Annotated in this window: 106 protein-coding genes, 3 tRNA genes and 1 CRISPR repeat array (1 of these 110 running past the window's edge); of the genes, 40 read left to right on the top strand and 69 right to left on the bottom strand. The window is 40.9% G+C overall.

What is annotated here, in order from left to right; genetic code table 11:
- Window positions 1-42: 42 nt before the first annotated feature.
- On the bottom strand, window positions 43-207 hold the full coding sequence (locus GS399_RS07730) for a hypothetical protein (protein WP_237487901.1): 165 nt from the start codon (window positions 205-207) through the stop codon (window positions 43-45).
- An 815-nt stretch (window positions 208-1,022) separates the two neighbouring features.
- On the opposite strand from GS399_RS07730, the gene cas9 reads away from it, so the two are divergent.
- From cas9 to GS399_RS07760, 6 genes are all read left to right on the top strand, one after another.
- A complete protein-coding gene (gene cas9, locus GS399_RS07735) occupies window positions 1,023-5,405 on the top strand; it encodes a type II CRISPR RNA-guided endonuclease Cas9 (RefSeq protein ID WP_160844050.1) in 4,383 nt (1,460 codons plus the stop codon).
- A 43-nt stretch (window positions 5,406-5,448) separates the two neighbouring features.
- Entirely contained in the window at window positions 5,449-6,468 is a 1,020-nt protein-coding gene (gene cas1, locus GS399_RS07740) for a type II CRISPR-associated endonuclease Cas1 (RefSeq protein WP_160844051.1), read from the top strand.
- A 26-nt stretch (window positions 6,469-6,494) separates the two neighbouring features.
- Window positions 6,495-6,800, top strand: coding sequence for a CRISPR-associated endonuclease Cas2 (gene cas2, locus GS399_RS07745; RefSeq protein ID WP_237487902.1), 306 nt, complete (start codon window positions 6,495-6,497; stop codon window positions 6,798-6,800).
- A 125-nt stretch (window positions 6,801-6,925) separates the two neighbouring features.
- A CRISPR array of direct repeats spans window positions 6,926-9,399; the repeat unit is 46 nt; unit sequence GCTGTGGTAAATATCAGTTGTTCAAAGAATGAAAGCAAATCACAAC.
- 116 nt (window positions 9,400-9,515) lie between these two features.
- Window positions 9,516-10,097: a Crp/Fnr family transcriptional regulator gene (locus GS399_RS07750; protein ID WP_160844053.1), complete on the top strand. Its 582-nt coding sequence runs from the start codon at window positions 9,516-9,518 to the stop codon at window positions 10,095-10,097.
- Window positions 10,098-10,236: 139 nt separating this feature from the next.
- Window positions 10,237-11,133, top strand: a complete 897-nt coding sequence (locus GS399_RS07755; protein WP_160844054.1) for an SDR family oxidoreductase — start codon at window positions 10,237-10,239, stop codon at window positions 11,131-11,133.
- A 378-nt stretch (window positions 11,134-11,511) separates the two neighbouring features.
- Entirely contained in the window at window positions 11,512-13,092 is a 1,581-nt protein-coding gene (locus GS399_RS07760) for a CBM96 family carbohydrate-binding protein (protein ID WP_160844055.1), read from the top strand.
- A 106-nt stretch (window positions 13,093-13,198) separates the two neighbouring features.
- Here GS399_RS07760 and GS399_RS07765 read toward each other — a convergent pair whose 3' ends face one another.
- Window positions 13,199-13,960, bottom strand: coding sequence for a murein L,D-transpeptidase catalytic domain family protein (locus GS399_RS07765; protein WP_160844056.1), 762 nt, complete (start codon window positions 13,958-13,960; stop codon window positions 13,199-13,201).
- Window positions 13,961-14,116: 156 nt separating this feature from the next.
- Between GS399_RS07765 and GS399_RS07770 the strand changes: the two genes are divergently transcribed.
- Window positions 14,117-15,499, top strand: coding sequence for an exonuclease domain-containing protein (locus GS399_RS07770; protein ID WP_160844057.1), 1,383 nt, complete (start codon window positions 14,117-14,119; stop codon window positions 15,497-15,499).
- Here the strand turns inward: GS399_RS07770 and GS399_RS07775 are convergent.
- The gene (locus GS399_RS07775; protein ID WP_160844058.1) at window positions 15,478-16,086 is read right to left on the bottom strand and encodes a polysaccharide deacetylase family protein; all 609 of its coding nucleotides are present in this window, start codon (window positions 16,084-16,086) and stop codon (window positions 15,478-15,480) included. The genes GS399_RS07770 and GS399_RS07775 overlap by 22 nt on opposite strands.
- A gap of 94 nt (window positions 16,087-16,180) precedes the next feature.
- Between GS399_RS07775 and GS399_RS07780 the strand changes: the two genes are divergently transcribed.
- The 10 genes from GS399_RS07780 (at window position 16,181) to GS399_RS07825 (ending at window position 32,665) form a co-directional block, all read left to right on the top strand.
- Window positions 16,181-17,527, top strand: coding sequence for a TolC family protein (locus tag GS399_RS07780; protein ID WP_160844059.1), 1,347 nt, complete (start codon window positions 16,181-16,183; stop codon window positions 17,525-17,527).
- A 19-nt stretch (window positions 17,528-17,546) separates the two neighbouring features.
- Window positions 17,547-18,902 (top strand): efflux RND transporter periplasmic adaptor subunit, encoded by a 1,356-nt coding sequence (locus tag GS399_RS07785; RefSeq protein ID WP_160844060.1) that lies wholly within the window; start codon window positions 17,547-17,549, stop codon window positions 18,900-18,902.
- A 60-nt stretch (window positions 18,903-18,962) separates the two neighbouring features.
- A complete protein-coding gene (locus GS399_RS07790) occupies window positions 18,963-19,970 on the top strand; it encodes an NAD(P)H-dependent glycerol-3-phosphate dehydrogenase (RefSeq protein WP_202409400.1) in 1,008 nt (335 codons plus the stop codon).
- Window positions 19,971-20,388: 418 nt separating this feature from the next.
- Window positions 20,389-23,643: a SusC/RagA family TonB-linked outer membrane protein gene (locus GS399_RS07795; RefSeq protein ID WP_160844061.1), complete on the top strand. Its 3,255-nt coding sequence runs from the start codon at window positions 20,389-20,391 to the stop codon at window positions 23,641-23,643.
- Between the two features lie 17 nt (window positions 23,644-23,660).
- Entirely contained in the window at window positions 23,661-25,478 is a 1,818-nt protein-coding gene (locus tag GS399_RS07800; protein WP_160844062.1) for a RagB/SusD family nutrient uptake outer membrane protein, read from the top strand.
- Window positions 25,479-25,557: 79 nt separating this feature from the next.
- Window positions 25,558-29,151: a VCBS repeat-containing protein gene (locus GS399_RS07805; RefSeq protein ID WP_160844063.1), complete on the top strand. Its 3,594-nt coding sequence runs from the start codon at window positions 25,558-25,560 to the stop codon at window positions 29,149-29,151.
- Window positions 29,151-30,467, top strand: a complete 1,317-nt coding sequence (locus GS399_RS07810; RefSeq protein WP_160844064.1) for a vanadium-dependent haloperoxidase — start codon at window positions 29,151-29,153, stop codon at window positions 30,465-30,467. The genes GS399_RS07805 and GS399_RS07810 overlap by 1 nt, the downstream gene beginning before the upstream one ends.
- Before the next feature lie 16 nt (window positions 30,468-30,483).
- Window positions 30,484-32,007 (top strand): FG-GAP repeat domain-containing protein, encoded by a 1,524-nt coding sequence (locus GS399_RS07815; protein ID WP_160844065.1) that lies wholly within the window; start codon window positions 30,484-30,486, stop codon window positions 32,005-32,007.
- A 61-nt stretch (window positions 32,008-32,068) separates the two neighbouring features.
- Window positions 32,069-32,371 (top strand): hypothetical protein, encoded by a 303-nt coding sequence (locus tag GS399_RS07820; RefSeq protein WP_160844066.1) that lies wholly within the window; start codon window positions 32,069-32,071, stop codon window positions 32,369-32,371.
- A 3-nt stretch (window positions 32,372-32,374) separates the two neighbouring features.
- A complete protein-coding gene (locus GS399_RS07825; RefSeq protein ID WP_160844067.1) occupies window positions 32,375-32,665 on the top strand; it encodes a hypothetical protein in 291 nt (96 codons plus the stop codon).
- A gap of 22 nt (window positions 32,666-32,687) precedes the next feature.
- Here the strand turns inward: GS399_RS07825 and GS399_RS07830 are convergent, their stop codons facing one another.
- From GS399_RS07830 to GS399_RS07840, 3 genes are all read right to left on the bottom strand, one after another.
- On the bottom strand, window positions 32,688-33,374 hold the full coding sequence (locus GS399_RS07830; RefSeq protein WP_369410107.1) for a DUF1345 domain-containing protein: 687 nt from the start codon (window positions 33,372-33,374) through the stop codon (window positions 32,688-32,690).
- Between the two features lie 84 nt (window positions 33,375-33,458).
- Window positions 33,459-35,297 carry a DEAD/DEAH box helicase gene (locus tag GS399_RS07835; protein WP_160844347.1) on the bottom strand — a complete coding sequence of 613 codons (1,839 nt, stop codon included), beginning with the start codon at window positions 35,295-35,297 and terminating at the stop codon, window positions 33,459-33,461.
- 104 nt (window positions 35,298-35,401) lie between these two features.
- Complete coding sequence (locus tag GS399_RS07840; RefSeq protein WP_160844068.1) at window positions 35,402-35,869, bottom strand: DUF4293 domain-containing protein; 468 nt, start codon at window positions 35,867-35,869, stop codon at window positions 35,402-35,404.
- A 75-nt stretch (window positions 35,870-35,944) separates the two neighbouring features.
- On the opposite strand from GS399_RS07840, the gene truA reads away from it, so the two are divergent.
- The 6 genes from truA to GS399_RS07870 all read left to right on the top strand — a co-directional run bounded on the left by truA (window position 35,945) and on the right by GS399_RS07870 (window position 41,201).
- Window positions 35,945-36,724 carry a tRNA pseudouridine(38-40) synthase TruA gene (truA, locus tag GS399_RS07845; protein ID WP_160844069.1) on the top strand — a complete coding sequence of 260 codons (780 nt, stop codon included), beginning with the start codon at window positions 35,945-35,947 and terminating at the stop codon, window positions 36,722-36,724.
- 4 nt (window positions 36,725-36,728) lie between these two features.
- Window positions 36,729-38,528: an ABC transporter ATP-binding protein gene (locus GS399_RS07850; RefSeq protein WP_160844070.1), complete on the top strand. Its 1,800-nt coding sequence runs from the start codon at window positions 36,729-36,731 to the stop codon at window positions 38,526-38,528.
- Window positions 38,529-38,567: 39 nt separating this feature from the next.
- A complete protein-coding gene (locus tag GS399_RS07855; RefSeq protein ID WP_160844071.1) occupies window positions 38,568-39,140 on the top strand; it encodes a PPC domain-containing DNA-binding protein in 573 nt (190 codons plus the stop codon).
- A 61-nt stretch (window positions 39,141-39,201) separates the two neighbouring features.
- Window positions 39,202-40,083: a succinate--CoA ligase subunit alpha gene (gene sucD / locus GS399_RS07860; RefSeq protein WP_160844072.1), complete on the top strand. Its 882-nt coding sequence runs from the start codon at window positions 39,202-39,204 to the stop codon at window positions 40,081-40,083.
- A 153-nt stretch (window positions 40,084-40,236) separates the two neighbouring features.
- Entirely contained in the window at window positions 40,237-40,647 is a 411-nt protein-coding gene (locus GS399_RS07865; protein WP_160844073.1) for a septal ring lytic transglycosylase RlpA family protein, read from the top strand.
- A gap of 77 nt (window positions 40,648-40,724) precedes the next feature.
- Window positions 40,725-41,201 (top strand): methionine-R-sulfoxide reductase, encoded by a 477-nt coding sequence (locus GS399_RS07870; RefSeq protein ID WP_160844074.1) that lies wholly within the window; start codon window positions 40,725-40,727, stop codon window positions 41,199-41,201.
- A gap of 125 nt (window positions 41,202-41,326) precedes the next feature.
- On the opposite strand, the gene dnaK is transcribed toward GS399_RS07870, so the two are convergent.
- A complete protein-coding gene (gene dnaK, locus GS399_RS07875) occupies window positions 41,327-43,243 on the bottom strand; it encodes a molecular chaperone DnaK (protein ID WP_160844075.1) in 1,917 nt (638 codons plus the stop codon).
- 191 nt (window positions 43,244-43,434) lie between these two features.
- Here dnaK and GS399_RS07880 point away from each other — a divergent pair, with 191 nt between their 5' ends.
- Window positions 43,435-44,229, top strand: coding sequence for a TIGR00266 family protein (locus GS399_RS07880; protein WP_160844076.1), 795 nt, complete (start codon window positions 43,435-43,437; stop codon window positions 44,227-44,229).
- Window positions 44,230-44,290: 61 nt separating this feature from the next.
- Here GS399_RS07880 and rplQ read toward each other — a convergent pair whose 3' ends face one another.
- The 30 genes from rplQ to GS399_RS08025 all read right to left on the bottom strand — a co-directional run bounded on the left by rplQ (window position 44,291) and on the right by GS399_RS08025 (window position 60,946).
- Window positions 44,291-44,860 carry a 50S ribosomal protein L17 gene (rplQ, locus tag GS399_RS07885; protein ID WP_160844077.1) on the bottom strand — a complete coding sequence of 190 codons (570 nt, stop codon included), beginning with the start codon at window positions 44,858-44,860 and terminating at the stop codon, window positions 44,291-44,293.
- A 153-nt stretch (window positions 44,861-45,013) separates the two neighbouring features.
- Window positions 45,014-46,006 carry a DNA-directed RNA polymerase subunit alpha gene (locus GS399_RS07890; RefSeq protein WP_160844078.1) on the bottom strand — a complete coding sequence of 331 codons (993 nt, stop codon included), beginning with the start codon at window positions 46,004-46,006 and terminating at the stop codon, window positions 45,014-45,016.
- Window positions 46,007-46,075: 69 nt separating this feature from the next.
- Window positions 46,076-46,684 carry a 30S ribosomal protein S4 gene (gene rpsD, locus GS399_RS07895; protein WP_160844079.1) on the bottom strand — a complete coding sequence of 203 codons (609 nt, stop codon included), beginning with the start codon at window positions 46,682-46,684 and terminating at the stop codon, window positions 46,076-46,078.
- Between the two features lie 67 nt (window positions 46,685-46,751).
- Entirely contained in the window at window positions 46,752-47,141 is a 390-nt protein-coding gene (rpsK, locus tag GS399_RS07900) for a 30S ribosomal protein S11 (protein WP_160844080.1), read from the bottom strand.
- 14 nt (window positions 47,142-47,155) lie between these two features.
- The gene (rpsM, locus tag GS399_RS07905; protein ID WP_160844081.1) at window positions 47,156-47,533 is read right to left on the bottom strand and encodes a 30S ribosomal protein S13; all 378 of its coding nucleotides are present in this window, start codon (window positions 47,531-47,533) and stop codon (window positions 47,156-47,158) included.
- 83 nt (window positions 47,534-47,616) lie between these two features.
- Window positions 47,617-47,733, bottom strand: coding sequence for a 50S ribosomal protein L36 (gene rpmJ / locus GS399_RS07910; RefSeq protein ID WP_008506259.1), 117 nt, complete (start codon window positions 47,731-47,733; stop codon window positions 47,617-47,619).
- Window position 47,734: 1 nt separating this feature from the next.
- A complete protein-coding gene (gene infA, locus GS399_RS07915; protein ID WP_010599888.1) occupies window positions 47,735-47,953 on the bottom strand; it encodes a translation initiation factor IF-1 in 219 nt (72 codons plus the stop codon).
- 70 nt (window positions 47,954-48,023) lie between these two features.
- Window positions 48,024-48,809, bottom strand: coding sequence for a type I methionyl aminopeptidase (map, locus tag GS399_RS07920; RefSeq protein ID WP_160844082.1), 786 nt, complete (start codon window positions 48,807-48,809; stop codon window positions 48,024-48,026).
- Window positions 48,810-48,815: 6 nt separating this feature from the next.
- The gene (secY, locus tag GS399_RS07925) at window positions 48,816-50,153 is read right to left on the bottom strand and encodes a preprotein translocase subunit SecY (protein ID WP_160844083.1); all 1,338 of its coding nucleotides are present in this window, start codon (window positions 50,151-50,153) and stop codon (window positions 48,816-48,818) included.
- Window positions 50,154-50,156: 3 nt separating this feature from the next.
- Window positions 50,157-50,603: a 50S ribosomal protein L15 gene (rplO, locus tag GS399_RS07930; RefSeq protein ID WP_160844084.1), complete on the bottom strand. Its 447-nt coding sequence runs from the start codon at window positions 50,601-50,603 to the stop codon at window positions 50,157-50,159.
- A 2-nt stretch (window positions 50,604-50,605) separates the two neighbouring features.
- The gene (gene rpmD, locus GS399_RS07935; RefSeq protein ID WP_160844085.1) at window positions 50,606-50,785 is read right to left on the bottom strand and encodes a 50S ribosomal protein L30; all 180 of its coding nucleotides are present in this window, start codon (window positions 50,783-50,785) and stop codon (window positions 50,606-50,608) included.
- A 3-nt stretch (window positions 50,786-50,788) separates the two neighbouring features.
- Window positions 50,789-51,307 (bottom strand): 30S ribosomal protein S5, encoded by a 519-nt coding sequence (gene rpsE / locus GS399_RS07940; RefSeq protein WP_160844086.1) that lies wholly within the window; start codon window positions 51,305-51,307, stop codon window positions 50,789-50,791.
- A 10-nt stretch (window positions 51,308-51,317) separates the two neighbouring features.
- Window positions 51,318-51,671, bottom strand: a complete 354-nt coding sequence (gene rplR / locus GS399_RS07945; protein WP_160844087.1) for a 50S ribosomal protein L18 — start codon at window positions 51,669-51,671, stop codon at window positions 51,318-51,320.
- Between the two features lie 5 nt (window positions 51,672-51,676).
- Window positions 51,677-52,234 carry a 50S ribosomal protein L6 gene (rplF, locus tag GS399_RS07950; protein ID WP_160844088.1) on the bottom strand — a complete coding sequence of 186 codons (558 nt, stop codon included), beginning with the start codon at window positions 52,232-52,234 and terminating at the stop codon, window positions 51,677-51,679.
- Between the two features lie 20 nt (window positions 52,235-52,254).
- Window positions 52,255-52,653: a 30S ribosomal protein S8 gene (rpsH, locus tag GS399_RS07955; RefSeq protein ID WP_160844089.1), complete on the bottom strand. Its 399-nt coding sequence runs from the start codon at window positions 52,651-52,653 to the stop codon at window positions 52,255-52,257.
- A 145-nt stretch (window positions 52,654-52,798) separates the two neighbouring features.
- Entirely contained in the window at window positions 52,799-53,068 is a 270-nt protein-coding gene (gene rpsN / locus GS399_RS07960; RefSeq protein ID WP_160844090.1) for a 30S ribosomal protein S14, read from the bottom strand.
- On the bottom strand, window positions 53,061-53,624 hold the full coding sequence (gene rplE / locus GS399_RS07965; protein WP_160844091.1) for a 50S ribosomal protein L5: 564 nt from the start codon (window positions 53,622-53,624) through the stop codon (window positions 53,061-53,063). Before rplE ends, rpsN begins: the two co-directional genes overlap by 8 nt.
- Window positions 53,624-53,950, bottom strand: coding sequence for a 50S ribosomal protein L24 (gene rplX, locus GS399_RS07970; RefSeq protein WP_160844092.1), 327 nt, complete (start codon window positions 53,948-53,950; stop codon window positions 53,624-53,626). Before rplX ends, rplE begins: the two co-directional genes overlap by 1 nt.
- 1 nt (window position 53,951) lies before the next feature.
- Window positions 53,952-54,320, bottom strand: coding sequence for a 50S ribosomal protein L14 (gene rplN, locus GS399_RS07975; protein ID WP_160844093.1), 369 nt, complete (start codon window positions 54,318-54,320; stop codon window positions 53,952-53,954).
- Window position 54,321: 1 nt separating this feature from the next.
- Window positions 54,322-54,576, bottom strand: coding sequence for a 30S ribosomal protein S17 (gene rpsQ / locus GS399_RS07980; RefSeq protein WP_160844094.1), 255 nt, complete (start codon window positions 54,574-54,576; stop codon window positions 54,322-54,324).
- Window positions 54,577-54,587: 11 nt separating this feature from the next.
- Window positions 54,588-54,821, bottom strand: a complete 234-nt coding sequence (gene rpmC / locus GS399_RS07985) for a 50S ribosomal protein L29 (protein WP_160844095.1) — start codon at window positions 54,819-54,821, stop codon at window positions 54,588-54,590.
- 80 nt (window positions 54,822-54,901) lie between these two features.
- Window positions 54,902-55,324 carry a 50S ribosomal protein L16 gene (gene rplP / locus GS399_RS07990; RefSeq protein ID WP_160844096.1) on the bottom strand — a complete coding sequence of 141 codons (423 nt, stop codon included), beginning with the start codon at window positions 55,322-55,324 and terminating at the stop codon, window positions 54,902-54,904.
- 41 nt (window positions 55,325-55,365) lie between these two features.
- Window positions 55,366-56,232, bottom strand: a complete 867-nt coding sequence (gene rpsC, locus GS399_RS07995; RefSeq protein ID WP_160844097.1) for a 30S ribosomal protein S3 — start codon at window positions 56,230-56,232, stop codon at window positions 55,366-55,368.
- Window positions 56,233-56,236: 4 nt separating this feature from the next.
- Window positions 56,237-56,599 (bottom strand): 50S ribosomal protein L22, encoded by a 363-nt coding sequence (gene rplV / locus GS399_RS20645; RefSeq protein ID WP_202409401.1) that lies wholly within the window; start codon window positions 56,597-56,599, stop codon window positions 56,237-56,239.
- 3 nt (window positions 56,600-56,602) lie between these two features.
- Window positions 56,603-56,869, bottom strand: a complete 267-nt coding sequence (gene rpsS, locus GS399_RS20650; protein WP_202409402.1) for a 30S ribosomal protein S19 — start codon at window positions 56,867-56,869, stop codon at window positions 56,603-56,605.
- Entirely contained in the window at window positions 56,869-57,693 is an 825-nt protein-coding gene (gene rplB / locus GS399_RS08005) for a 50S ribosomal protein L2 (RefSeq protein ID WP_160844098.1), read from the bottom strand. The genes rpsS and rplB overlap by 1 nt, the downstream gene beginning before the upstream one ends.
- Before the next feature lie 6 nt (window positions 57,694-57,699).
- On the bottom strand, window positions 57,700-57,990 hold the full coding sequence (gene rplW, locus GS399_RS08010) for a 50S ribosomal protein L23 (RefSeq protein WP_160844099.1): 291 nt from the start codon (window positions 57,988-57,990) through the stop codon (window positions 57,700-57,702).
- A gap of 1 nt (window position 57,991) precedes the next feature.
- Window positions 57,992-58,621, bottom strand: coding sequence for a 50S ribosomal protein L4 (rplD, locus tag GS399_RS08015; RefSeq protein ID WP_160844100.1), 630 nt, complete (start codon window positions 58,619-58,621; stop codon window positions 57,992-57,994).
- A 4-nt stretch (window positions 58,622-58,625) separates the two neighbouring features.
- Window positions 58,626-59,243, bottom strand: coding sequence for a 50S ribosomal protein L3 (rplC, locus tag GS399_RS08020; RefSeq protein WP_160844101.1), 618 nt, complete (start codon window positions 59,241-59,243; stop codon window positions 58,626-58,628).
- Between the two features lie 449 nt (window positions 59,244-59,692).
- Window positions 59,693-60,946 (bottom strand): prephenate dehydrogenase, encoded by a 1,254-nt coding sequence (locus tag GS399_RS08025; protein WP_160844102.1) that lies wholly within the window; start codon window positions 60,944-60,946, stop codon window positions 59,693-59,695.
- Window positions 60,947-61,037: 91 nt separating this feature from the next.
- Between GS399_RS08025 and GS399_RS08030 the strand changes: the two genes are divergently transcribed.
- Together GS399_RS08030 and GS399_RS08035 are read left to right on the top strand one after the other, a co-directional pair.
- Window positions 61,038-61,652 (top strand): hypothetical protein, encoded by a 615-nt coding sequence (locus GS399_RS08030; RefSeq protein ID WP_160844103.1) that lies wholly within the window; start codon window positions 61,038-61,040, stop codon window positions 61,650-61,652.
- Between the two features lie 127 nt (window positions 61,653-61,779).
- Window positions 61,780-62,364: a porin family protein gene (locus tag GS399_RS08035; RefSeq protein WP_160844104.1), complete on the top strand. Its 585-nt coding sequence runs from the start codon at window positions 61,780-61,782 to the stop codon at window positions 62,362-62,364.
- A 70-nt stretch (window positions 62,365-62,434) separates the two neighbouring features.
- Here GS399_RS08035 and rpsJ read toward each other — a convergent pair whose 3' ends face one another.
- From rpsJ to rpsL, 4 genes are all read right to left on the bottom strand, one after another.
- A complete protein-coding gene (rpsJ, locus tag GS399_RS08040) occupies window positions 62,435-62,740 on the bottom strand; it encodes a 30S ribosomal protein S10 (protein WP_040627320.1) in 306 nt (101 codons plus the stop codon).
- A gap of 116 nt (window positions 62,741-62,856) precedes the next feature.
- Window positions 62,857-64,959, bottom strand: a complete 2,103-nt coding sequence (gene fusA, locus GS399_RS08045) for an elongation factor G (protein ID WP_160844105.1) — start codon at window positions 64,957-64,959, stop codon at window positions 62,857-62,859.
- 15 nt (window positions 64,960-64,974) lie between these two features.
- Window positions 64,975-65,442, bottom strand: a complete 468-nt coding sequence (gene rpsG / locus GS399_RS08050) for a 30S ribosomal protein S7 (RefSeq protein ID WP_160844106.1) — start codon at window positions 65,440-65,442, stop codon at window positions 64,975-64,977.
- Window positions 65,443-65,455: 13 nt separating this feature from the next.
- Window positions 65,456-65,869 (bottom strand): 30S ribosomal protein S12, encoded by a 414-nt coding sequence (rpsL, locus tag GS399_RS08055; protein ID WP_067063087.1) that lies wholly within the window; start codon window positions 65,867-65,869, stop codon window positions 65,456-65,458.
- Between the two features lie 339 nt (window positions 65,870-66,208).
- Between rpsL and GS399_RS20965 the strand changes: the two genes are divergently transcribed.
- Window positions 66,209-68,695, top strand: coding sequence for an HRDC domain-containing protein (locus tag GS399_RS20965; RefSeq protein ID WP_160844107.1), 2,487 nt, complete (start codon window positions 66,209-66,211; stop codon window positions 68,693-68,695).
- Window positions 68,696-68,697: 2 nt separating this feature from the next.
- Here the strand turns inward: GS399_RS20965 and GS399_RS08065 are convergent, their stop codons facing one another.
- The 5 genes from GS399_RS08065 to GS399_RS08085 form a co-directional block, all read right to left on the bottom strand.
- Window positions 68,698-69,231, bottom strand: a complete 534-nt coding sequence (locus GS399_RS08065) for a hypothetical protein (RefSeq protein WP_160844108.1) — start codon at window positions 69,229-69,231, stop codon at window positions 68,698-68,700.
- A gap of 5 nt (window positions 69,232-69,236) precedes the next feature.
- Complete coding sequence (locus GS399_RS08070) at window positions 69,237-69,614, bottom strand: DoxX family membrane protein (protein WP_160844109.1); 378 nt, start codon at window positions 69,612-69,614, stop codon at window positions 69,237-69,239.
- 47 nt (window positions 69,615-69,661) lie between these two features.
- Entirely contained in the window at window positions 69,662-70,111 is a 450-nt protein-coding gene (locus GS399_RS08075) for an SRPBCC family protein (protein WP_160844110.1), read from the bottom strand.
- Between the two features lie 116 nt (window positions 70,112-70,227).
- Complete coding sequence (locus GS399_RS08080; protein ID WP_160844111.1) at window positions 70,228-70,536, bottom strand: hypothetical protein; 309 nt, start codon at window positions 70,534-70,536, stop codon at window positions 70,228-70,230.
- 21 nt (window positions 70,537-70,557) lie between these two features.
- Complete coding sequence (locus tag GS399_RS08085; RefSeq protein ID WP_160844112.1) at window positions 70,558-70,986, bottom strand: VOC family protein; 429 nt, start codon at window positions 70,984-70,986, stop codon at window positions 70,558-70,560.
- A gap of 232 nt (window positions 70,987-71,218) precedes the next feature.
- Here GS399_RS08085 and GS399_RS08090 point away from each other — a divergent pair, with 232 nt between their 5' ends.
- Window positions 71,219-71,533, top strand: coding sequence for a hypothetical protein (locus GS399_RS08090; protein WP_160844113.1), 315 nt, complete (start codon window positions 71,219-71,221; stop codon window positions 71,531-71,533).
- A 73-nt stretch (window positions 71,534-71,606) separates the two neighbouring features.
- Here the strand turns inward: GS399_RS08090 and GS399_RS08095 are convergent, their stop codons facing one another.
- Together GS399_RS08095 and GS399_RS08100 are read right to left on the bottom strand one after the other, a co-directional pair.
- Window positions 71,607-73,613: a M1 family metallopeptidase gene (locus GS399_RS08095; protein ID WP_237487903.1), complete on the bottom strand. Its 2,007-nt coding sequence runs from the start codon at window positions 73,611-73,613 to the stop codon at window positions 71,607-71,609.
- Between the two features lie 81 nt (window positions 73,614-73,694).
- Window positions 73,695-74,042 (bottom strand): ArsC family reductase, encoded by a 348-nt coding sequence (locus tag GS399_RS08100; RefSeq protein WP_160844114.1) that lies wholly within the window; start codon window positions 74,040-74,042, stop codon window positions 73,695-73,697.
- Window positions 74,043-74,141: 99 nt separating this feature from the next.
- On the opposite strand from GS399_RS08100, the gene GS399_RS08105 reads away from it, so the two are divergent.
- Together GS399_RS08105 and GS399_RS08110 are read left to right on the top strand one after the other, a co-directional pair.
- Window positions 74,142-74,504, top strand: coding sequence for a hypothetical protein (locus GS399_RS08105; protein WP_160844115.1), 363 nt, complete (start codon window positions 74,142-74,144; stop codon window positions 74,502-74,504).
- An 87-nt stretch (window positions 74,505-74,591) separates the two neighbouring features.
- A complete protein-coding gene (locus tag GS399_RS08110; protein WP_160844116.1) occupies window positions 74,592-75,125 on the top strand; it encodes a ferritin in 534 nt (177 codons plus the stop codon).
- Here the strand turns inward: GS399_RS08110 and GS399_RS08115 are convergent.
- From GS399_RS08115 to GS399_RS08140, 6 genes are all read right to left on the bottom strand, one after another.
- Window positions 75,122-75,400 (bottom strand): (2Fe-2S) ferredoxin domain-containing protein, encoded by a 279-nt coding sequence (locus GS399_RS08115; protein ID WP_160844117.1) that lies wholly within the window; start codon window positions 75,398-75,400, stop codon window positions 75,122-75,124. The genes GS399_RS08110 and GS399_RS08115 overlap by 4 nt on opposite strands.
- Before the next feature lie 46 nt (window positions 75,401-75,446).
- Window positions 75,447-77,891: an outer membrane beta-barrel family protein gene (locus GS399_RS08120; protein ID WP_160844118.1), complete on the bottom strand. Its 2,445-nt coding sequence runs from the start codon at window positions 77,889-77,891 to the stop codon at window positions 75,447-75,449.
- 214 nt (window positions 77,892-78,105) lie between these two features.
- Window positions 78,106-78,666 (bottom strand): aminoacyl-tRNA hydrolase, encoded by a 561-nt coding sequence (gene pth / locus GS399_RS08125; protein ID WP_160844119.1) that lies wholly within the window; start codon window positions 78,664-78,666, stop codon window positions 78,106-78,108.
- 74 nt (window positions 78,667-78,740) lie between these two features.
- Complete coding sequence (locus GS399_RS08130; RefSeq protein ID WP_160844120.1) at window positions 78,741-79,322, bottom strand: 50S ribosomal protein L25/general stress protein Ctc; 582 nt, start codon at window positions 79,320-79,322, stop codon at window positions 78,741-78,743.
- A gap of 49 nt (window positions 79,323-79,371) precedes the next feature.
- On the bottom strand, window positions 79,372-80,316 hold the full coding sequence (locus GS399_RS08135) for a ribose-phosphate pyrophosphokinase (RefSeq protein WP_160844121.1): 945 nt from the start codon (window positions 80,314-80,316) through the stop codon (window positions 79,372-79,374).
- A gap of 73 nt (window positions 80,317-80,389) precedes the next feature.
- A tRNA-Gln gene (locus tag GS399_RS08140) sits at window positions 80,390-80,460 on the bottom strand.
- A 206-nt stretch (window positions 80,461-80,666) separates the two neighbouring features.
- Between GS399_RS08140 and GS399_RS08145 the strand changes: the two genes are divergently transcribed.
- Entirely contained in the window at window positions 80,667-83,702 is a 3,036-nt protein-coding gene (locus GS399_RS08145) for a glycosyltransferase family 117 protein (protein ID WP_160844122.1), read from the top strand.
- Window positions 83,703-83,889: 187 nt separating this feature from the next.
- On the opposite strand, the gene GS399_RS08150 is transcribed toward GS399_RS08145, so the two are convergent.
- From GS399_RS08150 to nagB, 4 genes are all read right to left on the bottom strand, one after another.
- A complete protein-coding gene (locus GS399_RS08150; RefSeq protein ID WP_160844123.1) occupies window positions 83,890-84,846 on the bottom strand; it encodes an acetyl-CoA carboxylase carboxyltransferase subunit alpha in 957 nt (318 codons plus the stop codon).
- 114 nt (window positions 84,847-84,960) lie between these two features.
- On the bottom strand, window positions 84,961-86,256 hold the full coding sequence (locus GS399_RS08155; protein WP_160844124.1) for a sugar MFS transporter: 1,296 nt from the start codon (window positions 86,254-86,256) through the stop codon (window positions 84,961-84,963).
- A 9-nt stretch (window positions 86,257-86,265) separates the two neighbouring features.
- On the bottom strand, window positions 86,266-87,117 hold the full coding sequence (locus tag GS399_RS08160) for an N-acetylglucosamine kinase (RefSeq protein ID WP_160844125.1): 852 nt from the start codon (window positions 87,115-87,117) through the stop codon (window positions 86,266-86,268).
- A gap of 82 nt (window positions 87,118-87,199) precedes the next feature.
- The gene (gene nagB / locus GS399_RS08165; protein WP_160844126.1) at window positions 87,200-89,116 is read right to left on the bottom strand and encodes a glucosamine-6-phosphate deaminase; all 1,917 of its coding nucleotides are present in this window, start codon (window positions 89,114-89,116) and stop codon (window positions 87,200-87,202) included.
- A gap of 250 nt (window positions 89,117-89,366) precedes the next feature.
- Here nagB and GS399_RS08170 point away from each other — a divergent pair, with 250 nt between their 5' ends.
- Complete coding sequence (locus GS399_RS08170; protein ID WP_160844127.1) at window positions 89,367-91,922, top strand: family 20 glycosylhydrolase; 2,556 nt, start codon at window positions 89,367-89,369, stop codon at window positions 91,920-91,922.
- A gap of 36 nt (window positions 91,923-91,958) precedes the next feature.
- Here the strand turns inward: GS399_RS08170 and GS399_RS08175 are convergent, their stop codons facing one another.
- Both GS399_RS08175 and GS399_RS08180 read right to left on the bottom strand, forming a co-directional pair.
- Entirely contained in the window at window positions 91,959-93,794 is a 1,836-nt protein-coding gene (locus GS399_RS08175) for a glycoside hydrolase family 9 protein (protein WP_160844128.1), read from the bottom strand.
- Between the two features lie 84 nt (window positions 93,795-93,878).
- Window positions 93,879-94,796, bottom strand: coding sequence for a PfkB family carbohydrate kinase (locus GS399_RS08180; protein WP_160844129.1), 918 nt, complete (start codon window positions 94,794-94,796; stop codon window positions 93,879-93,881).
- A gap of 83 nt (window positions 94,797-94,879) precedes the next feature.
- On the opposite strand from GS399_RS08180, the gene GS399_RS08185 reads away from it, so the two are divergent.
- Window positions 94,880-94,953 (top strand) — tRNA-Asn (locus GS399_RS08185).
- 41 nt (window positions 94,954-94,994) lie between these two features.
- Window positions 94,995-95,068 (top strand) — tRNA-Asn (locus GS399_RS08190).
- Window positions 95,069-95,185: 117 nt separating this feature from the next.
- Here the strand turns inward: GS399_RS08190 and GS399_RS08195 are convergent.
- The gene (locus GS399_RS08195; RefSeq protein ID WP_160844130.1) at window positions 95,186-95,674 is read right to left on the bottom strand and encodes a GNAT family N-acetyltransferase; all 489 of its coding nucleotides are present in this window, start codon (window positions 95,672-95,674) and stop codon (window positions 95,186-95,188) included.
- Between the two features lie 126 nt (window positions 95,675-95,800).
- Here GS399_RS08195 and GS399_RS08200 point away from each other — a divergent pair, with 126 nt between their 5' ends.
- A complete protein-coding gene (locus GS399_RS08200) occupies window positions 95,801-96,214 on the top strand; it encodes a hypothetical protein (RefSeq protein WP_160844131.1) in 414 nt (137 codons plus the stop codon).
- A gap of 75 nt (window positions 96,215-96,289) precedes the next feature.
- Here the strand turns inward: GS399_RS08200 and GS399_RS08205 are convergent, their stop codons facing one another.
- A complete protein-coding gene (locus GS399_RS08205) occupies window positions 96,290-98,827 on the bottom strand; it encodes an ATP-dependent Clp protease ATP-binding subunit (RefSeq protein WP_160844132.1) in 2,538 nt (845 codons plus the stop codon).
- Window positions 98,828-99,015: 188 nt separating this feature from the next.
- Between GS399_RS08205 and ettA the strand changes: the two genes are divergently transcribed.
- Complete coding sequence (ettA, locus tag GS399_RS08210; RefSeq protein WP_160844133.1) at window positions 99,016-100,698, top strand: energy-dependent translational throttle protein EttA; 1,683 nt, start codon at window positions 99,016-99,018, stop codon at window positions 100,696-100,698.
- 55 nt (window positions 100,699-100,753) lie between these two features.
- On the opposite strand, the gene GS399_RS08215 is transcribed toward ettA, so the two are convergent.
- Complete coding sequence (locus tag GS399_RS08215) at window positions 100,754-102,931, bottom strand: bifunctional alpha,alpha-trehalose-phosphate synthase (UDP-forming)/trehalose-phosphatase (RefSeq protein WP_160844134.1); 2,178 nt, start codon at window positions 102,929-102,931, stop codon at window positions 100,754-100,756.
- 127 nt (window positions 102,932-103,058) lie between these two features.
- Here GS399_RS08215 and GS399_RS08220 point away from each other — a divergent pair, with 127 nt between their 5' ends.
- Window positions 103,059-103,352, top strand: a complete 294-nt coding sequence (locus GS399_RS08220; RefSeq protein WP_160844135.1) for a hypothetical protein — start codon at window positions 103,059-103,061, stop codon at window positions 103,350-103,352.
- Here the strand turns inward: GS399_RS08220 and GS399_RS08225 are convergent.
- The 5 genes from GS399_RS08225 to GS399_RS08245 are packed head-to-tail and all read right to left on the bottom strand — an operon-like array spanning window position 103,345 to window position 110,204.
- Window positions 103,345-104,205, bottom strand: coding sequence for an N-acetylglucosamine kinase (locus tag GS399_RS08225; RefSeq protein ID WP_160844136.1), 861 nt, complete (start codon window positions 104,203-104,205; stop codon window positions 103,345-103,347). The genes GS399_RS08220 and GS399_RS08225 overlap by 8 nt on opposite strands.
- A gap of 4 nt (window positions 104,206-104,209) precedes the next feature.
- Window positions 104,210-104,602, bottom strand: a complete 393-nt coding sequence (locus GS399_RS08230) for a response regulator (protein ID WP_160844137.1) — start codon at window positions 104,600-104,602, stop codon at window positions 104,210-104,212.
- A gap of 43 nt (window positions 104,603-104,645) precedes the next feature.
- A complete protein-coding gene (locus tag GS399_RS08235) occupies window positions 104,646-105,959 on the bottom strand; it encodes a TolC family protein (protein ID WP_160844138.1) in 1,314 nt (437 codons plus the stop codon).
- Between the two features lie 10 nt (window positions 105,960-105,969).
- A complete protein-coding gene (locus GS399_RS08240; RefSeq protein ID WP_160844139.1) occupies window positions 105,970-109,089 on the bottom strand; it encodes an efflux RND transporter permease subunit in 3,120 nt (1,039 codons plus the stop codon).
- A 26-nt stretch (window positions 109,090-109,115) separates the two neighbouring features.
- Complete coding sequence (locus tag GS399_RS08245) at window positions 109,116-110,204, bottom strand: efflux RND transporter periplasmic adaptor subunit (RefSeq protein WP_160844140.1); 1,089 nt, start codon at window positions 110,202-110,204, stop codon at window positions 109,116-109,118.
- A gap of 219 nt (window positions 110,205-110,423) precedes the next feature.
- Between GS399_RS08245 and GS399_RS08250 the strand changes: the two genes are divergently transcribed.
- On the top strand, window positions 110,424-112,163 hold the full coding sequence (locus GS399_RS08250; RefSeq protein WP_237487904.1) for a M61 family metallopeptidase: 1,740 nt from the start codon (window positions 110,424-110,426) through the stop codon (window positions 112,161-112,163).
- Between the two features lie 37 nt (window positions 112,164-112,200).
- Here the strand turns inward: GS399_RS08250 and GS399_RS08255 are convergent, their stop codons facing one another.
- Window positions 112,201-112,671 (bottom strand): hypothetical protein, encoded by a 471-nt coding sequence (locus tag GS399_RS08255; protein WP_160844142.1) that lies wholly within the window; start codon window positions 112,669-112,671, stop codon window positions 112,201-112,203.
- A 170-nt stretch (window positions 112,672-112,841) separates the two neighbouring features.
- On the opposite strand from GS399_RS08255, the gene GS399_RS08260 reads away from it, so the two are divergent.
- On the top strand, window positions 112,842-114,614 hold the full coding sequence (locus GS399_RS08260) for an AMP-dependent synthetase/ligase (protein WP_160844143.1): 1,773 nt from the start codon (window positions 112,842-112,844) through the stop codon (window positions 114,612-114,614).
- Window positions 114,598-115,343, top strand: partial view of a gamma-glutamyltransferase gene (gene ggt / locus GS399_RS08265; RefSeq protein WP_160844144.1) — the beginning only. Its footprint extends 949 nt past the window's final position; only the first 746 of its 1,695 coding nucleotides appear in the window; its start codon is at window positions 114,598-114,600; its stop codon lies off the right edge, out of view. Before GS399_RS08260 ends, ggt begins: the two co-directional genes overlap by 17 nt.

Below are 115,343 nucleotides of genomic sequence, written 5' to 3' on the forward strand. Positions count from 1 at the left end.
TAGATCCGTTTTCGATAAAAGTATTTTTATGATTTGCCGTTATCAGCCGGCTAAGCGGATAACCTTGTGTATCTCAAAACGCCGGAAGCCCTGCAGGTTCGGAGCTTCGTTATTTTTATAGTGAGCCCGGAATACCGACAGCATGCGCTGCCACAATAAACCGCCGCCAAAGTCGTGGCGAACCTGGCCGATTTCCATTTTCAACAAGGCCGCCGCTTTGTTGGCTTTAACTAGGTTTGCAGCGCTTGCCTTAAAGGCATCATTGATCTCAACAGCCTTTTAAGTTCCCCTTGGTTTACGGGTATGGGTCCCGTAAGAACGACTGTCGACAATAATATCACCTGTTGCCGTTCGTGCTGCTTTTTTTCTTGCCATTTACAGAATAATGCGTATTTTAGATCATCCGACTAAAAATAGCAATTTCCTGCTGTTTCAAAACTCAAGATATTTTAAATTACAGCGACATTACAGCGACCTTGTAGCGTACTTTGAGCGACCTTATAGCGATACTTATTGTGTCCTCAAAGTGTCTTCATTCGGTCGACATCGTGCTATCTATGGGCTGGAAGGTACTTTTGCCGAACAAGGTCCCTCGCAGGTAGCATGAAGAAGCCTCGTAGAAAAGGGACCGAAATTAGACTCTTAGGAGATTTTGCAGAAAAACACCTGTATAAAAAGGGGTGTTTTACACGGAGTAAAAAGGGTGTTTTTAAACATAAACTTAATTCTAAATTTTACATCTTTAAAAACTACCAATTACAGCACTGGCTGGTGAAAAATGTGCTTCGAGGACGGTCAAAGATTTACCTGAAAAGTATGCACCATCAGGAGTATCATTTGTAAAATTGATTGCAACGCAGATATGGAAAAAATAAAAATGCCCCGCAGATAGGCGAGGCGCTAAATGTTTTCACAACGGAATAATCCTTATTGTGATTTGCTTTCAAAACAAACATAGGTATTTATTTAAGATACCTCCAAATAAATGATATTAATTCTGAAACAATAAAAAAGGCAATCAAATGTTAAAAAACATTCTTGGATTAGATCTCGGCACAACGTCGATTGGCTTTGCCCACGTAATAGAAAACGAAAAAGACATATCGCAATCGGAAATTAGGCAAATTGGGGTACGAATCATTCAATATGACAACTTCGTTAAAATTGATAAATCAGGAAAGGTTAGTGAGTCTAAAAACCCTGAACAAGATTTTGCATCGGGTAAAGGCCTATCGCCGAATGCTGGTAGAACCTTGAAACGCGGTGCCAGACGAACATTAGATCGATATCAGGATAGAAGAAGCAATTTAATCAACACCCTGTTCAATGCTAACATTATTACACACGAAACCAAACTGGCAGAAGATGGGAAAAACACCACGCATTCTACTTTTGCACTGAGAGCCAAAGCAGTTGTTTCAAAAATTGAGAAAGATGAATTAGCAAGGGTATTTTTAGCTATTAATAAAAAACGTGGTTATAAAAGCAGTCGCAAAGCGAAGAATGAAGACGAAGGCCAAGCAATTGACGGAATGGCTATTGCAAAGAGGTTATACGAGGACGGTTTGACTGCGGGGCAATTAGTACTGAACCTATTAAGAGAAGGTAAAAAGACCATTCCAGATTTTTACCGCTCTGATTTACTGGCAGAATTTGATAAAGTATGGAGTTATCAAAATCAATTTTATCCGGAAATACTTACAAACGAATTTAAAAAAGAATTAGAAGGCAAAGGTCAGAGAGCAACTGCGGGTTTGTTTTGGATTTGCTATCAATTCAATACAGCTGAAAATAAGGCTAAATCGAGGGAAGAAAAGAAATTACAAGCCTACCAATTGAGAAGCGACGCTGTTTCCAGGCAGTTAGAAAAAGAAGAAGTTGCTTATGTGATAGCGGAAATCAACAACAATCTTAATAATTCAAGCGGTTATTTAGGTGCAATATCAGACAGAAGCAAGGAACTTTATTTTAAGCAAGAAACCGTTGGACAATATTTATATCGTCAATTACAAAAAAATCCACATACCAAACTTAAAAATCAGGTCTTCTACCGTCAAGATTATTTGGACGAATTTGAAGCTATTTGGAAAGAACAAGCTAAGCATCACCCAGAGTTAACAGCAGAATTGAAAACCGAGGTTCGTGATATCACTATTTTCTATCAACGCAAATTAAAATCTCAGAAGGGATTAATTAGTTTTTGTGAGTTTGAAAGCAAAGAAATAGCAATTGACCGAAATGGGCAACAGATTAAGCAAACCGTAGGGTTAAAAGTCATACCTAAATCTTCTCATCTTTTCCAGGAATTTAAGATTTTGCAACGTTTAAATGACGTATTGATTCGTAAAAAAGGAAGCAAAAAAAGAGTTGCTAAAAATACCGATGCACAAGGTGAATTATTCCAGTCAGAAGAAGAAATCTTCGTTTTAGACCACGATACCAAACAAGATTTATTTATCGAGTTAAACCTAAAAGGAAATCTGCCTTCATCGAAAATAATTGAGTTGCTTGGCTACAAACCTGCTGATTGGGAAATGAATTTTTCTCAATTGGAGGGAAACAAGACCAACCAATCGTTATATAATGCCTACCTAAAAATCATTGAAAATGAAGGCTACGACTTGAAAGAATTGTTGAAAATTAAAATCAACAGGGATGAGATAGAATTAAACGACCTTGACACTCCGGCTACAGAAATAAAAAAAATGGTTTCCGATATTTTTGACAGTTTAGGAATTGATACATCTATACTGGAATTTGATGCAGAACTGGAAGGTAAACTTTTCGAACAACAACCGTCTTATAAATTGTGGCATTTGTTATATGCTTATGAAGGCGATAATTCGTCAAGCGGTAATGAAAAACTTTACAAATTGCTGGAGAAAAAGTTCGGCTTTAATCGTGAACAATCCAAAGTTTTGGCCAGTGTTACCTTTTTGGATGACTATGGAAGTTTAAGCACTAAAGCAATCCGTAAAATTTATCCATTCATTAAAGAAAATAATTACAGCACGGCTTGCGAATTAGCGGGTTACAGGCATTCAGCATCTTCTTTGACTAAAGAGGAAATTGCTAAGAGACCTTTGAAAGATAGGTTGGAACTGTTAAAGAAGAACAGTTTGCGCAATCCTGTAGTAGAAAAAATATTAAATCAGGTTGTGAACGTGATAAATGCTTTAATAGTCAAGAACAGTGAAAGGGATGAAAACGGAACTGTTATCAAAGCTTTTCATTTTGACGAGATTCGCATAGAATTGGCTCGTGATTTAAAGAGAAATGCAGAGGAACGACGTGAAATGACAGCAAATATCAATTCCGCTAAAATTTCTCACGATAAAATATTCAAACTATTGCAAAACGAATTTGGGATTAAGAACCCAACCCGAAGTGACATCATTCGTTTTAAACTATTTGATGAGTTGAAGAACAACGGATACAAGGATTTGTACACAAATACTTATATACCCAGAGAGATTTTATTTAGTAAGCAAATTGATATAGATCACATCATCCCGCAAGCCAAGCTGTTTGACGATAGCTTTTCTAATAAAACGGTAATTTATAGAAGAGATAATTTAGATAAAGGAAACAAAACTGCTTTCGATTACATCCTTTCAAAATATGGAGAGCTAGCCTCAATCGAATATCAGCAAAGAATCGCCAACCTTTTTGAGCAACGGAATAAAAGCAAAGACGATGCAAGTTCCGGTATCAACAAAGCCAAATATCAGAAACTTTTAAAGAGAGAAATTGAAATTGGCGATGGTTTTATTGAAAGAGACTTACGCAACAGCCAATACATAGCAAAAAAGACCCGAAATATGCTTTTTGAGATATCCAGAGTGGTGACGCCCACAACAGGCAGTATTACTGATCGATTGCGTGAAGATTGGGATTTGATCAACATTATGCAAGAACTCAATTTCGATAAATTCAAAAAGTTAGGCCTTACTGAAATGGTAGAGAAAAAAGACGGCACGTTTAAAGAACGTATTGTAGATTGGACTAAAAGAAATGATCACAGGCACCATGCAATGGATGCCTTAACGGTTGCCTTCACGAAACATAATCACATCCAGTACCTAAATTATCTAAATGCCCGAAAAGATGAAACTCATAAGTTGCACAACAATATCATAGGTATTGAAACATTAGAAACCGACTGGAAATATGATGATCAAGGTAATAAAAAACGAGTTTTTAAATCTCCGCTTATCAATTTTAGAGAACAAGCCAAAGATCATCTAGAAAACGTATTGGTATCACACAAACCTAAAAACAAAGTAACCAGCAAAAACAAGAACCAAATTGCAGGCAAGGACAATCCTCAAATTGTCTTGACCCCCAGAGGACAGCTACATAAAGAAACCGTTTACGGCAAGTATAAGTACTACGTTTCAAAGGAAGAGAGAATTGGTGGCAATTTCGATTTAGCAACCATTGAAAAGGTAAGCAATCCCGCTTATAAAAAACTGCTTTTCCAACGATTAGCAGAAAATGGTAATGACCCTAAAAAAGCGTTTACCGGCAAAAACGCCATTGGTAAAAATCCAATTTATTTAGATGCCACGCAATTGGAACAAGTTCCAGAAAAGATCAAATTAGTTTGGTTAGAGGAAGACTACTCTGTAAGAAAGGATGTAACTCCAGAAAATTTCAAAGATGAAAAGGCTATATCGAAAATATTGGACCAGGGAATAAAGGAAATTTTACTGGACAGACTGCGCACAAACAAGGGAGATTCAAAAAAAGCATTTTCAGATTTAGATAAAAACCCAGTTTGGCTAAACGAAAAGGAAGGAATTGCCATAAAACGGGTTAAAATAAGTGGTGTCAAAAATGCCGAGCCACTGCATCACAAAAAAGATCATTTGGGTAACTCGATGTTAGATAAGGAAGGCAAAGAAATTCCCGTTGATTTTGTGAGCACAGGCAATAATCATCATGTAGCAATTTACAGAGATGACAAGGGAAATTTACAAGACAATGTAGTGTCTTTTTTTGAAGCGGTTCAGTTGGTAAGTACTGGAGAGCCAGTGATCGACAAAAGTTACAATCGAGGACTAGGATGGCAGTTCCTGTTTACAATGAAACAGAATGAATTTTTTGTATTTCCGAACGACAAGACTGGCTTTAACCCTAAAGAGATCGATCTGTTAAACCCTAAAAATGCAAAAGTTATTAGCCCACATTTGTTTAGAACACAAAAACTTTCTAAAGTAACCTATGGAAATTCAGCGGTAAGAGACTATGTTTTCAGGCATCACCTCGAAACCTCTGTCGAAGAAAAAAATGAACTTAATGGAATTGCCTATAAACAATTAAAAAGTTTAGCATATCTAGAAGGCGCTGTTAAAGTCCGCCTCAATCACTTAGGTGAAGTTGTCAAAGTTGGAGAATATTAGTTCAAATTGAAGTTATAATTATTTAATCGGTGAATCACTTAGCATGATTAAAAAGACACTCCACTTTTCCAATCCGGCTTATCTTAATTTGAAAGGAAAGCAATTGCAAATTGACCTGCCTCATTTGCGAGTGCTCGGCGAGGATGATTCGAAAAAAAGTGTAGCTATCGAAGACATCGGCATCGTAGTGCTTGACCATCAACAGATTACCATCACTCAGGGTTGCCTTGCAGCTTTGCTGGAAAATAATGCGGCGATCATTACCTGCGACCGCTCCCACATGCCAACCGGGATGATGCTTCCCATTGACGGACATGACACGCAAAGCGAACGGTTCCGCTACCAGATCGACGCGTCCCTTCCACTCAAGAAAAACCTTTGGCAGCAGACCATTCAAGCCAAGATCCTCAACCAGGCGGCAGTGCTGGCCTTACGTGGAATCGACCACGAGAATCTGCTGCGATGGGCAAGAGAAGTGCGAAGCGGCGATCCGGACAACTATGAAGGCCGCGCAGCAGCTTATTACTGGAAAAATGTTTTCCCAAAGAAGGTCGACTTCTTTCGTGGAAGAGACGGCGATCCACCTAATAATCTCTTAAATTATGGCTACGCTATTTTACGCGCTATTGTAGCCCGTGCCTTGGTATGTTCGGGCCTCCTTCCTACCCTCGGCATCCATCATAGGAATAAATACAATGCCTACTGCCTCGCCGATGACATCATGGAACCTTACAGGCCTTATGTCGACCAGATCGTCCTCCGGGTCATTGATGCGGGTGAAAATTTTCTTGAATTGAGCACCGGGATTAAGTCTCAGTTGCTGGGAATTGCCACCGTTGATGTCCATTTTGAAAAGGGCCGCAGTCCACTGATGGTGGGCCTGCAGACAACGACCGCCTCACTCGCTAAATGTTACGAAGGCCAGCATAGGAAGATAAGTTACCCTTTCATTCGAAATCTTCAGGCAAAGAGCCGTTCATACAAGGAGCGAGAATTGGAGCCATTTATGGCTGCTGAGGATGAGACGGAGTACCTGGCGGACGATGATGAACTCCCATTCTGACGATGCGCTTAAATGAATACAGGATTTTGTGGATACTAGTATTTTTCGACCTGCCGACCGAAACCAAAAAGGACCGGAAGCTGTACACTAAATTCCGGAAGGACCTGATGGAAGACGGCTTTGCGATGTTCCAGTTCTCCATCTACCTGCGGCATTGCAGCAGCCGGGAGAATGCCGATGTTCATATCAAGCGTGTAAAGAAAGCGCTTCCGCCTAAAGGTCACGTAGGCATCCTGACAGTGACGGATAAGCAATTCGGCATGATTGAACTTTTTTATGGCAAGGATGAGAAAAAATTACCCGATACGCCGCAACAACTGGAACTTTTCTAAAACGCATTACAATCTGAAATTTAAAATCGCCATTCAGAATTACATCCGGCCGTTCATACGACCGGATTTTTAAATTCTGTTTTTTTCTTCAAACAACTGATATTCAAATCCTTAAACCAGGGTATGCTGTGGTAAATATCAGTTGTTCAAAGAATGAAAGCAAATCACAACTACTTGATTCTTGCAATACTGCGGAATTTTGCTGTGGTAAATATCAGTTGTTCAAAGAATGAAAGCAAATCACAACGACGCCGTTTTTCTGAAAGCCAGTGAATAGGCTGTGGTAAATATCAGTTGTTCAAAGAATGAAAGCAAATCACAACATAGACGAAAAAGCGGTACTCAACCTGGTAGCTGTGGTAAATATCAGTTGTTCAAAGAATGAAAGCAAATCACAACAAATCTGTTATGCTTTCGTAGCTGTTCATCGCTGTGGTAAATATCAGTTGTTCAAAGAATGAAAGCAAATCACAACCATTTTAGTTATCTTTGCCATTTCTTAAATGCTGTGGTAAATATCAGTTGTTCAAAGAATGAAAGCAAATCACAACTTACCAAGCGAAATACAAATCCAGGCAGAAGCTGTGGTAAATATCAGTTGTTCAAAGAATGAAAGCAAATCACAACATTACCACCTAACTCAAAAGGGATTCGGCGGCTGTGGTAAATATCAGTTGTTCAAAGAATGAAAGCAAATCACAACTAAAGGGCGAGCTTTGCCGACAACTTCTTTGCTGTGGTAAATATCAGTTGTTCAAAGAATGAAAGCAAATCACAACTCCGCGCGGTAAGTTCTGAAACTGGACTAAGCTGTGGTAAATATCAGTTGTTCAAAGAATGAAAGCAAATCACAACAGCAACGCGATTAAGCTAAAACAAGATTTAGCTGTGGTAAATATCAGTTGTTCAAAGAATGAAAGCAAATCACAACAACTTTTTATATCGTATGATTTGATGAAAGGCTGTGGTAAATATCAGTTGTTCAAAGAATGAAAGCAAATCACAACCGGCAAACTTTATAAATGGAACCATTTCATGCTGTGGTAAATATCAGTTGTTCAAAGAATGAAAGCAAATCACAACTTGCTAACGGTATGCTTGCAAAAACAAAGAGCTGTGGTAAATATCAGTTGTTCAAAGAATGAAAGCAAATCACAACTTTCCCTAGCGGTTACACGTTAGCATCAGGGCTGTGGTAAATATCAGTTGTTCAAAGAATGAAAGCAAATCACAACTCCGATTTCGTGGCATCGTAGTACTGAACTGCTGTGGTAAATATCAGTTGTTCAAAGAATGAAAGCAAATCACAACACTATAATGAAACCTACAAAGGGTCGCAAAGCTGTGGTAAATATCAGTTGTTCAAAGAATGAAAGCAAATCACAACTCCGACAGGTACACTGCAAGAACAAGTTCTGCTGTGGTAAATATCAGTTGTTCAAAGAATGAAAGCAAATCACAACTGCATTGACTATTGAATCCGGAGATCTGCAGCTGTGGTAAATATCAGTTGTTCAAAGAATGAAAGCAAATCACAACTTAAAGAACGTTGGGATAAAAAGAAAACAGCTGTGGTAAATATCAGTTGTTCAAAGAATGAAAGCAAATCACAACCAGATTTGCTGCTTTTGCTCATCGATCGGGCTGTGGTAAATATCAGTTGTTCAAAGAATGAAAGCAAATCACAACTCCGGGACTAATGGCAGTCGGAGGAAGATTGCTGTGGTAAATATCAGTTGTTCAAAGAATGAAAGCAAATCACAACAAGCTGCATATTCAGCTACCTAAACATAAGGCTGTGGTAAATATCAGTTGTTCAAAGAATGAAAGCAAATCACAACTACTGTTCAATATTTCCCCTACGCGCAAAGCTGTGGTAAATATCAGTTGTTCAAAGAATGAAAGCAAATCACAACTATAAAGAAAGGCTAATTATTGCCGGGGCTGCTGTGGTAAATATCAGTTGTTCAAAGAATGAAAGCAAATCACAACAGCAGCTAACCTCTACTAAAAAGTCTGTACGCTGTGGTAAATATCAGTTGTTCAAAGAATGAAAGCAAATCACAACGAAAACGCCGAGCAATATCAAAAATTGTTGGCTGTGGTAAATATCAGTTGTTCAAAGAATGAAAGCAAATCACAACACGTCCATAGATTCTACCGCGGCTGGACGCGCTGTGGTAAATATCAGTTGTTCAAAGAATGAAAGCAAATCACAACCCTGCATGGGTAGCTATGCACATGGAAAATGCTGTGGTAAATATCAGTTGTTCAAAGAATGAAAGCAAATCACAACAGCTTCTTATGCAGGATGCTCACCCAGGCAGCTGTGGTAAATATCAGTTGTTCAAAGAATGAAAGCAAATCACAACCGCAAGCCTACCAGAAAGGAAAAGATTGAGGCTGTGGTAAATATCAGTTGTTCAAAGAATGAAAGCAAATCACAACCGCAAGCCTACCAGAAAGGAAAAGATTGAGGCTGTGGTAAATATCAGTTGTTCAACGAATGAAAGCAAATCACAACAATGATTCATGTATGGAGAACTATTCAGCGCTGTGGTAAATATCAGTTGTTCAAAGAATGAAAGCAAATCACAACTGGGAAAACCGCTGTGCTGAAAGTGTCTTAGTTATGGTAAGCAGTTTTGAAAAGACGGTATTCCGCCTAGACGCACCTTTCATCTCCTCACCATATTCACTACTTTTGAGCTACTGATGCTACCCATTTTTGAAAAATACATCAAAGCCCAATCCACCTCCTTCACGGACGAGGAAATCCGGCGAATAGGTGCTGCTGCTATTCAAAGAAAAGTTCGAAAGAAAGAGCTTCTTCTTAACGCGGGCGAGGTATGCCGTTACAAGATGTTTATTACCAAAGGATTTTTACGCACTTACCGCATCGGATCGGACGGAAGCGAGCACCTCATGCAGTTTTCGCCGGAATTAACCTGGACAACCGACGGAGAAAGTTACGCTAACCGCAATCCGTCTGATTACAACATCGATGCATTAGAGGACAGCCAGCTATTGTTATGGAGCAAAGACAGTTTTGACGCACTGCTTACCCTGATTCCGGCACTCAAAGCTTTTTCCGATCAGCTTATCTCTAACAACCTGCATTCCAGCCGAAACCGCATTTACAAAGCCATAAGTTCTACCCCGGAAGAAAAATACGAGGATTTTATCAGAACCTATCCCGGTATTCTCCTGCGCGTACCTCTGCGCATGGTGGCTTCTTACCTGGGTATGTCGGTTAAAACACTCAGCCGCATCCGGCAGGCGCAGCTTCAACACTAAATTGAAATCGGGACAAATGTCCTCTTTCGAAGCACCGCTCTTTCGCAACTTTGTTAAGTAAATTAAGGATGCTGTTGAATCCCCGTGTGCTATGCATACATGCTTCGCAGCACCTGGCAACAAATTAAGAAAGAAGAATATGCGAATATTTGTAACGGGAGCCACGGGTTTCGTCGGCTCAGCCATTGTAAAGGAACTTTTAGATGCCGGCCACAAAGTGCTTAGCCTTGCCCGATCAGCTTCATCGGCCGATCAGCTAATCGCAATAGGTGCCGAGGTGCACCGCGGTTCACTCGATGATCTCGAAAGCCTGAAGAGAGGCGCAGAGCTGGCGGATGGCGTGATCCACACAGCCTTTATTCACGACTTTTCTAAATTCGGCGAAAACTGCGAGACAGATCGCGGGGCTATTGAGGCGATGGGTTCCATATTGGCAGGCACGGACAAGCCCCTGATTATCACGTCCGGAACCGGTTTATTTAATTTGGGACGCCTTGTTACCGAGGACGATCAAATCACTGTTGGATCGGCCAGTCCTCGAAAAGCTTCGGAGGAAGCAGCTGCGGTGGTTGCAGCACAGGGTGTTAAAATATCCATCGTAAGACTGCCGCCGTCTGTTCATGATGCCGGTGATTATGGTTTCGTTCCCTTGCTGATCGCCCTGGCGCGTGAAAAGAGCATGTCCGCTTATATCGGAGATGGCGACAACCGCTGGCCTGCCGTGCATCGTTTGGATGCCGCACGTTTATTCCGGCTGGCACTGGAAAAAAATGTGCCATCGATCTATCATGCCGTGGGCGAGGAAGGACTGCTATTCCGCGAAATTGCGGAAGTAATTGGGAAAAATTTGGCTCTCCCGGTAGTAAGCAAGTCCGGCGAAGATGCAGCTGAATACTTTGGCTGGTTCCAGCATTTTGCATCTCTAAACAGCCCGGCATCCTCTGAACAAACACGAAAAGCTTTAAACTGGCAGCCTACACACAGGGGCTTGATTGCTGACCTGGATTCGGAAGCTTATTTTAAACGAAGCGAATAATTTCCTGGTATTTTTCTGTCCTTTGGTGTGTTTAAATAAATACCGGCCATGCGTTTAAGGCCTTGTGACGTATGAGCGAAGCACGGAAGTAAAGAAACCAAGACTCACTGGCACTGTTTTTCGGAAAATACACATTACTACACCGCGTTATTGGTGTCTCACAAGAAACATTTCAGATCGTTGGTGAGGGACACTAACGATGGGTTAGAGATGTCTCCTATCGTCGACATGACAGTGAAATGAAAGACGCAAATGCTGCCACCATTTTTCACATTTTTTTATCATTCAATTCCCCGCGATCTCATAGTTTTTCTTTTCTTCATAATTTAGGTTTCCCAACCTGCTTATCCCCTCAATTACGCAAATCAAGAAAAGAATATGAAAATATTTAAGATTCATCTATATGTGTTTCTAACAGGAGCGGCTTGTTTTCAAGGGTGCAAAAAAGACGCTGGACAGGCAGAAAAACAGGACATTAACTACTCCCCGATTGCTAAGAGTCTGGCAACAACATCAAGCGATGATTTTTCAAGTATAACCTGGGGATCAGTGAAAAGCCAGCCAATTTTAACTCACGAAGTACACGGCGATGTAGTAAACGGTAAACTATACATTTTTGGCGGCTATGATGTCAATAAAAAGCCTGCCTGGACGCCCACAAAAAAAGCATTTGTTTATGATCCCATAGCAAATACCTGGAAATCAATTGCCGATTTACCGCATACGCCAAGCGGACAAGGCTTCGGTGGCATCACTCACGCCGGCGTCACAAATGATGGTTCAGACATTTACATTGCGGGTGGCTATACATCAAATGCAAACGGCACTAGTCAACTTTTTGGCACTAAACAGGTGTGGCGCTATAACATTTCCACAAATACGTATACGCGCTTACCCGATCTGCCACAATCGCTGGCAACGGGGCAGCTTCGCTTTTTAAACGGTAAGATCCACTATATGGGAGGAGCCAACTTATCACGGCAGGATGTCAATATTCACCTGGCTTTGGATCTTTCTAATCTCACAGCCGGATGGCAAACGCTGGCTTCACTTAATAATCCCGCCAACCATCCGGGATCCGCAGTATATAATGGTAAAATCTATTTCCTTGGAGGTGCTCATGAACAAAACGAAAATACCGTTACACAAAAAACGTTAGAAGTTTATGATGAAGCAACAAATACCTGGACCAACCTGGCACCGATGCCGGTCGGCCGCGATCATATTGCATCCAGTGTGGTTGTTATGGGTTCGCGAATAATCGTTTTGGGCGGGGAAACATCGCACAACGTTTTGAGCAAACTGGTGTCGGCCTATTCACCTGCAACCAACACATGGGCCGAACTTACTCCGCTTAATACGGCTAAATCAGCAGGCGTTGCGGGTGTGTTAGATGGAAACATTTATTATACCGGCGGAAATTTTGCTGCCACAAATCGAAAGGGAGTGCCGGTATATAACACCACTGAGACAATTTTACTGCCTACAGACGATGCTTATGTACGCGACGGAAGCTTCGCGGCAGACAATTATGGGCTGGATACGATTCTATTCGTGAAGGCTTCAACAAGTTCAGGCTTTTCAAGAAAATCTTATTTAAAATTTTCGCTAAGCGATATCAGTTCGGTAAATACAGCCAGGCTTAGAATTTATGGTTATAATGCCGACAATAGCTCTACCATTACAATTTCCTGTTATTCTGTAGATAACGATTCATGGACGGAACAAACGATTTCGCAAAACAATGCTCCGTCGAATGGAACAACCGCGTTAAGCACGTCAGCGGTAAATAATGTCCGTAAGTATATAGAATTTGACGTAACCAATTTTGTAAAAGCACAAGCGGCTGGAGACAAATTGGTAAGTTTCGCAATCAGGGACGCAGGAAATACAAAAATCAGCTTATACTTTAACAGCGGACAAAACAATTCAAATAAACCTCAGCTGATTATAAACTAGCTAATGCTAAAGACATCATTGCATTGAGATATATTATAAACTGGAATCACAAACAAAAAAGGGGAATCGTAATGACTCCCCTTTTTTATTTCTTACATGTATACTGTTAACCGGCATTAAACGAATCAAATACATTTTGCTGGTTAAGAAAATTAGATTTATAGGCTCCATCTGTTCCATTGATAAACAGGCAGGAATGCCCTTTTACCTGGTCTATAATGGGTTTGCTTAGTTCCGGTGGCAGGGCCGGACAGCCAAAGCTTCTACCTAATCGTCCATGCTGATTAATAAAGTTCTGGCTGACATAATCAGCTGCATGCATCACGATAGCACGACTTAAAGCATTGTTATTATAGCCGGCATCCATTCCATTAAGCTTCAATGAAAGGCCATGTTTGCCAAAATATGTACCTTCAGTTACATAAAAACCAAGGCTGCTTTGGTGCGATTCCGCATTGTTTGAAAAATTCGTCGCCACATCGTCACCACTTCCCTGTCCGTGTGCAACCAATGAGTTAAAAAGAAGCTTCCTGTTTGCGACGTCAATTACCCAAAGTCTTTTTTGTTTACTTGAGCGGGACAAATCGACAATAGTGATCAGATCTTTTGAAAGAATTCCCTCCTGCTTCATGTTGTAAAAACCAACAAGTGCTTTCTTGAAAACGTTTATATCAAGATCTGTTCCCTGTAAATTAGCTGCCTGATAGATTCCGCTTACATATTGTTCAAAGCGAGACTCGCGGGATACAGTTTTTACTTCGCCATCTGCTTTTGCGGCATGAGCCTTCCCATCTGCTTTCCAGCTTAAAAACCCTGTAATCAATAATATAGCAACAGCTGCAATAATGTACGATGAATATTTTCTCATAATCTTCACTAAACTTTCCAAACGAAAATACTAATACTTATTTTGATTTACTGAATAACAAAGATAAAACTTTATCATTTTCAATTTATCCGTTAATTGTCAGTTTAAATTCCAATAATTTAGGATGCTAATAATTTTAGTTGCTAAATTTGTCTTATGTATGCGATTGTTGATATTGAAACAACGGGGGGCCATGCTCAAACAAATGGTATAACCGAGATCGCGATCGTTCTGCACGATGGGGTTTGTGTTACCGAGCGATATGAAACTCTCGTTAATCCGCAAATTGCTATTCCGCCGTTCATTACAGCGCTCACCGGCATCAGTAATGACATGGTTTTTAATGCCCCTGCCTGGATTGATGTCGCCGAAACCATTCATAAACTCCTGGAAAACAAAATTTTCATTGCACACAATGTAAATTTTGATTACTCGTTTGTAAAGTTTCATTTATCAAAACATGGCTTTGACTTAAACTGTAAAAAGCTATGTACCGTTCGTTTAGGCCGAAAAATCTTCCCGGGATTATCGTCTTACAGCTTGGGGAAATTCGCTAAACAAATGGGCATTAATAATTATTCAAGGCATCGTGCTGCAGGGGATGCTGATGCAACCGCAAAGCTATTCGAGCTGATGCTTCAGAATGACACCAATAAACATATTGAACAGGCGCTAAAACATCATTCGAAAGAGCAGGTATTGCCGCCCAATCTTCCAAAAGAACAATTTGAATCACTCCCGTATACGCCCGGCATTTATTATTTCCACAATGCTAAGGGAAAGATCATATACGTCGGAAAAGCAAAAAATATAAGGCGGCGGGTGTTCAGCCATTTCTCGAATAACAGTCCCCGTAAACAGAAACAGGACTTTTTACGCGATATTCATCAGCTCAGCTACCAGGATTGCGGCAATGAGCTAATTTCATTTATTCTCGAGGAGATCGAGATCAAACGTTTGTGGCCCGAATATAACCGCGCGCAAAAGCGATTTGAGCAACAATGGGGCATATTCCTTTTTGAGGACCAAAACGGGTATACCAGGTTAGCGGTCGACAAAAAATCGCGCCTTACGAATCCTGTGTTATCGTTTAACCAGGCGCTGGAAGCTTACAACTTTTTAAGCCGCTTTGTTGAGGATAACGAGCTTTGTCCGAAATTGTGCTTCATACAACGTAACCGCCTGGAATGCGCCGGTTTAATTTCAGGAAAATGCCACGGTCCATGTTGCGGAAAAGAACAAGCAGAAACTTATAACAAGCGGGTCGAAGATGCATTTCGTAGCCTAAAGCTCGCCCAGCCGACTTATGCAATTATCGAAAGCGGGCGAATGAGAGATGAAAAGAGCTGTATCCTGGTTGAACAGGGAAAGTTCTACGGCCTGGGTTATATTCAAAGCGAATCTGTTATGGATGATCTAGAGCTTGTCAAAAGATCAGTAACGCCATATCCGCAAACGGAATTTATTAAAAATCTTGTGCGAAGCTATGCAAACCGCTTTCCCGAACGGGTTGTTATCTATAATACATCAAATTCATAACCTTGATCGACCCATTGTTCCAGCGCTTTTGGCAACGCATATTCTAATCGCGGAAAAGCTTTCAGGCTATCGTGAAAAACTACGATAGAACCATTTTCGGTGTTTGACAGAACGTTTTTCAAACACTTCTCAGGATTTAATTGACTGTCAAAATCCCCGCTAAGTACATCCCACATTATTACACTGTAATCTTCTTTCAGTATTGATAGCTGGCTTTTTTTCGCACGACCATGCGGCGGCCTGAACAAATCGGAACCGGTTAATTCATTACATTGCTCAACATTTGCCAGATAGACACTATCCTCAGTATCCCATCCGCGTAGGTGGTTAAAAGTGTGATTTCCAACACGATGGCCGTCGTTGATAACTGCCTGAAAAATTTCCGGATGTTTACGTATATTATCCCCAATACAAAAAAAGGTAGCTTTTATATTAAATTTTTTTAATGTTTTTAAAACAAACGGTGTAACAACCGGAATAGGGCCATCGTCAAAGGTGAGATATATGGTTTTATACTCCCTGCTTTTATGCCAAACCAGGCCGGGATACAGCCATCGTAAAAATGCAGGTGTTTTGATGAGATACATGCAGTTAAAATAATTTACGAAGATAAAGGATAGGAAATTAACTTAGTGACCGGATAAAATGATGCCGGTTACAACAATGATCTTTAATTAATAGATGAAATTCAGAAAACTTTTACTACTCACTGCTTTAGGAGTTTCGGCAACCGGCGGTTTGTATGCGCAGGAAAAACTCACCTTGCAACAGGCTGTACAAGCGGCACTTCAAAACAATCTTCAGATTAAGCAGGCAAGGCTAAGCGAAGCCATAAGCGACGAAAATGTCAAGCTTGCCAAAACTTCGATCTATCCCAATCTTAACGCCAGCACAAATTTGTTTTTCAATTATGGCCGCAGCGTCGATCCGACATCTTATCAATATGTCGAGCAGGCGATCACGACCAATAATCTGAATTTGAGCAGCAATGTTATTTTGTCGCAGGGCCGATTGAAATTTAACCAGATATCGCAAAACAAGTATCAGCTTGAAGCGGATAAGAGCAATACCCGTAAGGTGGAAAATGATTTATCCTTACTGGTTGGAACAACCTACCTGCAGGTTTTAAATAACCGGGATCTTCTCACTGCCGCTCAGCAACAGTTAGCGATTACCCGGCAGCAGCTCGACAGAGCTCAAAAGCTATTTGATGTTGGTAACAGCACGCTTGCCGATTTATCGCAGGCAAAGTCGCAGGTTGCAACCGCCGAACTGAACGAAACAAACGCTCAAAACCAGTTGGACATTTCTTATCTCGATCTGGCTCAATTAATGGAGCGCGACCCTCAAAGTAAATTCGAAGTTGTTTCGCCAGATGTTGATCAGATGCTTAATCTCAAAACCGACTACACGGCAACTTCAGTTTACAGCCAGGCAGTTGAAAATTATCCTGACATTGTATTGGCGAGATACAACACCGCTGTTGCGAAAAAATATGTCGACATAGCGAAAAGCTACTATTACCCAACGTTAAGTCTTGGCGGCGCGCTTAGTTCAAACTATTCAAGTACCGGAAGGGATATTTTAACCGGGCAACCCAACCCTCATTACTTTGACCAGATCAACCAAAACTTCTATAAATACTGGGGTTTTACGCTTAATATACCGCTCTTCAATAATTTGCAAACAAGAATTGGGGTGAATAAAGCGAAACTGACATACCAGCGTACAGAGGCCGCCGAACAACTTGCACGAAACAATTTCAACAAGGTAATAAACCAGGCGATAGTCGATCTTAAAGCTGCTCAAAAACAATATTATTCAACGCAAAGCGCATACAATTCAAAAAAAGACGCATTTACTGTAATACAGCAGCGCTTTAATGTTGGTTTAGTAAACTCGCTGGATTTCAATCAATCACAAACTGATTTAAATACCGCTGAATTCAATTTCATCCAGGCGAAGTATATGTTCATATTCAGAAGTAAGGTAATTGACTTTTATTTAGGTAACACGATATCATTTTAATCAAAATTTCTTTTAAGACATGGCTAAGAAAAAAAATACGCTCAAATATATTCTGATTGCTGCCGGAGCAATTTTAATTATCGCAATTGCCGGAAACAAATTAGGGTGGTTTGGCAAAGGCGATATTACCCAGGTATCAACCGATAAAGTAGAAAAAAGGTCAATTACTGAAACGGTATCAGCCAGTGGAAAAATCCAGCCCGAAATAGAAGTAAAATTAAGTTCTGAGGTTTCGGGAGAAGTAGTGGAACTTGCAGTTAAGGAAGGCGACGTGGTAAAACGCGGCCAGCTTCTTTGCAAAATACGCCCTGATGTTTTGCAATCGGGATTTAACCGGGCGGTTGCTTCGTTAAACTCTCAAAAAGCTTCCTTGGCAAATAGTGAACAGCAATTAAAGCAAGCCCAGGCAAACTATGAAAATACCGCGGCAAAATACAAACGCAGCGTCGAGTTGTATAAACAAAAAGTTCTTTCAGCGTCCGAATACGATGCGGCAGTAGCGGAATACAACGCTTCAAAAGCCAATATTGAAGCAATGAAACAAAACGTTATCGGGGCGCGATATGGCATTGATCAATCAGCCGCAGCTGTAAAAGAGGCTGGAGACAACCTGGCCAAAACAACAATCTACGCGCCCGTCGACGGCGTTGTTTCGAAGTTGGAAGTTGAACTTGGCGAACGTGTTGTTGGTACCGCTCAAATGGCGGGTACTGAAATTATGCGGATTGCCAATCTTAACAGCATGGAAGCAAACGTAGACGTTAATGAAAGTGACATTAACCGCGTTTCGCCAAATGATCCTGCAGAAATAGAAGTTGACGCCTTTCAGGGAAAAAAATTCAAGGGTGTAGTAACTGAAATCGGAAGCTCAGCAAATGTAAGCGGTACAAGCGCAGACCAGGTAACAAACTTTACTATCAAGGTAAAGATCCTTCCGGAATCCTATCAGGCATTACTTGTTAAAGACGCTAAGAACCCATCTCCTTTCCGTCCCGGTTTATCAGCAACAGTGGATATCCATACAAGCAATGTTAACAGTCTGTCGGTTCCTATCCAGGCTGTGACAACACGTGACGAGGAAAAACCAAAAACCGATCCGGGAAAGCCAGAAAATAATAATTCGGCAGATAAGGATAAGGAAGAAGAAAAAGCTCCCTCAAAGTTCTATGTATTTATTTTGCAGAACGGGAAAGCAAAGCAAGTGCAGGTAACTACCGGCATTCAGGACGATGCATATATACAGATTCTGAGCGGACTTAAGGGTGGCGAAGAGGTTATCTCAAGACCATTCAGTGCTATATCAAAAACGCTGAAAGATGGAATGATCGTCGAAAAAGTAAGTAAAGACAAACTTTTCTCGGCTGATAAAAAATAATTAACCGCGAAAATCGGTAACTTGTCCCGCCAATTATTCATATTGAGCGGGACTTTTTTTATGGAATTGTTAATAGGAAAGATTGCTGTTATTGGAGGCGGTAGCTGGGCAACAGCTATTATAAAAATGCTTGGTGATAATCTTCAACCTAAGGAAGTTTACTGGTGGATGCGAAGTCAGGAAGCAGTAGACCACATAAAAACTTACCGTCACAATCCGAATTATTTGAGTTCGGTTGAAATCAAACTTCCGGCTGAAAATATTTGCACCGACATAAAGTCAATTATTTCAAAAGCAGACACTATACTGTTAAATGTCCCTGCAGCCTTTCTAAAAAAAGCGCTAGCCGATATTTCACCCGAAGATCTGAAAGGGAAAAAAATTGTATCCGCTATTAAAGGCATCGTTCCTGATGAAAATATGATCATTGGAGAATTTCTGAATCAGCGTTATCAAATCCCTTTAACAGATATTATTGTCATCAGCGGACCTTGCCACGCTGAAGAAGTTGCCCTGGAAAAATTGTCATATCTCACAATTGCCTCAGCTGATACCACTCTGGCCACTGCTTTTGCGACAGTTATACAAACCCGTTATATTAAAACAAATGTTTCTGATGACATCTATGGAACTGAGTATGCAGCGGTATTAAAAAACATTTATGCTGTAGCCAGCGGTATTTGCCACGGGGTCGGGTATGGAGATAATTTCCAAGCTGTGTTGATATCTAATGCAATCAGGGAAATTGAACGATTCGTTGACTCCGTACACCCCATTGACCGTGATATAAAAGAGTCAGCCTATTTAGGCGATTTACTTGTAACCGCTTACTCACAATTTAGTCGTAACAGAACGTTCGGTAATATGATCGGGAAAGGATATACGGTAAAATCAGCGCAACTTGAAATGAATATGGTGGCTGAGGGCTTTTATGCTGTTAATTCACTTCACCAGATAAATAAGAATCACAAAGTATACATGCCAATCTGCAGGGCGGTATATGCTATCCTTTATGAGAAGCATTCGCCTCACATTGAAATGAAGCTTCTTTCAGAGCAATTATCCTGACGCTCAACTACATAAGAATTTCATTACATAGTGTACTTTGTACAATACCGCATTTCACGTGCTGAAAAATCGCAAGATCGATACTTTTTTAGCATAAGTTAATACTTTTTTACTAACCGATTAATTGCCACATAGTTGCTAAAATCAGGTTAATTTAAAAAGTCTGCAAACAATACACCTATTCGTTGAATAAATCTTATTTGATTCTCAAATTTCTAGCAAAAAGTTCATTTATTGTATTCCGAACACTTAATAAATGGATTCTAGGCCCAAAAAACTATCATTAATTGTTCTGTAACATTTCGTTTATATTCGAATGTTCTAACCAAACAAAAGGACTTAAATAAAGGATGAGTCTTTACAATTAATATAGAAAAAACACAATTAAACACTCCAATTAACCTAAAAATCAACAATTATGATTCACATTTTACTTCCTCAAAAAAGGAAAGTGTTTCTTGTGATTCTGTTTCTTTTCGCCTGCATTATTGTGAAGGCGCAAAACAGGGTCACTGGTCTTGTTACAGGGAATGATAACAAGCAACCAATCATTGGTGCAAGTGTTAAGATCAAAGGATCTACCACCGGCACATCAACCAATGTAAACGGAGCATTTTCTATCAATGCAAAATCAACCGACGTTCTCGAAATTTCATCGATTGGTTACGAAACCCAAAGCGTTACAGTAGGTAACCAAACAAGCCTGAACGTGGTACTTCTTGCAGGTACCAAAGCACTCAATGAAGTAGTTGTAACCGGTTACACCGCACAACGTAAGAAAGATATCACAGGCGCTGTCGCGGTGGTTGACGTTGCAAGTTTAAAGTCTGTTCCATCCGGAACGACTGAATCTTTGTTGCAAGGACAAGCTTCCGGGGTAACAGTTATAAACTCCGGCGTACCTGGTGGAAACAGTAATGTACGTGTGCGGGGGATCACGTCTTTTGGAAACTCAGATCCATTGGTAATTATTGACGGAACGCCTGGAAGCTTGCATGACTTAAACGTAAATGACATCGAATCAATGCAGGTTCTTAAGGATGCCGGCTCTGCAGCAATTTATGGAGTTCGCGGTTCAAACGGCGTTGTTGTAGTCACTACTAAAAAAGGAAAACAAGGAAAGGCAAAAATTAATTTTGAATCGTATGTTGGGACCCAAAGGCCACTTCAGGGAAATGTATTCAATATTGCTAATCCTACCGAAACAGGTAACGCTATCTGGCAGGAATTTAAAAACAGCGGTATTGCTATTACCCCCGATACTTATAAAAACAGTCAATACGGTTATGGCTCTACGCCTGTTGTCCCTTATTATATTACTCCAATTGCTGGACAGCAAGGTAATCCAAATGCAGATCCATCCAAATATGCGTTATATAGTAACCAGATCACTAGAGCTAATCAACAGGGTACAGACTGGTTTCATGAAATATTTAAACCAGCAACCATGCAAAACTATAGCCTGGCTGCCAGCGGCGGAAGCGACAAGTCAAACTTTTATTTTTCGGTAGGTTATCTTGACCAAGAAGGAACAATGATTCAAACGCATTTAAAAAGATATACAGCAAGAATTAACACAAATTTTAATATTAAAGATCATATACGTGTTGGTGAAAATGCGTATCTATTTTATCGCCAAAACCCAGGGTTGCCAGGAACTAATCAAAATGAAGGAAACCCTATTTCATATACTTACCGTCAAAGCCCTTTAATTCCAGTGTTCGACATCGTCGGCAATTACGCGGGTACTAACTCAAAAGGTTTGGGAAATCCGCAAAACCCTTATGCTATTCTTGACAGAACAAAAAATAACACCTCAAACGACTGGCAAATGAATGGTAATGTTTTTGCAGAAGCTGATTTTCTTAAACATCTTACAGCTAGAACAAGTTTCGGTGGAACCATTGACAATTATACTTATAACAATATAGGTTATACAGCCTATGAAAATGCTGAAAACAACACAAATCCTAATGGATTTACAGAAAACTATGGCTATAATAGTAGCTGGACTTGGACAAACACATTGAGATATAATCAAGTGTTCAACAAGCATAATGTAACTGCACTAATCGGAACTGAAGCTATTGAAAATTATAGCCGGGCAGCATTCGGAACAAGGAACGGTTATTACATTACAAATCCGGGAAGTCTGACTACTGATCCTAACCTCTTTACACTTAACTTCGGCCCGCCGTCCGGCCAAACGAACGGCAATTTAAATAATGGAATGGGCGGAGCTTCAACCCCATATACCACATCTCTTTTTTCAATATTTGGACGGGTTGATTATAGTTTCAATGACAGATATCTTATAAGTGGGACCCTACGTAGAGATGGATCGTCTGTATTTTTGGAAGATCAGCGATTTGGCTGGTTCCCGTCTGTTACTGCAGGATGGAGAATATCTCAAGAAAATTTCATGAAAAATGTTTCCTGGATTAGCGATTTAAAGCTTCGCGGTGGATGGGGTAAACTTGGATCACTAAGCAATGTAAGGCCTACAAATTCTTTTGATTTATTTGGTCAGGTTGCCGGTAATTCATCGTATGACTTAGGTGGTACAAGTACTTCGTCTGTTTTAGGTTCATATGCAAGTCAATTTGGAAATCCGATTACTACATGGGAGGAAGACAAAATATCTAATATTGGTATTGATGCAAGTATTTTCAAAAATCGATTTGATTTATCAGTTGAATGGTATAAAAAATCTGTTACAGGTTTATTATTTAACGCGCCTATCGCGGCTACAGCGGGAGGTGCAGTTGTGCCATTTAACAACACCGGTGACGTAGAAAACCATGGTTGGGATATTTCCGCTACTTATCACGGAGCAATAAACGATAATTTTAAATTCGATATAACCGGAACCTTTACCACTTATAACAACAAAGTGATCAGTCTCAAAGACGGTGTTCTATACCAAGATCGTGTAAGCGGCGGATCTAATCGTTTTGGTGCGTTCTCGAGATTACAGCCGGGTCAGGCAGTTGGCGCTTTTTACGGCTATAAAGTATTAGGATTATTTCAAAATGCTGCCGATGTCACGAACTCACCCACGCAACCAGATGCAGCCCCAGGAAGATTTAAATACCAGGATATTAATAACGATGGTCAAATTAATAACTCTGACCGGACATTCTTCGGCAATCCGAATCCGAAATATTCAACAGGCTTAAATCTCGGAGCAAGTTACAAAGCGTTTGATTTTTCAATGTTTTTATATGCTTCGGTTGGAAATGATGTAATTAACTATGTTAAATATTGGACAGATTTTCCGCAAGTATTTGATGCAGCTATGAGTAAAGACGCGGCTGTGCACTCGTTTGGTATGCCGGAAGCTAATGGAAAGACCCCGATTTTGGAACGATCTGCTAACTTTAGTAACACAACCGTCTTCAACTCATATTATATGGAAGATGGTTCTTATTTAAGATGTAAACAAATTCAGGTAGGATATACAATACCTTCAACAGTTATGAAAAAGGTTGGTATTGACAGGTTCCGTGTTTATTTGCAAGCTGCAAACTTATTTACCATAACAAAATATTCGGGTCTTGATCCGGAACTGCAAACTTCAAATGTAAACGATAATACAAATTTTGGAATTGACTTTGGAAATTACCCAGGCAATCAAAAAACATTTAATATCGGAGTTAACGTTGGGTTTTAAATAGATAACAAATTACAATGAAAAAATATTCAATAAGATATATTATTCCAATGGGGTTATTCTCGTTGGCAATGATTTACGCTTGCAAAAAGAGCTTCTTAGAAAAAGATCCACTTGGCTCGCTTCAACAAACTACCCTTTCCAATGCTCAGGGGGTAAAATCGTTATTAATTGGTGCTTATGCTATGTTGGATGGAGAAGGTGGAGCAACCACAGGAAATCAATTTGGTTCTGGGACCGATAACTGGGTGTTTGGCAGCGTTGCAGCCGACGACTCTTACAAAGGATCGACACCTTCTGATCAAGGGGATATTACCTTTATTCAAACCTGGTCTACTTCGTTTTCCAACAATTCTTACCTCCAGGTTAAATGGCAGGCATGTTATGATGGCGTTCAAAGAGCGAATGACGTTTTAAGAACACTGGCATTAGCTACAGATGTCACCGATGCTGATAAAAAAGAGATAACTGCTGAAGCGCGTTTTTTAAGGGGCTTTTTCCATCTGGAAGCAAAAAAGCTTTGGAAAAATGTTCCGTATGTTGATGAAACAATTATTCCGAAAAGCAACAATGTGAACGTTCCAAATGATAAAGATATATGGCCTAACATCGAAGCCGATTTTCAATTTGCAATAGACAATTTGAATGAAACCCAAAATCCGGGAGAAAAAGGCCGGGCTAATAAATGGGCGGCAATGGCATTTCTTGCAAAGTGCTATATGTTTGAACATAAATTTCCTGAAGCCAAGCTTCTGATAGATAATTTGCTTTCACATGGCGTTACATCACAAGGCCAACCATATGGCTTTAACCCAAAAGGCTACGAAGCAAATTTCAATCCTGATCCTGGAGCTAAAAATAGTGCTGAATCAATATTTTCGGTACAGATGTCAGTTAATGATGGCTCGGGTACAAATGGCAACTATGGACAGGTATTAAACTTTCCAAATGACGGCAGCGGACCAGGAGGATGCTGTGGTTTTAATAATCCATCGTTAAGTTTGGCTAACGCATATAAGACGGATGCCAATGGGCTGCCACTTCTCGACACCTACAATACCGGCGCCGTAGTGAGCGCACCATCTAATCCGTATACAGGTAGTCTTGACCCTCGAATTGATTTAGTTATGGGCCGGCCTGGCATTCCCTATTTGGATTTTGGAAATCATCCTGGATCACTATGGGTGCGCGATGGTACAGATGGATATTTTAGCCCTAAAAAGAACCAATACGCTAAAAGCCAGAAAGACATTTTATCTTCCAAAGAAACAAGCTTCTGGGGGCCGACGCAGATTGTTGCGAGTAATATAAATCTAATTAGGTATTCAGACCTTTTGTTATGGGCAGCAGAATGTGAAATTGAAGCTGGTAACCCTGACAAAGCTTTAGAGTATGTCAACAGAGTGCGTTCGAGGATCGCGGATCACCCTGAAACATGGGTGTATAAAAATGCCGAATTTGATCCGTTGACATTCCAATATAAAACACACATTACTCCAGCAGATAATTATAAAATTGGGCTTTATCCGGCTGGTTCTTTCGCAAACAGAGACTATGCAATTAAAGCAATTCGTTTTGAAAGAAGACTAGAGTTAGCAATGGAAGGTCAGCGTTTCTTTGATTTACAGCGCTGGGACAATGGGACAGGGTATATGGCGGATGTTTTAAATGAATATGCTACTATAGAAAAAACAAGGCCATCTATTTTCCAAGTAAACCCGGGTGCAAAATTCACTAAGGGAACCACTGAAATTTTTGCAATTCCTCGTAATGAGATTGACCTTGAAAATGCTACAGGAACCATTAACCTGAAACAAAATCCAGGTTATCAATAACATTTGATTTGTTGTTTTTTTAAGAGGTAGAATGCAAATTCTACCTCTTTTTATTTATGTTTAGTTTTTCCTTTTGATAATGAAAGCCAAACTTTCCAGGCCAATTATTTACGTCACTCTTTTAACTTCTATAGCTTTTTCCTGTACAAAAAAAAAGCCTCTCTTTGAACTGATACCATCGGCAAAATCTGGTATTACGTTTAACAATAAGATTACCGAAACCGATTCAATCAATGCCGCTGATATGATCAATGTGTATAACGGAGGCGGTGTTGGCGTTGGCGATTTTAATAATGACGGATTGCAGGACATATATTTTACCGGCAATCTCGTATCAAACAAATTATACCTGAACAAAGGCGATTTCAAATTTCAGGATATAACCAAAGAGGCTAATGCTTCAGGAAATGGCAGGTGGTGCCGCGGAGTTTCCGTTGTAGATATCAACAATGACGGGCTTCTTGACATTTACGTTTGTGCTTCTATTGACCCCGATCCACAAAAACGCCAGAATTTGCTTTACATAAATCTGGGTGCTGACAAAGATAAAATCCCTCATTTTAAAGAAATGGCCGCTGATTATGGACTAAACGATACCACGCATTCTACCATGGCTGCGTTTTTTGACTATGACAATGATGGCGACCTTGATACTTATATAGCCGTTAACGAAAACATCAGAACAGATAATCCAAACGTTTTCCGGCCAATTCATAAAGACGGCTCTTATCCAAGTACCGGACGATTATACCGAAACGATTATAATTCAAAACTCGGACATGCTGTTTATACCAATGTTTCAAAGCAGGCGGGCATAACAACAGAAGGTTTTGCCCATGGAGTTACTATCAGTGATCTTAACAGAGACGGCTGGCCGGATATCTACGTAACGAACGATTTTTTATCAAATGATCTTTTGTATATAAATAACCACGACGGGACTTTTACCGATCAAAGCAAAGATTATTTCAAACACACCGCAGCCACCGCGATGGGCCAGGATATCGAGGACATTAACAACGATGGTCTGCAGGATGTAATTACGCTCGACATGAATCCGGAAGACAACTACCGGAAAAAAATGATGCTGAATAGCAATAGCTACCAGATATATCAAAATTTTGACTTTTACGGCTATCAGTATCAGTACGTCCGTAATACGTTGCAGTTAAACCAGGGGCCGACCTTGGGTGAAAATGACTCTATCAAACATCCCGTATTCAGCGACATTGGCTTCATGGCTGGAATTGCTGAAACTGACTGGAGCTGGACGCCGTTGGTTATAGACTTCGATAATGATGGCAATCGTGATATCATTGTCACCAACGGCTACCCGAAGGATGTTACCGACCACGATTTCATGGTTTTCAGACAACAGGCATTTAGCATTGCATCGAAAAAGGAACTGCTTGAGCAGATTCCACAAGTGAAAATCCATAATTACGCGTATAAGAACAATGGGAATTTAACATTTTCGGACGTTTCGTCCGACTGGGGCATGACAACGCCTAGTTATTCGAACGGCGCAACGTATGCCGATCTGGACAATGACGGCGACCTGGATATCATCATAAACAATATCAATGATGAATCGATGCTCTATAAGAACACTGCGAGAGACAGTGAAGAGGCTGGCAATTATCTGAACATTCAACTTACCGGAGATAAAAATAACATTAATGGACTAGGGAGTTGGATCGACATCTATTATGATAAAACCAAGCATCAAACTTATGAGAGTACACCGTTTCGGGGGTATTTGTCATCCGTTCAAAATCAAGTTCATTTTGGCTTAGGGAATGTTTCGATCATCGATTCTGTTGTAATTTCATGGCCAAATCAAAAAAAACAAGTCTTAAAAAATATTAAGCCAAACCAGGTTTTGAAAGCTAATATCAGCGAGGCAAGTGTTATTAGTGAACACATTCCAACTATGTTTGCTGATGCAAGCATATTCAAAGAAGTAACACACGCTTTGAATATTAATTATGTGCATAAGGAGCATGACTTCGCCGATTTCAATGTCCAGAAGTTGCTACCCCATAAACTTTCCGAATTTTCTCCCGCGTTAGCCAGCGGCGATATCAATGGCGACGGACTTGACGACATAGTTTGCGGAGGTTCATCAGACTACCCCGCACAAATTTTCCTGCAGCAGAGTGATGGCAAATTTATGCAAAAGAACCTCAATGAGGCAGCCAATGCCACCCCACAGCAATACAAAGATGGTGGCTTGCTATTATTTGATGCCGACGGCGATCATGATCTTGATCTTTACATTGCGGGAAGCGGTTATGAACAGTCACCGGGGAGTCCATCCTACCAGGACCGGCTTTATTTAAATGATGGTCAGGGAAACTTCCAGCCAGCTATTGGCGCGCTTCCGCAAAATCTTACCAGCAAATTGTGCGTTCGTGCAATTGACTATGACCGGGACGGCGATCTTGACTTGTTTGTTTCCGGTCGTGTTGACCCCTGGAATTATCCTAAACCTGTATCGAGCTTTATTTTCAGGAATGACAGCAAAAACGGCAACGTTAAATTCACCGATGTTACGTCAAAAATCGCTGGTGATCTCAACAAGATCGGTATGATATGCGATGCGCTATTTACCGATTTTGACAACGACGGGTGGCAAGATCTGGTTGTTATTGGAGAGTGGATGCCCGTTACTTTTTTAAAAAACGAACATGGAACTTTTAAAAATGTAACTGCACATACCGGAACAGAAACGAACCTTGGCTGGTGGAATACGATTGCGTCGGGAGACTTTGACAATGATGGAGACATCGATTATATCGTTGGTAACCAGGGATTAAATTCATTCTTCAAAGCCAGCAATAAATACCCGGTATATATTACGGCCAAGGACTTTGATAATAATGGAAGCTATGACGCTTTTCCATCCTTGTTTTTACCGGTTTCTCAGGACGATCAGACCAGGAAAGAATTTCCCGCCCAGGGACGCGACGATATTGTTAAGCAGATGATCAGTATGCGAATCCGGTTCCAGAATTATAAATCGCTGGCCGCTGCAACTTTCGATGAGCTTTTTACTCCAGAGCAAAGGAAAGACGCTTTACGATTGGAAGCAACGCAAATGCAATCGGGCTACTTCCAGAACGATGGAGACGGTCATTTTACATTTAAACCATTACCGATGGAGGCTCAGATATCTATGCTATGCGGAATGGTAGTTGACGATTTCGACGGTGATGGTAATCTAGACGTGGTAATTAATGGAAACGATTTTGGCACCTCGGTGAATGACGGTCGTTACGATGCTTTTAACGGCTTATTCTTAAAGGGCAATGGTCACGGCGAATTTAAACCTCTTTCCATTTTGAAAAGCGGTATCTATTTACCCGGAAACGGTAAGGCTACAATAAAAGTAGCCGGAAGAAATGGAAGCTATTTACTGGCGGCGACGCAAAACAAGGGCGCCATGAAAGTATTTGAATTAAAACGGAAAACTAAAACTTTAAGGCTTAATCCTGATGATGTCCGTTATACTGTCAGTTATTCAAATGGAAAAAAGAATACTCAGGAAGCGTATTATGGTACGTCTTTTTTATCCCAATCGTCCAGGTTTATTAAATTCGATGCAGGAATGCGTTCAATAAATATTACGAACAATAAAGGCGTTAAAAGAACAATAAGTTTAACTAACTGATGAAATACGGTTTTAAAACAATTATAGCATTATCCATCGCGGTTTGTGTAGCTGGCTGCAATAAAAAAAAAGGCTACCAATTGCCGGGGGATGCTGAAATTATCCATAACAACGAAGATCAGCTAACGCAACTGATCATTTACGACGTGTTTACTCCGCCGGTGGCTAGCCGTATTTATGGATATTCTTCACTGGCGTCTTACGAAGCAATCAGGTTTGCCAAGCCAGGTTACTCCTCCATTGTTGCCAAACTGAAGGGCTTCAAAACACCACCCGAGCCTGAAAAAGGGAAGACTTATAATTATACACTGGCTGCCACAAAGGCTTTTTTTACTGTCGTACGAAAAGTGACCTTTTCGGTTGATTCACTGGACAAGTATGAAAATCCGTTGTATGCAGGCTTCAAAGAAAAATTAGGTGATTCTGTTTTCAACAGATCAGTTAAATTTGGCGAAGAAATTGGTAAGCTGATTTTAGCCAGGGCCGCAACAGATAATTACATTCAAACCCGTGGAAAGCCTAAATTCCTGGGAAGCAATGCATCAGGCAAATGGCACCCCACCCCTCCTGACTATCTTGACGGTGTTGAGTATTGTTGGGGCACACAAAAAACTTTTGCGCTTGATTCTTCCGCACAGTTTTCGCCTCCGCCTCCACCGCCCTACAGCGACGACAAAAACAGTGAGTATTTTAAACAGAACCTTGAGGTTTATAACACCAATAAAAACTTGTCAAAAGATCAACGGGAAATCGCTAAATACTGGGACGATAACCCCTTTGTACTCGAGCATTCAGGCCACATGACCTTCGCCAATAAAAAGATAACCCCGGGCGGGCATTGGATAGGAATAACAGCTATTGCCTGCAAACAGACAAAAGCAGATGCTGTAAAAACTGCTAAGGCATATGCCCTTACGTCGGTCGCTATGTACGACGCGTTTATTTGCTGCTGGCAGGAAAAATATAAAAGTGAATACATTCGGCCGGTGACGGTTATCAACGATAAAATAGACCACAATTGGTTGCCTTTACTTCAAACGCCTCCATTTCCTGAGTATCCAAGCGGCCACAGCACAATCACCCGGTCTGCCGCAGTAATGCTGACAAAATTATTCGGCGAGAATTTTGCATTTCAGGATACAAGCGATCTGCGGTACATAGGTATGCAGCGGCATTTTAAATCATTTGTCCAGGCCGCGGACGAGGCCTCAATCAGCCGGTTTTACGGTGGCATTCATTACAGAAATAGCGTAGACCAGGGAGCTGTTCAGGGACGACAAGTAGCAGAATTTATTCTGAAAAAGTTAAATATGTAATCATCATAACATAACAGTGTTTAATAATTTACCGAAATTACTTAGCGGAGGATTCATTGCCTCCGTTTTTTTATCTGTATATATAATCAACGGGTGCACCAGCAGCCAGTTTTCCCAGGCAGTATCTGACTCGATAGCAACCGGACGTACTCTCGCCGAGAAACACTGTTCTTCCTGCCATCGTTTTCCGGAGGCCGGTTTATTGGACAAGGTAACCTGGCAAAAAAATATTTTGCCACTAATGGCTCCTAAACTTGGCGTTCAATCCTGGACTGGCCAATATTTTACCCGTGACCCTAAAAACCCGGTATCAATTGCCGACTGGCAGTATATTTTGTCATATTATAAATATTCGGCACCCGAGACCTTACCGCAGCCTACGGTGCCAGAAAAACCGAAAGATGACTGGGCAATTTTTCAAATGGAAAAGCCCTTTAGGTATGACACTATCCAGCCTGCATCTACAACACTGGTTTCCTATAACCAATTCGACAAAAAAATTTATACAGGAGATGTTATCACAAACAGTTTGTGTTCATGGGATCAATCACTCCATCAAACAAGCGTTGTTAAACTAAATTCCCCCGCTGTAAATTCAATATTTGAAGACAATGGAGAATGCGTTGTCACAAGTATTGGAAGCCTGCAGCCTTCTGACGCTTTCAATGCCGAGGTTAACCGGATTGACCTTAATAATAAGAATAAAAAACCTGAAACGCTGGTAAATCAGCTTCCACGGTCTGTACAGACTGTAAAAGGCGATTTTAATAAAGATGGGCTGAAAGACTATGTAGTTTGTGGTTTTGGCAACAATTCGGGTAGTCTTATCTGGCTGGAACAAACACGAGACAATAAGTTCATAAAACACACTATTCGCGGCGTTCCGGGAGCGATTCAAGCTATTGCCGATGATTTCAATGGTGATGGGTGGGAAGATATTATGTGTCTTTTCGCTCAGGCCGATGAAGGTATATGGTTATTTACGAACGATCACCATGGAAATTTTAACAGTAAAAATATTCTACGCTTCCCTCCTGTCTATGGATCGGTAAGTATTCAATTAACCGATTTTGATGGCGATGGCAAACAGGACATTCTGTATGCCTGTGGTGATAATGGAGATTTCTCACGGATATTAAAACCTTACCACGGCATCTATATATTTCGTAACCAGGGAAACGATGTCTACCAAAAAGCTTACTATTATCCGCTTTATGGGTCTACAAAGGCTGTGGCGGAGGATTTTGACAAGGATGGCGACATGGATATTGCCTGCATTGCCTTTTACGCCGATTACAAAAGCAAAAACTCCGAGTCATTCCTTTACTTTGAACAAGACAGAAAGATGCATTTCGCTCCGCACAGGTTACCTGTAAATAATTGCGGTCGCTGGCTTTGCATGGACATAAACGATCTAAACGGAGATAGCTATCCTGATATTATTCTGGGTAATTTTGCATTGCTAAGTCCTGATGGCGAAAAAACGGGTGCTGATCAGCATACACCCTTCATCATTTTAAAAAATACTAAAGGCAAATAATTAGCATTTTCATATTTATAAAACTTAGTTTTTGAAAGGGTGTTCTATAAAAAAATCATTTATGAAAACCCAAAATATGAAAAACATTGCAGGCATTGCCGGTATCGCAGCTGGAGCAGCTGCACTGGCTATATTATTGTTACGTAAAAGAGAAGACGGGACAACCGTAGGCAGCAATCTTTTAAAGAATGCCAAAACCGCGGGCGAAGATCTGCGTCGCTTTGGAGTAAAAATGAAAAATCGTTTGATGAATGATATCAGCGGCCCGAACGGTGAACCTGTATATTCAGACATGTACGACCGTAATTTTTATGAAGATGAAAACGGTAGAAGAGTTTATCTGGAATCTGCAGCACAATCATAAGCCATGAAAAAAATATTTTTAATAGGTGCATTGGCACTCTTAGCGAGTGGCGTAACGTTTGCACAGGAGAAAAAAACAAAGGCTGGAAAAGCTGTAGAGTCAGTAGGTAACGAAACTGCAGAGGTTGCTGTTAAAGGCGCGTCGAAAGTTTCAGACAAAACTTATAAAGACAAAGTTGGACCGCAGGGACAGACAGTTTATATCAATAAACACTCCCAATACTATTATGTAAACGAAAAGGGGGGCAAAGTTTACCTGAAAAAGTCTCAACTTAAAGACAAGCCTAAAAACTAAGTAAAAGCTCCTTTGGGAGCTTTTACTTTTTTAAACCGGCAATGATATTTATGGTAAGAGCTACGACAAACGTGTTCAACCCAAACGAAAGCAGGCTGTGAACAAGAGCCAAACGTCTGATCCTTTTGCTTGAAATTTCGACATCCGAGACCTGGAAAGTCATTCCAATGACAAAAGAAAAATAGGCAAAATCAAGGTAGTCTGGCTTTACATTTTTATCCGGAAAATCTAATCCTCCACGATATTCCGCTGAACCTTCCAAGCTCTCGTCATAAAAGATGTGAGCGTAATGAAAAGTAAATGTTGTATGGACCATCGCCCAGGAAAGAAGCATTCCTATTACCGCGGATGCAACCCTGACAAATTGATATTTCTCGCCGGTAGAATCTGAACCAAGGACAAGAAATAAAACTGCCAGCATGCTTGCGAAACATGCTAAGATGATAATGATCGATACGTAAATTAAACTCCCATCATCTCTCCTTGCCGTTTTCATAATATCAGCTATGCCGCGATTGAAAATTACGTACCAGCTTAGTGCCACATAGGTTAATGCAAAAATGTCCCACAAAACGATCAGGCAGTTTAGCAAATTATTCTCGAAAAAACGGAAGGTAAAAAAAGCTGCTAACGAAACGGTAAGGCTTATAAGAATACGATGTAGCGGATGCATTCTAAGTACAATACTGCCTTGTTTTGTTTTTAACACTTGAATAATAATTTATTGAAGTTACAAAAACAAAATGCCTGTAAACAAAAAAAGCTCTGCTAATGCAGAGCTTTGATTTAAATTTTAGTAACGCTTTTTGCGATCGCCCCCGCCTTCACGACGGCCGCTTCCACCACGATCATCGCGGCGTTTGCCTGAGAAATCACGGAAGCCGCCACCGGAAGAGGAACCGCCTTCGCGGTTGCCTGAACGGCGATCGCGGAAACTTCCGCCAGTGCTTCGCTCACGACTACCACCGCTGCCACTGCCACCACGTGACCTTCCATTGTCAGATCCATAGCCAGCAAGTTCAATCCTCACACTTCTTCCCTGGAATTCAACTCCGTTAAAATTATTTTGAACGGCCTCAGCTACGTTATTCTCAACTTCAAAGAATGTATAAACGCCTTTTAGGTCAATTTTACCGATCGATTTGCCGCTGATCTTCGCCTGGTTACAGATAAATCCAAGCATGTCGCCACGCGTAAAATCATCTACGGAACCAAGGTTGATAAACAAACGGGTATAATCGCCGCGGCTTGATGTACGGTCGTACTTTTCTCCGCGTACACGATCACCACCGCGTTCCTCAAATGCAGGAGCGTTTAAATCCGGTGCGTTTTTATAATAATCAAGGAATCGGTTAAACTCTAGAGATGCGAAACGTTTGATAATTTCTTCTTTCTCCAGATCTTTAAATTCATCCATAATACGAGGAATATATTGTTCGATCTGATCCTCGTTTACTTCTACATTATGAACTTTATGCACTAAAGCAAAAAGCTGTTTTTCACAAACGTCGAAACCGTTAGGAATTTCTGCTTTTGTGAATTGTTTACCAATTACGCGCTCTATCTGGCGAATCTTACCAAGCTCTTTTGAGTTAATAATCGCAATTGAAACTCCCGTTTTACCGGCACGAGCTGTACGTCCGCTTCGGTGAGTGTAGTTCTCGATTTCGTCAGGAAGTGAATAATTAATTACGTGAGTAACATCATTCACATCGATACCACGTGCTGCAACGTCTGTAGCAATCAATAATTGAAGGCTGCGTTCGCGGTAACGTTTCATTACCTTATCACGTTGCTGCTGTGATAAATCGCCGTGTAAAGAATCAGCGTTGTAACCATCTTTGATCAACGCTTCCGCGATTTCCTGCGTTTCAATTTTGGTACGGCAAAATACAATACCAAAAATTTCAGGGTTGAAATCGACGATACGTTTGAAGGCAGCATATTTATCGCGTGCACGAACTACATAATATTCGTGATCGATGTTAACGTTACCTGTATTTTGTTTGCCCATGGTTAGCTCATAAGGATCGGTCATGTATTTTTTTGCAATACGACGAACCTCGGCCGGCATAGTTGCCGAAAATAACCATGTCTTTTTATCTTCCGGAGTGGTTGAAAGAATCTGATCGATATCTTCCTGGAAGCCCATATTAAGCATCTCGTCAGCTTCATCCAATACAACATATTGAACTTGCGTGAAATCAATCGCTTTACGGTTGATGATGTCGAGCATACGGCCAGGCGTAGCTACGACAATTTGCACGCCGCGTTTAATCTGGCGTAACTGATCAGAAATGCTGGCGCCGCCATAAACAGCAACGACTTTTACATTCTTAAGATTTTTTGCGTATTTCTCTAAATCGCTGGTGATTTGAAGACATAATTCGCGGGTTGGGCACAATACCAGTGCCTGTGGATAGTTCTCCTCAAAATCAATTTGTTCTAAAAGAGGGAGACCAAAAGCGGCAGTCTTGCCGGTTCCTGTTTGAGCTAATCCGACAAAATCGTTGCTGCCTGAAAGTAATACCGGGATGGCTTGTTCCTGGATCGGTGTAGGATTTTCAAATCCTAGTTCAGTAATGGCATTAACAATATCATGACGGATACCCAATGTACTAAATGGGTTCATGAAATTACATAACTCTTCGCTGCATTGCGAAGCGGCGCAAAGATAAGGTTTTAAACCCATACTTTATCATATCCGCGAGGAATCCGTGTACTGCGATTGTAAACTTATCTTAACCTGTCTGCGGAACGAACGAGCTTTTCGTCCTTACGGATCCCTTTGATTGCCAGGATTATAAACAGAATTCCTACTGAAGGTAGAATCATTCCGATACCATAATTTTGCAGCTGGAGTTCAGCGTTTCCGACCACACCTTTAGCGGTTTGAGCAAGCCAAAAACTATAAACTAATACAAGCAAAATAGCAATATAAGCGATGCTCAACTGCGTTTTCCGGTTTTTGTAAAAAGAAATAACAATTAAGGGAAGTAACGCTACAGCAATCGTGATTACACTTAGCAAAACAAACGATTCAGTTCGTAAAGCTTGTCCGTTTGCCACGCTATGATAAACACCTGTAACCTTTATCGCCATTGCCATGCCGTTAATATTGATGTAGATCAGCGGAAAGATAAAAAGTAAAAAAATAGCCAGGGAAGCGAGGAAAAGCCAAACGGTTTGTATGCGCTGTAACATAGTTTCAAATTGATGTCCAAAAGTAAAAATTCAGAATGAAATATCAGCACACTGTCTTTTCGCTATTTTTGCCGGGTGAACCAAAAGCGCTATTTCATCGAACTATCCTATAATGGAACCGAATACCATGGATGGCAGGTCCAGCCTAATGCCGTAACCGTTCAGGAGCGTTTGGACAAAGCGCTGTCTACACTTTTGAGACAACCCATTGAAACTACCGGCTGCGGAAGAACAGATACCGGCGTACATGCCACACAATTTTATGCACATTTCGATTTGAATGAAGTGGCGGCCGGCCAACTTGATATCCAGTTAGCACGATTCGTGACGAGTTTAAACGCGTTGCTGCCTTTTGATATCGCAGTTAAGAGGGTTTTCAACGTTCTGGTTGATACACATGCGAGGTTTAGCGCAATGAAACGTTCATATGAATATCATATTCATTTTAAAAAGAACCCATTCAAAGTAAATCGATCATGGTTAATGCATGATTTTCCCGATATTGAATTAATGAACCAGGCTGCCGGCATACTTTTCGATTATACCGATTTCAGTTGCTTCAGTAAGTCGAATACCCAGGTTTTCACGAACAATTGCAAAATTATTCGAGCGGAGTGGCAGCAAAATTTAGATGGTTTGGTTTTTCATATTTCTGCCGACAGGTTTCTGCGTAATATGGTTAGGGCCATTGTTGGCACGTTGGTAGAAGTCGGAAAAGGGAAAATAACGCCGGAACAAATCCGGACCGTCATAGAAAGCAAAAACCGATCGAATGCCGGCTCATCAGTTCCTGCATGTGGTCTATATTTAACAGAAGTTCTATATCCAAAAACAAGTAACATTTCGGAAATTTAAAAACATGGCTGAAGTAACAGGAAAAGCGTTTGATTTTAATTTGCTGTCGCGTGTGTTAAAATACACCAAACCCTATCGCGCTACCTTTTTATGGGCTGCCATGCTAACAGTTCTTCTATCGGTTGTATCACTGGCTCAGCCTTTATTAATGCAATTATCCGTTGACAAATACATTTTGACCAACGATTACCAGGGACTGATCAATATCTGCATTTTGATGGTTGTTCTTTTGGTTCTTCAAACCCTCATTCAATATTATCAGACGTTTTCTACCAACAGCCTTGGCCAATCAGTAATTCGTGATCTCCGCGTCGACGTGTTCAATCACATAACTGCTTTACGTTTAAAATATTTTGACCGCACTCCTATCGGGATGCTTATCACCCGTACGGTTTCAGACCTTGAAACAATTGCCGATATTTTCGCTGAAGGATTGATTTCCATTATCGGAGATATGCTGCTTGTAGTTGGCATTGTAATCGCCATGCTATTGATGGACTGGAAATTAACGCTGGTTACACTAATACCAATTCCCCTGATGTTTCTGGCTACCTATATTTTTAAAGAAGCGATCAAGGCCTCTTTCCAGGAAGTACGAACACAGGTGGCCCAGCTAAATACCTTTCTACAGGAACATATTTCCGGAATCAGCGTCATTCAATACTTTGCCCGCGAAAAGCAGGAAATGGAAAAATTCAAAGTTGTAAATCGAAAACATCGGGATGCAAATATTCGTTCGAACTGGTATTACTCCATTTTTTTTCCGGTTGTTGAAATCATTGCAGCGATGTCATTAGGCTTATTGGTGTGGTACGGTGCAAAACGCATTATCTCCGACCAGCAGTTAGCGGTAATTTCAGCTGATCCAAAAAATGTTACGCCGGGTTTAATAATGGCCTTCATTGCGTTTACCAATATGATGTTCCGCCCGATCAGGCAGCTGGCTGATAAATTCAACACACTGCAAATGGGGATGGTTGGGGCCGACCGGATATTTAAAGTTTTGGATACGGATGAAACAACCAGGAACGATGGCACTTTGAAACCTGCCAATATCTCTGGAAAAATAGATTTTGAAAATGTCTGGTTCGCTTACAACGAAGAAAACTGGGTTTTGAAAGATATTTCTTTCGAAGTAAAACCCGGTGAAACTTTGGCACTTGTTGGCGCAACGGGAGCCGGTAAATCATCTACTATCAATATACTTAACCGATTCTATGAAATTAACCAGGGAAGTATAAAACTTGACGGGCATGACATTCGCGAGTTTGATCTTGCGTTTTTGCGTACACAAATTGCCACTGTCATCCAGGATGTTTTTTTATTTTCAGACTCCATCGCAAATAACATCAGCCTTAATAATCCGGCAATAAGCCGTCAGCAAATCATTGACGCAGCTAAGGAAGTCGGAGCCCATGATTTCATTGAAAATTTGCCGGGAGGTTATGACTATCAGGTGATGGAACGCGGATCAACACTTTCGGCCGGACAGGCTCAGCTTATTTCCTTTATCAGGGCATTGGTTTATAACCCGAAAATCCTTGTACTTGATGAAGCTACTTCTTCTGTAGACACCGAAACCGAGCTGCTTATTCAAAACGCCATTTTCAAGCTCATGTCAGGCAGAACGTCTATCGTGATCGCTCATAGATTATCGACTATACAAAGTGCCGACAGGATAATCGTACTTGATCATGGAGAGATAAAAGAGTCGGGATCTCACCAGGAGCTTTTAAAAATCGAACACGGATATTACCGTCGTTTATATGACCTGCAGTTTAATTCTGAAGGAATAAGCCGCTAATGGCACAATGCTTGTTTTCTTTATAAAAACATCTGCGTTATGGCTGCCACATCCTGCAAAAAACTAATAGTCATCCTGTTGGCGTTTACCACTGTTTCTATTAATAGCATTGCTCAGGAATATGTATCGCCTACAAAGGCTCCGGAAAAAGGGAAAGCACCAGGCCTCAAAAGTAAAATCATCAGTGAAAACAAACAATCAGTAACGTATATGCTGGTGTTTGCAAAAGGCGACGAAGTAATATCAGGGCTGACTGACTTTGCCGAAAAAAATCAAATCAAAAGCGCTTCCTTCACTGCCATCGGTTCGGCGCAATCATCGAAATTCGGATGGTACGATAAAGAAAAGAAAATGTTCAAGGTTATCCCGGTTGATAAGCAATCTGAAATAACTTCTCTGATTGGCGATATTGCCAGTTACCAAAATAAACCAGTCGTGCATACTCATATTACTCTTGGTATGGATGACGGGAGTATTAAGGGAGGACATTTACTTGAGGCTCATGTATGGCCCACGCTCGAAGTCACTATGACAGTGCATAAACAGGAATTATATAAGAAACTAGACCAGGAAGTTGGGGTAACAACTATCGATCTCGACGCTAAACAATAGTCAAATAACTTTTGACATTATACGCAATAAGTTTAGTTTTGCGGTACAAAAATCCAACACCATGAGTGTATTAGTCAATAAAGATTCAAAAGTTATAGTTCAGGGTTTTACAGGAACAGAAGGCACTTATCATGCCACACAAATGATTGAATACGGAACCGACGTTGTAGGAGGTGTGACTCCCGGCAAAGGTGGCCAGCAACATTTGGATCGCCCTGTGTTTAACACTGTCAAAGATGCCGTTGAAAAGACCGGAGCAAATGTTTCAATAATTTTTGTACCACCTGCTTTTGCCGCAGATGCTATTATGGAAGCTGCTGAAGCGGGTATAAAGGTAATTGTCTGCATTACTGAAGGTATTCCAACTAAGGACATGATCCTGGTAAAAGAATACATCAGCGATAAGGATTGCCGTTTAATCGGCCCGAACTGCCCGGGTATCATCACAGCTGATGAAGCTAAAATTGGAATTATGCCAGGTTTTATCTTTAAGAGAGGCACTGTTGGTGTTGTTTCAAAATCTGGAACCTTAACTTATGAAGCTGTTGACCAGGTAGTGAAAGCGGGATTGGGAATAACTACGGCTATCGGAATCGGCGGAGATCCAATCATCGGCACGCCAACTGTCGAGGCTGTGAAGTTACTGATGGAAGATGACGAAACCGAGGGCATTATCATGATTGGTGAGATCGGCGGAGGTATGGAAGCAGAAGCCGCACGCTGGATCAAGGAAAATGGAACAAAACCAGTAGTTGGATTTATTGCAGGTCAAACTGCTCCTCCGGGACGCCGTATGGGTCACGCTGGAGCCATCGTTGGCGGCGCTGATGATACGGCAGCCGCAAAAATGAAAATCATGGCAGAATGCGGAATTCGTGTCGTTGAATCGCCCGCTGAAATTGGCGCTGCAATGGCAGAAGAGTTAAGTAAAATTAAAGCTTAAAAAAAATAAATATTTTCAACAAAAAGCGCCTGATCCGCAACGATCAGGCGCTTTTTGTTTTTTTAGAGCTTGATTTAGACGGGCTTAAACCGTCCGTTATTAGTTTTTAAATAAAAAAACCGATCTTTGGGGCGTTCACCAAAAAATCACGCTATGTTTGCATTCGTCTTTTTTCTGGCAACTTTAGTTGGTTCGCCAGCTAAATCAACAACCAGGATCGATTCAATCGGCGCAGAATCTAAGATCATAAATAACGAATCTTATTCAAAATTCAGGACAGGAAAAGCAACTTATTATGCTTCTTATTTTGAAGGAAGAAGAACTACCAGCGGCGAACATTACCGGCATAAAAAGTTCACGGCAGCTCATCGTACACTCCCCTTAGGAACGATAGTAACCGTTACAAATCCCTATAATGGCAAATCCGTTGATGTTAAAATAAACGACCGTGGTCCATATAACAGACGGTTCCTGATTGATCTATCCCAATCGGCTGCAAGAGAGATAGGAATTTATGGACGCGGCGTAGGCGACGTCACCATTGCTTACCAACTTCCCAACTAAATTTCACGACAATTAATACTGATATTCGATTGACAATTTGGCAAAACTATGTCTCGAAATTATCCGTATTTTGATATATGAAATCTTTTAAATTTTTCGGATTCGCTCTTGTGACAGGATTATTGAGTTTGACTGCGTGTGCGCAAAAGCAACACAATGAAAAAGCTCAGAAGCAGCAGGTGGATCAATCAAAATGGAACAAACTGACGCCTGAGGAAGAGCAGGTCATAGTCAATAAACAGACGGAATACCCCGGAACCGGCAAATATTTAAATAATCACGAGAAAGGCACATATACTTGTAAACGTTGCAATTCGCCCTTGTATCGTTCTGAAACGAAGTTCGATTCGCATTGCGGCTGGCCTAGTTTTGACGATGAAATAAAAGGTGCCGTTAAACGAATTCCCGATCCGGACGGTATGCGCACAGAAATTGTTTGTGCCCATTGTGGTGCCCATTTAGGTCACGTTTTTACGGGGGAAGGATTTACTCCGAAAGATACCAGGCATTGTGTTAATTCAATTTCCATGAATTTTGTTCCAGACAAAAAGTAGATATCGCAACATCACTGATTAAGTTGTATTTAATTAACATTAACAGTGTCAACAGATTAGCAATCTTCATAAAAAAAACCCGGCTGGAAACTCCGGCCGGGTTTAACTTATAAAATTACCTGAGATTATTTCTCGTCTTTTACTTCTTCAAAGTCAACGTCAGTTACATTATCTGCATTGCCGTTACCTTGCTCAGCATTCGGTTGTGCGTTTGCTTCCGCTCCGGCTGCACCTGCGTCCTGAGTAGCTTTATACATTTCCTCCGAAGCTGCGTTCCATGCATTCTGAAGTTCTGCAGATGCCGAATCAATATCAGTGATATTTTTCGAAGCATGAGCTTCTTTCAGTTTCTTCAAAGCATCTTCAATCGGAGATTTCTTATCTGCAGAGATTTTGTCGCCATATTCTTTCAACTGCTTCTCGGTCGAGAATACAAGTGCGTCTGCAGCATTAAGCTTGTCGATCTCTTCTTTTGCTCTTTTATCTGCCTCAGCATTTGCCTCAGCTTCATCTCTCATCTTCTTGATTTCCTCATCAGTTAAACCAGAAGAAGCTTCGATACGGATCTTTTGCTCTTTGCCTGTCGCTTTATCTTTAGCGGAAACATGCAGGATACCATTTGCGTCTATATCAAACGTAACTTCAACCTGCGGAACGCCGCGAGGTGCTGGTGGTATTCCATCCAGGTGAAAACGACCGATCGTGCGGTTTTGATTCGCCATTGGGCGCTCTCCCTGCAAAATGTGAATCTCAACTGAAGGCTGGTTATCAGACGCCGTTGAGAATACTTCCGACTTTTTGGTTGGAATAGTTGTGTTTGACTCGATCAGTTTGGTCATTACGCCACCCATTGTTTCGATACCTAATGAAAGCGGGGTTACGTCAAGCAACAATACGTCTTTAACTTCACCGGTTAATACACCGCCCTGGATTGCAGCACCGATAGCTACTACCTCATCAGGATTTACACCTTTTGACGGCTCTTTTCCGAAGAATGCTTTAACTGCTTCAACGATCGCTGGAATACGTGTTGAACCACCCACAAGGATAATTTCATCAATATCCGACGTCTTCAAGCCAGCGTTTTTCAAAGCTGATTTACAAGGCTCGATCGTACGCTTAATCAGACTATCCGCTAATTGCTCAAATTTCGCACGCGATAAGGTCCTTACTAAGTGTTTAGGGCCGCTTTGATCAGCTGTGATATATGGAAGGTTGATTTCAGTTTGTGTTGAACTGGACAGCTCGATTTTAGCTTTTTCGGCAGCTTCTTTCAAACGTTGTAAAGCCATTGGATCTTTCAATAAGTCCATGCTATTTTCGTTTTTAAATTCTTCTGCCAGCCAGTCGATAATTACCTGGTCAAAATCATCACCACCTAAGTGTGTATCACCATCAGTAGATTTAACTTCGAATACGCCATCACCCAATTCAAGAACTGACACGTCGTGCGTACCACCACCACAGTCGAATACCGCGATTTTCATATCCTTGTGAGCTTTATCCAGGCCGTAAGCTAAAGCTGCAGCAGTTGGCTCATTGATGATACGTTTAACATTTAATCCGGCGATCTCACCAGCCTCTTTGGTAGCCTGACGTTGCGCATCGTTAAAATATGCCGGAACAGTAATAACTGCTTCGGTTACTTCTTGTCCCAAAAAGTCTTCAGCAGTTTTCTTCATTTTTTGAAGAATCATTGCCGAAATTTCTTGAGGAGTATATTTTCTGTCGTCAATTTCGACACGAGGTGTATTATTATCACCTTTAACAACTTGGTAAGGTACACGAGCAATTTCTCTTGAAACCTCATCAAAGCTATTACCCATAAATCGCTTGATAGAATAGATGGTTTTTTTAGGGTTTGTGATAGCCTGACGCTTAGCAGGATCACCAACTTTACGCTCACCGCCCTCAACAAAGGCTACAATTGAAGGAGTGGTACGTTTTCCCTCGCTGTTTGCAATAACTACGGGTTCGTTACCTTCCATTACTGCAACACAGGAGTTTGTTGTTCCCAAGTCGATTCCAATAATTTTTGACATGCTGTTATATAGTTTTTAGATTCGTTAATAATTAATTCAGGTAACATTTAACAAGCCTTGTGCCAATGGCGAAAATTCAATCGTGTGACAGAAAATTTGTAAACTTCGTCACGACAAAGGAGAAGTGAATGACATGATGACATAAATAAGGCGTAACAATAAGCTAATAGTAAAACTCTAAACAATAAAAAATGATCTCAAATCACGAAATAGACTATCGCATTTTTGGCGAAGAAATGCAGTATGTCGAAGTAGAACTCGATCCTAATGAAACGGCTGTAGCGGAAGCTGGCGCTTTTATGATGATGGATGATGGCATACAGATGCAAACTATTTTTGGCGATGGCAGCCAGCAGCAGAATGGCCTTCTTGGTAAATTATTCAGTGCCGGTAAACGTTTGCTGGTAGGCGAAAGCTTATTTATGACAGCCTACACAAATATCGGGTCAGGTAAAAGGCGGGTTAGCTTTGCATCACCATATCCCGGGAAAATCATCCCGCTTGATTTGGCAAAATTAGGTGGAAAAGTCGTTTGTCAGAAAGATGCATTTCTCTGTGCAGCAAAAGGCGTAGGAATCAGTATCGAATTCCAACGGAAACTGGGAACCGGATTATTTGGCGGCGAAGGCTTTATCATGGAGAAACTTGAAGGGGACGGAATGGCTTTCGTTCACGCCGGCGGCCACGTTTTTGAAAAAGATCTGCAACCGGGTGAGTTAATTAAAATCGACACAGGCTGCCTGGTTGCATTTACCCAAACCGTAAATTATGACATTCAGTTTGTTGGAGGAATACGGAACACCTTGTTCGGCGGTGAAGGTGTTTTCTTCGCGACATTGCAAGGCCCGGGAAAAGTATGGATTCAAACATTACCGATAAGCAGATTGGCGGGACGGATCCTGTCATATGCAACAACAAGCCGAAAAGAAGAAGGCAGTATTTTAGGCGGTCTCGGAAACTTGCTTGATGGCGACGGTTTCAGATAATTCTTAAAAAAGAAAAGCCCCTGCCAAAATTGACAGGGGCTTTTTATTATGAAATTAAATATTATTCGCCTTTTTCAGCGTTCTCTTCATTAGTTGAAGGTGCTTCTGGTTTTACTTCTTCCTGAACTTCAGGAGCAGCAGTTTCTTCAGCTTGTACTTCTTCAGCTACAGGAGCGGCAGCTACAGGAGCATCAGATTTTTTCGCTTTAGAAGCGCCACCACGACGACGAGTTGATTTTTTCTCAACAGCAGGTGCTTCAGTTGAATAAGTTGCATTGTAATCTACTAACTCGATTAATGCCATTTCAGCGTTATCACCTAACCGATTTTGAAGTTTCAAAATGCGTGTGTAACCACCTGGACGTGTTGCTACTTTTTCTGCAATTTCGCGGAAAAGGATCGTTACTGACTCTTTGTCTTTCAAATAACTAAATACAGTACGACGTGAGTGCGTTGTGTCATTCTTTGATTTTGTGATCAAAGGTTCAACATATGTACGTAATGCTTTTGCTTTAGCTAATGTTGTTGTAATACGTTTGTGCAGAATAAGCGAGCAAGCCATGTTTGACATCATCGCTTTACGATGACTGTCCGTGCGGCCTAAGTGATTGACTTTTTTACCGTGTCTCATTATTGTTTGTTTGTTGTGGCACGTGCATACCGTCGGGCGGCGTTGCCGTCAAGCCCTCGGAATTATGCCGGGTTATTTAATGTAGATTTGAGTAGTGAGATATGAGATGTGAGACTAATCTCAATGCTCATATCCAATGTCTCACATCTGTTTTTATTCTTCGTCTAATTTAAATTTAGACAGGTTCATACCAAATGATAAGCCTTTAGATTTTACCAGGTCCTGGATCTCAGTAAGAGATTTTTTACCAAAATTTCTGAACTTCAGCATATCTGCTACGTCATAAGACACCAACTCAGCTAATGTGCGAATATCAGCTGCTTTTAGGCAGTTTAACGCACGTACTGACAGGTCAAGATCCACCAATTCTGTTTTAAGGATCTTACGCATATGTAAAATCTCTTCGTCAACTTCCTTAGTTTCTTCTTTCGCCTGAGCCTCTAACATAATATTCTCATCAGAGAATAACATGAAGTGGTGGATTAAAATTTTTGCTGCTTCTTTAAGCGCGTCTTCAGGATGAATCGATCCATCGGTAGCAATATCCAGAACTAATTTTTCATAGTCTGTTTTTTGTTCAACACGATAGTTTTCAATAGTGTATTTAACATTTTTGATCGGAGTGTAAATCGAATCAATTGCTATAACACCAACAACTGCATCAGCATTCTTATTTTCTTCAGCCTGAATATAACCACGGCCCTTGTTAACAGTCAACTCAACTTCAAGAGTTATTGAGCTGTCCATGTTGCAAATAACCAGGTCAGGATTTAATACTGTAAAATTGTTTGAAAACTTGGTAATATCGCCGGCAGAGAATTTATCCTGGCCATTGATAATCACGAAGATTTTTTCTGTATCACCGGATTCACCGGTCTTTTTAAAACGAACTTGTTTTAGATTCAGAATTATCTCAGTAACATCTTCAACAACACCTTTGATAGTCGAAAACTCATGAGATACACCTGAGAATCTAACAGAAGTAATTGCATAACCTTCTAAAGAGGAAAGCAGAATACGGCGTAATGCGTTACCAATGGTAACACCGAAACCTGGTTCCAACGGACGAAATTCAAATGTACCGTCGAAATCAGTTGATTTCTGCATGATAACTTTATCAGGTTTCTGAAATGCTAAAATTGCCATTTATCTTTTATTAATTATTTAAAATGCAATATAAGCTGCCTTTTAAGGGGCAGCTCTTATCATTTATTATTATTTAGAGTATAACTCGACGATCAGGTTTTCCTTGATATTCTCAGGAATCTCGTCGCGGTTAGGGTAGTTCAGGAATTTGCCCGACAAGGAAGAGGCATCCCATTCTAACCAGCTATGTTTGTTTATCTTACGACCGGCAACAGAAGTTGTAACTGCTTCAAGCGATTTTGAACGCTCACGTACAGCAATAACATCACCGGCGCGTAATGAGTATGATGGAATATTAACGGTTTCGCCGTTAACTGTAATATGTTTGTGGCTAACCAATTGGCGAGCTCCAGAACGTGTAGGAGCAATACCTAAACGGTAAACTGTATTATCTAAACGAGCTTCAAGAAGTTTTAACAAGTTTTCACCTGTAATACCTTGCTTTGAAGAAGCTTTGTGAAATAAGTTTTCGAACTGACGCTCTAATACACCGTATGTGTATTTAACTTTTTGTTTCTCCATTAACTGAACTGCGTATTCAGATTGCTTACCGCGACGTTTTGAAACGCCGTGCATGCCCGGAGGATAGTTCTTTTTTTCTAATGCTTTATCAGGACCGAAGATTGGTTCTCTGAATCTACGTGCAATTTTTGATTTTGGGCCAGTATATCTTGCCATTGTTTGTGTGTTTTAAAGTATCGTGCAGCCCGCAGCTGCCGAATCTTATCTTTAAAAATTTTGTTAATTAAACTCTTCTACGTTTTGGAGGACGACATCCGTTGTGTGGAAGCGGAGTAATATCCTTAATTGTTGTTACTTCGATACCTGCAGTTTGAAGCGTACGGATAGCTGATTCACGTCCGGCACCAGGGCCTTTAACGAAAACCTCTACCTTACGTAAACCAAGGTCGTAAGCAACTTTTCCGCAATCAGACGCAGCCTGTCCGGCAGCATACGGAGTATTTTTCTTTGAACCTTTGAAACCCATTTTACCAGCAGACGACCACGAAATAGCCTGGCCCTGGCTGTTAGTTAAGGTTACAATGATATTGTTAAATGTCGCATTGATATGAGCCTGACCAACAGGTTCTACAATAACAACACGTTTTTTGGTTACTTTTTTAGTCTTAGCCATTATCCTGTCAATTATTATTTAGTAGCCTTTTTCTTGTTTGCAACTGTTTTACGTTTTCCTTTACGGGTACGTGAGTTGTTCTTAGTACGCTGACCACGAACTGGTAACCCTTTACGGTGGCGTAAACCACGGTAGCATCCAATATCCATTAAGCGTTTAATATTCAATTGAATTTCAGAACGCAATGAACCTTCAACTTTCACCTGATCGTTGATGATTCCACGAATTGCTGCTAATTGCTCATCGGTCCAGTCTTGTACTTTCACATTATAATCAATACCAGCCTGATCTAAAATATTTTGTGCTGTAGATCTGCCGATACCGAAAATGTAAGTAAGTCCGATTTCTCCTCTTTTGTTTCTTGGTAAATCAATACCTGATATCCTTGCCATAGTATTATTTAGCGATTTTTGATTTATGATTTACGACTTACGATTAATAAATCTTCAACCGTAATTCTAAATCCAAACTTTTATTATCCCTGACGTTGCTTGTACTTAGGGTTCTTCTTATTAATTACGTAAAGCTTTCCTTTACGACGAATAATTTTGCAATCAGCGCTACGCTTTTTGATGGATGCTCTAACTTTCATCTTATTTATATCTATAAGTTATTCTGCCTTTTGTTAAATCATAAGGTGACATTTCCAGTTTAACTTTATCTCCAGGCAAAATTTTGATGTAGTGCATCCTCATCTTTCCGGAAATATGTGCAATAATTTCGTGTCCGTTTTCCAACTCTACCCGAAACATTGCATTTGATAATGCTTCTCTTATGACGCCGTCTTGTTCAATAGAGGCTTGTTTAGCCATATTTTATTGATTTTTACTTAATTAGCCCGACCATTACGGGAGCGCAAAATTAAATAAAAAATTTCTTATTTTAATTTTTTTGTTTTAAAACTTCTTCAATATAATCAAAAGTCGATAAAATGTCCGGCTGGCCTTTCTTTACTGCTACAGTATGCTCGTAATGAGCAGATGGTAAACCATCTACAGTGCTAACAGTCCACCCATCATTCCAGAACTTAACACCAGCCCGCTTCATATTGATCATCGGTTCAATTGCCAATACCATTCCTTCTTCAAGCTTGGTACCGCTGCCGCGTTTGCCATAGTTTGGAACTTCAGGTTTTTCATGAAGCTTAAAACCTACTCCATGTCCTACCAGTTCTTTTACCACGCCGTAACCGTGCTTTTCGGCATGTTCCTGAACTGCGTAACCTATATCACCAAGGCGCATGCCCACAACTGCTTTGCTAACGCCTAACTTTAAACATTCCCTGGTTACTTCTAACAGCTTTTTAGTTTCAGAGTCGATTTCTCCAATCTCAAACGTATAAGCCGAATCACCGTAGAATTTGTCAAGAACAACGCCGCAATCAACCGAAACAATATCACCTTCTCTCAATTCATACTTTCCCGGAAATCCATGTACCACCTGGTCATTCAATGAAATGCAAAGCGAATACGGAAATCCGTTATAGTTTAAGAAAGCGGGTACACCGTTATTATCTCTAATATAAGTCTCAGCAAGTTCGTTTAACTTCGCAGTAGTAATACCTGGTCCGATAACCTTTGCCACTTCCGCAAGAGTCTTAGAAACAAGTAAGGAACTTTTTCTTATTAGCTCTATCTCTTCGACAGACTTATAAAGAATTTTTGGCATAATTGATTATATTCCACTTCCAGCAGCATCAGCAGCCACCGGAGTACGTCCCCTCACTCTTCCTGTCTTCATCAAGCCGTCATAATGACGCATTAACAGGTGACTTTCAATTTGCTGTAACGTATCTAATACGACACCAACAAGAATTAAAAGTGATGTACCTCCATAGAAATGCGCAAATTGGCTGTTAACTCCAAGCTTGCTGGCAAATGATGGAAGGATTGCAATGATCGCCAGGAAAATAGATCCCGGTAAAGTAATTTTTGATATTACAGAATCAATGTAATCACCTGTTGTTTTCCCAGGTTTTACACCCGGAATAAATCCGCCGTTCTTCTTCATATCATCAGACATCTGAACAGGATTAACTGTGATAGCTGTATAAAAGAAGGTAAACAGAATAATTAGGATAGCAAAAGTAAGGCTGTACTGCCACGAAGTATAATTACTTAATGTAGCTAATAAAGTAGAGCCTTGCGCACCAGGAAAAAACTGCCCAACGGTTGCAGGTATAAACATGATTGCCTGAGCGAAGATGATCGGCATAACACCTGCTGCATTAACTTTCAACGGAATGTACTGGCGAACTCCACCGTACTGCTTGTTGCCAACAATCTTCTTTGCATACTGTACAGGTATCTTACGAACACCTTGTACGATAAGTATTGTGAAAATTACAACAAAGAACAGCGCTGCTAACTCCACAATAAAGGGAATCAAACCGCCATTGCCTTCCATACGTGAAGCAAACTCCTGGATCATTCCAGCCGGAAGTTGCGCAATAATCCCCACCATGATAATAAGGGAGATTCCGTTTCCTATTCCTTTGTCTGTGATTTTTTCACCAAGCCACATTACAAACATAGTACCTGCTGTTAAAATCAACATAGAGGAGATAGTGAATATCGGCTCCGCCATCATTTTAGCCTCCGGAGTTATTTGAGAGCGCACATAGGCAGCTCCCTGAAGCACGGTGATGATAACTGTCAGATAACGTGTTATCTGATTTAGTTTCTTACGGCCACTCTCTCCCTCCTTCTGCATTTTTTGGAAAGTTGGTACAGCAATACCAAGTAACTGCACAACGATAGAAGCAGAAATGTACGGCATAACACCCAAAGCAAAAATAGATGCACGCGAGAAAGATCCCCCTGCAAACATATTCAACAGACCCAACAGGCCTTGCGTTGCTTTTTGGTTATGCAATACATTAGCATCAACTCCGGGAAGCACGATAAATGACCCGATGCGATATACTAAAAGACATAAGAGCGTAAATAAAATACGCTCTCTTAAGTCCTGAATTTTCCAAATATTGGATAAAGTTGTGAACAGCTTCTTCATTAATTACAATTTAACAATTGCGCCGCCAGCGGCTTCGATTGCTTTTTGTGCCGTTGCAGAAAATGCATGGGCTTTAACCTCTAATTTTGATTTCAATTCGCCTCTGCCCAACACTTTAACAACGTCGTTTTTCGAAACCAATCCGTGTTCTTTCAGTGTATCAAAGTCAATTGCAGTTAAGCTGAATTTCTCAGCAAGCCCCTGCAATACATCTAAATTTACACCAACATACTCAACACGGTTGATATTTTTGAAACCAACTTTAGGAATACGACGCTGAAGCGGCATTTGTCCCCCTTCAAAACCAACCTTAGTTGTAGTACCAGAACGTGACCCGGCACCTTTATGACCACGGGTTGAAGTTCCGCCACGGCCCGAGCCGGTTCCACGACCGACACGTTTGCTATTTTTTACTGAACCTTCTGCAGGTTTTAAGTTACTTAAGTTCATGATTAGATACTTTCTACTGCTACTAAATGATTAACTTTTCTCACCATCCCAACAATTGACGGGGTAGCTTCAACCTCTACAGACTGGCTGATTTTATTTAAACCTAAAGCCTGCATGGTTCTTTTTTGGCGTTCGCTTCTGTCGATAACGCTTTTGATTTGTGTTATTTTAATCTTCGCCATGACTTATCCGTTAAAAACTTTATTTAAGTCCACACCGCGTGTTTGAGCTACTGTGTAAGCGTCACGCAATTGTGATAACGCCGCAACTGTTGCTTTAACCACGTTATGTGGGTTTGATGAACCTTTTGACTTAGCCAATACGTTATGTACTCCGGCACTTTCCAAAACTGCACGCATCGCACCACCGGCAATTACACCGGTACCGTTAGCTGCAGGTTTAATGAAAACAAAACCGCCTGAAAATTTACCATATTGCTCGTGAGGTACTGTGCCATTGATAACAGGAACCTTAACGAGATTTTTCTTAGCATCATCAACACCTTTGGCAATTGCTTCAGTAACCTCTTTAGCTTTACCTAAACCGTAACCAACAACACCGTTTTCATCACCAACAACCACAATGGCCGAAAAGCTGAAAGTACGTCCGCCTTTGGTAACTTTGGCTACACGCTGGATGCTCACCAAGCGATCTTTCAATTCGATTTCGCTTGATTTTACTCTTTTTATATTAATAGTTGACATCTCTCTTCAATTAAAAAATTAAACCAGCTTCACGTGCACCTTCTGCAAGTGATTTAATACGACCATGGTATAAGTAACCATTTCTGTCAAACACTACTGAACTGATACCAGCTGCCAATGCTTTTTCGGCAACTTGTTTACCAACAGCTTTTGACTGATCAGATTTATTACCTGTTGCAGAAAAATCTTTTGATAAAGATGATGCTGAAACTAAGGTTTTACCATCGTTGTCATCAATAATCTGGGCGTAGATACCTTTGTTGCTACGAAACACCGATAACCGTGGGCGTTCTGCAGAACCGGTCAATCTCTTTCTGATGCCTTTCTTAATTCGCTCTCTGCGAGATAATTTTCTTACTGCCATGATGATTATTTTTTAGATGCTGATTTACCTGCTTTTCTTCTTAACACTTCACCAACAAACTTGATACCTTTACCTTTGTAAGGCTCTGGTGCGCGTAGTGAGCGTATTTTAGCTGCAACCTGTCCAAGCAATTGCTTGTCGATGCTTTCTAAAATAATTGTTGGGTTTTTACCTTTTTCAGCAGTTGTTGATACTTTAATTTCTTTTGGCAATTCAAACACATAGTGGTGAGAATAACCTAAAACCAAATCAAGTGTGTTACCCTGGTTTGTAGCGCGGTAACCCACACCTACCAGTTCTTGTTCAGTTTTATAACCTTCTGTAACGCCTTTAACCATGTTATTGATCAGCGCACGGTATAAACCATGTAATGCTTTATGACGTTTTTGTTCTGAAGGACGTTGTACTAATACATTACCATCTTCCTGTGCGATGGTCATGTCGCTATCTACTTGCTGGGTTAACTCACCTTTAGGGCCTTTTACTGTAACCAGATTTTTCTCTGATACTGTAACCGTAACGCCAGCCGGAATTGCAATTGGGGCTTTACCTACTCTTGACATCGTTTAAACTCTCCTTGTGATTAATATACGTAACACAATACTTCGCCGCCGATGTTCAGGTTCTTAGCTTCTTTGTCAGTCATTACACCTTTAGAAGTTGATAGGATAGCAATCCCTAAACCGTTTAATACTCGTGGCATTTTTGCAACACCTGCATACTTTCTCAAACCTGGTTTACTCACACGGTCAATCGTGCGAATAGCAGGAACTTTAGTAATCGGATGATACTTTAAAGCGATTTTAATAACGCCTTGTACTGTACTGTCGTCAAACTTGTAGTTCGCGATGTAACCTTTATCAAAAAGTACTTTTGTAATTTCCTTTTTGAGGTTTGATGCAGGAATTTCTACAACCCGGTGGTTGGCCTTAATGGCATTCCTTACTCGTGTAAGATAATCTGCTATTGGATCTGTATTCATTATATAAAATTATGACGGCGGTTTCCTTCCCGATACCTCATCGGGACGACCTTCCATCGGTTAAAATTCTCTTTATGTGCTGAAAGCAAAGGGCGCAAAGGTAAATATTATTTTACACTTTTCGCACTTTGCTTTAATTTTCTGATTACCAGCTTGCTTTCTTCACTCCCGGAATTTTACCGGCAAGTGCCATTTCACGGAAAGTTACACGTGAAATTCCGAACTGACGCATATAACCGCGAGGACGGCCTGTTAATTTACAACGGTTGTGCAAACGTACAGGTGAAGCATTTTTAGGTAATTTATCTAAAGCTTCGAAGTCGCCCGCAGCTTTTAAAGCAGCTCTTTTTTCAGCGAACTTGGCAACTAATTTCGCACGTTTTACTTCACGCGCTTTGATACCTTCTTTAGCCATTTGTATTCTGATTTTTAAATGGTAAACCAAATTGTTTCAATAACTCTAATGCTTCAACATCAGTCTTGGCAGAAGTTACGAATGTAATATCCATACCCTGTATCTTGTTGATCTTGTCAATGTTGATCTCAGGGAAAATGATTTGCTCAGTGATACCTAAAGTATAGTTACCACGTCCGTCAAATCCTTTATCATTGATACCTTTGAAATCACGGATACGAGGAAGAGCTACTGCGATCAAACGATCAAGAAACTCATACATGTTATTATCACGTAACGTTACACGAACACCGATCGGCATTCCTTTACGCAATTTGAAGTTTGAGATATCCTTTTTAGATTTCGCTGAAATCGCTTGCTGACCTGTGATAGTTGACAACTCAGTGATTGCATTTTCAATCAGTTTTTTGTCGGTAGAAGCACCACCAACACCCTGGTTGATTGCAATTTTTTGCAATTTAGGAACCTGCATCACGCTTTTGTACTGAAATTTCTCTTTCAGTGCGGTACGGATATCTTCTTTATATTTCGATTTTAATCTTGGTACGTAAGTCATTACTTAATTTCCTCCCCAGATTTTTTAGCTACACGAACTGATTTACCATCAGCATTTAATTTTTTACCAACACGGCTTGGCTTGCCAGTTTTCACGTCAACAACCATAAGGTTTGAGATGTGAATAGCGGCTTCCTGCTTAACGATACCACCGTTTGGATTTGCGGCGTTAGGTTTTGTATGTTTTGACACCATATTGGCACCTTCAACAATCGCACGGTTCTTATCTACCAATACTTCAAGTACTTTACCTTGCTTACCTTTTGAGTCGCCGGCAATAACCTGAACCTGGTCGCCTTTACGGATTTTTAATTTAATATTTCCCATGTTACAATACCTCCGGAGCTAATGATACAATTTTCATGAATTGTTTTTCACGTAACTCTCTGGCTACCGGGCCAAAAATACGTGTTCCACGCGGCTCATCCTGATTATTCAGTAATACAGCTGCGTTATCGTCGAAACGGATGTACGAACCGTCTTTACGGCGTACTTCTTTTTTAGTTCTAACAACTACTGCTTTCGATACAGTACCTTTTTTGATGTTTCCTGCAGGAATAGCGCTTTTTACAGACACTACAATTTTATCTCCCAATGAAGCATAACGCTTCGCAGTACCACCTAAAACACGGATCACTAAAACTTCTTTAGCACCGCTGTTGTCAGCAACATTCAGTCTTGATTCCTGTTGTACCATGTTACTTAGCCCTCTCTAAAATTTCAACTAATCTCCAGTTCTTAGTTTTACTCAGCGGACGAGTTTCCATTATTAACACTGTATCTCCGATACCGCAAGTGTTAGTCTCGTCATGAGCCATAAATTTGGTAGTTTTCTTTACGAACTTACCATAGATCGGGTGTTTCACTTTACGTTCTACAGCAACCACAATGGATTTCGCCATTTTGTTGCTTACAACTAACCCGATACGTGTTTTCCTTAATTGTCTTTCCATTTCGACTTTAATTATTCAGTTTCAGAAGCGGACTTTGACTCGGCAGATGCTTTAGCTTCCGCGTTGCGCTTAGTCAATTCTGTTGTTAAACGTGCGATGTCTTTTCTGACTTTGTTTATACGAGTTGGATTCTCGATGGCAGAAACTGCATGCGCAAATTTTAATTTAGTAAGATTGGTTTTTTCCTCGCCGATGCGAGCAACAATCTCCTCTTTTGATAGCTCTAATATTTCTGAGTTTTTCATCTTTTTACAAGTTATAAGTTGTAAGTTTTTAAGTTGTAAGTAATTGACTTATAACCTACAACTTTCAACTTTAAACTTTCTTATGCTTCCGCGTAATCTCTACGCACTACAAATTTTGTTTGAACCGGTAATTTTTGAGCGGCTAAACGCAATGCTTCTTTGGCAATATCCAAAGGCACACCTTCAGCTTCAAAAATCATTCTTCCTGGGCGTACAACTGCTACCCAATACTCAGGCGCACCTTTACCTTTACCCATACGTACTTCAGCTGGTTTCTTAGTTACTGGCTTATCCGGGAAAATACGGATCCACACCTGGCCTTCACGTTTCATGAAACGGGTTACGGCGATACGGGCAGCTTCTATCTGACGGCTGGTAATCCACGCTGGTTCTAATGATTTAATTCCGAAAGAACCGAAAGCAAGTTCGGCACCACGGCCAGCAAGACCTTTCATCCTGCCTTTCTGCATCTTTCTGAACTTCGTTCTTTTTGGCTGTAACATCTTCTTATTTATTTATCGCAAAAACGATGTCTAATACTTAATTATTTTTTACCTCTGAAACCGCCACCAGCGTTTCCGCCACGGTTCTGACCACCACCACGGTTCTGACCTCCGCCGCGATTTTGACCTCCGCCGCGGTTATCGCCGCCACGTCTGTCATTTCCACCGCGTCTGTCGTTTCCGCCACCACGTCTGTCGTTTCTGTCACCGAATGATGCAGCACCTTCAGGGTTACGTGTTTTTACGCCGGTAGTCTGTCCGATATTTGGAGACAAGTCACGTTTACCGTAAACTTCACCTTTACAGATCCATACTTTGATACCGATTTTACCGTAAGTGGTATGTGCTTCAGCTAAAGCGTAATCGATGTCAGCACGGAAAGTATGCAGAGGAATTCTTCCTTCTTTATATTGCTCGGTACGTGCCATTTCAGCACCACCTAAACGACCGCTAGTCATTACTTTGATACCTTCAGCACCCATACGCATCGTTGATGCGATCGCTGTTTTCATTGCACGACGGAATGAAATACGAGCTTCAAGTTGCTTAGCGATACCTTCGCCAACTAATTGTGCATCAAGCTCAGGGCGTTTGATTTCGAAGATGTTGATCTGAACGTCCTTTTTAGTCAGTTTTTTCAACTCTTCTTTCAAACGGTCAACTTCCTGGCCACCTTTACCGATCACGATTCCCGGACGGGCAGTATGAACTGTTACGGTAATACGTTTTAGCGTACGCTCGATAACAACTTTTGATATCCCGCCTTTAGAGATACGTGCAGCAATATATTTTCTGATTTTTTCGTCCTCAACTAATTTATCGGAGTAGTTGTTGCCACCGAACCAGTTAGAATCCCAACCTTTGATGATTCCTAATCTGTTACCTATTGGATGTGCTTTTTGTCCCATTTCCTTATTTAGTTTGAGATTCGATATTCTTAGCGTCAACTACCAGTGTTACATGGTTAGAACGCTTGCGAATTCTGTAACCACGTCCCTGTGGAGCTGGTCTTAACCTTTTCAACTGGCGACCGCCATCAACAAATACTGTTTTTACAAACAGTAAATTATCTTCAGGGCGTTGGCCTTCGTTTTTAGCCTCCCAGTTTTTGATAGCAGACAAGAGGAGTTTTTCAACTCGTTGTGCAGCCTCTTTGTTCGTATACTTTAAAATGTATAACGCTTTTTCAACACGCTCGCCACGAATAAGATCTACTACTAATCTCATCTTACGAGGTGAGGTAGGGCAATTATTTAATTTTGCTACTGCTTCCATTGCTTATTTTTTCTTTTCAGCGTGACCTCTAAATGTCCTGGTTGGAGCAAATTCTCCCAACTTGTGACCAACCATATTTTCAGTTACATAAACCGGAATGAATTTATTTCCGTTGTGAACTGCGAAAGTGTGACCAACGAAATCCGGTGAAATCATTGATCTGCGTGACCATGTTTTAACAACAGTTTTCTTGCTGCTTTCATTTAATACATCTACCTTTTTCAAAAGGTTATGATCGATGTATGGTCCTTTTTTAATTGAACGAGCCATTATTTTTTCCTTCTCTCAATGATGTAACGATCCGATGTTTTCTTCTTGTCGCGGGTTTTGTAGCCTTTAGCTAATAAACCTTTGCGTGAGCGTGGGTGACCACCTGATGAACGGCCTTCACCACCACCCATAGGGTGATCTACCGGGTTCATGGCAACACCACGAACACGAGGACGACGACCTAACCAGCGTTTTCTACCCGCTTTACCCAACACTTCGTTCGATTTTTCAGAGTTTGAAACCGTTCCGATAGTTGCCATACATGTAGCAAGGATCATACGTGTTTCGCCTGAAGGCATTTTAATGATGGCATATTTACCATCACGTGCTGAAAGCTGAGCATAAGTACCTGCGCTACGTGCAATAGAAGCACCCTGACCAGGATTCAATTCAATCGCGTGAATGATCGAACCTAAAGGGATATTCTTTAACGGTAACGCATTTCCAACTTCAGGAGCTGATGTTTCGCCAGATGTGATTACCTGGCCTACCTGCAATCCTTCAGGAGCAATGATGTAACGCTTCTCACCATCTGCATAATTCAGAAGAGCGATACGCGCTGTACGATTTGGATCGTACTCAATTGTGGCAACTGTTGCGGGGATATCTTTTTTATCGCGTTTAAAATCAATCAATCGGTATGACTTTTTATGTCCCCCACCGAGATAACGCATAGTCATTTTACCAGAGTTATTTCTACCACCAGATTTCTTGATAGAAACTACCAACGATTTTTCAGGAACGTTCGTAGTAACATCAGAATAATCGGCTCCTACACGGAAACGAGTACCTGGGGTAACTGGTTTAAATCTTTTAACTGCCATGTCTAATTATATATTGCTGTAAAAGTCAATAGTTTCACCATCTTTCAACGTAACGATTGCTTTCTTGTATTTAGGTGAATTACCTGTAACGATACCAGCTTTAGTGTTACGTGATTTTGTTTTTCCAAAAACCACCATGGTGTTCACCGCTACGATGTTTACACCAAACATTTGCTCAATTGCAGATTTGATCTGTAATTTATTGGCTCTGTGGTCTACTTTAAAAGCAAAGCGATTTAACTTTTCAGTTAATAACGAAGCTTTTTCTGTTAAAATCGGTTTCTTTAAAATTTCCATCTTACTTGGCAAATGCCTCCTCCAATGTTTTAACAGTCTCTGCAGTAAGTATTAGTTTACCAGCGTTCAATACATCATATGTATTTAACTGAGCAGCGGTAACTACTTTTGATTTCTTCAGATTTCTGCTTGACAAATAAATATTGTTGTTTATCGCAGGCAACACTAACAATGTTTTCTCGTCAGCAACCTTTAAATCGGAAACCAACTTTACATAGTTTTTAGTTTTAATCGAATCAAAGTTGAAGTCTTCTAAAACTACAATGTTGTTATCTTGTGCTTTGTATGATAAAGCTGATTTACGCGCAAGTGATTTAAGCTTCTTATTTAATTTAAAGCTATAATCACGCGGTTGCGGACCAAATACACGACCACCACCATTAAACAATGGAGATTTAACACTACCTGCACGGGCACCACCAGTACCTTTTTGCTTATGTAATTTGCGGGTTGAACCTGCAATTTCATTACGTTGTTTTGACTTGTGAGTACCCTGACGTTGGTTCGCCAGATATTGCTTCACATCTAAATAGATCGCGTGATCGTTTGGCTCAACACCGAAGATCGCATCAGGAAGTTGCACCTTGGCACCTGTTTCTTTACCTGAAATATTTACTACCTTAACTTCCATCTTCTTATTTATCAACGATTACAAATGAACCTTTTGCTCCCGGTACAGAACCGCTAACAACTAATAAATTTTGCTCAGGGTAAACTTTCAATACTTCCAAGTTTTGAATCTTCACACGGTCACCACCAGTACGACCAGCCATACGCATACCTTTAAATACACGCGAAGGCCACGACGACGCACCCAATGAACCCGGAGCACGCATTCTGTTATGCTGTCCGTGAGTTTGACCACCAACACCACCAAATCCGTGGCGTTTAACCACACCCTGGAAACCTTTACCTTTTGAAGTACCTACCACATCGACGAAATCGCCTTCGACAAATAAATCAACCGTAATTGTGTCTCCTAAACTTTTCTCACCTTCAAACGTCTTGAACTCCACCAACTTACGTTTTGGAGTTGTGTTTGCTTTAGAGAAATGTCCTTTTAGAGCGGCAGTTGTGTTTTTTTCTTTCTTTTCGTCGAAAGCTAACTGAACTGCTTCATAACCATCTTTCTCGACGGTACGAACCTGCGTAACAACGCAAGGCCCAGCCTCAATCACCGTACAAGGAATGTTCTTTCCTTCGGCGTTGAAAATGCTGGTCATTCCTACTTTTTTTCCAATAATTCCTGACATTTTCTTTTTTGTTTTGCGCCCATCGAAGCAGTAGGGCTTCGTTCAAGGCATAATACTCCCTTTAATGGGACCGCAAAGATAGGAAAGATCAATTAATTATCAAATACTTAAGTAGTTATTTTTTAACATTTTAGAAAGGGAGGTTTGGTCCGGAGAGAAAGTGTATTTTGATGTTGAAATTTGTGTTGGAAGTGATGGGTTTAAGCGGGTCTCTATTTTCGATTGATAAATTTAGAGCGAGTCCAGACCCGGGCAAAGCGGATACCGGCCAAGTGGTTAAGGCCCGAGTAGTATGAGCGGCACATGGAACTATCGGGTCGGATGAAATATCGATTTTGCTTTTCAAATACTTAGTTACCACCAGGTTTTTATTCGGTCAATACATCTGCAAGTTTAAATCGTGACTTGTATCACCTTCATATTTTAGATATAAACTTAACGATTTATAATCAGCTTAATCTTCCAATCAGCTCCGCGCTTTGCTTCAAACCATCTTCCAGCCTATCTGAAAAGAAAGCTTTTGTTTCTTCAAAATGCGCTTTATAGCCTTGCAGATCTCCGTAACCAATGATCGAGGCCCACTCACGCACAGCCGAGTGAAATTCCAGGTCATCGCCGCGGATGGTTTTATCATACAAAGCAGCCTGGATAGATTCCTCCAGCAATTCATCATTTTTAAAAAGATATTCAGCGATGCCAAGCCGGAGGCGAAACGGCGGCGTTTGCCCGATCAGGTTCTCGTATGGGTTAACGCCCAAATGATACCAGGCATCAACCATTGCTAATATACTAAGGTGTGAATTTGGTTTTCTCTTTACTTCAGCTGACAAGCCTTTTGGTTTCAAAACGTCTTCATCTAACATGAGCAGTTCACGACTCTCGTGAAAAACAAAATCCCTGGCCTTGTAAATACGCTCGCGAAATTCCGCTTCTTTCTCCTGGATCATCATCTTAAATAACTCAGATTCTGAGAGGGCATATTGCTTTACCTGGTTACGCGCGTAAGGATTTAATATAGCAAGGCCGGCATAAACGTGGGATTTATAAGCGAATATCCTGAGCGTTATCAAAATTTTAACGTTATCTATTCCACCGGTATTATAAGAAGCATTTTCCCAGGGGAAAAACCCCGCGTTCTTCCACGCAGTGCCCATGCTTTCGAAACCCATGTGAGTTAGCGCCTGCGTATCGGCCATGATCTGGTCATGCTTATGGAAATCAGGAATTTCAGAAATAATAGAACCGAGCGCTTCATAAACCTTTAAAGCTGTTTGATATACTTCGTCACTGGCCCGGTGCCTGATTACAATAAGAGACTGACCTTCCGTTTGAAATCCGGGGCCGTGCAAGGAATGACAGGTAACAATATTTACATCCGCAGGCAGATGTTTTTCAAATGCTGCGATTTCCGGGTGCTTTACTGAGGTTTGCCCTGCAACGATCGCGCCGTATTTGGTTGCGTGCCCATATGCAGAAACGATCGCATCAATCTTTTCCGCTTCGGTTGAATAAATAATAAAATCGCATGTCCGGGAGACATCTACCCCTGATTGAAGCACTTTGATATCAAACTGCTGCAGCTCCTTAGTTAGCAAATCCAGTTTTTCAGGCAGATCACAACCATATACCTGGTAACCGGCTCTCGCAAAAGTTTTAGCGTAGAGCTTTCCCATATCTCCTAAGCCGATAATCCCGATTTTCATCAAATTAAATTTTGTAACGCGACGAATATAGCGCGGATTCATAATAAAACTAAAACCTTTCTGTTTAAATAGTTTTAACTGATATTTGAATATGAAAAGCAAAAACTACCTTCAACCTATCTTTACAGTATTTTTATTATGCTTATCGCTTAGTTTAAAAGCTCAGGATACCACTAAAGTTTATGACCCGACGCTTAAGGGACAATATAAACAGCTGCTCGACAAATCAAAAGGCTACCCGGGATACAAAATTATATCACAGGCGAAACTGGACCCTTTTTTGAGAAATTACGCGGATTCTCTCAAAGCTGAAAAAAGAAAGACTGCAAATGCACAAAAAACAATCGCCGACCAAAAAGAGCAAACAAGCAAGCTGCAGGGAAATCTTAACGATAAAAACCAGGACCTGGAGCAAACAAACGCTCAGGCCAATTCAATCAGCCTGCTTGGATTTCAGGTTAATAAATCAACCTACTCAACAATTGTATGGAGCATCATCGCTGTTTTAGCAATCGCGCTTGCTATTATAATTTTTAAATCCATCGGATATAAAAATGAAGCCAGTTACCGTATTAAGCTATTTAATGAGCTGAGTGAAGAATTCCAAAGTCACAAAATGAAAGCCAACGAAAAAGAGAAGAAACTTGCCAGAGAGTTACAGGATGAACGCAATAAACTGGAGGAGCTAAATTCACGTAACCGTTAATACATTGTAATAATCACACTTAAATCACTCTTTTCAATATTTTTTGAAACTTTTTCAGTCTTATTCAGGTAAAGCTATTAGTGCCCGCGTAAATTAATTAACCACATCTTTCACTTGATTCAATCTTATGAAAAAATTACTGTTTACATTAATTATTGCAGCAGCTGCTATTAATGGCGCACAAGCACAATTACAGCAGGGCAATGTAATGGTCGGCGCGGACCTTTCAAATATCAAGTTTGACCTTGATGCCCCCAACACGTTCAATTTTAACATTTCCCCCAAGGCGGCATGGTTTATTCAGAATGGCACGGCCTTAGGAGGTGAAGTTGATTTTGGACTGGCTACTTCAAAGGGTGCAGGAACATTTATAACTTATGGAGTCAGCGCCCTTGGGAGAAAGTATGTTGGCAATGGCGCAGATGTTTTAATCAAAAATTCCAGAATTTTTGGTGAAGCAACGGTAGGTATACAAGGTACAAACAATAGTGAAAGCGGCGAAAACACCAACGGTTTAGGCTTTAGCTTTGGCCCCGGGTATACTTATTTTATTACCCCGACAATTGGCCTCGAAGCTTTACTTAAATATAATGGCATCGTAGGTTTTGGCAGCAGCGCTTATGCGCATAATTTAAATTTCGGCTTAGGTTTTCAAATCTATCTCCCTGGAGCTCGTACTGCACAGAAAGTTAAGAGTGATGCTACTCAATAACATTTGATGCATAAAAGAAAAGTCCGGTCAGAATGAATCTGCCGGACTTTTCTTTTGAATTAGTATCTCGTTACACTTTGATTTCTACTTCAACGCCGCTAGGCAACTCAAGCTTCATCAAGGCATCAACAGTTTTAGAGTTTGAACTGTAGATATCCAACAAACGTTTGTAAGAACACAACTGGAACTGCTCACGAGCTTTTTTGTTCACGTGCGGTGAACGCAAAACTGTAAAGATTTTCTTTTCAGTTGGAAGTGGAATCGGTCCGCTTACTACAGCACCCGTAGGTTTAACTGTTTTTACGATTTTCTCAGCTGATTTATCAACCAGGTTATAATCGTACGATTTTAATTTAATTCTGATTCTTTGGCTCATTTTTTATTTATTGTGCCTTCGTTAGAGCTATTTATAACGGAGACGGGTTATTATTTATCAAGTAGCTAGTATCAAGATGTTAATCTAACTACTTTATACTCTCTACTTGATACTTTTTATGCACTTACTTTACCTTTTGCTTTTGCAACAACTTCGTCCTGAACGTTACGAGGAGCTTCTTCGTAGTGATCGAACTCCATTGTTGACGTTGCACGACCTGAAGTGATGGTACGTAACTGAGTTACATAACCGAACATTTCAGAAAGTGGCACAGTTGCTTTGATTACCTGTGAACCTGCACGTGAATCCATACCTAAAAGCTGGCCACGACGACGGTTCATGTCACCGATAACATCACCCATGTTTTCTTCAGGGGTAAGGATTTCGATTTTCATGATCGGCTCAAGCAATACCGGTTTACATTTAACCAAAGCTTCGCGGTAAGCAGATTTCGCTGCAATTTCGAACGACAGTGAATCTGAATCGACTGCGTGGAATGAACCATCAATCAAACGAACTTTTAAGCTGGTTAGCGGATATCCTGCTAATACACCATTCGCCATAGAAGCGGCAAAGCCCTTTTCTACAGATGGGATATATTCACGAGGAATAGCACCACCGCTGATTTCGTTAACAAATTGCAATCCTTCTTTACCGTCATCTGCAGGTGAAATAATAACCTGGATATCAGCAAATTTACCACGCCCACCAGTTTGTTTCTTATAAGTTTCACGGTGTTGAACAGTTCCTGTAATTGCTTCTTTGTAAGCAACCTGAGGAGCGCCCTGATTAACTTCCACTTTGAATTCACGTCTCAAACGATCCATGATAATATCCAAGTGAAGCTCACCCATACCTGAAATTACGGTCTGGCCGGTTTCTTCGTCAGAATTTACACGGAAAGTTGGATCTTCTTCAGCCAGTTTACCCAAAGCTAAACCTAATTTATCTACATCAGCCTGTGTTTTAGGCTCGATAGCTAAACCGATAACCGGATCAGGGAACTGCATTGACTCAAGAATGATCGGGTGTTTCTCATCACAAAGAGTATCACCTGTTTTAATATCCTTAAAGCCTACTACCGCAGCAATATCACCAGCACCTACGTTAGGGATTGGGTTTTGCTTGTTAGCATGCATTTGGAAGATACGTGAAATACGTTCTTTATTGTCTGAACGCATGTTGTGAACATACGACCCAGCTTCAAGGTTACCTGAGTATACACGGATAAAGCATAAACGACCGACAAACGGATCAGTTGCGATCTTAAATGCCAATGCCGAAAACGGTTCTTTGATATCTGGTCTGCGTAAAATCTCCTCACCAGTATCCGGGTTGTGACCCACGATACCTTCTACGTCCATAGGTGAAGGCAATAATTCCATCACATAATCAAGCATAGTTTGTACACCTTTATTTTTAAAAGATGAACCACAAACCATAGGAACGATTTTAGCGTCAAGAACGGCTTTACGCAAAGCGTCTAATACTTCACGCTCGGTAATTGTTTCCGGAGCGTCGAAGAATTTTTCCATCAACGTTTCATCGTACTCGGCAACAGATTCAAGTAACTTTTCTCTCCATTCAGTTGCTTCCTCAACCATATCTTCGGGAATAGGAACTTCAGTAAAGGTCATGCCTTTATCATGCTCGTTCCATACTACACCACGGAAGTTAATTAAATCGATAACGCCTTTGAAGCTATCTTCCGCGCCGATTGGCAACTGCAATGGAACAGCGTTGCTTCCCAGCATGCTTTTTACCTGTTTTACAACATTTAAAAAGTCAGCACCCGAGCGGTCCATTTTATTTACGAATCCAATACGGGCAACATTGTAGTTGTTAGCAAGTCTCCAGTTTGTTTCTGATTGAGGCTCAACACCATCAACAGCAGAAAACAAGAAAACTAAACCATCCAGTACACGCAGTGAACGATTCACCTCAACGGTGAAATCCACGTGTCCGGGAGTATCAATAATGTTGATGTGATAGTTGTGGTCTCTGTATTTCCAGTTAACAGTTGTAGCAGCCGAAGTGATGGTAATACCACGCTCCTGCTCCTGTGCCATCCAGTCCATTGTTGCAGCACCTTCGTGAACTTCGCCAATTTTGTGGCTTACACCTGCATAATACAGAATACGCTCAGTAGTTGTAGTTTTACCAGCATCAATGTGAGCGGCAATCCCAATGTTTCTTGTATATCTTAAATCTCTTGACATCTTATTGTATTCTTATTAGAAACGGAAATGTGAGAATGCTTTGTTAGCTTCTGCCATTTTGTGCGTATCCTCTTTCTTTTTCACTGCAGCACCTTCACCTTTTGAAGCAGAGATGATTTCACCGGCTAATTTTTCCATCATGGTTTTTTCACCACGACGACGTGAATAGCTGATCAGCCATTTCATACCTAAAGCGATTTTACGCTCTGGACGAACTTCTGTAGGAACCTGGAAGTTTGCACCACCTACACGGCGAGATTTAACCTCAACAGCAGGCATTACATTGTTTAATGCTTTTTTCCATGTTTCTAAACCGTTTTCGCTGGTTTTCTTTTCAACCAGTTCAACAGCATCATAAAATATAGAGTAAGCGATAGATTTTTTTCCGTCGTACATCATGTTGTTCACAAAACGTGTAACCATCACGTCATTGAACTTTGGATCAGGAAGAAGAATTCTTTTTTTCGGTTTTGACTTTCTCATTTCTTATTCCTCCTTATTTCTTTTTACCTTTTGCAGGAGCAGCAGCTGCTTGTCCTGGTTTAGGGCGTTTAGTACCATATTTAGAACGACGTTGGTTACGACCGGCAACACCTGATGTATCCAATGCACCACGGATGATGTGGTAACGTACACCTGGTAAATCCTTAACACGACCGCCACGGATTAACACGATTGAGTGCTCCTGTAAGTTGTGTCCTTCTCCCGGGATGTAGGCATTCACCTCTTTACCGTTTGTTAAACGTACACGGGCAACTTTACGCATTGCTGAGTTTGGTTTTTTAGGGGTAGTAGTATACACACGTGTGCATACGCCTCTTCGCTGTGGACAGCTGTCCAACGCTGGCGACTTACTCTTGTCAACCATAGCTACTCTACCTTTCCTAACTAATTGCTGAATAGTAGGCATTTACTGTTTTTTAATTAAATTTTCTTCTATCCCTAAATTGGGACTGCAAAAGTAGAATTTTTATTTGTGATTTTCAAGGGGTTGTATAAAGTTTCTTGGATATTTAATATGCAGGAAACATGGGTGGTTCAAAGAGAATTAAAAATCAGATAACTCCCGAGCCGCCCCGTCAAAACATCTCAGGAAGAGAAATAATTTATATCAGCTTTTGTTATGACAGATGCCAACGCCTATCCGTGTTACCCGTGTTTACACGATTATAAACGATTCTGATCCGGCTAAACCCCGGCGGCAACTTCATTTTTGCGCTACTTGACTTTTAGATGCCTATTTTTGACCATGCAAAATCCACGTTTACAGCTTGCTTACAACTTCGTTCAGTATACAAACAAAAACATATTTTTAACCGGAAAAGCCGGCACTGGAAAAACTACTTTTTTGCACAATCTCCGAAAGAGCTCGCTGAAACGAATGGCGGTTGTAGCACCCACGGGTGTAGCTGCAATGAATGCCGGAGGAGTTACAATTCACTCGCTTTTCCAGATGCCTTTTGGCCCATACCTCGCTGAACGGGTAACGGGAAAAGGCATTAAAGGCAACGATAGCACGAACAGAAAATTTTCAAGGGATAAAATCAATCTGATTCGCAGTCTCGATTTGCTGGTAATCGACGAAATCAGTATGGTGAGAGCAGATATGCTTGACGGAATCGACGAGATTCTGCGTCGTTATAAAAACCCATCTCAACCATTTGGCGGCATACAACTGTTAATGATTGGCGATCTGCACCAGCTTTCGCCCGTTGTAAAAAATGATGACTGGATGCTATTAAAGGAACATTATCCAAACCTGTATTTCTTTAGCAGCCAGGCATTGAAGGAAAATCCGCCTGTGACCATCGAGTTAAATCATATTTACAGGCAAAGCGATTTTGTATTTATCGATTTACTTAACAATGTGCGTGAAAATCGTATAACACCGGATGTGCTTGATAAGTTAAACCAACGGCATGTTCCTGATTTGAAGCCTGGGAATTACGAAGGTTACATCACATTAACCACGCATAATCAAACGGCCGATGTAATTAACGCCGACCGACTTAAAGAATTTGAAAAGCCCGCGAAATTTTTCAAAGCCGACATAAAAGATGACTTCCCTGAATACATCTACCCTACTGCACCAGTGCTTGAACTCAAGGAAGGTGCGCAAGTAATGTTTGTAAAGAACGATCAATCGAAAGACAAGCTTTATTACAACGGCAAAATCGGCGCAATTACCCGGTTTGCAAACGGTGGCATCTTTGTCAGCGACGGTACGACCGGATCCGAAATTTTCATCCAGCCCGTCGAATGGCAAAACTTTAAGTACGAACTCAATGCAACGTCAAAGGAAATTGAAGAGAAAGTTATTGGAAGCTTCACACAATACCCGCTCAAACTGGCGTGGGCTATTACCATACATAAAAGCCAGGGGCTAACGTTTGACAAAGCAATTATTGATGCCGGTTTATCATTCGCTCATGGACAGGTTTATGTAGCACTGAGCAGGTGCAAAACCCTGGAAGGAATGGTCTTAAGATCCCCATTAGCGCTGAACAGCGTAAAGACAGATGGGACGGTATCACTCTTCAGCAAAAGTGTCAACGACAACATTCCGGATGACAAACAACTTGAATCGTCAAAAATCGCCTATCAAAAATCCTTATTGCTTGAATTGTTTGACTTCAGGCATCTAAACTATAGATTACTCGCTTGTAGAAAAACAGCCGAAGATTACGATAAAAGTTTTCCAGGAAGTTTTTTTGAAAACATAAACAACCTGTTAAACGAGGCAGAGAAACATATTTTTACCATCGCAGCACAGTTTAAAAAGCAGCTTGAAACGCTTTTATTGCCTGGCACAATACCCGAAGATAGCCCGGAAATTAAAGACCGGGCATTCAAAGCCAGCACTTATTTCGTCAATAAATTAAACGGAGAACTAAAGTTGCAAATTGAACAGATTTTTGTTGAAACCGACAATAAAGCCGCCAGGAAAGCAGCCGTTGAAGCAATAGAGGCTCTTAAAAAAGAGGTGTTCGTTAAGTTAGCAGTATTAAATATTTGCGCCGAAGGTTTTAAAACGGCTTCTTATCTGAAAGTAAGGTCGGACGCGGAAATTGACTTTACAGCATCTAGGCAACCGATAAAGGCAACAACATCCTACGAAAACAAGGATGTGTCCCATCCGCTTTTATACAATGATCTAAAGAAATGGCGTAATAATCTAGCCGCCGAAAACAACATGCCTGCGTATTACGTACTGCCCCAAAAAGTTCTTGTTCTGCTGATCGACTTATTACCGTCCAACCTGGCTGAATTGCAAATGCTCAAAGGTTTTGGAAAAGCCCGTACACAAAAATTTGGGAATGACATTCTGGAACTGATAGATAATTACTGCAGACAACATGCAATAGCAAGAAAATTTCAACCGGCCTTACAGGAGAAACTCAAACCCGAACGGACGGATTCCAAGCTACTTACTCTAGAAATGTTCAGGCACGGAAAAACTATTATTCAAATTTCCAGGGAACGCAATTTCGTGCAATCAACCATTGAGGGACACCTTATGCATTATATCGGCACCGGCGAACTAAGACCCGACGAAGTTTTCGATGTCGAAAAGTTAAATATAGTGGTTACGTTCATCAACGAAAACGACGGACTGGCTTTACCACTTACCGAGTTAAAGTTTAAAATGGGTGACAGCTATTCGTACACCGAGATCAGGGCTGCGGTAAAACTGGCACAGCTTCAACAACCTGCTGCAGATGTGCCAGCTAATTAGTATTACTTTACCCCTATAACCGAAACCTGAGAAATATTACTTATGTTAATCCCGACAAAGCAATCATCAATGCAGTTTTTTGGGACGTAACCACAGTTGGAAATCATGCCGTTGTTTGCTGTCTCAAAATAGATATCGTTCTCTTTTGTGTTTGCTTTCAGCCACACATTTCCGGCTTTTTCATAAACCTGGTCGAGTGTCAGCGCTTCAGCCCCACTTTTGTGCGTTCCTAAAGTTTTAACATCCTCTACCCAAGACTCCTTTAAAACTTTTACACCAGTACCGCCGTCAATCGCAAACAAAGAACATTCGCGCATTCTAACAGTTCCGTACATCACAGTTATTGTCGTCTCGGTGGCGATTCCAGTCCACGAACCACTAATAACCGTGTAACTATAATTGTCGTCAGTAGATTTTTTGAACTCTTTAAATTTGGAGTAACTGTCTATTAACTTGTTTTGAGAAGCATCTTTTTTACACGCGTTAAAAAGCGCAGAGAACACAATAATCGAAAGTAGAATCTTGAAAAATCTCATAGAAGTTATTTTGCTGAAAGAATTGGTTTATATCTGTCCCGGTAATACCAGGCTAAAAACAAGTCGCAAATCAACAACGCAATGGCAATTGGCAACTCTGACGGACCAAGATAAGCGTGGTACAAAACGATGTTGATAATAATCGGAAATATAACCACAACAGCCAATGGGACAAAAAAGCCGGTAACGAATGCAATTCCGCAGAGCAATTCTGTTATTTTAATCAGCGGGAACAGATAACGGGCAGCCATGATTCCCGTCATAAATACTTTAATATCACCCTTCAATTCCGGGGTTGGCATCAGGTGAAAGAGAACCGGTATCGAGGCAAAGAGGAACATCAGCCCCATTAAAACTCTGACGACAATTGCTGCAATTTTCATATTTGAATATTGGATTAGGTTACAATTACGTGAAGTTAAAAATTATATTAATTACTTTTAGATTCAGACAACTGTTTTATCTTTTCCAATGCCCTGTCCCAGGCCTTCGACATTTCCTCGAAATATGGTTCGCCCATATCGCAGGAAATTTCAAGTGTAGTTATGCCATCAACCTCTGATGATTTGTAGATTTCCTGACAGCCAGCCATATCCTTTGCCATCCCACTTTCGTAATCTTCCTTGTCATCGTTTATAACGCCGGTATATTCAATTGCCAGGTATTCTGGCTTATTGCTGACTACCTTGCCAACGATACCGCTATTTGACTCATCTTTAAAAATAACTTTACTGCCTTCTTTCCAGTCTGATTCTGCATAAGTGCCAGTACTAAATTCAGAATACCACTGCCGGGTAAGCTCGTCGCGGTAAAGTACCGGCCATACTTTCGTTATGGGAGCATTAATATTAATCGTCTTTTCAATTCTCTTTAATTCCATGATAGTATTTGGTTAATCACTTTTTAACTTTATCATACACCACATTTCGTCTTCGTCCTTATAGCATTCTACGCAGGGCTCCGTCAGGTCTGCCTGATCTTCTTCAGACAACCTCATTAAAACCGTTTTAATTTCATGAGTCCTGCTTCTCCAATTTTTACAACCTCATATGAATAAGAACCGGCGGCAATTGCAATTTTTTCACAGTCAAGTTCCTCTGCTTCGCCGGTACGTAATTCCTGTGCAGCGGCCAGGTAGACAATCTCACCTGTTTGTGTTATGCTGCTGATTCCATAGAATGATCGCGTAAAACCGCCATCAACCTTTTTTATAAGCGACTTAAAAGCATCATCAATACCTTCGGGAAAATTTTTAACCTGAAAACCAAACGCCAGAAGATTTTCGGTCAGGATAAACGTGTTCATTTGCCAGTATGTTACGTTGGTTTATGAAGCTTGGTTTTCGTCAAAATTTACCATCCACTGAATATCAAAACGGTCGGTTAGCATACCCCAATAAGCTCCCCAAAACATTTTCTGAAGCGGGTTAGTTACATTTGCACCTTGGGAAAGCGCATTGAAAACACGTTCGGCTTCTTCCAGCGAATCAGTATTGAGTGACAAAGAGATATTTGTACCAACTTTCAATGACTGGCCCATTGATTCAAGCGCGTCGGTAGCCATTAAAATGTTATTTCCAATCGGCAAGGAAATATGCATTATTTTTCCGCCATCTGCTTCTGCTACATTTTCACAGCCGGGAGTATCTTTAAATCGCTGCAAAGCTGTGAATTCGCCACCAAAAACTGATTTGTAAAAATCGAATGCATCCTCTGTTGTTCCAGGAAAATTCAAATAAGAATTCATAGTTGTCATTTTCGTAGTTTTAAGTTTATACTATCAAAGTTATATGGGAGTTCCGAGACTGGTACGCCTCAAATACGACATTCTGAAGGGGAAAATGCGTCGTATATGACGCTGTGAAAAAACAACTCTAATATTTCTCAGTTATTCACAGATAAGTTTACGTTGTTGAAAAAATTATTCTGATATTGAGGCATTTACAGTTATATTCAATAATCTAAACATCACACTTTAATAAAGATCAATGTCAATCAAAGGATTAGCGTCATTATCGGCGGTCGAAATTCACAATGAAATCAAGCGAGGCGCTAAATTCATTGTTTATCAGTATACCATTTCATTGCTTTTCATTACCCTGAAAAAAAACACAGACATTTATTTTGTAAGATCCTATGAGAACCGGGCGGCAAGAGGATTGATCTGGACTTTCATATCGTTTGTTTGTGGCTGGTGGTGCTTTCCGGAAGGCCCATCGCATACATTAACGGCAATTACAAACAATTTAAATGGAGGAATAGATGTAACTGAGAATATTTTAAGCGCCGTTAACATCCAGTAGTTAATACGAATACCCGTTTTTTTATAAAGTGTTTAAATGCAAAGAGCCGGTTTAACCGGCTCTTTTGTTTTCATTATTTGGATTTCCAGGTATCGTTGTCGGAATTGTGATCCGGGAAAACGTGATCCGGATCAAGAGTTACTGACTCGATCTCTTCCGTGGAATTATATTTATAAATCCAATAGTTGTTACGCTCCCAGATTTCAACCGGCAACTTAACGCGATCCACTTTACCGCTTTGCAATTTTACATCCATCACGATAGGAGCAGCAAATTTTTCCAGGTTATCGATGCCAATGTAAGCACCCTGCTTTGGATCATCATTAACATATTTAACGCCTCTTACCGACATATCCAAACGCCAGTTATTTTGATACCAGCCTCTCCAGAACCATTGTAAGTTCTCGCCGGCTACATTTTCGATAGTCCTGAAAAAGTCGTCGGGTGTCGGGTGTTTGAATGCCCAGCGCTGAATATATGTTTTGAAGGCGCGGTCAAACCGCTCCGGACCTAAGATCTGTTCTCTCAGCATTACCAGTCCCGCACTTGGTTTCCGGTAAAGCAAAGTGCCAATATTCAATTCCTTCATGTTATCCGCACTGTGCATAATAGGCTCAAGAGCCGGGTTTGTATAGATAGTAGCTAAGCGATGCATATCCATAGCTTGCTGCTTATACTCACCATTATTAAAGTTATTGGTGCTTAACGTATTGATAAAGGTATTAAAACCTTCATCCATCCATCCGTATAAGCGCTCGTTCGAACCAACGATCATCGGGAACCAGGTATGACCAAACTCATGATCGGTAACGCCCCATAATCCTGCCGTTTTGGATTTCCATCCACAAAAGACGATTCCGGGATATTCCATTCCACCTTCATTACCGGCAACATTAGTAGCTGCGGGGTAAGGGAATTCAAACCATTTCGCCGAATTGTATTCAATTGACTTTTTGGTGTATTCAGTTGATCGGCTCCAGGCAGTATCTCCTGCACTTTCAACCGGGTATGCCGATATCGCCAAACATCTTTTTCCGCTTTGAAGATTAATTTTTGCAGCATCAACAATAAAAGCAGCTGAAGATGCCCATGAAGCATCGCGAGCATTGCTGATCTTATAGTGCCAGGTCAGTGTTTTTGATGTTTTTTCAGCAGCCGCTTTTGCCACGTCGGCAGCTGAGCGGATCATTACTGTCTGCTCGCTTTTGGCCGCAGCGTCCCACTTTGCTACTTGCGCTGCGCTGTAAACATCTTTCGCGTTTAACAATTCGCCTGAACATACGACAGCATGGTTTGCCGGAGCTGTTATATTCAGATCAAAGTCTCCATACTCAAGATAAAACTCACTTGGGCCAGTGTAAGGAATCGTGTTCCATCCAAGTACATCATCATAAACGCACATCCGTGGATACCACTGCGCTATTGTGAAAATCTTTCCGTTTTGTGTTGGAAGAACACCCATTCTGTCTGATCCGTAATCCGGAGCGATAAATGAATAATCGATCTTTATTTTAATTTGTCCGCCTTTTGATGCCAGATTTGAGGGTAAAAACACCTGCATTTTCGCATCGGTAATTTCGTATTTAAGCTCAGTTGATGCGCCTTTTTTATCAGTGCTTAATAGCGAAACGGATTTAATTTTATATCCCGCGTCAAAAACTTGTCCCCGGCCGCCGTTACGGCTGCCGTTAATAGGAACAATCGCCGTTCCGCGTGAATCTTGTTTAAAAAGATTTTGCTCTAGATTCATCCAGATAAAGGACATCTTATCCGGGCTGTTATTTGTATAATTAAGTATTTCGGAGCCAGAAATTTCGTTTGTAGCTTCGTTCAAACGTACATTCAGCTTATAGTCGGCTCTGTTTTGCCAATACTGCTGGCCTGGCTGGCCGCTGGCCGAACGGTATTCTGTGCCATTCTTTGTGTAGAACAACGGCGAAAACAAGTCTGTGTAACTGTAGTTGCTTGCTGGCGCGGCACCGAGATCCGGTATCTTTACGCCGTTTGTTCGCTGTGCATTCGCTTGGAAACTGCCGCAGCAAATTGCAGCCAAAGCCATTGCTTTTAATCTAAAATTCATATAAAGTTTAAAGTTTTAAGCCTGTAAAATAACCGATAAGGCCGGCGATTTCCTTACGTGTAAAGCAATTGTTACCAATGGCTATTTCGTCAACACACTCTTGTATTGCTCTTCATCGAACCCAAGAATAATATTACCATCACGCTCAATTACAGGGCGTTTGATAACACTTGTCTTTTCCTGCATTAATTTTATAGCAGCTTGTTCGTTGTTTACCGTTTGCTGAACAGCCGGATCAAGTTGCTTCCATGTTGTGCCACGTTTGTTAACGAGTGGCTCCCAACCCACTTTATCAATCCATTCCTTCAATTTTTCTTCGGGGGCGCCAGATTTTTTAAAGTCGTGAAATTCATATTGAATATTATTTGCCGACAACCAATCAAGTGCTTTTTTTACTGTGTTACAATTCTTTATTCCGTAAACTATCATTATCGTTTTTTAGAACGACAAATATAAGAACGTAAATAATTTTAAAATCTATTTGGATTAATTCTAAATAAAATTGATCTTTGAATCGTTCTAAATAACATGGAAGTACAGCAAGCGATCAGCGAAAATTTAATTGAGGTTTTTAAAACGCATAAAGGCGCAGTCTATCAGTCGGACGATGAACAATGTTTGTATTTGATTTTCGGCGGAAAAACGGCTCGTTATTCATTTTCGTGTTTTTCGAGATTGAAAAAGCAGATCGTTAGCTACAACATCGAACAGCTGCTTACCAGGAGCGCATTACTTCCTGACATAGAAATTGTCACCCTTGCCGCTTGTGAACATTGCTATGTTTTAAGCATTACCGACCTGATTGCGTTGAAAGACATCCTTGAAGGAGCGTTCGCAATGTTTCAGCTTAATCATATGATCAAGGATTGCCTGCAGCGTTACATCGCTTAAAAGCATATTTAGACTCATTTCATATTGCGAACACCCCACACGTTTTTGTGTTTTTGTTGTTACCTTGGAATATAAATTCAAGCGTTTATGAAAGATCTTATGCGTATTAAAGGCCTTCTATCAACAGAAATTGAAAGCCTTTTAAATCAACAGGTAAAAAAAGAAGCACATTCCTCCTCTATATATTTATCGATGGCATCCTGGTGTGACAGGAATGGCTTCGATAATTCGGCTACATATTTTTTTAAGCAATCGGACGAAGAACGTCATCATCAGCTGAAACTTTATAAGTATCTGCTGGACATGGGCGGAACGGCCATTTCACCGGAAATTGCTAACATTAAAATTGAGTATAATTCATTTCGTGAAATTTTCGAAGATGCTCTGGACCAGGAAATCGCTATTACGCAGTCCTTTAAAAATATTGCTGCCCGCTGTCATAAAGAACAGGATTATGTAACCATGGAATTTTTAAACTGGTTCCTGAAAGAACAGCGTGAAGAAGAATACAAGGCTCGTCGTGCCCTCGAATTGTTTGAAGTAATTGGAGAATCAGGAACCGGGCATTGGGAAATTGATAAGCACGTAGGTAAAATTAATTACGACAGCGAAGCCAGCTAAACTTCTTTTTTCTCTATAAGGAGGCGCTCAACTAAATTAAGCGCCTCTTTTTCTGAGTATTCTTTTAACCAGATGTTATCCGGCTGAATGGCTAAAACCGGGGCGAACTTACACCGGTCTGTGCAGTCAACCTTAATTACTTCAACTTCATCTTTTAAGCCATATCTTTTTTTATAAGATTTAAAAAGCTTATAAAAATCTTTACCTCCCCGTTTCGAGCATTTGCTTCCGACACACACATAAACAACTTTTTCAGGGATATGAAACTTGCTCATTTTAAACGTTTAAATTAAAAAGCAAGTAGAAATCAATTTGTTTCAATTAATTGCTGGTGCTTTTACCTCCGCCAGAGCTGTCGTCGTTATTGATCTTCCGTTGATTTTTTTTAATGTCACCCTGTAATTTTCCGAACTTGTAATTGATATTGAACCGGTAAGAGCGCCAATACATCTGCGAAAAATTAGTTTGGCTGAAATCCGAACCGGCGGTCGTCACATTGTAGTTCCGGTATTTAGTAAACGGATTATTCATGCCTGCCGAAAAGCTTAACTTATCTTTTATAATATCCTTCGTAACTGTAACTGAGGTGTAGAAGTATGAACTGGATTTTCCCTGTAACATTACATTCGGGCTGCCATAGCTGAAACTTGCATTTAAATTAAAGCCTTGTTTTATTTTGTATCCTGTATTTCCGTATAAGTAGCCATTTAATCCTTCGTTTTTAAGCAGCTCGCCATTGATTATACCCTGAAGCCAGGCATACTGAAGGTTACCGCCCAAATTGACATTCCAGTTCTTTGTTAGCGGATAATTAACGCTTAGATTGCCTCCCAGAGATTTATCTTTTCCAATATTTTGATAGGTAGAATTAGTTACACGTGTTTCAGGATCATATAACGACACGCGCTGAATGGTGTTGTTCGCGAATGAATAATTCAAATTTAAGTTGATCGAGCCTTTTTTGAAGCTGCTAAATCCGAGTTGGAAATTATTATTTACCACAGCATCAAGATTTGGATTTCCCCCGGATTGAAAATTAGGGTTTGAACGGTCAACAAACGGATTTAGGTTGTATATATTCGGACGTTGGATACGCTGAGTAAATCCGGTATTAACGCTCATAGAGTTTTTAAACTTACGGCTTACCGAGATTGATGGAATGAAATTAAAGTAATTCTGATCAACATTTGATTGGGTTGAAATAAAGTTGGCGTTTACAATAGTTTCCTCAATACGTAAGCCGGCTTTAAACCCCCAATCCTTTAGATTGTATGTATATGAATTATACGCTCCCAATATATTTTGCTTATTAGTGTATTTGTTCGAAAGGCCCGGAACGATTATATATTGGCCCGATGCCGAATCCAGACCGCTATATTCAAAATCACTTTTACTGTTTCTTAAGATGCCTTTCAAACCAGCCTCAATATTTAATTTTTTAACAGGATGTACATAATCCGCCTGGATTGTTTGCTCGGTAGACGAACCGTCGTTCGCTTGTGTATAGCTTGGTAATCCACATGAAATGCAATCAGAAACATTCATGTTATCATTCTGCCCCTCACCTTCCCGGCTATATTTATATGAAAACGTCAGCAAACGATCTTTCTTGTTTTTGAAGCCGAGCTGATAGTTGAGACTTAAATCAGTACCTCTCCAATTTTGTTTACTATCACTCTCAAGATTATATCCTTGTATAATTCGATCAGCATTATCCAGGTAATTTAACCGCGACAGCTGATTTCCGTCAGAATTAAAATTTCCTTTATTCAAATTTATTTCAGCCGTGAGAAGATTGAGCGTGTCAATTTCATAGCTTAGCTCTGTTCCGATATATCCGAACTGATTTTTAAAGGAACGGCTGCCATTTTGCAGCAAAGCCGAAGGCAGTGTGTCAGTCGTAAGTCTTGTACTTGAGCTCGGTTGCTGCGGCTGTTTCCAAACACCTATTCCCCCATATCCTGACGCTCCGAATTTACCTTGCTTAACCGTAAAAGACATGCCGCCGCCAGGTCCACCCACCGGAAAATTTTCCCTCAGATTCACATTACCATTATAGCCATTATCTATCTTCTTATTAGTTATAATGTTGATAATTCCGGCTAATCCTTCGCTGTCATATTTAGCTGGAGGAGTAGTGATTACTTCAATTTTTTGGATGCTTGAAGCAGGCATCGCTTTAAGAACATCTTTTGGATTTTTCGCCACCATACTTGACGGCTTTCCGTTTATCAGAATTTTATAATTTGATTTTCCCTGGAGCTGAATGTTGTCGTCGCCATCAAGCGAAAGCATCGGAACTTTTCGCATCATATCAAGCACATTCAATGATTTACTTTCAACGTCTGCCTGAACATCATAAGCTATCCTGTCCACTTCCTGTTTGATTACCGGTCGCTGTGCATTTACAGCTACTTCTTTCAAGGATTTGCTTTCTGTAGCCAGGTAAATTTTACCCAGATTTATTACACCCTGTTCCGCATTCTTCAAATCAATGGACACTGATTTACTTGTATAGCCTACAGCTACTACGGCAACAGAGTAATTGGCGTTTGAAAGTTGATTAAAATTAAAGGTTCCGTCTGTTTTTGACAGCGTAGTCTTAAATGGTTGATTCTCTTTTTTTAAAGAGATAGTGACAAAATCAAGGGATTTTTTTGAAGCCGAATCAGCCACTACACCTTTAATTGTATAACCAGATTGGACTTGTGAATAGGAAAAAAAAGCAGAGAACAGTAGCAAAAAGCTTGAAAGGTAAAATTTCATCACAGGATGATAGGTTAAAAGTTTAGTTTTTCAATAATAATATTTTTATTATTAGCTAAATGTTAAAAATTGTTATCAACAGAATTTTTACATTACTACACGTTGAAAGACTTTTATTAAATCGAAACTTACTGAATGCTCATATAACACTTCCATCTGACGTTTCCTAAGATGAGACGTTGCATGGTTTTCCATAAATCATTTTGAGGACCCGCTATTTGTTGAAACGTGTCATGGTAAGTTCCATACCAGCTGTCACAAAACTTTCAATCATGTCTATCGAACGATCGATGAGAGCAGGCAATTCAGGTATTTCATCGTTATCAAAGCCGCTAAGCACATAATCGACTTGCCGGCCTTTAGGAAAATTGTCACCGATACCAAAACGCAGCCGGGGATAATTTTGGCCGCCAACCAATCCTTCGATACTTTTTAAGCCATTATGGCCTGCATTTCCTCCTTTTGGTTTTAAACGTATAGCACCAAATGGGATAGCAAGATCGTCGACAATAACGAGAATATTTTCGACGGGAATTTTCAGCTCATGCATCCAGTAATTAACTGCTTTGCCACTTAAATTCATATAAGTTGTTGGCTTAATAAGGAATAGCTTTTTCCCTTTATGGTTCATTTCGGCGTAATAAGCTAAACGCAGGTTACTATAGGTCACGCCGGCTTTTTTTGCCATCTCGTCCAAAACCATAAAACCAATGTTATGACGGGTGTCAGCGTATTCGTGCCCAATATTCCCTAAACCAACGATTAAGTACTTCATTTAAAATTAAGATTAAACAAAAAAAGCAGTACAACTAAATGCACTGCTTTTAAAATTACACGTTTGTGCAATAATTATTTTCCTTTTGCAGCTTCTTGCTCAGCCTGACGCAATGCACGAGACATTCCTACTGAAACGATTGTATCATCTGCATTGTTAGTAATCTGAACGTTTGGAAAGTTTAACTCACCAACACGTACCGATTTACCAACTTCTAAACCTTCCATGCTAACTTCTACATATTGAGGCATGTTAGCTGGTAAAGCTTTAACACGTAATTTGCGAAGTTTCTGAGTTAACTTACCCCCCATTTTAACACCTGGAGATGTTCCTGTTAATTTAACCGGGATTTGCATTGTTAACGGCTTGTCTTCTGACAAAGCGAAAAAATCAACGTGCAGGATTGTTTCATTCAACGGGTGAAACTGAATATCTTGTATGATAGCTTTTGCTTTTTTACCAGCAACTTCAATTTCAACAAAATTAACTTCCGGCGTATAAATCAATGGCTTAAGATCGGATACATTTACAGCGAAGTGCAATTGCTCTTTTCCACCATATAAAACAGCAGGTACCAATCCCTGATAACGCAGCTCTTTGGCGTCGCGTTTCCCTACGTTCTCTCTTAGAGAACCGCTAATAGCGATAGTATTCATATCTTTAATTTAAATGAGGCGCAAAGATACGCTTTTGATTAATTATTTTCTAATCTATTTTAAACAACTGACTGATTGATCCATGCTCGTTTACGTTAGCGATAGCTTTGGCAAACAGATCGGCTGTAGACAGAACTTTAATTTTACCGCTTTCGCGACATGTAGCAATAGTGTCTGTTACAATTATCTCCGACAGCGCGGAACTTTCAATTGTATCGTACGCTTTCCCGGATAGGACGGCATGCGTACAAACTGCCCGAACACTATTAGCACCGTTTTCCATAATTAAACCGGCGGCTTTCGCCAACGTTCCGGCAGTATCGCAGATATCATCTATCAAAACGATATCCTGACCGGTTACATCGCCAATAATTGACATTGATTCTATCTCGTTGGCTCGCTTACGGCGTTTATCGCAGATTACCATTTCGGCGTTAAAAAACTTCGCGAACGTACGCGCCCTGTTTGAACCACCGATGTCTGGTGACGCAATGGTAAGATTAGGAAGGTTTAAACTCTTTATGTATGGAACGAAAATAATAGATCCGTCGAGGTGATCAACCGGAATGTCGAAAAATCCCTGAATCTGGGCAGCATGGAGATCCATTGTCATGATACGATCGGCACCAGCGGCTGTAATTAAATTAGCAATTAGCTTTGCTCCAATCGCAACCCGCGGTTTGTCTTTTCTATCCTGGCGCGCAAGCCCAAAATAAGGAACCACCACTGTGATATAATGCGCCGAAGCTCGTCTGGCCGCGTCGATAAGCATTAACAATTCAATCAAGTTGTCATTTGGCTGGTTTGTCGACTGGATTAAGAAAACGTCGCATCCGCGAACTGATTCATTAAAAGCAGGCTGAAATTCGCCGTCACTGAAACGCGAGAGGGATATGTCACCTAATTCCTTGCCATATGAACTGGCAATTTTATTCGCGAGGGCCTTTGTCCCCGATCCGGCAAATAGCTTTACAGGATTAAACTGAAGAGGCATGCTTTGACAATAAGGGATTAAAAAAAATTCGGATTGCACAAAGATGCACAATCCGAAGTATTCTTTTTTATTGTTGCCCGACCAGGATTCGAACCTAGACAATCTGAACCAAAATCAGATGTACTACCTTTATACTATCGGGCAATCCGCCTGCCAAAACCATTGTTTTGAACGGGACTGCAAATATAGAGGCTTAGAATAAATGATGCAAATGAATTTTATTTTTTTTTCGAACCAAATAATCAGGCTTTAAAACCGTTTCTAAATCAATTTAAATTTGGTTGCAACTCATTAATTAAATACTATTCACTATTTTCGGCGCGTAATAATCGATTACAGATTCATTTTATATGACTTATAGTAAAACAAACAATTTAATAGGATGGCTATGCTTTATAATCGCTACAGCTACCTACGTTCTTACATTAGAACCTTCAGCCAGTTTTTGGGATTGCGGGGAATTTATCTCGGCTGCATATAAGTTACAAATTGTGCATCAACCGGGTGCTCCACTTTTCCTGATGATTCAAAAAATGTTTTCACTGCTTGCCGGTGGCAACATTCATAAGGTGGCTTATTGGATGAACGTAGGTTCGGCCTTATCAAGTGGCGCAACAATTCTTTTTCTTTTCTGGACTATAACAGCACTTGTTAAAAAGATTATCTGGAGAACCGGCGAAGAACTTACCACAGGCAAACTGGTTCTGATCATGGGTTCAGGAGCTGTCGGAGCATTGGCTTACACTTTTTCCGATTCTTTCTGGTTTTCAGCTGTCGAATCTGAAGTCTATGCTATGTCGTCACTATGTACCGCAATTGTTTTTTGGGCTATTTTAAAATGGGAACAACATGCGGACGAGCCATTTGCTGATAAATGGATCGTTTTCATCGCATATGTAATGGGGTTATCTATCGGTGTACACTTACTTAACCTTCTTGCTATTCCGGCTATTGCACTTGTATATTATTTTAAACGTACCCCTAAGCCAACATCACGCGGAACAATACTTACGTTGTTAATCGGAATTGTAATTCTGGGAGTCATCCAATATGGCATTATTCAGTATCTCATTAAAATCGCCGCGTATTTTGACTTGTTCTTTGTTAACTCGCTAGGAATGGGTTTTGGAACTGGTGTAGCGGTTTTTGCAATACTACTAATCGCCGCAATTGTTTATGGCGTTATGTATTCCATCCGGAAGGCTAAACCGGTTTTAAATCTTGCCTTAATTTGCTTTGCTTTTATATTAGTTGGATACAGTTCTTTTGCGATGATCATCATCCGTGCAAAAGCTAATCCATCACTTAATAACAGCGATCCTGACAATGCTTTTGCTTTCTTAAGCTACCTTAACCGTGAACAATATGGCGACAGGCCGCTAGCTTATGGGCCTTATTTCGATTCTAAAGCGGTTGACTATAATGAAGGCGGAAATATATATCGCAAGGGAAAAGAAAAATATGAAGTTGCTGGCCGGAAATTTGAACAAGTTTACGATCGCAATACGCTGCTTCCCCGTATGTACAGCGACGATCCTCAGCACGTTGGGTTTTACCGTGAATGGATGCAGCTGGGAGAATCTCAGTCTCCGAATTTTGTCCAAAATCTTGGTTTCCTGTTTAGTTACCAAACCGGCTTTATGTACGCGAGATATTTTGCGTGGAATTTCGTCGGCAGGCAGAATGATGAACAAGGCAACGGTAATAATCGCGACGGGAACTGGATAACCGGTATTAAATTCCTTGACGCTATGCACCTTGGACCGCAAGACCATTTGCCTCAAAGTGTGCTTAAAAATAAAGCTTACAACCGCTTTTTCATGCTTCCTTTCATCTTAGGGATCATTGGTGCTGTTTGGCATTTTAAACGGAATCAAAAAGACGCCGGCGTTGTTGGACTGCTTTTCTTTTTTACAGGGATGGCAATCGTGTTATACTTAAACCAAACACCTTTGCAGCCACGCGAACGTGACTACGCTTACGCGGGATCGTTTTATGCATACGCAATCTGGATCGGATTAGGAGTTGCCGGATTAGCGGAGTATCTGTTCAAAAAACTTTCGCCGGCTAATGGCGCTATTGCGGCAACTGTTATTGGTTTATTAGCTGCACCGGTTGTAATGGCTAAAGACGGATGGGATGATCACAACAGATCAACGAAAACTACGCCACGTGACTTCGCTATTGACTATTTAGAATCATGCGCGCCTAACGCGATCTTATTTACCTATGGCGATAATGACACCTACCCTTTATGGTACGCCCAGGAAGTTGAAAATGTACGGCCAGATGTAAGAATTGTTAATCTCAGCCTGCTTGGCACCGACTGGTACATTAACCAAATGAAGTATAAAGTTAACGAGGCCACTCCGTTGCCATTAACGATGGCTGATGAAAAATACGTGCAGGGCGTTCGTGATGTAATTCGCTATAACGATGATTACAAAATCGCAGGTTCAGTTGAATTAAAGAATTTATTTGACGTGCTTGTTTCTGATGACGACAATGATAAATTAACTTATCAGGACGGGTCAAAGGAAAATTTTCTTCCAACTAAAAACTTCAAGCTTACAATAAATCCGGAGCAAGTGATTTCTACAGGAACAGTTCCGTCAAATCTTCGCGACAGTATTGCACCTTCAATGGACTGGACTTACAATAAAAACTATATCACCAAGACTGAGCTTGCAATGATCGACATCCTGGCGCATAACGATTGGAAGCGCCCTGTATATTTTGCCGTCACTGTTCCGTCAAGCAACTTCATTGGCTTAGACAAATATTTGTACGATGAAGGATTTGCTTATCGCCTGATGCCTTTGAAAACAAAAGCAGAAACAGATTCTACGGCTGCTCAACAGGATAATGATAAGTTGAATACCGGCGCGATGTACAATAACATGATGAATAAGTTTGTGTGGGGAAACATGAAAAATGCTAAATATCTCGATCCGGAAAGCACTCGTATGATCGGCATTATCATGAAAAGCTTCAATGGTTTAGGTTCCAGCTTGTTAAGTGAGGGCAAAACCGAAGAAGCGCGCAAAGCGGTATTGAAATCGCTGGATGTTGTGCCTGACTATAATTACTCGATGTATTTTACCCTTCACCGTTATTATACGATTGATTTATTGTATAAACTTAAGGAAACAGAAAAGGCAAATAAGCTTGTTCAGCAAACAGCAGACTACCTGGAAAGTGAACTTAATTACTTCTACGATTTGTCACGTACCCGTGATGGCGTTCAAAACGACGTCCAGTTAGGCATGTCAGTTTTAAATGAGTTAATCGGTGTCACCGCTGAAAATGGACAAAAAGAACTCAACATTAAACTAACCAATGATTTCAAATCACTGGAAACGAAGTTTATGAGTTCGGCGAGATAGCATATCCTTGTAAAAGAAAAAGCGGCTCTTGAAAAAAGGGCCGCTTTTTTTGTGGTTTATATACACCAAATCTTTCTTTTATCCTTCTTAGGCCAGATGGATGAAACGGTAACCAATTGGCCACACTTAATTAAATAAAAAAAGGCGGTCTGATTTAAGAACCGCCTCCGTAATTATTTACAAATTCCTATCCTTCTACAACAACACCCATCGAGCAGAATTTCTCGATCCGCTCATTTATGATTTTGTCGATATCTTTTTTCTTGAAATTAGCTAAGTCCTCGATGATCCTATCTTTAACAGTTTGGGCCATCGTCTGTGGATCGTTATGCGCACCGCCGAAAGGTTCGGGAATGATTCCGTCGATCAATTTGTTCTTATACATATCTTCCGACGTAAGTTTCAATTTCTCTGCGGCTTGTTCTTTGAAATCCCAGCTTCTCCATAAAATAGACGAGCAGGATTCCGGCGAAATAACAGAATACCAAGTATTTTCAAGCATATAAACTTTATCGCCAATACCTATTCCTAATGCTCCGCCTGAAGCGCCTTCTCCAACAATAAAGCATAAAATCGGAACTTTCAGCACCGACATCTCCAGAAGATTACGCGCGATAGCTTCACCTTGTCCTCTTTCTTCGGCCTCCAATCCTGGATATGCTCCGGGAGTGTCGATGAATGTGATAACAGGTTTATTGAACTTCTCGGCAAGTTTCATCAGGCGAAGCGCCTTTCTGTAACCCTCGGGATTGGCCATACCGAAATTGCGATATTGCCGGAGTTTAGTATTCGTGCCTTTTTGATGCCCGATAACCATAACGGTTTGACCATTGATAGATGCGAATCCGCCTACAATAGCCTTATCATCCTTAACAGTACGATCGCCATGAAGCTCAATAAAGTCATCGCAGATCATCTCAATATATTGCAGGGTATACGGCCTTTCGGGGTGACGTGATATCTGCACCTTTTGCCAACCTGTTAAATTGGAATAAATCTGCTGTTTATTATCTTCCATTTTCTTTTCTAGCTCTTTCAGCGTCGCTGACATATCAACCTTTGTTTTATCAGCTATCTGCTTCACTTTATCAATTTGCACCTGCAGATCTGCCAGAGGTTTTTCAAAATCAAAAGAAATATCCATCTCTAAAATTTACGGTCGGCTAAATTAGGCATTTCGTCACCCAATTTAAAACGAAATAAGTTGCAAGAGAATCTAACGAATAACAAACTGATTTATAGTAAAATAGTTTGACAGCTACTTTGCTTTTAAACCAACTTTATATCCTGCTATTGCATAATATAAGATAAAAACATAACATGGAAGCATGCAAACTAAAAACGCAGTGTTGTTCGCAATACCGAGATGATCCTTTAAGTTAGCGTAAATGAGCGGAACGATCGCGCCACCAGCTATACCCATTACCAGCAATGCCGAACCTGTTTTGGTAAGTTTACCCAAGCCGTGAATTCCAAGCGGAAAAATAGCGGGCCACATCGGCGCATTTGCCAACCCTAATAGTGCAATACATACCACAGATGTATAACCGTTAGTCAGATAAGCCAATACAGACAAAATTATTCCAAGTATCGCCGCATACTTTAAACTGGCCTGCTGGCTAATATATTTTGGAATTGTTGCTATACCGATAATATAACCGGCAAGCATAGCGATTAGCGTGAACGAAGTGAAATACCGCGTTTTGTCGATGCTCATTCCCAAAGCCTTGCCATATGTTCCGATCACATCACCAGCCATTACTTCCACTCCTACGTAAAAAAACAAACATAGAGCTCCGAGCAATAAGTAAGGATATTGAAAAACATTCGTTCGCTGGCCAGCCATTTCAGCTGCATCATCACTTTCTTTGGCTTCAATTTCGGGCAGAGATGACCGTTTTATTAAGAATGCCAAGACTATCAAAACCAGCGCCATGACGGCGTATGGCACAATTACTTTAGAAGCGAGATCATTTAACAATACTTCTCTTGCTGACGGGTCTGTAACAGAAGTTAATTTTCCTTCAACCTCATGTGCGCTATTCAAAACAATGGCGCCTAAAATAACCGGACTTAAAGCTCCGGCAATTTTGTTGCAGATACCCATAATACTAATTCTCCGGGCAGCACTTTCAATCGGGCCTAAAATACTGGCATATGGATTTGAGGCCGTTTGCAACAAAGAAAGACCAGTACCCTGGATAAACAGTCCCGTTAAGAAAAATCCGAAGGTGCGGGTGTTAGCAGCGGGAATAAATATCAAGGAACCAATGGCCATGATGAGTAAACCTAAAGCCATTCCGTTTTTATAACCAGTTTTTTTCAATATATACGACGAAGGCAGTGCCAAAAAGAAATACGCCATATAAAACGCAAACGTAACAAACAGCGCCTGCACATCGCTTTTTAAGTCGCAGGCGATTTTTAAAAATGGAATTAACGTTCCGTTTAACCATGTTACAAAACCAAAAATGAAGAAAAGTGCACAAATGATTAAAAGTGGCTTTGAATCACTCTTCGTTTTAACCGGTGCCGGCGAAATAACAGTTTCCATACGCTAATTTTATTTGCTTAGATTTTTCAGATGATATTCGACCAGTCCATCCATAGGCGATGAGACAATTACCCCTGTTTGCATTCCGAAAGATTGGGCCGTTTCTGATAAAATTTCGCGGAATGAATAACCTACAGAACCAATGCAATTGAACGAATAGCTTTTATAGGAAGGGTAAACCGAAACCAGCTGTTCGAAAAACTGGATGAACGATTCCTTTATTAGGTTTTGACAATAGGATTCATGGATATTTTCGCCTGCAAACCTTGTGAATGAAGCCGCGTAACGATTGGCAAATGGTTCAGTATACACATGATCCATAATTTCAGATTCCGTCAACTGGTACTTTTCGTGAAATGCGGTCAAAAGGTTGTTTGGCATAGCGCCACGCAAATAATCCTTGAGAATTTTCAATCCAATGTGACAACCACTACCCTCGTCGCCAATGATATATCCGCAGGAATCAACATGGTGTATAATCTGGTCACCATCATATAAACAGGTATTTGTCCCGGTTCCAAGTATCGCGGCGAATCCAGGTTCATTTCCTAAAAGAGCTCTTGCTGCCGCCAGCAAATCATGATCGATATTAACTTTACACCTATTAAATATCCTTTTGAACGCGCTTTCAACGATACCTGCTTTTTGTGCGTTGTGTACGCCTGCACCATAAAAAGCAATCTCCAGAACAGCATCAGGATCCAGATCATCTGGTAAAGCTTGCTTCAATGAGTTCGTTATGTACTCACTGCTCGCATAATACGGATTGTACCCTTCTGTATAAAATTGTTTGGTCAACGATCCGTCTTGAATTAATGTCCAGCTGGTTTTTGTCGAGCCGCCATCTGCGATTAAAATCATGGTAATATCTTTTTAATTTGAGCATAGCTATCCTGTAACAGGCCGAAAACCTGCATAGAATTATATAGTCAATGTTGTTTAATTAAAACTTGTATCGAACGAACGCTTCCATCGCTTCGTAATTAGCTAAGCCAAGCTGGTCGTAAATTCTTGCTGTTTCACGATTGCGATCCTCGGCTCTTACCCAAAACTCACGGGCGTCATCGCCAGGAAAAACAGGTGTATCTTTTTGCGACTGGTGCTTATAAATGGCATTACGCTTCCTTATAACCTCCTGCGGAGATAGCGGAACTGCCATTTCAATTTCGTAAGCCTCAAATTCGTGCCATGCGCCACGGTACATCCATAACCAGCAATCCTTTACCCAAGCTTCGTCTTTTAATTGATCGAGAGCTGCCAGAATAATATTGAAGCAAACGATGTGCGTACCATGCGGGTCCGCAAAATCACCGGCCGCGAAAATTTGCTGCGGCTGTACTTTTTGAAGTAAGGTCTTGGTAAGATCTATATCCTCCTGGGTAACAGAATTCTTTTGTGTTTTACCAGTTTCGTAAAAAGGAAGCTCCATAAAATGGATGTGATCATCAGTTAAACCGGCGTATCTTGCACCGCTTATAGCTTCCGTTTTACGTATATAACCTTTAACCAGCCTGACTTCTTTTGTATCAATCTGATTAGGCTGTTTTTCCTTAAAGAAATTACGCATGTCTTTGTAAACAGCAGTTAGTTTGCTGTTATCCTCGCCCATGCTTTGATTAAAGTCTATAGCAAATTCAACATAACGCAAAACATCGTCATCCCAAACAGCGGTGTTTCCTGAAGTTTGATAGGCCACATGAACGTCATGTCCTTGATCAACTAAGCGAATAAATGTACCGCCCATTGAAATAACATCGTCATCCGGGTGTGGCGAGAATACTATGGCTCGCTTTTTTGCAGGTAAGGCGCGCTCGGGACGCTCTGAATCATCTGCATTGGGTTTTCCTCCCGGCCAGCCGGTTATGGTATGCTGGAGTTTGTTAAAAATATCAATATTAATGGTGTAGGCCGATCCTTTTTCGACCACCAGCTGCGCCATACCATTGTTATTGTAATCTTCATCGGTAAGTTTCAGAACGGGTTTATCCAGAGTTTTTGATAACCAGATAACCGCCTTTTTTGTCAACGGTAAATCCCATACACAGTCCTTGACAAGCCAAGGAGTATCAAAACGAGTCAAATCGGACGCTGCGTCCTGATCAAGAACAAACTCAACGTGCTCCGAAAGCTGAAGATAGGTTGCAGGAACATCTCCTGATATTTCTCCCTCAACAGCCTTTTTGATGATCGGCGCCTTCTTTTTATTCCAGGCCATCAGAATAATTTCACGTGCCTTGAAAATTGTTCCGATGCCCATCGTGATTGCTTTGGTAGGTACGTTTTCCTTGCCGCCAAAATCGCGGGAAGCATCGCGCCTTGTCAAATCATCCAATGTTACCAAACGTGTTCCTGAATTAGGAGCGGAACCAGGTTCGTTGAAACCAATGTGGCCCGTACGTCCAATTCCCAATATTTGCAGATCAAGGCCACCGAGTTCTGTTATTTTACGTTCGTAATCAAGACAAAAGCTGGCAATGTCATCCATAGCCAGTGTGCCATCAGGTATGTGGATATTTTGTTTTTCAATATCGATATGATTGAAAAGATTTTCATTCATGAAGGTTACATAACTCTGCATGGCATCCGGTTTCATCGGATAATATTCATCCAGGTTAAAAGTAACGACGTTCTTAAAGCTTAATCCTTCTTCTTTATGTAAACGAACCAGCTCCTTGTACACTGCAATGGGTGTAACACCGGTTGCCAGACCTAAAACTGCAGTTTCACCTTTTTGATGCTTAGTCCTGATTAAGTGTGCAATCCGTGCTGCAACAGTTACTGAAGCAATTTGCTGATTAGGATAAACGCTTACGGGAAGTTTTTCAAAACGCGTTTCTTCAAGAAGATTCAATCTCGCCATAGGAGCTTTGTGTTATATTTTGATAAAGTTATTAAAAGGCTTAGAAAAACCCCCGCACTACACGAGGGTTAATTCACCTTATTTAACAATTTAACTTGTTTCGAATTCACTAGTCATAATACGGATCTCTATAAACCGAGGTTGACTAAAACAAACTTAATGAATTATTAATAAAACACAGAAATACTTTTTAATTTTTTTAAAAAGTATATTTTACATTCAATATATTTAGCAAAAGTTAGAGTTAATTATGATTTTAATCCATTTAAAAAATATCTCCACATACCTTACTGTAGGTTTGATCATACTTTTATCGACGGTTTCTAAGTCACAAACAAAAAGCTTTAATCCGGCTGATTTGAATTTGACTTGGAAAATCCTTGAAAACAATCACCAGGGAAAAGGGAAAAATTTGACCGAGCTGAACATAAAAAATACCGGATCTTTACCTTTAAGAAGCGATTGGAAAATATACTTTAATTACGCCAGGCAAATAACCGAACACACGTTTCCATCTGGAATTTCAGTCAAACATGTTAATGGTGATTTATTCTACCTATTTCCTGACAAAACATTTAAAGTTCTCAAATCGAAGGAAAGTATTAATTTAGACTTGGTTGCATCCGATTGGGTTGTTAACTACACAGATGCACCCAGTGGTTTCTTTTTGGTGTGGGATGCTGACCCCGAACGAGGATATGCCCTTAAAGAGCCGACGCTAATTAAATCTGACTCACCGAAACAATACCTGCGTACCGCAGATGATAAACTGCATTTAAAAACACCTCAGGACCTTTATGAAGAAAATAAGGGCAACATCGATATTCCCATTGATAAAATTATTCCTGTATTTCCAACTCCCCTATCCTATAAAATTAACGATCAGTCCTTCACTTTAAGCCAAACCGGCTCTATAAATTATAATGAGCGCTTTGCAAATGAGGCGGCTTTTCTAAACGACTATCTGGAAAGCTATCTTGGAAAAAAGCTGGATACACAAAAGAAAACATCGGGGCGGATCAGTCTTGTACATAAAGATGGAATGAAAGATGAAGCATACGAGATTGAAATAACTAACACTGAAATAGCAATCGTAGCTTCTTCTAATTCTGGCATTTTTTATGGAATTCAGTCGCTAAAAACGATGCTTCCGGCGAAGCCGCAAAATGTAGTGAAAATCAAAGGCGCAATCATTAATGATGAGCCAAGATTTGCATATCGTGGCTTTATGATGGAGGTTGCAAGGAATTTCCAACCGAAAAACGAAGTAAAACGTGTAATCGACCTGATGGCTCTTTATAAGTTAAACACCTTGCATTTTCATTTCAGCGATGATGAGGCCTGGCGACTGCAGATTCCATCGATACCTGAACTTACCGAAGTAGGCTCAAAGAGAAGTTTCAGCAAGGAAACGTTGCAGCCAACGTTAGGATCTGGCCCCAACGCCAATAGTTCCGGAAGCGGGTTTTACAGCAAAGCAGATTTTATTGAACTGTTAAAATATGCCGATCAAAGGCATATTCGCGTAATACCCGAAATTGAATCGCCTGGACATGCAAGGGCGGCAATCAAATCAATGGATGTTCGCTATGAACGACTAATGAAGCAAGGAAAAAAGCAGGAAGCTGAAGAATACCTTCTCCGCGATCTTTCTGATAAATCGCAATACGTATCCGTACAAAACTGGAATGATAACGTGATCAACCCTGCAATGCCGTCAGTATACACATTTTTCGAAACTGTTATTGATGACATTGCTGCTATGTACCAGGATGCCGGCGTAAAGCTGGAAACAATTCATTTCGGCGGCGATGAGGTACCGGCGGGCGTTTGGGAAAAATCCCCTGCAATAGAATCATTTATCAAATCTAATCCCGGACTAGCATCGGTAAACGACGTATGGCCATACTATTACACCAAAATCAATGATATTTTAAGAAAACGAAACCTGTATTTATCAGCCTGGGAGGAAGCTGGTTTGCGAAAAACCGTAGTAGACGGAACACGTAAGGAAATAGTTAATGAAGAGCTGGCGAAACAGAATGCTCATCTGTATGCTTGGAATAATCAGATTGGCTGGGGAAATGAAGACCTTCCTTACCGACTTGCCAACGTGGGTTATAAAACGATTTTAACCTGCGTAAGTAACATGTATTTTGATATGGCTTACTATAAAGATTTCTACGAGCCGGGGTATTATTGGGGAACCTATGCTGATTTGGATAAACCCTTCAGCTTTATTCCATACAACTACTATAAAAATACGGTTCTTGACAGAATGGGAAATCCGGTTGGCAATTCACTTGACAAAAAAGAACGCTTAACACCGGAAGGACAAAGGAACATCGCAGGTTTGCAGTGCGCGATATTTGGTGAAACAGTCAAAACAACTGCGCAACTGGAATATCTCTTGCTGCCAAGATTACTAGGATTTTCCGAACGTGCATGGAGCGCAGATCCCGAATGGGCTGCCGAAACAGATCCTGCGAAAAGCAACGTACTTTACAAACGCGATTGGCAGCGTTTTGTAAACACAGTCGGAAAAAGAGAGCTTCCGCGATTAGACTATTACAATGGCGGATATTGCTACCGGATTCCATTACCGGGTGCTAAAATCGACAACGGGAAAGTTGTCGCTAACATGCAGATTCCGGGACTAACTATCCGTTATACAACAAACGGTACAATACCTACGTCTTCAGATAAAATTTATACCGGCCCAATTTCTGCCAAGACAACCATTAAGTTAAGGGCTTTTACAACGACGGGCAGGGGCAGCCGTACAACTACTATAATTAACAAATAGACTTAAATCGGGGACTGCGCCAGTCTCCGATCTGTTTTAATTACTAACTGAAACAGCCAGAAGATACCAGGCCGCGTGGGGGAGCCATTGTTCCGCCCATCTCCAGTCGGCATCCTTACCTGTTTGGCTATAAGGCAAATTAAAATCGATATCGTGTTCATTATCAAATCCCGATGTTACGCCGTTTACAATTCCGCCGGGGGCATTGGTGTATTCGAAAGTTCCGAAAAAGCCATAGCCAGGATTATTATAACCTGTTCCCTGAAGCATACTCGCGTCAAATGGATTCAGCCCAAGTATCCAGTTCAGCTGATCTACACCAAATTCATTCAGCTTATTGTAGAAGCGCTCATCATCTTTGAATAATACGGCGGCCAGTTTCGCTGCAGCAGCAACTGATGCCAAACGGGCATTTTCGCCCTGCCACCACGGCGATGCATCGCTGCCGTGAGGAAAGAAAAATGAACTGTATCTTTTTCCAAGAGTATCTTGTACTAATTGCCTGCTATAACCAAATGGATTGTTTACTTCAGCCGTAATTGACAATTCAAATTCCATCGATTTTCTGACAGCATTTTTTATCACTGCCTGTAAATCTGCGTCGGCAACAGGGTAATAATATAGCAAACTTACCACAGGGAAACCAGCATCGGATGGATGAAAGAACGGCCTGTCATTATCGTCGGCACGCCAGTAACTATTAAAGCTTTTCCATGAGGCGAGCCGCGAAATAAGATTTTTCGCGCGCTTAGATGCTACATCTTTATAGACATCTTTCTTTGTCACTTTATATAGCTCAGTCGCCGCGCTAAGCGCACAATAATCGTCAAGGATATTTTCTTTGCCGTCATAGTCCATTTTCTGATTTTCCCGTTCCAAGAACTTGAAAGCTCTTTCTGCGGCGCTTAAATATTCTTTATTGCTAAACTCCCCGGAAACCGAATATGCTGAAGCCATGGCTAACGCAGCAATCGCAATTCCGCCGCCCGAGCGGTAACTAACCTGGTAGCTTCGCCAGTTCTTACCGGCTTCATTCTCATGAAACGACTGATCCTTTGTTTTCTTAATTCGGTAACTTTGCTGTTCCGCCTGTATATTTCTGTCTTCAGGAAGTTTACCCGGGCCAGGCGCTCCCACAGACCGATAAAATGATCCGTTTTTCGCCTGTATTCTAACCAGGTAATCGGCTCCGAACATCGCCTCGTCCAGTAAACGACGGTTGTACTGGCGAAAATCTGTTCCTTGTCTTTTGGATAAAAATTCATAGCTTTTAAAAAGGCTCCAGGCGGTCAGAGATATTTGCTGTGGATTGAAGTATTGAGAAAACGACAAGTGCGAAAGATGTTTGCCGTAATCGCCTGTCGCATCAAACCAACCGCCATTGGCATCAATTGTATCGGCATTCGTTCCTTCGAGATGAAGATGATGATCAGCTTTATCCAAAAGTCCGGAACTACGCTGGCCTTTGAAATAATAAATCACGTCTGATACAGATGCTTTTTCCAGGATATTTTTTCCGATTTTAAATGGATGCGATTCAGCAGAAATCCCGGGTTGATTGATGAGCAGCTTATAACTACCTGCTTTCCTGACCTGGCTAAAATCGATCGTCCAGAACTGCCAGTTTTTCCATTTGTCAACAGGTCCAACAAAAACCGGCTTCCCACTCAGTATCTTCTCTTTCGAATCTGCTTTAACAAGCTCAAAATTTGAAAGTGAAAGCTTTTGATCTGACAAGACCACTGCTTTTTTTGATCCGGAATCTTCGTAGCCGACATGGTTCGTGACTATTTTAACGGTTTGACCATACAGCGAAGCCGAAAATATGAAAGGAAAAAAGCTTAAGACTTTTTTGACGACCTTAAAAGCCATAGTCTGAGATGAGTTGTGCAGACTAATATAGCATCTAGAATTTAGATTAGGGCTTCAAATTGAAAACCTGAAGCCCTTCATAATTTAATCGATCACGAAGCTGCTCAATTGAACAAACTGTTGGATACGCTCAGAAATTTCTGACTCTTTTAAATTTTTAATTTTTTCTGTTCCAAACTTCTCTACACAAAGTGAAGCCACGGCCGAACCGAAAATGATGGCGTTCTTCATGTTATTAAAATTCACCGTGCCAACTCTTGCAAGATATCCGATAAATCCTCCCGCAAATGTGTCACCGGCTCCGGTTGGATCAAATACTTCTGCCAATGGTAAAGCTGGCGCCGAAAACACTTTTCCTTCACCAAACAATAGCGCACCGTGTTCTCCTTTCTTAATAATAAGGTATTTTGGGCCCATTTGCAAAATCTTTTCGGCGGCCTTTACAAGCGAATATTCACCCGACAACTGCCGTGCCTCAGCGTCGTTGATAGTTAAAACATCAACCATTTTGATAGTTTCAAGCAGATCATTTAATGCAACGTCCATCCAAAAATTCATCGTATCTAAAACGATCAGCTTTGGACGGTTTTTCAAACGTTTGATAGTTGTTTCCTGAACTTTCGGTGTAAGATTACCAAGTAGCAAATACTCACAGTCCTGGTAAGATTCAGGAATGATTGGATCGAAATCGGCAAGTACATTCAATTCAGTTACCAACGTATCCCGGCTGTTCATGTCGTTGTGATATTTTCCCGACCAAAAAAACGATTTCTCGCCTTTTTTTATCTGCAAGCCTTCCACGTCTATATGATGATTCTTAAAATCTTCGATGTCTTTTTCAGGAAAATCATCGCCTACTACAGCAACAATTTTTACATTTTCACAAAAGTAAGAAGCGGCTAAACTAGCGTATGTAGCGGCTCCGCCTACAATTTTATCAGTTTTTCCAAAGGGTGTTTCTATAGCATCGAACGCCACAGTTCCAATAATAACTAAGCTCATTAATTCGTATTAAAAAATTGAAAACAAATATTGCATTAATAATTTAAATTCCCGAATATTGCAGTCCCAAAACCGGATAACATTCCTGAGTAGCTCAGCCGGTTAGAGCATCTGACTGTTAATCAGAGGGTCGCTGGTTCGAGCCCAGCCTCAGGAGCAAATATCTTCATACAATAACCGGAGGAATTCAAGAAAAATTCCTGAGTAGCTCAGCCGGTTAGAGCATCTGACTGTTAATCAGAGGGTCGCTGGTTCGAGCCCAGCCTCAGGAGCAAAAAGCCGACGAAAGTTGGCTTTTTCTATTTAAGCCATTGTTTCGGCAAAAGGTTATCCTCATAAAGGAAGGGGATCGATCTTAGCAGCAAAGGCCGCTATCACGTCAGAAGCTTTTATAGCATTAGCTGCATAAAAACAACATCCAGCCATTTTTCAAATTTGTAACCAACTTCTTTAATACGTCCAACCTCTGTAAATCCAAATTTCTCGTGAAAAACGATACTTGCTTTATTTTCGGCGTCGATTCCGGCAATCATCGTGTGGTAATTCTGATTCCTGGCCTCGACGATTAATGCAGTCAACAGCTGTTTCCCTATTCCATTTCCATGAAAGTCTTTATGCACATATACCGAATGCTCAGCGCTAAACTGGTATCCAATCTTCGGCCGAAAGATTCCATAGCTGCAATAAGCCACTACACAACCGTCTCGTTCGTAAACCAGCACAGGGTAGCCTTCACTCTGTTTACCTTCAAACCATGATTCGATGAATCGTTTGTCTTTAATATCATAATCATATATAGCGGTTGAATGAAGTATGGCCTCGTTCATTATGTCTAATATCTCATCAAGATCACCAGGATTTGCGTTTCTTATGTTCATTTTTTGTACAGTATTGTGTTTATTTTATAATACATCTCACGCCACATTTCATCCTTTTTGTTCATCCCTGGCGTTTTTAACAGGTTGGCATAAATTTCGTTATATCCCCATAAAATTTTCGAGCCCATGCTTAATAATATCATGTTTATCGACAACTCTCCGTTAAATAACCAGTTAACAGAGACTCTGAATAAAAAGAATCAGTTATTTGAAACTGCAAATTTCTTTATTAACCCTATTGAAGCACTTGAATTTTTAGTGCAAAATCACAATCATATTAACGAGTTACCCGAAGCGATTGTAGCCGACGCAAACTTTCAGGAAATCGGATTTATAGAGTTTTCAAGAACGTTAAATAGCATTATTCCGATCTTAGCAAAAAAACCAATCTTATACATAAAAAACTTCGCCCTGAGCCAGAATGAGCGAGATGTTTTGAATGAATTTGAATTTGTAAAAGGATATTTTAACAAAACCATATCGTTAAATGAGCTAATGGAAATCTCGCAAAAAGATAACAGATTCTCTTCGGCGGTATAAGCGTAACGCAATTTTATAAAAAGCAAAAAGCCCGACTAATGATTATTAGCCGGGCTTTTATGTTGCAGAGATTAATTAATCCTGCTTTTTCTCTTCTTTTTTAGATCTGCCCTTTCCAGAAGGTTTTCCGGATATTTTGATTTCGCTGGTTTCTTTATCAAATCCAACTTCCATCGTATCTCCTTCTGTCATTTCGCCTTTTAAAATTTCCTCAGCGATCGGATCTTCCAGGTATTTTTGTATCGCACGTTTTAATGGGCGAGCTCCAAAGTTTGAATCATATCCTTTATCTGCAATGAAATCCTTCGCCTCGTCTGTAAGAACGATCTTATAACCCAGGCTATGAACGCGGTCAAACAACGATTTAAGTTCGATATCGATAATTTTAAATATCTCTTCTTTACCTAACGAGTTGAACACAATAACATCATCAATACGGTTTAAAAACTCGGGAGCGAAAGCACGTTTCAACGCGTTTTCTATCACGCTGCGGGAATGAGTTTCGGCCTGTAAGGCTTTCGCATTCGTAGTGAAACCTACGCCTTGTCCAAAATCTTTAAGCTGACGTGCTCCGATATTTGAAGTCATGATCACAATAGTGTTCCGGAAGTCGACTTTCCGGCCAAGGCTATCTGTTAATTGGCCTTCATCTAAAACCTGCAATAAAATATTGAATACATCCGGATGCGCTTTTTCGATCTCGTCGAGAAGTACTACCGAGTATGGCTTACGACGTACTTTCTCAGTTAATTGTCCGCCCTCCTCGTAACCTACATATCCCGGAGGCGCTCCAACTAAACGGGAAACCGCAAATTTCTCCATATACTCACTCATGTCGATCTGAATCAACGAATCTTCACTGTCGAACATAAAGCGCGCAAGTTCCTTTGCAAGTTCAGTTTTACCAACCCCGGTCGGGCCGAGGAAAATAAATGAACCGATTGGTTTTTTTGGATCTTTTAATCCGGCACGCGTACGCTGAATGGCTTTAGTGAGTTTCTTGATTGCATCATCCTGCCCGATAATCTTGTCTTTTATCGTATCAGTCATGGCAAGCAACTTCTGACTGTCTGTTTGTCCAACACGTTGAACCGGAATGCCAGTCATCATTGAAACTACTTCTGCAACATTATCTTCCGATACGGTATAACGTTTAGTTCGTGTTTCAGCTTCCCACTCTCCTTTAGCTTTCTCTAATTCTTCGAGTAAATGCTTTTCAGTATCGCGAAGTTTCGCAGCTTCTTCATATTTCTGGCTTCTTACAACTTTGTTCTTCTCAACTTTTATCTCTTCGATTTTTTGCTCGATATCGATTATGTTTTGAGGAACATGAATATTGGTCAGATGGACCCTTGATCCGGCTTCATCCAACGCATCAATTGCTTTGTCGGGCAAGAACCGATCTGTGATGTACCTTGAAGTTAGACTTACGCAAGCATTGATTGCTTCTTCTGTATAAGTGACTCCATGATGCTCTTCGTATTTTTCTTTAATGCGATTGAGTATCTCAACGGTTTCGTCAGGAGTAGCTGGTTCAACCATTACTTTTTGGAAACGACGATCTAAAGCTCCATCCTTCTCGATATACTGGCGATACTCATCAAGCGTCGTAGCTCCGATACATTGAATTTCTCCACGAGCTAAAGCCGGTTTAAACATATTGGATGCATCAAGAGATCCTGACGCGCCACCAGCACCAACGATAGTATGAATTTCGTCAATAAACAAAATAACGTCCGGCGATTTCTCCAGTTCGTTCATTACCGCTTTCATCCGTTCCTCAAACTGGCCACGGTATTTTGTACCGGCAACCAATGAGGCAAGGTCAAGCGTTACCACTCGTTTATTGAATAAAACCCGTGATACTTTCCGCTGAACGATCCTCAAGGCTAATCCTTCGGCAATTGCCGATTTACCGACACCGGGTTCGCCGATCAGTATAGGGTTATTCTTTTTCCGGCGTGACAAGATCTGCGAAACACGCTCAATCTCTTTTTCCCGTCCGACAATCGGATCTAACCTTCCTTCTTCAGCTGCCTTTGTCAGATCTCTTCCGAAGTTATCTAAAACAGGTGTTTTCGATTTAATATCCGACACCTTTTTCGGCTGATTAAACGATTCTTCTTCCCTGAAATCCTCATCTCCAGCAGCCGATCCCGGAAGCTCATCTTTAAATGACTCCTTATTCTGCTCAACTTCTGCTTTGAAAATATCGTAGTTTACATTAAACTGCAATAAGATTTGAGAAGCAATGTTATCATCGTCTCTTAAAATTGACAATAGTAAATGTTCTGTTCCAATTACTTCACTTTTAAAGATTTTAGCCTCGAGATATGTAATTTTTAGAACTTTTTCCGCCTGCTTGGTAAGTGGAATGTTACCAAGGTTTACTGTTGTTCCTGATGCCCCGCGGACTGCATCCTCAACAGAACGGCGCAATTTTGATGTATCTACATCCAGGTTGCGTAATATTTTGATGGCCATTCCGTCACCTTCCCTGATGAGGCCAAGCAATAAATGCTCAGTACCGATATAGTCATGCCCCAACCGCAGCGCCTCCTCCCTACTGTATGAAATTACATCTTTAACGCGGGGTGAAAATTTTGCTTCCATATGATCCTTTCTTCGTCTTGAACGCCCTAATCTATTAATTTGTTTCTTCAAAAACCAGAGCTATAATTTGTAGAGTTATCAACAATTACGCCATTTAAGTTAAAAACCCTTATCAAAAGATGAAGTTAACAAAAATTACCGCAGCTTGACTAATTTAATCGATATTTGCCGGTCACATCTTTGTTAAAATGTCAGACGAAAAAATCATTTTTTCAATGGCTGGAGTAAATAAGATTTACCCGCCTCAAAAACAGGTTTTAAAAAACATATACCTATCATTTTTTTACGGCGCAAAAATCGGCGTAATAGGCTTAAACGGCTCTGGAAAGTCTTCTTTGTTGAAAATCATCGCCGGACTTGACAAATCCTACCAGGGAGAAGTTGTTTTTTCTCCGGGATATTCGGTGGGCTACCTGGCGCAGGAACCGCAGCTCGATCCTGAAAAAACTGTAAAGGAAATTGTGGAGGAAGGTGTGGCAGAAATCACATCTATATTAAAGGAATACGAGGAGATTAACGAAAGGTTCGGCCTGCCTGAAGTTTACGAAAATCCTGACGAGATGGATAAACTTTTGGCGCGCCAGGGCGAATTGCAGGATAAGATCGATGCGACGAACGCCTGGGAACTCGATTCCAAACTCGAACGTGCCATGGACGCACTTCGCTGCCCTGAGCCGGACACAAAAATCGCCACTTTGTCAGGGGGCGAAAGAAGACGAGTGGCATTATGTCGTTTGTTGTTAAGCGAGCCGGACGTTCTATTATTGGATGAACCAACAAACCACCTTGACGCCGAGAGTATCGACTGGCTTGAACAACACTTGAAACAATATAAAGGAACTGTTATTGCGGTAACACACGACAGATATTTTCTTGATAATGTAGCGGGCTGGATTTTAGAACTTGACCGTGGTGAAGGCATTCCATGGAAAGGAAATTACTCATCATGGCTTGATCAAAAATCAAAGCGCTTAGCACAGGAAGAAAAAACTGAAAGCAAACGTCAGAAAACGCTTGAACGGGAACTGGAATGGGTTCGAATGGCACCTAAAGCCCGCCATGCAAAATCCAAGGCACGTATTGCAAACTACGATAAACTGGCTTCGGAAGAAACAAAGGAAAGAGAAGAAAAACTGGAGCTTTTTATTCCGCCGGGACCACGTTTAGGAAACATCGTAATCGAGGCTCAAAATGTCACTAAGGCATATGGAGACAAGGTGCTTTTCGAAAACCTGAATTTTAGCTTGCCGCCAGCTGGGATCGTCGGAATCATAGGCCCTAACGGCGCCGGTAAAACTACGTTATTCCGCTTGATCACCGGCCAGGAACAGCCTGATGCCGGAACCTTCAGAGTTGGAGACACCGTTGCATTGGGTTATGTCGACCAAATGCATGATGATCTTGACCCGGAGAAATCCGTTTGGGAGAATATTACGGATGGTTTGGACAATATTATGCTTGGTAACAAATCATCAAATTCACGGGCGTATGTATCCAAATTCAATTTTAACGGCGCTGATCAGCAGAAAAAAGTGGGCGTACTATCCGGCGGTGAGCGCAACCGCGTTCATTTGGCAATTACATTGAAAAAAAGTTCAAATGTTCTATTGCTCGATGAGCCGACAAACGACATCGACGTGAATACATTACGCGCACTGGAAGAGGGCTTGGAAAACTTCGCCGGCTGCGCTGTGATCATATCCCACGACCGTTGGTTCCTTGACCGCATTTGCACTCACATCCTCGCGTTCGAAGGCGATTCGCAGGTTTATTTCTTTGAAGGGAATTACTCTGAATATGAAGAGAATCACAAAAAACGCGTTGGCGATTTGACCCCGAAAAGAATCAAATACAAAAAACTGGTTGGATAAGTCATTTCTGACTAAGATCAATCAAAGGGCTTCGTTTTCGAAGCCCTTATCATTTTTAGCCCATTTCAGCTAATACTTTCAGCAAAGCTCTCGATTCACGAAAATCAGATAGATAAAAACGAGCCGCTGAAATATTGCCTCCGATTCTTATAGTGTAGCTGCTTGCGGGCAACTCTTTGAAAATATCTTCATCGGTATGATCATCGCCCAGAGCAAGCATAAAATCGTACGCATCTTCGCTGATCCAATTAAGAGCAGCTCTTCCTTTGTTCACTTCTGCATTTTTAATTTCTATAATTTTATTCCCCGGAAGCATCTGTAGCCCTTTATCAGCTGCAAAAAGCCGCAGGCTGTTCATCAACTCATTGGCACGAAGCTCGCCCAGCTCCTTTTCAACTTTCCGATAATGCCAAACGAGCGAGTAACTTTTTTCCTCAATAAAGCTTCCGGGCGTACGATCGGTAAAAATTTCCAGAACGGGATAAAGGTCGCTTTTCCAAGAATCATACAATGTGGGCAGTTTCACCCAGGTTTCATAATTATATTTTTGCCATGCACCGTGTTCGGCGATCATGTCTATTTGTAAATGACCAAACCAATTTTCAAGCGTTTTATGATCCCGCCCGCTGATAAGAACCACTTTGTTTCTTACATCTGAAGCCAGGCCTGTTAAAATCGCATATAATTCGTCATCGGGCGCCGCCTTTTGTATGTCGGCATTAAATCCTACTAATGTACCGTCGTAATCAAGAAACAACGCCCTCGAAGAAGCCTGCCTATAGTCGGCGTTGAGTTGGTTGACGATATTTTTGCCCGCATATTTCGCCAGCATTGAAGCCTGGTTAGCTTTTACCTCGGTAAGTTTTTCGAAAAAGATTTTCACCCAATGTTTTACGTTGAACTTTGATGTAACGCCGCGCATTTGTTCCATTCGCCTCATTTGTTCATCCTCGGTCATTGTTATTGCCTGTTCAATCGCCCTGCTTACTTCACCAATATTATTAGGATTGACAATTATTGCGTCTACCAATTCCTTTGAAGCGCCGGCCATTTCGCTGAGAATTAGTACCCCTGTATTATTTACCCTGCTCGCTACATATTCTTTGCTCACCAGGTTCATACCATCGCGCATGGGCGTAACCAGGCAAACATCAGCGGTACTATACAGAGCAGAAAGCGTCTCAATATCGAACGATTGGTAAAAATATTGAATCGGATGCCATTGCATGGTCCTGCGCTTTGCGTTTATATTGCCAACAAGCTGGTCTATTTCATTTTTCAGATCGCGATACTGTTGCACGTTATCACGTGAAGGAACCACAATCATATAGAGGTTTATCTTTTCCGCGTACTCAGGATGAAGTTCAAGAAACAAATCAAACGCTTGCAAGCGCTGCACAATACCTTTTGAGTAATCAAGCCTGTCGATTGTAAGTATGATATGCGCATCATTGAATGTATGCTTTAATTCTGATGCTTTCTTAATCACGTCAGGCGACTGTACTAATTGATTAAACCGATCGAAATCCACACCTAATGGGAATACCTCGACGGTGACCTGCCGATTATTGACAGTAATAACATTCGCAGAATTTTGTACTGGTAAAATGTGGTTGCAGGAACTTATAAAGTGCCGGGCATCCTCAAACGTATGAAAACCGATCAGGTCGGAACCTATCATTCCTTCCAGCAACTGATCCCGCCATGGAATTAACCTGAAAACCTCATAAGATGGAAAAGGGATATGCTGAAAAAAACCAATGGTTGATTGAGGAAGTTGCCTCCTCACCATATCAGGAAGCAGTAAAAGCTGATAATCGTGGATCCAGATAGTATCCTCCGGTTCTGCAACTTCTAAAATGGCATCACAAAACTTCTGATTTACCTGGCGGTAACTTTCCCAATACTCCTCTTTATAGCGGGCATATGATGACGCATAATGAAATACCGGCCACAAAATTTCGTTACTGAAACCTTCATAAAACAGGTTAATCTCATCCTGGCTTAGATAAATGGGCTTTAAACTTAAATTTCGAAGTTTTTCTGTTATTTCCGGACGGGCATTATCCGGAAGTTCCATTCCCGGCCACCCGATCCATAAATTTTCGCCGGAAGTAAATATAGAATTTAGCGCTGTAGCAAGGCCGCCTTCGCTCGGCGTTAATTGATAATTGTCGCCGTCTGATGTTAGTTTAACTGGTAACCTGTTAGAAACAATGATCGTTTTCCCCATTCGGATTTAACAGGCAGTTTTAACATTTGTTAACCAAAAAAAATGAAAATAATTGTAACCTTATATTTTAATATCAGTTAAATACTAGGTAACTTACTATAGTTTAACCACTTAAATAACCTAAGAAATGACATCTGCCAAAACAGCCTCAATAAAGAAGTGGATCAGATTTATGGGATTTAAGCTTGCCAAGTCGCATCGTATCCTTAAAAAATCGACCAAAATAAATTATTACACGTTAGGAAACTTCGGTGTTTACGAAGAATTACCCCTGCAAAACGGGAGAGTAGATCATGACAAACCACATAAATTTATAACGTGGAATCCCTGGGGTGTCGATGTTGAAATCAATTCGGTAAGAGACCTTAGTGAGGCTTACCAGGATTCTGTTGCTTACAATCCGGAACTGTCCGTTATTTAACGTCGAATTTTATTTCCTTGAGTATATAGCTGTTTAATTCGTGGATGGGTTTTTGTAAAATTTTACCTACCTGAATATCCTTTTTTCTGCATATCTCTCTTAGTATATCCTGAAAATGGAAGGCTATAGAGCCCACAAAATGACAAACAAATTCTTTATAGCTCGAATAAGAAAGAATATGGGATTCAACAAAATCTGTCAACGCTTTTTTTAACAGCTTTATGATGTATGGGTGATCAATATTCGGTGTCAGAAACTTTGCAAATGACGCCAGGTAAAGATTAGCAGATGGCTTTTGATAGACATTGTGAATTGCCGTCTCTTTAGTTACTTTATATTCTTTTTCAAAAGCTTTTGAAAGATCGGCTGGCATGCGGCATTGCAAATAGTCGGTAACGAGTATTTTTCCAAGATATGTGCCGGAGCCTTCATCACCCAAAATGTAACCAAGGCCGTGTAGCCCTTGCTCAACAGTTTTCCCATTGAAAAAAGATATGTTTGATCCGGTTCCCAAAACACATGTAAACCCTTTATACGTTCCGCAGGTTGCATAGGCCGAACCGATTATGTCGCTATCGACGCTTATAAATGCGTTTTTCAACACTAATGATATGCCATTTGAAACGATTTCCCGCTTATCGGGATTAGAACAACCCGCGCCAAAGAAATAAACTTCAGTGATTTGGTCTATATAAGGCTGCAAGTCTTTACTCGCAAGCAGTGTTTTTGAAATTTCCTTTTCTGTTTTAAAGTAAGGATTTAAACCATCGGTTGTAAACTCGACAGGAGCTGATTTTGGGATAGTCAGGATCCAATCCGTTTTTGAAGAACCGCTGTCGGCAACTAAAATCATTCGGTTAAATTTCCTGTAACGTTTTGCTGGTTAGTGGTTTTCCTAAAAATTTGGTTACAAGTGTATTTTCCGCAGTTCGTTTTAAATCGTGAGGATCAAGTGAGGATGAAAGCATATAAATTTTAATTCCCTGCTCTGCAATCCCTGCTATTTTTTTAAGTTCTTTTAAAAACTCAAAGCCGTTCATCTCAGGCATCCGGATATCCAGGAAAATGACATCGGGAATATCTTTCCCTGTCTCCATGGATTTTTGCATATAGTCAATAGCGTTCTGCGGTGAATCCATTACGATGATCCTTTCTGCAAAATTATTATTCTCTAATATTTTCCTGCTAATCAGGTTGTCAATATAACTATCGTCAACGAGCAGAACAGTCGAGTTCTTATAAAACGCCATAACTCACAAAATTAGCATAAATTACAAATTGTCAAATAGTAATTTAATCAAGTTCAAGCGTGCCGGATATTTGTTTAAGCGAAACCTCAGCAAGTTTTGCTTGGTATTGAGCATTTGTGAATCTTACCCTGGCATCAACATAATTTCGTTGCGCTTCTCTGAATTCAAGGGGTGTGATGCTTCCTAACCTGAATTTAGTTACTGTAATATCAAGGTTTTGCTGAGCAATTTGCTGATTGTGCTCTTCTAACTTTACCAGTTCAATATTTGTTAAATACGTTTGATAGGCTGTTGTAAGCTGAGCCTTGATTGACTCGTTGAGCTTGTTGTATTCAAGTTTGGCGTTATCAATCAGGATGGCAGCGTTCCGCTCGTTCTTATGTTGCAAAAAACCATTAAAAATATTAATGGAAGCTGTCACACCATAAGTAAAACCCTGCCCCTGCGAGCTTCTGGCAAATCCTAATTCAGACGTATTTTTTTGATAATTGTAGCCGGTATTTAAACCGATTACCGGATACCTGTCTGCCTTTACCTCTTTAAGACTGTATTCGGCGATTCGTTGATTGACCAAAGCTGCCTGCAAGTCCGGGTTTAGTTTCTCAGCCTGCTCCTGTAATGGTTCATAACTTAGGCCAGTATTTACCATTATGGTGTCAATTACTTTAAAATCTGTTACAGCGTTGCGCGCAATAATTTGATTGAGCTGGACTTTTATGTTTTTGATCTGTTCTACCTGACGCAACAGATTAGTGGTATCTGTGTTCAAGTCAACTGATGCATTTAACACCTCAAGCTTCGCAGCCCTCCCAATTTTGTAGCGATTTAAGGCGATGTTATAGCGTAATTGGGAAAGCTCGAGTGCTGATTGCACTGATTTCAAGGTTTGCTGAAGACCGGCAAGCGCATAGTACGAATTAATAACGTTTGTAAGAGTAGCCAGCACCGTTGATTTCAGATTGGCTTCGCCCAAATTGCGAAGTTCTTTCAACCGATTATAAGTTGCAAACATTCCAAAACCGTCAAAGACGGTCCAGTTTAGGTTTGCGCCATAGTTCAGATTTGTATTTTTTGCACCGTTGCGATCTACTACCTGCCCTGTCGACTGGGTTTGCTTGGTATTCGTAACAGTGGCATTATCACCAAAAGTACCAGTGACGTATGGAAATACGCCAGCATTGGCTAATGTGGCATCGTTTTTATTTATCTGTAGATTATTTTTATACAGCTTAATATCGTAGTTATTTTCCAACGCTATTTTGATGGCTTCTTCCAGCGTTAAAACTTCCTGTGCTTTCGAAAAACTAATGCAGAAAATAATTAAGAGTGTCGTAAAACTTACGGCTTTAAATTTCATTTTTTCAGGCTTAAATTTTAGCAACCTCCGGCTCGAGTTCATGCGTCTCTAACTTTTTCGCTTCTTCAAGACGACCGCCTTTTACATGTTCTCGAGACCACATTGAATAAATCGCCGGAATGATAAATAAGGTTAAAATAAGTGAGAACGATGTTCCGCCAACAATAACAATACCCATTCCCATACGGCTTTTGGCCGCTGCTCCCAATGCGAGTGCAATAGGCAAAGCGCCCAGCACGATAGCCAGACTAGTCATTAAAATCGGCCGCAGGCGCGACTCGGCGGCGAGAATGATAGCCTCCATTTTGGGCTTGCCTTCTTCCTTCAGCTGATTGGCAAACTCAACGATCAGGATACCATTTTTTGTCACCAGCCCGATAAGCATTACAGTACCGATCTGGCTGAAAATATTCCATGTCTGACCAAAAAGCCATAAAGAAAGCATTGCTCCGGCAACAGCAAGCGGAACAGTGATAATGATGATCAACGGATCAATAAAACTCTCAAATTGTGCAGCAAGAATAAGATAAACCAATAACAACGCCAGTCCAAATGCAAACAAGGTGTTCGATCCGCTTTCTTTGAAGTCACGGGACTCACCTGCAAGATCCGTTGAAAAACTCTTATCGAGAACTTTTGCTGCAATACGGTCCATTGCTTCGATTCCATCACCAATGGTTTTTCCCGGAGCCAGGCCGGCAGAAACAGTAGCTGACATAAAACGGTTATTATGGAATAATTGTGGCGGACTGCTTTGCTCGTTCATCTCAACCAGGTTGTCTAATTGGATAAGACGGCCGCTGTCGCTGCGTACGAACGTTGAGCTTAGATCCATAGGTTCTGCACGATCACGTTTGTCATATTGTCCGATAACCTGGTATTGCCTGCCATTCATTAAGAAGTAAGCAAAACGCTGTCCGCTGAGTGCAAGTTGAAGTGTTTGAGCAACATCAAGCACTGAAACACCGAGGCTTCTGGCCTTATCCCGGTCAATAGTTACATCGATTTCCGGCTTATTGAATTTCAGATTTACATCCGAAACAGAAAATGTCGGATCATCCGCTACAGCGTCCATGAACTGCGGCAATTTCTCCCGAAGCTTTTCAAAGTTCGGCGCCTGGATAGTGTATTGAACCGGCAAACCACCGCGTTTATTTACAGCAATGGTTGGTTGCTCGGTGAACAATATTTTGGCTTCAGAATATTTCTTAGTAAGCTTGGTGAGCTTCGTGGCAACTTCCTTTTGCGAGTGTTTCCTATCTTCCGGATCCTTAAGCGTCAAGATCAAACGACCGGTATTTACAGATCCTGTACCACCAAATCCTGGTGAAGTAATTACAAGATTCACTTTCTTTTCAGGAACCGAGTCATTCACCAGGCGGGTCATCTCGTCCATAAACTCATTGGTATATTCGTATGAAGTTCCTTCTGGTAATGTAACTGTTCCTCGAATGCTACTGCGATCGTCATAAGGTGCCGTTTCTTTCTGTAGTGTTACCCAAAATAATGCGATCAGGCCAAAACAAACAGCGACAATCGGCCAGCTGAGCCATTTTTTCTTCATGAATGAATTAAGCGCATTTGCATAACCGCTGGTCATTTTTTCGAAATATGGCTCCGTCATTTCATAAAATTTGGACCTTTTGTGTGTCCCGCCTTTCATAAGGTAGGCGTTCAGCATAGGGGTTAGCGTTAATGACACAAATGCAGATATTAACACCGCCGATGCAATAACGACACCGAATTCACGAAACAGCCTTCCGACAAATCCTTCTAGGAAGATCACTGGCAAAAAAACTGCGGCAAGTGTTATCGAAATCGATACGACTGCGAAAAATATCTCATTCGAACCTTTAATGGCAGCCTCAATCGGCGACATGCCTTCTTCTACCTTTTTGAAAATATTTTCGGTTACCACGATACCGTCGTCCACCACTAATCCGGTTGCAAGTACAATGGCCAATAACGTCAAAACATTTACCGAAAACCCAAAAATGTACATAACAAAAAAGGTTGCTATCAGCGAAACGGGAATATCAATCAGCGGCCTGAAGGCTATTCCCCAGTCACGGAAGAAAAGATAGATGATCAGAATTACAAGAATCAGTGCGGCTATAATTGTTTCAGCAACTTCGGTAACAGATTTCTTAATAAAAACGGTATTATCTGAAGCCGTGTTAAGAATAATGTCTTTAGGCAGCTCGTTTTTCAGCTGTGCGACACGGTCGAGCACCGCTTTTGAAATATCGAGATAATTAGTTCCCGGTTGCGGCACAACCGCCAAACCAACCATAGGTTTACCCGATTCGGTCATCTGCGTTTCAACGTTTTCCGGGCCGAATTCAGCGCGGCCAACATCGCTGAGGCGAATGATATTGCTCCCATCTGTTTTTATGATCAGTCTTTCAAATTGATCTTCGGTAGCCAGATTTCCCAAGGTTTTTACCGTAAGCTCCGTGTTTTTTCCTGTCACTTTCCCTGACGGCAGCTCAACATTTTCGCGGTTTAATGCATCGCGGACATCCTGAGTTGTCAGCCCTAGCGCGGTTAGTTTAGTAGGATCGATCCACAAACGCATTGCATATCGCTTCTGCCCATAGATCATTACGCTGCTTACCCCGGATATTGTCTGTAATCGTTGAGCGATCACATTTTCTGCATAGTCGCTCAGATCAAGAATATTCCGCGTTTGGCTTTGTGCCGTTAAAATAACTATCGGATCAGAATCGGCATCGGCCTTAGAAACTACAGGCGGTGCATCGATATCTTGTGGAAGGCTTCGCTGAGCTTGCGATACTTTGTCGCGTACATCATTGGCCGCTTCTTCAAGGTTTTTGCTCAGGTCAAATTCAATCGTGATATTGCTTGAACCAAGGTTACTCGAAGACGATATATTTTTTATCCCGTCGATCGAATTAATTGACTTTTCGAGAGGCTCGGTTATCTGGGACTCAATAATATCCGGGTTCGCCCCTGAATAATTCGTACGAACAGAAACAATCGGCGGATCGATAGAAGGGAATTCACGAATACCCAGAAACGTAAAGCCGATGATCCCGAACAGGATCAGAATCAGGTTCAGTACAATCGTAAGAACCGGTCTTTTAACACTTGTGGTTGATAAACTCATTGCTTAGTATTTTGTATCAACACCTGTTAGTGGCCTTTTACTTTAACTTTTACCGGAGCCTTATCTTTTAAGCCCATCAATCCCGTGGTTATAACGGTGTCACCTGGCTTAAGACCGGAATTTACGAGAACGTCGCTATCGGTGCGGACAGTTGTTTCAATCATTACCTGTTTTGCTTCTCCATTGTTTGATATAAACACCTGTTTACCATTTAGAACCGGAATAACGGCTTGGGTAGGAACAAGCAAAGCATTCTCAATAGTAGCAAGCGGCAGCTCAACTTTTGCAAACGAACCGGGAAGCAGATCGCCGCCGGGATTAGGGGCTTTTGCTTTTAACTGAAGTGTACGGGTATTGGCGTCAATAATTGGCTCGAGGGCATAAATTATTGCCTTATAGTGTTTTTGCGATCCGGAGATTGTAAACGTCAATTGTGTATTTACTTTCAGGCGATCTGAGTATTTCTCGGGAACAGCAAATTGTATTTTGACTGGGTCGATGCTTACCAGGTTTGCAACGGCTGTAGCCGGCGTGAGATACTCACCAACGGAGATTGCTCTTAATCCTATTTTTCCGCTAAAAGGCGCCCGGACAATAGTTTTTGCCAATTGTGCCTGTATTAGCTGTGTCTGAGCTTTCAATGCTTTTAAATCTGCCAGCGAGGTGTCGTATTCTTCCTGGCTGATCGCTTCTTTTTCCAGCAGCAATTTTGCTCTGTGTTCCGTCTCGCCGGCCAGATTCTGTTTAGTAAAAGCCTGCGACAGTTGCGCTCTCAGTTCCGAATCATCTATCCGCAAAAGTGGCTGCCCTTTTGTTACATTACTTCCTTCCTGGAAATTGATCGCACGAACAAGGCCCGAAATCTCAGAGCGTATCTGCACCTGTTCATTGGCTTCGATACTTCCTGAAACCGATATAGTGTTAGAAAATCGCTGTGGTTTTATAACGACGCCAGACACCATTGTGGCCGGTGCGGAGCCTTTTCCTGGTCCGGCGCCTGCTCCAGGCCCGCGGCCCTGCTGCTCCTTACTTTTTTTATTTTCAATGATCCTGTAAGCAACAAGTCCACCGAATGCAATAATGATTATAGCGTAAACAATATGTTTTGTCTTCATAAACTAATGCCGAAGCTTTATAAATTTTGTGATAACGGTTTATAGCTAAACTATTAAACCCAAATCTATTCCGAAGTTTTTTAATAACAGTGTTGTATCAACTATTTTACCGACGTTAAAAGATGCAAAACTGTCGTATAATTGATAGGTAACATTATTTTTGCCGCACAAAACGATCGGATGCTGAACAAAATTAAATTGATATTAATCCTGACAATTATGTCCGAAATGGTTAATGCCCAACAAAAAATAAATTTCAATATTTCATTTACCGAACCTCAGGCTCATTATGTGGGCGTTAATATGAAGGTGAGCGGCTATAAGAAAGAGTATGTGGATGTCAGAATGCCGGTATGGACTCCTGGTTCGTACCTCGTACGGGAATTTGCTAAAAACGTGGAAGAGGTTGCAGCGACGTCAGGCTCCAAAAAGCTTGATGTTAGAAAGTTAAACAAAAACACCTGGCGTGTCTATTCAAAAAACGCCGATTTCGATTTCAACTATCGCGTATATTGTTTCGAAATTTCTGTCAGAACCAGTTTTGTAGATGATTCTCATGCGTTCCTGTCATCAACCGGAATTTTTATGAATATCGACAATCAAATCCGTCAGCCGGTAACGGTGCATGTAGCACCATTCAAAGGATGGGAAAAAATATCCACCGGACTGGAACTGGTAAGAGGAAAACAGAATACATACTACGCTCCTGATTTTGACATTCTATATGATTCTCCTTTCGAAATTGGCAATCAGGACATTTTTCATTTCACGGCGTCGGGAGTGGATCATGAAGTAGCGATGTATGGAGGTGGCAATTACGACAAAACGAATTTGCAACGCGATATGGCAAAAATCGTCGAACAGGAAACTGCCATCTACGGCGAAAATCCAAATAAGCATTACACATTCATTGTACACAATTACAATGTTGGAAGCGGTGGATTAGAACATCTTAACTCAACCGTATTGGGTGCTTCCCGGAATGCTTATGCCACGGAAGCTGGATATTTGAATTTTCTTCGTCTGTCAGCACATGAATATTTCCACCTTTGGAACGTTAAAAGATTGCGTCCGAAGGCTTTGGGTCCGTTTGATTATAACAATGAAAATTATACCACCAATTTATGGATCGCTGAAGGTTTTACAGCCTATTACGATAAGTTGATGGTTCACCGGGCCGGCCTGCAGTCAAGCGAGGGCTATTTATCAGCTTTGGCAACCGACATTAGCACATTGGAAAATCAGCCTGGCAAAGATATTCAGCCGCTAAGCGAGTCAAGCTTTGATGCGTGGATAAAACTTTACAGGCCAAATGAAAACACCAAAAATTCCTCAATTTCCTATTATAATAAAGGTGCAATGATTGCCTTTTTGCTTGACCTTGCAATTATAAACTCGACAAACGCATCAAAAAAACTCGACAATGTTATGCACGATGCGTATCATGAGTTCTACAAAAAGTTAAACAGAGGTTACACAGACCAGGAATTTAAAGCAATCCTTGAAAAAACTGCCGGAATTTCATTTGGTGAATTTTACAAAGATTATATCAACGGCCTGAAACCGCTCGACTATAATAAATATTTAGGTTACGCCGGTTTTACTCTTGAAAACACTGCCGTTAAAAACGAACCGTATCTTGGCATTGAAACTACAAAAAGAAACGACAGGCTTGTCGTTAGCAACGTTTGGCGCGGCACCGGAGCCTGGGATGGCGGCCTAAATGTGAACGATGAAATTGTCGCGGTAGATGATGTGCATATCAGCGCTGACGATCTCGCCAAAATAATTGCAGGCAAACAAGTGGGTGATAAAATAAGTGTCCAGGTTTTACGGGATGGTTTGTTAAAAGACCTATCCGTGGTACTAAAGGAGAATCCGCTTGCAAGATTTAAAATAAGTCCTGTCGCTAATCCCTCAGTAAAACAGCTGGCGGTAAGAAAGAAATGGCTGGAATAAAAAAGGGGGCGAAAAAGTTCGCCCCCTTTTTTATTCCTTAAAACGTAAATCTTACAGCAAGTCCAATATCGCTTGCCGTGACGTTAGCATCCGGCGATAGTTCCAGCCTTGGCCGCCAATCAAGCGCGAGATTAATCGGAGCTCCTCCAAATTTATAATCAAGCCCCGCCACGCCATCGATGCTAAAAAATAAGCCGGAATCATCCTGGTATTTTTGCGAACCGATACTTGCTCCAAATCCATAATACCAACGTAATCCCGGCACATCTTCAATTGGAGCATGGATCTGGTAAAGTCCGGTTAACCTTACATCTTTATACCCGTTATGCGTTCTGAAACTAAGGTTAAAATCAAGCGCGTCGTCGGCATTCAGAAACGTTTTAAAGTTAACGCCGGTGTAAGTTCCAAGGCGGACTCCTATCGCGTTTTTATAATCCTGTGCTTTCAGATTCAATGAAAAAAAGCATAAAAAGAATAGAACTAAGGCAGGTAAACATTTTCTTGTCATGTGTATTTTTAATTAGAGCGTGCGAAAATAACAGAATAAACTTTATCCGGCATGTTTATCGCCGACCGGATTTACTATGTATGCATAATTAATCCGAAATTTATTTCGTTATTTAGGTACTAAACGATAACATTGTTCAAGTGTTATTCCACTAGCCAATTTTTATTATCATGAGTAGTGTAACGAGGGTTTTTGATTTACTGGATCATTCCCGGCAAAAATTCAATAAAGAGGATATTGTTTGTTGGAAAGACAAAAACGTTTGGTTCAAGTATACAACGGCAGACTTTATTTCGGTAGTTGACCAGATAAGTCGCGGCCTTATAGCATTAGGAATCAAGAAAAACGAAAAAGTAGGTGTCATGTCTGGAAACCGGCCCGAATGGAATATCTGCGATTTCGCAATTATGCAGATCGGCGCCACGCAGGTTCCTATGTATCCAACTTTATCAAATACCGACATCAAGTTTATTTTAAACGATGCCGGAGTAAAGATCGTTTTTGCGTCCAACAAAGAACTGGCAGATAAAATAGCGCCTGTATGTTCAGAGACCAGCGTCAAAATTTTCACATTCGACACTGTCGAAGGTTATGCCAACTATTCTGAGGTAATCGAACTTGGTAAAAACCATGAGTCGACTAACCTCCAGACATTTCGTGATAACGTCACACCGGATGATCTGTTGACTCTTATTTACACTTCTGGAACTACCGGAACGCCGAAAGGTGTTATGTTAACGCACAATAACCTGGTAAGTAACTTCACAATTTGTTCTAAATTATTTCCGGAAGGATATAACAAAGCGTTAAGCTTTCTGCCCCTGTCGCATATTTTTGAGCGGATGGTGGTCTATATGTATTTCTACCTGGGCATTTCTGTTTATTACGCCGAAAGTACGGATACCATCGTAGCCGATATGAATGAAGTAAATCCGCACGGTTTTACAACGGTTCCGAGACTTCTTGAAAAAGTTTATGATAAAATTGTTGCGAAAGGCAATGAACAAACCGGAATTAAACGGAAGATATTTTTCTGGGCACTGAAGCTGGGCCTCAATTATGAGTTTGACGGTAAAAACGGCTGGTGGTATGAGTTACAGCTATCGCTTGCTAATAAACTCGTTTTCACGAAATGGCGGGAAGCTCTCGGAGGAAATATTAAAGCTATTATTTCCGGCGGAGCAGCACTTCAGCCAAGGTTAGCAAGGGTTTTCTGGGCGGCAAAGATTCCGATATTGGAAGGATACGGATTAACGGAAACTTCACCTGTAATCGCTGTGAATGGATTCGGAGCGACGAAGTTTGGAACGGTTGGCAAGCCTATAAATAATGTAGAGGTTAAGATCGCGGAAGATGGGGAAATCATGTTTAAAGGTCCTAATCTGATGAAAGGCTATTACAACCGCCCCGATCTGACTGCAGATATATTTGACCAGGATGGATTTTATCACACCGGTGATATTGGCGAACTGAGTGCTGACGGTTATTTGTGCATCACCGACAGAAAAAAGGAAATGTTTAAAACAGCTGGCGGGAAATATATCGCTCCGCAAATGCTGGAAAATAAATATAAAGAGTGCCCTCTCATTGAGCAAGTGATGGTTGTTGGTGAAAACAGGCGTTTTCCCTCGGCATTAATAGTTCCGTCTTTCGAAGCGCTTTCCAAATGGTGCGAGTTACACGGATTCGCCTTTTCATCCAAGGAAGAAATGATCAAAGATTCGCATGTAATTGAAAAGTATCAGCAGGAAATCAATAAATACAACCAGGGCTTCGGTCACTGGGAACAAGTGAAAAAATTTGCTTTACTTCCTAAAGAATGGAGTATCGAAAGTGGCGAAATGACGCCGAAGCTTAGTTTTAAGCGAAAAGTAATTCTCGAAAAAAATAAAGATATTGTGGACCAAATTTATAATGATCCACGTCATGTCGAGGTACCTTAACCGTTTTACACTTCTTGCTTTTGTTGTAGTTCTGTCGTCCTGCGTTGGCGGCCAGCTTGGAAAAGTTACCAGCCAGCCGGAAAAAGGAATGGTCGTTTCGGCTTATCCTGATGCTTCTAAAGTTGGACTGGAAATTCTGAAAAAAGGCGGCAACGCAGTTGACGCCGCAGTAGCTGTCCAGTTTGCTTTAGCCGTTGTTTACCCAAACGCCGGGAATATTGGCGGTGGCGGTTTTATGGTTTACCGGTCGGCCAAAGGTGAAATTGCTGCACTTGATTTCCGTGAAAAAGCACCGGGCTTGGCATCAAGGGACATGTTCCTCGATTCAGCCGGCAATCCCATCAAAGATAAAAGTTTGTTTGGCCACCTGGCATGCGGCGTTCCCGGATCGGTTGCCGGCATGGCCGAAGCGCATAGAAAATTCGGTCGCTTAAGCTGGCAGCAAGTGCTGGAACCGGCGATCAGCCTGGCAGAAAATGGCTTTATTATCACAGAAAAGGAAGCCGACGACCTAAACAGGCATTCGCAGGAATTTGCGAAATATAATCCCGCAGGAACGGTATTCGTCAGTAATGGCGGATGGAAGCAAGGCGACAGGCTGGTACAGAAAGATCTTGCCGAAACGCTTAAAAGAATAGGCGAGCTCGGTGCCGCTGGCTTTTATGAAGGCGAAACGGCTGACAAAATCGTGGCCGAAATGCAGCACGGCGGTGGCCTGATATCAAAGGA

The sequence above is a fragment of the Hufsiella arboris genome (assembly GCF_009834875.1).
Lineage (GTDB): Bacteria > Bacteroidota > Bacteroidia > Sphingobacteriales > Sphingobacteriaceae > Hufsiella_A > Hufsiella_A arboris.

What these genes read in the sequence shown, in the direction of transcription:
- GS399_RS08175 (WP_160844128.1), bottom strand. Translation starts at nt 93,794, where the DNA reads ATGGCTTTTAAGGTCGTCAAAAAAGTCTTAAGCTTTTTTCCTTTCATA.
- GS399_RS08160 (WP_160844125.1), bottom strand. Translation starts at nt 87,117, where the DNA reads ATGATTTTAATCGCAGATGGCGGCTCGACAAAAACCAGCTGGACATTA.
- GS399_RS08180 (WP_160844129.1), bottom strand. Translation starts at nt 94,796, where the DNA reads ATGAGCTTAGTTATTATTGGAACTGTGGCGTTCGATGCTATAGAAACA.
- GS399_RS08145 (WP_160844122.1), top strand. Translation starts at nt 80,667, where the DNA reads ATGACTTATAGTAAAACAAACAATTTAATAGGATGGCTATGCTTTATA.
- GS399_RS07865 (WP_160844073.1), top strand. Translation starts at nt 40,237, where the DNA reads ATGTTTGCATTCGTCTTTTTTCTGGCAACTTTAGTTGGTTCGCCAGCT.
- rpsH (WP_160844089.1), bottom strand. Translation starts at nt 52,653, where the DNA reads ATGAATACAGATCCAATAGCAGATTATCTTACACGAGTAAGGAATGCC.
- rplD (WP_160844100.1), bottom strand. Translation starts at nt 58,621, where the DNA reads ATGGAAGTTAAGGTAGTAAATATTTCAGGTAAAGAAACAGGTGCCAAG.
- GS399_RS07755 (WP_160844054.1), top strand. Translation starts at nt 10,237, where the DNA reads ATGCGAATATTTGTAACGGGAGCCACGGGTTTCGTCGGCTCAGCCATT.
- rplC (WP_160844101.1), bottom strand. Translation starts at nt 59,243, where the DNA reads ATGTCAGGAATTATTGGAAAAAAAGTAGGAATGACCAGCATTTTCAAC.
- GS399_RS08095 (WP_237487903.1), bottom strand. Translation starts at nt 73,613, where the DNA reads ATGAATTTTAGATTAAAAGCAATGGCTTTGGCTGCAATTTGCTGCGGC.
- GS399_RS08230 (WP_160844137.1), bottom strand. Translation starts at nt 104,602, where the DNA reads ATGGCGTTTTATAAGAACTCGACTGTTCTGCTCGTTGACGATAGTTAT.
- GS399_RS08070 (WP_160844109.1), bottom strand. Translation starts at nt 69,614, where the DNA reads ATGAAAATTGCAGCAATTGTCGTCAGAGTTTTAATGGGGCTGATGTTC.
- GS399_RS07760 (WP_160844055.1), top strand. Translation starts at nt 11,512, where the DNA reads ATGAAAATATTTAAGATTCATCTATATGTGTTTCTAACAGGAGCGGCT.
- rpsK (WP_160844080.1), bottom strand. Translation starts at nt 47,141, where the DNA reads ATGGCTAAGACTAAAAAAGTAACCAAAAAACGTGTTGTTATTGTAGAA.
- GS399_RS08105 (WP_160844115.1), top strand. Translation starts at nt 74,142, where the DNA reads ATGGAAGTACAGCAAGCGATCAGCGAAAATTTAATTGAGGTTTTTAAA.
- GS399_RS08075 (WP_160844110.1), bottom strand. Translation starts at nt 70,111, where the DNA reads ATGGAATTAAAGAGAATTGAAAAGACGATTAATATTAATGCTCCCATA.
- rplP (WP_160844096.1), bottom strand. Translation starts at nt 55,324, where the DNA reads ATGTTACAGCCAAAAAGAACGAAGTTCAGAAAGATGCAGAAAGGCAGG.
- rpmJ (WP_008506259.1), bottom strand. Translation starts at nt 47,733, where the DNA reads ATGAAAGTTAGAGCATCCATCAAAAAGCGTAGCGCTGATTGCAAAATT.
- infA (WP_010599888.1), bottom strand. Translation starts at nt 47,953, where the DNA reads ATGGCTAAACAAGCCTCTATTGAACAAGACGGCGTCATAAGAGAAGCA.
- GS399_RS07850 (WP_160844070.1), top strand. Translation starts at nt 36,729, where the DNA reads ATGGCTGAAGTAACAGGAAAAGCGTTTGATTTTAATTTGCTGTCGCGT.
- GS399_RS08240 (WP_160844139.1), bottom strand. Translation starts at nt 109,089, where the DNA reads ATGAGTTTATCAACCACAAGTGTTAAAAGACCGGTTCTTACGATTGTA.
- GS399_RS08025 (WP_160844102.1), bottom strand. Translation starts at nt 60,946, where the DNA reads ATGAAAATCGGGATTATCGGCTTAGGAGATATGGGAAAGCTCTACGCT.
- GS399_RS07835 (WP_160844347.1), bottom strand. Translation starts at nt 35,297, where the DNA reads ATGAACCCATTTAGTACATTGGGTATCCGTCATGATATTGTTAATGCC.
- GS399_RS08080 (WP_160844111.1), bottom strand. Translation starts at nt 70,536, where the DNA reads ATGAACACGTTTATCCTGACCGAAAATCTTCTGGCGTTTGGTTTTCAG.
- rplN (WP_160844093.1), bottom strand. Translation starts at nt 54,320, where the DNA reads ATGGTACAACAGGAATCAAGACTGAATGTTGCTGACAACAGCGGTGCT.
- rpsS (WP_202409402.1), bottom strand. Translation starts at nt 56,869, where the DNA reads ATGGCTCGTTCAATTAAAAAAGGACCATACATCGATCATAACCTTTTG.
- GS399_RS08225 (WP_160844136.1), bottom strand. Translation starts at nt 104,205, where the DNA reads ATGATTTTAGTTGCCGACAGCGGTTCTTCAAAAACGGATTGGATCCTG.
- rpmC (WP_160844095.1), bottom strand. Translation starts at nt 54,821, where the DNA reads ATGAAAAACTCAGAAATATTAGAGCTATCAAAAGAGGAGATTGTTGCT.
- GS399_RS07840 (WP_160844068.1), bottom strand. Translation starts at nt 35,869, where the DNA reads ATGTTACAGCGCATACAAACCGTTTGGCTTTTCCTCGCTTCCCTGGCT.
- fusA (WP_160844105.1), bottom strand. Translation starts at nt 64,959, where the DNA reads ATGTCAAGAGATTTAAGATATACAAGAAACATTGGGATTGCCGCTCAC.
- GS399_RS08150 (WP_160844123.1), bottom strand. Translation starts at nt 84,846, where the DNA reads ATGGATATTTCTTTTGATTTTGAAAAACCTCTGGCAGATCTGCAGGTG.
- rplB (WP_160844098.1), bottom strand. Translation starts at nt 57,693, where the DNA reads ATGGCAGTTAAAAGATTTAAACCAGTTACCCCAGGTACTCGTTTCCGT.
- nagB (WP_160844126.1), bottom strand. Translation starts at nt 89,116, where the DNA reads ATGGCGAGATTGAATCTTCTTGAAGAAACGCGTTTTGAAAAACTTCCC.
- GS399_RS08065 (WP_160844108.1), bottom strand. Translation starts at nt 69,231, where the DNA reads ATGAGATTTTTCAAGATTCTACTTTCGATTATTGTGTTCTCTGCGCTT.
- GS399_RS08205 (WP_160844132.1), bottom strand. Translation starts at nt 98,827, where the DNA reads ATGGAAGCAAAATTTTCACCCCGCGTTAAAGATGTAATTTCATACAGT.
- GS399_RS08155 (WP_160844124.1), bottom strand. Translation starts at nt 86,256, where the DNA reads ATGGAAACTGTTATTTCGCCGGCACCGGTTAAAACGAAGAGTGATTCA.
- GS399_RS07790 (WP_202409400.1), top strand. Translation starts at nt 18,963, where the DNA reads ATGGAATTGTTAATAGGAAAGATTGCTGTTATTGGAGGCGGTAGCTGG.
- GS399_RS08085 (WP_160844112.1), bottom strand. Translation starts at nt 70,986, where the DNA reads ATGACAACTATGAATTCTTATTTGAATTTTCCTGGAACAACAGAGGAT.
- GS399_RS08255 (WP_160844142.1), bottom strand. Translation starts at nt 112,671, where the DNA reads ATGACAAGAAAATGTTTACCTGCCTTAGTTCTATTCTTTTTATGCTTT.
- rpsM (WP_160844081.1), bottom strand. Translation starts at nt 47,533, where the DNA reads ATGGCAAGGATATCAGGTATTGATTTACCAAGAAACAAAAGAGGAGAA.
- pth (WP_160844119.1), bottom strand. Translation starts at nt 78,666, where the DNA reads ATGAAGTACTTAATCGTTGGTTTAGGGAATATTGGGCACGAATACGCT.
- GS399_RS07825 (WP_160844067.1), top strand. Translation starts at nt 32,375, where the DNA reads ATGAAAAAAATATTTTTAATAGGTGCATTGGCACTCTTAGCGAGTGGC.
- GS399_RS08250 (WP_237487904.1), top strand. Translation starts at nt 110,424, where the DNA reads ATGTCCGAAATGGTTAATGCCCAACAAAAAATAAATTTCAATATTTCA.
- rpsN (WP_160844090.1), bottom strand. Translation starts at nt 53,068, where the DNA reads ATGGCTAAAGAAGGTATCAAAGCGCGTGAAGTAAAACGTGCGAAATTA.
- GS399_RS08235 (WP_160844138.1), bottom strand. Translation starts at nt 105,959, where the DNA reads ATGAAATTTAAAGCCGTAAGTTTTACGACACTCTTAATTATTTTCTGC.
- GS399_RS08170 (WP_160844127.1), top strand. Translation starts at nt 89,367, where the DNA reads ATGATTTTAATCCATTTAAAAAATATCTCCACATACCTTACTGTAGGT.
- GS399_RS07880 (WP_160844076.1), top strand. Translation starts at nt 43,435, where the DNA reads ATGATCTCAAATCACGAAATAGACTATCGCATTTTTGGCGAAGAAATG.
- GS399_RS07750 (WP_160844053.1), top strand. Translation starts at nt 9,516, where the DNA reads ATGCTACCCATTTTTGAAAAATACATCAAAGCCCAATCCACCTCCTTC.
- GS399_RS07855 (WP_160844071.1), top strand. Translation starts at nt 38,568, where the DNA reads ATGGCTGCCACATCCTGCAAAAAACTAATAGTCATCCTGTTGGCGTTT.
- GS399_RS08030 (WP_160844103.1), top strand. Translation starts at nt 61,038, where the DNA reads ATGAAAAGCAAAAACTACCTTCAACCTATCTTTACAGTATTTTTATTA.
- GS399_RS08135 (WP_160844121.1), bottom strand. Translation starts at nt 80,316, where the DNA reads ATGCCTCTTCAGTTTAATCCTGTAAAGCTATTTGCCGGATCGGGGACA.
- GS399_RS07805 (WP_160844063.1), top strand. Translation starts at nt 25,558, where the DNA reads ATGAAAGCCAAACTTTCCAGGCCAATTATTTACGTCACTCTTTTAACT.
- rpsE (WP_160844086.1), bottom strand. Translation starts at nt 51,307, where the DNA reads ATGTCAACTATTAATATAAAAAGAGTAAAATCAAGCGAAATCGAATTG.
- GS399_RS07820 (WP_160844066.1), top strand. Translation starts at nt 32,069, where the DNA reads ATGAAAACCCAAAATATGAAAAACATTGCAGGCATTGCCGGTATCGCA.
- GS399_RS07775 (WP_160844058.1), bottom strand. Translation starts at nt 16,086, where the DNA reads ATGTATCTCATCAAAACACCTGCATTTTTACGATGGCTGTATCCCGGC.
- GS399_RS08120 (WP_160844118.1), bottom strand. Translation starts at nt 77,891, where the DNA reads ATGAAATTTTACCTTTCAAGCTTTTTGCTACTGTTCTCTGCTTTTTTT.
- GS399_RS08090 (WP_160844113.1), top strand. Translation starts at nt 71,219, where the DNA reads ATGTCAATCAAAGGATTAGCGTCATTATCGGCGGTCGAAATTCACAAT.
- rplX (WP_160844092.1), bottom strand. Translation starts at nt 53,950, where the DNA reads ATGGGAAATATTAAATTAAAAATCCGTAAAGGCGACCAGGTTCAGGTT.
- GS399_RS08100 (WP_160844114.1), bottom strand. Translation starts at nt 74,042, where the DNA reads ATGATAGTTTACGGAATAAAGAATTGTAACACAGTAAAAAAAGCACTT.
- ettA (WP_160844133.1), top strand. Translation starts at nt 99,016, where the DNA reads ATGTCAGACGAAAAAATCATTTTTTCAATGGCTGGAGTAAATAAGATT.
- rplF (WP_160844088.1), bottom strand. Translation starts at nt 52,234, where the DNA reads ATGTCAAGAGTAGGTAAAGCCCCAATTGCAATTCCGGCTGGCGTTACG.
- GS399_RS07810 (WP_160844064.1), top strand. Translation starts at nt 29,151, where the DNA reads ATGAAATACGGTTTTAAAACAATTATAGCATTATCCATCGCGGTTTGT.
- GS399_RS07780 (WP_160844059.1), top strand. Translation starts at nt 16,181, where the DNA reads ATGAAATTCAGAAAACTTTTACTACTCACTGCTTTAGGAGTTTCGGCA.
- GS399_RS08130 (WP_160844120.1), bottom strand. Translation starts at nt 79,322, where the DNA reads ATGAATACTATCGCTATTAGCGGTTCTCTAAGAGAGAACGTAGGGAAA.
- rpsQ (WP_160844094.1), bottom strand. Translation starts at nt 54,576, where the DNA reads ATGGAAAGACAATTAAGGAAAACACGTATCGGGTTAGTTGTAAGCAAC.
- GS399_RS08245 (WP_160844140.1), bottom strand. Translation starts at nt 110,204, where the DNA reads ATGAAGACAAAACATATTGTTTACGCTATAATCATTATTGCATTCGGT.
- GS399_RS08215 (WP_160844134.1), bottom strand. Translation starts at nt 102,931, where the DNA reads ATGGGGAAAACGATCATTGTTTCTAACAGGTTACCAGTTAAACTAACA.
- GS399_RS08110 (WP_160844116.1), top strand. Translation starts at nt 74,592, where the DNA reads ATGAAAGATCTTATGCGTATTAAAGGCCTTCTATCAACAGAAATTGAA.
- GS399_RS07800 (WP_160844062.1), top strand. Translation starts at nt 23,661, where the DNA reads ATGAAAAAATATTCAATAAGATATATTATTCCAATGGGGTTATTCTCG.
- GS399_RS07870 (WP_160844074.1), top strand. Translation starts at nt 40,725, where the DNA reads ATGAAATCTTTTAAATTTTTCGGATTCGCTCTTGTGACAGGATTATTG.
- GS399_RS08200 (WP_160844131.1), top strand. Translation starts at nt 95,801, where the DNA reads ATGCTTAATAATATCATGTTTATCGACAACTCTCCGTTAAATAACCAG.
- sucD (WP_160844072.1), top strand. Translation starts at nt 39,202, where the DNA reads ATGAGTGTATTAGTCAATAAAGATTCAAAAGTTATAGTTCAGGGTTTT.
- rplQ (WP_160844077.1), bottom strand. Translation starts at nt 44,860, where the DNA reads ATGAGACACGGTAAAAAAGTCAATCACTTAGGCCGCACGGACAGTCAT.
- cas1 (WP_160844051.1), top strand. Translation starts at nt 5,449, where the DNA reads ATGATTAAAAAGACACTCCACTTTTCCAATCCGGCTTATCTTAATTTG.
- rplE (WP_160844091.1), bottom strand. Translation starts at nt 53,624, where the DNA reads ATGACTTACGTACCAAGATTAAAATCGAAATATAAAGAAGATATCCGT.
- GS399_RS20965 (WP_160844107.1), top strand. Translation starts at nt 66,209, where the DNA reads ATGCAAAATCCACGTTTACAGCTTGCTTACAACTTCGTTCAGTATACA.
- rpsC (WP_160844097.1), bottom strand. Translation starts at nt 56,232, where the DNA reads ATGGGACAAAAAGCACATCCAATAGGTAACAGATTAGGAATCATCAAA.
- rpsG (WP_160844106.1), bottom strand. Translation starts at nt 65,442, where the DNA reads ATGAGAAAGTCAAAACCGAAAAAAAGAATTCTTCTTCCTGATCCAAAG.
- GS399_RS08260 (WP_160844143.1), top strand. Translation starts at nt 112,842, where the DNA reads ATGAGTAGTGTAACGAGGGTTTTTGATTTACTGGATCATTCCCGGCAA.
- rpmD (WP_160844085.1), bottom strand. Translation starts at nt 50,785, where the DNA reads ATGGCGAAGATTAAAATAACACAAATCAAAAGCGTTATCGACAGAAGC.
- rplR (WP_160844087.1), bottom strand. Translation starts at nt 51,671, where the DNA reads ATGGCAGTAAGAAAATTATCTCGCAGAGAGCGAATTAAGAAAGGCATC.
- GS399_RS07890 (WP_160844078.1), bottom strand. Translation starts at nt 46,006, where the DNA reads ATGGCAATTTTAGCATTTCAGAAACCTGATAAAGTTATCATGCAGAAA.
- GS399_RS08220 (WP_160844135.1), top strand. Translation starts at nt 103,059, where the DNA reads ATGACATCTGCCAAAACAGCCTCAATAAAGAAGTGGATCAGATTTATG.
- dnaK (WP_160844075.1), bottom strand. Translation starts at nt 43,243, where the DNA reads ATGTCAAAAATTATTGGAATCGACTTGGGAACAACAAACTCCTGTGTT.
- GS399_RS07785 (WP_160844060.1), top strand. Translation starts at nt 17,547, where the DNA reads ATGGCTAAGAAAAAAAATACGCTCAAATATATTCTGATTGCTGCCGGA.
- rpsL (WP_067063087.1), bottom strand. Translation starts at nt 65,869, where the DNA reads ATGCCTACTATTCAGCAATTAGTTAGGAAAGGTAGAGTAGCTATGGTT.
- rplV (WP_202409401.1), bottom strand. Translation starts at nt 56,599, where the DNA reads ATGGAAGCAGTAGCAAAATTAAATAATTGCCCTACCTCACCTCGTAAG.
- rplO (WP_160844084.1), bottom strand. Translation starts at nt 50,603, where the DNA reads ATGAACTTAAGTAACTTAAAACCTGCAGAAGGTTCAGTAAAAAATAGC.
- rpsD (WP_160844079.1), bottom strand. Translation starts at nt 46,684, where the DNA reads ATGGCAAGATATACTGGCCCAAAATCAAAAATTGCACGTAGATTCAGA.
- rpsJ (WP_040627320.1), bottom strand. Translation starts at nt 62,740, where the DNA reads ATGAGCCAAAGAATCAGAATTAAATTAAAATCGTACGATTATAACCTG.
- GS399_RS07770 (WP_160844057.1), top strand. Translation starts at nt 14,117, where the DNA reads ATGTATGCGATTGTTGATATTGAAACAACGGGGGGCCATGCTCAAACA.
- GS399_RS07765 (WP_160844056.1), bottom strand. Translation starts at nt 13,960, where the DNA reads ATGAGAAAATATTCATCGTACATTATTGCAGCTGTTGCTATATTATTG.
- map (WP_160844082.1), bottom strand. Translation starts at nt 48,809, where the DNA reads ATGCCAAAAATTCTTTATAAGTCTGTCGAAGAGATAGAGCTAATAAGA.
- cas9 (WP_160844050.1), top strand. Translation starts at nt 1,023, where the DNA reads ATGTTAAAAAACATTCTTGGATTAGATCTCGGCACAACGTCGATTGGC.
- GS399_RS07795 (WP_160844061.1), top strand. Translation starts at nt 20,389, where the DNA reads ATGATTCACATTTTACTTCCTCAAAAAAGGAAAGTGTTTCTTGTGATT.
- secY (WP_160844083.1), bottom strand. Translation starts at nt 50,153, where the DNA reads ATGAAGAAGCTGTTCACAACTTTATCCAATATTTGGAAAATTCAGGAC.
- rplW (WP_160844099.1), bottom strand. Translation starts at nt 57,990, where the DNA reads ATGGAAATTTTAAAGAAACCGATTTTAACAGAAAAAGCTTCGTTATTA.
- GS399_RS08195 (WP_160844130.1), bottom strand. Translation starts at nt 95,674, where the DNA reads ATGAACATAAGAAACGCAAATCCTGGTGATCTTGATGAGATATTAGAC.
- GS399_RS08035 (WP_160844104.1), top strand. Translation starts at nt 61,780, where the DNA reads ATGAAAAAATTACTGTTTACATTAATTATTGCAGCAGCTGCTATTAAT.
- GS399_RS08115 (WP_160844117.1), bottom strand. Translation starts at nt 75,400, where the DNA reads ATGAGCAAGTTTCATATCCCTGAAAAAGTTGTTTATGTGTGTGTCGGA.